At 69.1% G+C, this 111906-nt stretch carries 112 protein-coding genes (1 of these 112 only partly in view); 75 read left to right on the top strand and 37 right to left on the bottom strand.

Annotation, left to right across the window (positions count from 1 at the left end):
• The 3 genes in view from ELQ90_RS13955 to ELQ90_RS13945 are tightly spaced (at most 12 nt apart) and all read left to right on the top strand, a layout consistent with a single transcriptional unit that may run on beyond the window.
• On the top strand, positions 1-47 hold the end of the coding sequence (locus ELQ90_RS13955; protein ID WP_128495900.1) for a hypothetical protein. It extends 322 nt beyond the left edge of the window; 47 of the gene's 369 nt are visible here — the last part of the coding sequence; its start codon lies beyond the left edge, outside the window; it ends in the stop codon at positions 45-47.
• A gap of 12 nt (positions 48-59) precedes the next feature.
• A complete protein-coding gene (locus ELQ90_RS13950; protein WP_128495899.1) occupies positions 60-521 on the top strand; it encodes a hypothetical protein in 462 nt (153 codons plus the stop codon).
• Positions 518-1453 (top strand): bifunctional riboflavin kinase/FAD synthetase, encoded by a 936-nt coding sequence (locus ELQ90_RS13945; RefSeq protein WP_128495898.1) that lies wholly within the window; start codon positions 518-520, stop codon positions 1451-1453. Before ELQ90_RS13950 ends, ELQ90_RS13945 begins: the two co-directional genes overlap by 4 nt.
• Positions 1454-1465: 12 nt before the next feature.
• Here the strand turns inward: ELQ90_RS13945 and ELQ90_RS13940 are convergent, their stop codons facing one another.
• Entirely contained in the window at positions 1466-2140 is a 675-nt protein-coding gene (locus tag ELQ90_RS13940) for a maleylpyruvate isomerase family mycothiol-dependent enzyme (RefSeq protein ID WP_128495897.1), read from the bottom strand.
• A gap of 162 nt (positions 2141-2302) precedes the next feature.
• Here ELQ90_RS13940 and ELQ90_RS13935 point away from each other — a divergent pair, with 162 nt between their 5' ends.
• The 4 genes from ELQ90_RS13935 to ELQ90_RS13920 are packed head-to-tail and all read left to right on the top strand — an operon-like array spanning position 2303 to position 6663.
• Positions 2303-3292 (top strand): sugar-binding transcriptional regulator, encoded by a 990-nt coding sequence (locus ELQ90_RS13935; protein WP_128495896.1) that lies wholly within the window; start codon positions 2303-2305, stop codon positions 3290-3292.
• Positions 3289-4290 carry a deoxyribose-phosphate aldolase gene (gene deoC / locus ELQ90_RS13930; protein WP_128495895.1) on the top strand — a complete coding sequence of 334 codons (1002 nt, stop codon included), beginning with the start codon at positions 3289-3291 and terminating at the stop codon, positions 4288-4290. The genes ELQ90_RS13935 and deoC overlap by 4 nt, the downstream gene beginning before the upstream one ends.
• A 19-nt stretch (positions 4291-4309) precedes the next feature.
• Complete coding sequence (locus tag ELQ90_RS13925) at positions 4310-5806, top strand: aldehyde dehydrogenase family protein (protein WP_128495894.1); 1497 nt, start codon at positions 4310-4312, stop codon at positions 5804-5806.
• Positions 5803-6663 (top strand): aldehyde dehydrogenase family protein, encoded by an 861-nt coding sequence (locus ELQ90_RS13920; RefSeq protein WP_128495893.1) that lies wholly within the window; start codon positions 5803-5805, stop codon positions 6661-6663. Before ELQ90_RS13925 ends, ELQ90_RS13920 begins: the two co-directional genes overlap by 4 nt.
• Positions 6664-6676: 13 nt before the next feature.
• Here ELQ90_RS13920 and mmuM read toward each other — a convergent pair whose 3' ends face one another.
• Entirely contained in the window at positions 6677-7576 is a 900-nt protein-coding gene (gene mmuM, locus ELQ90_RS13915) for a homocysteine S-methyltransferase (protein WP_243696190.1), read from the bottom strand.
• 89 nt (positions 7577-7665) lie between these two features.
• Between mmuM and ELQ90_RS13910 the strand changes: the two genes are divergently transcribed.
• A complete protein-coding gene (locus ELQ90_RS13910; RefSeq protein ID WP_128495891.1) occupies positions 7666-9999 on the top strand; it encodes a heavy metal translocating P-type ATPase in 2334 nt (777 codons plus the stop codon).
• A gap of 145 nt (positions 10000-10144) precedes the next feature.
• Here ELQ90_RS13910 and ELQ90_RS13905 read toward each other — a convergent pair whose 3' ends face one another.
• Entirely contained in the window at positions 10145-10489 is a 345-nt protein-coding gene (locus ELQ90_RS13905; RefSeq protein ID WP_128495890.1) for a DUF3140 domain-containing protein, read from the bottom strand.
• A gap of 79 nt (positions 10490-10568) precedes the next feature.
• Here ELQ90_RS13905 and ELQ90_RS13900 point away from each other — a divergent pair, with 79 nt between their 5' ends.
• The 4 genes from ELQ90_RS13900 to ELQ90_RS16695 all read left to right on the top strand — a co-directional run bounded on the left by ELQ90_RS13900 (position 10569) and on the right by ELQ90_RS16695 (position 14996).
• The gene (locus ELQ90_RS13900; protein WP_128495889.1) at positions 10569-11330 is read left to right on the top strand and encodes an SGNH/GDSL hydrolase family protein; all 762 of its coding nucleotides are present in this window, start codon (positions 10569-10571) and stop codon (positions 11328-11330) included.
• A gap of 179 nt (positions 11331-11509) precedes the next feature.
• Positions 11510-13660 carry a DEAD/DEAH box helicase gene (locus ELQ90_RS13895; protein WP_128495888.1) on the top strand — a complete coding sequence of 717 codons (2151 nt, stop codon included), beginning with the start codon at positions 11510-11512 and terminating at the stop codon, positions 13658-13660.
• A 198-nt stretch (positions 13661-13858) separates the two neighbouring features.
• Positions 13859-14689, top strand: a complete 831-nt coding sequence (locus ELQ90_RS13890; protein ID WP_128495887.1) for an alpha/beta fold hydrolase — start codon at positions 13859-13861, stop codon at positions 14687-14689.
• 160 nt (positions 14690-14849) lie between these two features.
• Complete coding sequence (locus ELQ90_RS16695; RefSeq protein WP_166409063.1) at positions 14850-14996, top strand: hypothetical protein; 147 nt, start codon at positions 14850-14852, stop codon at positions 14994-14996.
• A gap of 9 nt (positions 14997-15005) precedes the next feature.
• On the opposite strand, the gene ELQ90_RS13885 is transcribed toward ELQ90_RS16695, so the two are convergent.
• Positions 15006-15263: a mycoredoxin gene (locus ELQ90_RS13885; protein WP_128495886.1), complete on the bottom strand. Its 258-nt coding sequence runs from the start codon at positions 15261-15263 to the stop codon at positions 15006-15008.
• A 94-nt stretch (positions 15264-15357) separates the two neighbouring features.
• On the opposite strand from ELQ90_RS13885, the gene ELQ90_RS13880 reads away from it, so the two are divergent.
• Entirely contained in the window at positions 15358-16386 is a 1029-nt protein-coding gene (locus ELQ90_RS13880; RefSeq protein WP_128495885.1) for a 6-phosphofructokinase, read from the top strand.
• Positions 16387-16470: 84 nt separating this feature from the next.
• On the opposite strand, the gene ELQ90_RS13875 is transcribed toward ELQ90_RS13880, so the two are convergent.
• Positions 16471-18594, bottom strand: coding sequence for a S9 family peptidase (locus ELQ90_RS13875; protein ID WP_128495884.1), 2124 nt, complete (start codon positions 18592-18594; stop codon positions 16471-16473).
• A gap of 38 nt (positions 18595-18632) precedes the next feature.
• On the opposite strand from ELQ90_RS13875, the gene ELQ90_RS13870 reads away from it, so the two are divergent.
• The 4 genes from ELQ90_RS13870 to ELQ90_RS13855 all read left to right on the top strand — a co-directional run bounded on the left by ELQ90_RS13870 (position 18633) and on the right by ELQ90_RS13855 (position 21626).
• Complete coding sequence (locus ELQ90_RS13870; protein WP_128495883.1) at positions 18633-19472, top strand: aldo/keto reductase; 840 nt, start codon at positions 18633-18635, stop codon at positions 19470-19472.
• 10 nt (positions 19473-19482) lie between these two features.
• Complete coding sequence (locus ELQ90_RS13865) at positions 19483-19989, top strand: 8-oxo-dGTP diphosphatase (protein WP_128495882.1); 507 nt, start codon at positions 19483-19485, stop codon at positions 19987-19989.
• Positions 19990-20112: 123 nt separating this feature from the next.
• Entirely contained in the window at positions 20113-21294 is a 1182-nt protein-coding gene (locus tag ELQ90_RS13860) for an inorganic phosphate transporter (protein ID WP_128495881.1), read from the top strand.
• Positions 21291-21626, top strand: coding sequence for a peptidase (locus ELQ90_RS13855; protein WP_128495880.1), 336 nt, complete (start codon positions 21291-21293; stop codon positions 21624-21626). The genes ELQ90_RS13860 and ELQ90_RS13855 overlap by 4 nt, the downstream gene beginning before the upstream one ends.
• Positions 21627-21692: 66 nt before the next feature.
• Here ELQ90_RS13855 and ELQ90_RS13850 read toward each other — a convergent pair whose 3' ends face one another.
• Positions 21693-23051: a uracil-xanthine permease family protein gene (locus ELQ90_RS13850; RefSeq protein ID WP_128495879.1), complete on the bottom strand. Its 1359-nt coding sequence runs from the start codon at positions 23049-23051 to the stop codon at positions 21693-21695.
• Positions 23052-23181: 130 nt separating this feature from the next.
• Between ELQ90_RS13850 and ELQ90_RS13845 the strand changes: the two genes are divergently transcribed.
• Entirely contained in the window at positions 23182-24648 is a 1467-nt protein-coding gene (locus ELQ90_RS13845) for an NCS2 family permease (protein WP_243696189.1), read from the top strand.
• Between the two features lie 30 nt (positions 24649-24678).
• Here the strand turns inward: ELQ90_RS13845 and ELQ90_RS13840 are convergent, their stop codons facing one another.
• Positions 24679-25044: a gamma-glutamylcyclotransferase family protein gene (locus ELQ90_RS13840; RefSeq protein ID WP_208020665.1), complete on the bottom strand. Its 366-nt coding sequence runs from the start codon at positions 25042-25044 to the stop codon at positions 24679-24681.
• Positions 25045-25109: 65 nt separating this feature from the next.
• Here ELQ90_RS13840 and ELQ90_RS13835 point away from each other — a divergent pair, with 65 nt between their 5' ends.
• Entirely contained in the window at positions 25110-26009 is a 900-nt protein-coding gene (locus tag ELQ90_RS13835; protein WP_128495877.1) for a phosphodiesterase, read from the top strand.
• 33 nt (positions 26010-26042) lie between these two features.
• On the opposite strand, the gene ELQ90_RS13830 is transcribed toward ELQ90_RS13835, so the two are convergent.
• The 7 genes from ELQ90_RS13830 to ELQ90_RS13800 form a co-directional block, all read right to left on the bottom strand.
• Entirely contained in the window at positions 26043-27110 is a 1068-nt protein-coding gene (locus ELQ90_RS13830) for a hypothetical protein (protein ID WP_128495876.1), read from the bottom strand.
• Entirely contained in the window at positions 27107-27760 is a 654-nt protein-coding gene (locus tag ELQ90_RS13825; RefSeq protein WP_128495875.1) for an ATP-binding cassette domain-containing protein, read from the bottom strand. Before ELQ90_RS13825 ends, ELQ90_RS13830 begins: the two co-directional genes overlap by 4 nt.
• A complete protein-coding gene (locus ELQ90_RS13820) occupies positions 27751-28809 on the bottom strand; it encodes a peptidoglycan-binding domain-containing protein (RefSeq protein ID WP_128495874.1) in 1059 nt (352 codons plus the stop codon). Before ELQ90_RS13820 ends, ELQ90_RS13825 begins: the two co-directional genes overlap by 10 nt.
• Before the next feature lie 41 nt (positions 28810-28850).
• A complete protein-coding gene (locus tag ELQ90_RS13815) occupies positions 28851-29318 on the bottom strand; it encodes a hypothetical protein (RefSeq protein ID WP_128495873.1) in 468 nt (155 codons plus the stop codon).
• 170 nt (positions 29319-29488) lie between these two features.
• Positions 29489-29797, bottom strand: a complete 309-nt coding sequence (locus ELQ90_RS13810) for a lactococcin 972 family bacteriocin (RefSeq protein WP_166409069.1) — start codon at positions 29795-29797, stop codon at positions 29489-29491.
• A gap of 130 nt (positions 29798-29927) precedes the next feature.
• Positions 29928-31628 carry a fucose isomerase gene (locus ELQ90_RS13805; RefSeq protein WP_243696188.1) on the bottom strand — a complete coding sequence of 567 codons (1701 nt, stop codon included), beginning with the start codon at positions 31626-31628 and terminating at the stop codon, positions 29928-29930.
• 113 nt (positions 31629-31741) lie between these two features.
• Positions 31742-32710, bottom strand: coding sequence for a LacI family DNA-binding transcriptional regulator (locus tag ELQ90_RS13800; protein ID WP_128495871.1), 969 nt, complete (start codon positions 32708-32710; stop codon positions 31742-31744).
• 237 nt (positions 32711-32947) lie between these two features.
• Between ELQ90_RS13800 and ELQ90_RS13795 the strand changes: the two genes are divergently transcribed.
• Positions 32948-34432 (top strand): aspartate ammonia-lyase, encoded by a 1485-nt coding sequence (locus ELQ90_RS13795; RefSeq protein WP_128495996.1) that lies wholly within the window; start codon positions 32948-32950, stop codon positions 34430-34432.
• 135 nt (positions 34433-34567) lie between these two features.
• On the opposite strand, the gene ELQ90_RS13790 is transcribed toward ELQ90_RS13795, so the two are convergent.
• Entirely contained in the window at positions 34568-35449 is an 882-nt protein-coding gene (locus ELQ90_RS13790; RefSeq protein WP_128495870.1) for a fumarylacetoacetate hydrolase family protein, read from the bottom strand.
• Positions 35450-35679: 230 nt separating this feature from the next.
• Here ELQ90_RS13790 and ELQ90_RS13785 point away from each other — a divergent pair, with 230 nt between their 5' ends.
• On the top strand, positions 35680-36051 hold the full coding sequence (locus ELQ90_RS13785; RefSeq protein ID WP_128495869.1) for an FKBP-type peptidyl-prolyl cis-trans isomerase: 372 nt from the start codon (positions 35680-35682) through the stop codon (positions 36049-36051).
• Between the two features lie 89 nt (positions 36052-36140).
• Here the strand turns inward: ELQ90_RS13785 and ELQ90_RS13780 are convergent, their stop codons facing one another.
• Positions 36141-36539, bottom strand: coding sequence for a DUF1304 domain-containing protein (locus ELQ90_RS13780; RefSeq protein ID WP_128495868.1), 399 nt, complete (start codon positions 36537-36539; stop codon positions 36141-36143).
• Positions 36540-36678: 139 nt separating this feature from the next.
• Here ELQ90_RS13780 and ELQ90_RS13775 point away from each other — a divergent pair, with 139 nt between their 5' ends.
• Both ELQ90_RS13775 and ELQ90_RS13770 read left to right on the top strand, forming a co-directional pair.
• Positions 36679-37161 (top strand): Lrp/AsnC family transcriptional regulator, encoded by a 483-nt coding sequence (locus ELQ90_RS13775; protein ID WP_128495867.1) that lies wholly within the window; start codon positions 36679-36681, stop codon positions 37159-37161.
• A gap of 82 nt (positions 37162-37243) precedes the next feature.
• Complete coding sequence (locus ELQ90_RS13770; protein ID WP_128495866.1) at positions 37244-38326, top strand: MsnO8 family LLM class oxidoreductase; 1083 nt, start codon at positions 37244-37246, stop codon at positions 38324-38326.
• Between the two features lie 33 nt (positions 38327-38359).
• Here the strand turns inward: ELQ90_RS13770 and ELQ90_RS13765 are convergent, their stop codons facing one another.
• Entirely contained in the window at positions 38360-38980 is a 621-nt protein-coding gene (locus tag ELQ90_RS13765) for a hypothetical protein (RefSeq protein WP_128495865.1), read from the bottom strand.
• 124 nt (positions 38981-39104) lie between these two features.
• Between ELQ90_RS13765 and ELQ90_RS13760 the strand changes: the two genes are divergently transcribed.
• Positions 39105-40490, top strand: coding sequence for an MFS transporter (locus tag ELQ90_RS13760; RefSeq protein ID WP_128495864.1), 1386 nt, complete (start codon positions 39105-39107; stop codon positions 40488-40490).
• Between the two features lie 63 nt (positions 40491-40553).
• Here the strand turns inward: ELQ90_RS13760 and ELQ90_RS13755 are convergent, their stop codons facing one another.
• On the bottom strand, positions 40554-40856 hold the full coding sequence (locus tag ELQ90_RS13755; RefSeq protein ID WP_128495863.1) for a protealysin inhibitor emfourin: 303 nt from the start codon (positions 40854-40856) through the stop codon (positions 40554-40556).
• A gap of 41 nt (positions 40857-40897) precedes the next feature.
• The gene (locus ELQ90_RS13750; RefSeq protein ID WP_128495862.1) at positions 40898-42034 is read right to left on the bottom strand and encodes a M4 family metallopeptidase; all 1137 of its coding nucleotides are present in this window, start codon (positions 42032-42034) and stop codon (positions 40898-40900) included.
• A gap of 212 nt (positions 42035-42246) precedes the next feature.
• Between ELQ90_RS13750 and rpsO the strand changes: the two genes are divergently transcribed.
• The 3 genes from rpsO (at position 42247) to ELQ90_RS13735 (ending at position 43619) form a co-directional block, all read left to right on the top strand.
• Positions 42247-42516, top strand: a complete 270-nt coding sequence (gene rpsO / locus ELQ90_RS13745) for a 30S ribosomal protein S15 (RefSeq protein WP_128495861.1) — start codon at positions 42247-42249, stop codon at positions 42514-42516.
• Between the two features lie 134 nt (positions 42517-42650).
• Complete coding sequence (locus ELQ90_RS13740; protein ID WP_208020664.1) at positions 42651-42845, top strand: hypothetical protein; 195 nt, start codon at positions 42651-42653, stop codon at positions 42843-42845.
• A 9-nt stretch (positions 42846-42854) separates the two neighbouring features.
• Positions 42855-43619, top strand: a complete 765-nt coding sequence (locus ELQ90_RS13735) for a fructosamine kinase family protein (RefSeq protein ID WP_128495859.1) — start codon at positions 42855-42857, stop codon at positions 43617-43619.
• 2 nt (positions 43620-43621) lie between these two features.
• Here ELQ90_RS13735 and ELQ90_RS13730 read toward each other — a convergent pair whose 3' ends face one another.
• Entirely contained in the window at positions 43622-44815 is a 1194-nt protein-coding gene (locus ELQ90_RS13730) for an acyltransferase family protein (RefSeq protein WP_208020663.1), read from the bottom strand.
• 115 nt (positions 44816-44930) lie between these two features.
• Between ELQ90_RS13730 and ELQ90_RS13725 the strand changes: the two genes are divergently transcribed.
• A complete protein-coding gene (locus tag ELQ90_RS13725; protein ID WP_128495994.1) occupies positions 44931-46070 on the top strand; it encodes an LLM class flavin-dependent oxidoreductase in 1140 nt (379 codons plus the stop codon).
• Positions 46063-46710 carry an FMN reductase gene (locus ELQ90_RS13720; protein WP_128495858.1) on the top strand — a complete coding sequence of 216 codons (648 nt, stop codon included), beginning with the start codon at positions 46063-46065 and terminating at the stop codon, positions 46708-46710. Before ELQ90_RS13725 ends, ELQ90_RS13720 begins: the two co-directional genes overlap by 8 nt.
• 63 nt (positions 46711-46773) lie before the next feature.
• Here the strand turns inward: ELQ90_RS13720 and ELQ90_RS13715 are convergent, their stop codons facing one another.
• Complete coding sequence (locus tag ELQ90_RS13715) at positions 46774-48303, bottom strand: DUF5979 domain-containing protein (protein WP_128495857.1); 1530 nt, start codon at positions 48301-48303, stop codon at positions 46774-46776.
• A gap of 426 nt (positions 48304-48729) precedes the next feature.
• Between ELQ90_RS13715 and ELQ90_RS13710 the strand changes: the two genes are divergently transcribed.
• The 3 genes from ELQ90_RS13710 to ELQ90_RS13700 all read left to right on the top strand — a co-directional run bounded on the left by ELQ90_RS13710 (position 48730) and on the right by ELQ90_RS13700 (position 53061).
• Positions 48730-50988, top strand: a complete 2259-nt coding sequence (locus tag ELQ90_RS13710) for a polyribonucleotide nucleotidyltransferase (protein WP_128495856.1) — start codon at positions 48730-48732, stop codon at positions 50986-50988.
• 205 nt (positions 50989-51193) lie between these two features.
• Positions 51194-52243: an aldo/keto reductase gene (locus ELQ90_RS13705; RefSeq protein WP_128495855.1), complete on the top strand. Its 1050-nt coding sequence runs from the start codon at positions 51194-51196 to the stop codon at positions 52241-52243.
• 215 nt (positions 52244-52458) lie between these two features.
• Positions 52459-53061 (top strand): histidine phosphatase family protein, encoded by a 603-nt coding sequence (locus tag ELQ90_RS13700; RefSeq protein ID WP_128495854.1) that lies wholly within the window; start codon positions 52459-52461, stop codon positions 53059-53061.
• 14 nt (positions 53062-53075) lie between these two features.
• Here ELQ90_RS13700 and ELQ90_RS13695 read toward each other — a convergent pair whose 3' ends face one another.
• Positions 53076-53543, bottom strand: coding sequence for a GNAT family N-acetyltransferase (locus ELQ90_RS13695; protein ID WP_128495853.1), 468 nt, complete (start codon positions 53541-53543; stop codon positions 53076-53078).
• Positions 53544-53579: 36 nt separating this feature from the next.
• Here ELQ90_RS13695 and dapB point away from each other — a divergent pair, with 36 nt between their 5' ends.
• Positions 53580-54332: a 4-hydroxy-tetrahydrodipicolinate reductase gene (gene dapB, locus ELQ90_RS13690; RefSeq protein ID WP_128495852.1), complete on the top strand. Its 753-nt coding sequence runs from the start codon at positions 53580-53582 to the stop codon at positions 54330-54332.
• On the top strand, positions 54329-54763 hold the full coding sequence (locus ELQ90_RS13685; protein WP_128495851.1) for a hypothetical protein: 435 nt from the start codon (positions 54329-54331) through the stop codon (positions 54761-54763). Before dapB ends, ELQ90_RS13685 begins: the two co-directional genes overlap by 4 nt.
• Here ELQ90_RS13685 and ELQ90_RS13680 read toward each other — a convergent pair.
• Both ELQ90_RS13680 and ELQ90_RS13675 read right to left on the bottom strand, forming a co-directional pair.
• Complete coding sequence (locus ELQ90_RS13680; protein WP_128495850.1) at positions 54747-55640, bottom strand: TIGR01777 family oxidoreductase; 894 nt, start codon at positions 55638-55640, stop codon at positions 54747-54749. The genes ELQ90_RS13685 and ELQ90_RS13680 overlap by 17 nt on opposite strands.
• A 10-nt stretch (positions 55641-55650) precedes the next feature.
• Positions 55651-56076 carry an OsmC family peroxiredoxin gene (locus tag ELQ90_RS13675; RefSeq protein ID WP_128495849.1) on the bottom strand — a complete coding sequence of 142 codons (426 nt, stop codon included), beginning with the start codon at positions 56074-56076 and terminating at the stop codon, positions 55651-55653.
• A 143-nt stretch (positions 56077-56219) separates the two neighbouring features.
• On the opposite strand from ELQ90_RS13675, the gene dapA reads away from it, so the two are divergent.
• The 16 genes from dapA (at position 56220) to dapF (ending at position 72882) form a co-directional block, all read left to right on the top strand.
• A complete protein-coding gene (dapA, locus tag ELQ90_RS13670) occupies positions 56220-57197 on the top strand; it encodes a 4-hydroxy-tetrahydrodipicolinate synthase (RefSeq protein ID WP_128495848.1) in 978 nt (325 codons plus the stop codon).
• 23 nt (positions 57198-57220) lie between these two features.
• A complete protein-coding gene (locus tag ELQ90_RS13665; protein WP_128495847.1) occupies positions 57221-58897 on the top strand; it encodes a ribonuclease J in 1677 nt (558 codons plus the stop codon).
• Positions 58898-58994: 97 nt separating this feature from the next.
• Positions 58995-60050 (top strand): efflux RND transporter periplasmic adaptor subunit, encoded by a 1056-nt coding sequence (locus ELQ90_RS13660; RefSeq protein WP_128495846.1) that lies wholly within the window; start codon positions 58995-58997, stop codon positions 60048-60050.
• Positions 60047-60772: an ABC transporter ATP-binding protein gene (locus tag ELQ90_RS13655; protein ID WP_128495845.1), complete on the top strand. Its 726-nt coding sequence runs from the start codon at positions 60047-60049 to the stop codon at positions 60770-60772. Before ELQ90_RS13660 ends, ELQ90_RS13655 begins: the two co-directional genes overlap by 4 nt.
• Entirely contained in the window at positions 60772-61986 is a 1215-nt protein-coding gene (locus ELQ90_RS13650; RefSeq protein WP_128495844.1) for an ABC transporter permease, read from the top strand. Before ELQ90_RS13655 ends, ELQ90_RS13650 begins: the two co-directional genes overlap by 1 nt.
• 48 nt (positions 61987-62034) lie before the next feature.
• Positions 62035-62526, top strand: a complete 492-nt coding sequence (locus ELQ90_RS13645) for a GNAT family N-acetyltransferase (RefSeq protein ID WP_128495843.1) — start codon at positions 62035-62037, stop codon at positions 62524-62526.
• 88 nt (positions 62527-62614) lie between these two features.
• Positions 62615-65365 carry an FtsK/SpoIIIE family DNA translocase gene (locus ELQ90_RS13640; protein WP_128495842.1) on the top strand — a complete coding sequence of 917 codons (2751 nt, stop codon included), beginning with the start codon at positions 62615-62617 and terminating at the stop codon, positions 65363-65365.
• A 4-nt stretch (positions 65366-65369) separates the two neighbouring features.
• Positions 65370-65975 carry a CDP-diacylglycerol--glycerol-3-phosphate 3-phosphatidyltransferase gene (gene pgsA / locus ELQ90_RS13635; protein WP_243696187.1) on the top strand — a complete coding sequence of 202 codons (606 nt, stop codon included), beginning with the start codon at positions 65370-65372 and terminating at the stop codon, positions 65973-65975.
• Entirely contained in the window at positions 65972-66454 is a 483-nt protein-coding gene (locus ELQ90_RS13630) for a CinA family protein (RefSeq protein ID WP_128495841.1), read from the top strand. The genes pgsA and ELQ90_RS13630 overlap by 4 nt, the downstream gene beginning before the upstream one ends.
• 137 nt (positions 66455-66591) lie before the next feature.
• Positions 66592-66900 carry a helix-turn-helix domain-containing protein gene (locus ELQ90_RS13625; RefSeq protein ID WP_128495840.1) on the top strand — a complete coding sequence of 103 codons (309 nt, stop codon included), beginning with the start codon at positions 66592-66594 and terminating at the stop codon, positions 66898-66900.
• A gap of 170 nt (positions 66901-67070) precedes the next feature.
• Positions 67071-67295, top strand: a complete 225-nt coding sequence (locus tag ELQ90_RS13620; protein ID WP_128495839.1) for a DUF3046 domain-containing protein — start codon at positions 67071-67073, stop codon at positions 67293-67295.
• 266 nt (positions 67296-67561) lie between these two features.
• Positions 67562-68611 (top strand): recombinase RecA, encoded by a 1050-nt coding sequence (recA, locus tag ELQ90_RS13615; RefSeq protein WP_128495838.1) that lies wholly within the window; start codon positions 67562-67564, stop codon positions 68609-68611.
• Between the two features lie 145 nt (positions 68612-68756).
• Positions 68757-69311 carry a regulatory protein RecX gene (locus ELQ90_RS13610; RefSeq protein ID WP_166409067.1) on the top strand — a complete coding sequence of 185 codons (555 nt, stop codon included), beginning with the start codon at positions 68757-68759 and terminating at the stop codon, positions 69309-69311.
• Between the two features lie 73 nt (positions 69312-69384).
• A complete protein-coding gene (gene miaB / locus ELQ90_RS13605; protein ID WP_128495836.1) occupies positions 69385-71040 on the top strand; it encodes a tRNA (N6-isopentenyl adenosine(37)-C2)-methylthiotransferase MiaB in 1656 nt (551 codons plus the stop codon).
• Positions 71037-71990 carry a tRNA (adenosine(37)-N6)-dimethylallyltransferase MiaA gene (gene miaA / locus ELQ90_RS13600; protein WP_128495835.1) on the top strand — a complete coding sequence of 318 codons (954 nt, stop codon included), beginning with the start codon at positions 71037-71039 and terminating at the stop codon, positions 71988-71990. Before miaB ends, miaA begins: the two co-directional genes overlap by 4 nt.
• Before the next feature lie 10 nt (positions 71991-72000).
• The gene (gene dapF, locus ELQ90_RS13595; RefSeq protein WP_128495834.1) at positions 72001-72882 is read left to right on the top strand and encodes a diaminopimelate epimerase; all 882 of its coding nucleotides are present in this window, start codon (positions 72001-72003) and stop codon (positions 72880-72882) included.
• Positions 72883-72917: 35 nt separating this feature from the next.
• Here the strand turns inward: dapF and ELQ90_RS13590 are convergent, their stop codons facing one another.
• A complete protein-coding gene (locus ELQ90_RS13590; RefSeq protein ID WP_166409065.1) occupies positions 72918-73550 on the bottom strand; it encodes a class I SAM-dependent methyltransferase in 633 nt (210 codons plus the stop codon).
• A gap of 41 nt (positions 73551-73591) precedes the next feature.
• Between ELQ90_RS13590 and hflX the strand changes: the two genes are divergently transcribed.
• Positions 73592-75148 carry a GTPase HflX gene (gene hflX / locus ELQ90_RS13585; RefSeq protein ID WP_128495833.1) on the top strand — a complete coding sequence of 519 codons (1557 nt, stop codon included), beginning with the start codon at positions 73592-73594 and terminating at the stop codon, positions 75146-75148.
• 19 nt (positions 75149-75167) lie between these two features.
• Here the strand turns inward: hflX and lexA are convergent, their stop codons facing one another.
• Positions 75168-75899: a transcriptional repressor LexA gene (gene lexA / locus ELQ90_RS13580; RefSeq protein ID WP_128495832.1), complete on the bottom strand. Its 732-nt coding sequence runs from the start codon at positions 75897-75899 to the stop codon at positions 75168-75170.
• 302 nt (positions 75900-76201) lie between these two features.
• On the opposite strand from lexA, the gene ELQ90_RS13575 reads away from it, so the two are divergent.
• The 6 genes from ELQ90_RS13575 to ELQ90_RS13550 all read left to right on the top strand — a co-directional run bounded on the left by ELQ90_RS13575 (position 76202) and on the right by ELQ90_RS13550 (position 80649).
• On the top strand, positions 76202-76630 hold the full coding sequence (locus tag ELQ90_RS13575; RefSeq protein WP_243696186.1) for a LysM peptidoglycan-binding domain-containing protein: 429 nt from the start codon (positions 76202-76204) through the stop codon (positions 76628-76630).
• Positions 76631-76745: 115 nt separating this feature from the next.
• Positions 76746-77846, top strand: a complete 1101-nt coding sequence (locus ELQ90_RS13570; protein ID WP_128495831.1) for a histidinol-phosphate transaminase — start codon at positions 76746-76748, stop codon at positions 77844-77846.
• Positions 77843-78451, top strand: coding sequence for an imidazoleglycerol-phosphate dehydratase HisB (hisB, locus tag ELQ90_RS13565; RefSeq protein WP_128495830.1), 609 nt, complete (start codon positions 77843-77845; stop codon positions 78449-78451). Before ELQ90_RS13570 ends, hisB begins: the two co-directional genes overlap by 4 nt.
• A 2-nt stretch (positions 78452-78453) precedes the next feature.
• Positions 78454-79095 carry an imidazole glycerol phosphate synthase subunit HisH gene (hisH, locus tag ELQ90_RS13560; RefSeq protein WP_128495990.1) on the top strand — a complete coding sequence of 214 codons (642 nt, stop codon included), beginning with the start codon at positions 78454-78456 and terminating at the stop codon, positions 79093-79095.
• Between the two features lie 50 nt (positions 79096-79145).
• A complete protein-coding gene (gene priA, locus ELQ90_RS13555; RefSeq protein ID WP_128495829.1) occupies positions 79146-79892 on the top strand; it encodes a bifunctional 1-(5-phosphoribosyl)-5-((5-phosphoribosylamino)methylideneamino)imidazole-4-carboxamide isomerase/phosphoribosylanthranilate isomerase PriA in 747 nt (248 codons plus the stop codon).
• Positions 79876-80649: an SseB family protein gene (locus ELQ90_RS13550; RefSeq protein ID WP_128495828.1), complete on the top strand. Its 774-nt coding sequence runs from the start codon at positions 79876-79878 to the stop codon at positions 80647-80649. Before priA ends, ELQ90_RS13550 begins: the two co-directional genes overlap by 17 nt.
• Before the next feature lie 18 nt (positions 80650-80667).
• Here the strand turns inward: ELQ90_RS13550 and ELQ90_RS13545 are convergent, their stop codons facing one another.
• Positions 80668-81024: a DUF1844 domain-containing protein gene (locus ELQ90_RS13545; RefSeq protein ID WP_128495989.1), complete on the bottom strand. Its 357-nt coding sequence runs from the start codon at positions 81022-81024 to the stop codon at positions 80668-80670.
• Between the two features lie 342 nt (positions 81025-81366).
• On the opposite strand from ELQ90_RS13545, the gene infC reads away from it, so the two are divergent.
• From infC to pheT, 10 genes are all read left to right on the top strand, one after another.
• Positions 81367-81951 (top strand): translation initiation factor IF-3, encoded by a 585-nt coding sequence (infC, locus tag ELQ90_RS13540; RefSeq protein ID WP_128495988.1) that lies wholly within the window; start codon positions 81367-81369, stop codon positions 81949-81951.
• Positions 81944-82138, top strand: a complete 195-nt coding sequence (rpmI, locus tag ELQ90_RS13535) for a 50S ribosomal protein L35 (RefSeq protein WP_128495827.1) — start codon at positions 81944-81946, stop codon at positions 82136-82138. The genes infC and rpmI overlap by 8 nt, the downstream gene beginning before the upstream one ends.
• 34 nt (positions 82139-82172) lie before the next feature.
• The gene (rplT, locus tag ELQ90_RS13530; RefSeq protein ID WP_128495826.1) at positions 82173-82565 is read left to right on the top strand and encodes a 50S ribosomal protein L20; all 393 of its coding nucleotides are present in this window, start codon (positions 82173-82175) and stop codon (positions 82563-82565) included.
• 98 nt (positions 82566-82663) lie between these two features.
• Positions 82664-83464, top strand: a complete 801-nt coding sequence (locus ELQ90_RS13525; RefSeq protein WP_128495825.1) for a TrmH family RNA methyltransferase — start codon at positions 82664-82666, stop codon at positions 83462-83464.
• Positions 83465-83570: 106 nt separating this feature from the next.
• Positions 83571-84344 (top strand): amino acid ABC transporter ATP-binding protein, encoded by a 774-nt coding sequence (locus tag ELQ90_RS13520; RefSeq protein ID WP_128495987.1) that lies wholly within the window; start codon positions 83571-83573, stop codon positions 84342-84344.
• Between the two features lie 98 nt (positions 84345-84442).
• Complete coding sequence (locus tag ELQ90_RS13515) at positions 84443-85315, top strand: glutamate ABC transporter substrate-binding protein (RefSeq protein WP_128495824.1); 873 nt, start codon at positions 84443-84445, stop codon at positions 85313-85315.
• A gap of 81 nt (positions 85316-85396) precedes the next feature.
• Entirely contained in the window at positions 85397-86044 is a 648-nt protein-coding gene (locus ELQ90_RS13510) for an amino acid ABC transporter permease (protein ID WP_128495823.1), read from the top strand.
• Entirely contained in the window at positions 86041-86961 is a 921-nt protein-coding gene (locus tag ELQ90_RS13505; protein ID WP_128495822.1) for an amino acid ABC transporter permease, read from the top strand. Before ELQ90_RS13510 ends, ELQ90_RS13505 begins: the two co-directional genes overlap by 4 nt.
• A gap of 39 nt (positions 86962-87000) precedes the next feature.
• Entirely contained in the window at positions 87001-88041 is a 1041-nt protein-coding gene (pheS, locus tag ELQ90_RS13500) for a phenylalanine--tRNA ligase subunit alpha (RefSeq protein WP_128495821.1), read from the top strand.
• 2 nt (positions 88042-88043) lie between these two features.
• Complete coding sequence (pheT, locus tag ELQ90_RS13495; RefSeq protein ID WP_128495820.1) at positions 88044-90572, top strand: phenylalanine--tRNA ligase subunit beta; 2529 nt, start codon at positions 88044-88046, stop codon at positions 90570-90572.
• A gap of 163 nt (positions 90573-90735) precedes the next feature.
• On the opposite strand, the gene ELQ90_RS13490 is transcribed toward pheT, so the two are convergent.
• The 8 genes from ELQ90_RS13490 to ELQ90_RS13455 form a co-directional block, all read right to left on the bottom strand.
• A complete protein-coding gene (locus ELQ90_RS13490; RefSeq protein ID WP_128495819.1) occupies positions 90736-92289 on the bottom strand; it encodes a helix-turn-helix domain-containing protein in 1554 nt (517 codons plus the stop codon).
• 159 nt (positions 92290-92448) lie between these two features.
• Positions 92449-93483 carry a zinc-dependent alcohol dehydrogenase family protein gene (locus tag ELQ90_RS13485; RefSeq protein ID WP_128495818.1) on the bottom strand — a complete coding sequence of 345 codons (1035 nt, stop codon included), beginning with the start codon at positions 93481-93483 and terminating at the stop codon, positions 92449-92451.
• Positions 93484-93544: 61 nt separating this feature from the next.
• On the bottom strand, positions 93545-95098 hold the full coding sequence (locus ELQ90_RS13480; RefSeq protein ID WP_128495817.1) for a PucR family transcriptional regulator: 1554 nt from the start codon (positions 95096-95098) through the stop codon (positions 93545-93547).
• Positions 95095-96171: a DUF917 domain-containing protein gene (locus tag ELQ90_RS13475; RefSeq protein ID WP_243695074.1), complete on the bottom strand. Its 1077-nt coding sequence runs from the start codon at positions 96169-96171 to the stop codon at positions 95095-95097. Before ELQ90_RS13475 ends, ELQ90_RS13480 begins: the two co-directional genes overlap by 4 nt.
• A gap of 3 nt (positions 96172-96174) precedes the next feature.
• A complete protein-coding gene (locus ELQ90_RS13470; RefSeq protein ID WP_128495816.1) occupies positions 96175-97278 on the bottom strand; it encodes a DUF917 domain-containing protein in 1104 nt (367 codons plus the stop codon).
• Complete coding sequence (locus tag ELQ90_RS13465; protein ID WP_128495815.1) at positions 97275-98354, bottom strand: DUF917 domain-containing protein; 1080 nt, start codon at positions 98352-98354, stop codon at positions 97275-97277. Before ELQ90_RS13465 ends, ELQ90_RS13470 begins: the two co-directional genes overlap by 4 nt.
• Positions 98351-99904: a hydantoinase/oxoprolinase N-terminal domain-containing protein gene (locus ELQ90_RS13460; protein WP_128495814.1), complete on the bottom strand. Its 1554-nt coding sequence runs from the start codon at positions 99902-99904 to the stop codon at positions 98351-98353. Before ELQ90_RS13460 ends, ELQ90_RS13465 begins: the two co-directional genes overlap by 4 nt.
• A gap of 44 nt (positions 99905-99948) precedes the next feature.
• Positions 99949-101292, bottom strand: coding sequence for a purine-cytosine permease family protein (locus ELQ90_RS13455; RefSeq protein ID WP_128495813.1), 1344 nt, complete (start codon positions 101290-101292; stop codon positions 99949-99951).
• A 403-nt stretch (positions 101293-101695) separates the two neighbouring features.
• Between ELQ90_RS13455 and argC the strand changes: the two genes are divergently transcribed.
• Genes argC through ELQ90_RS13420 form a run of 7 tightly spaced genes read left to right on the top strand, consistent with a single transcriptional unit; the run spans position 101696 to position 109099 of the window.
• Entirely contained in the window at positions 101696-102742 is a 1047-nt protein-coding gene (gene argC / locus ELQ90_RS13450; protein WP_128495812.1) for an N-acetyl-gamma-glutamyl-phosphate reductase, read from the top strand.
• On the top strand, positions 102739-103890 hold the full coding sequence (argJ, locus tag ELQ90_RS13445; protein WP_128495811.1) for a bifunctional glutamate N-acetyltransferase/amino-acid acetyltransferase ArgJ: 1152 nt from the start codon (positions 102739-102741) through the stop codon (positions 103888-103890). The genes argC and argJ overlap by 4 nt, the downstream gene beginning before the upstream one ends.
• A complete protein-coding gene (gene argB, locus ELQ90_RS13440; RefSeq protein WP_128495810.1) occupies positions 103890-104801 on the top strand; it encodes an acetylglutamate kinase in 912 nt (303 codons plus the stop codon). The genes argJ and argB overlap by 1 nt, the downstream gene beginning before the upstream one ends.
• Positions 104798-105982, top strand: a complete 1185-nt coding sequence (locus tag ELQ90_RS13435) for an acetylornithine transaminase (RefSeq protein WP_128495809.1) — start codon at positions 104798-104800, stop codon at positions 105980-105982. The genes argB and ELQ90_RS13435 overlap by 4 nt, the downstream gene beginning before the upstream one ends.
• 20 nt (positions 105983-106002) lie before the next feature.
• Positions 106003-106926, top strand: coding sequence for an ornithine carbamoyltransferase (gene argF / locus ELQ90_RS13430; RefSeq protein WP_128495808.1), 924 nt, complete (start codon positions 106003-106005; stop codon positions 106924-106926).
• A 59-nt stretch (positions 106927-106985) separates the two neighbouring features.
• Complete coding sequence (gene argH, locus ELQ90_RS13425; protein ID WP_128495807.1) at positions 106986-108422, top strand: argininosuccinate lyase; 1437 nt, start codon at positions 106986-106988, stop codon at positions 108420-108422.
• Complete coding sequence (locus ELQ90_RS13420; protein ID WP_128495806.1) at positions 108419-109099, top strand: DNA-3-methyladenine glycosylase; 681 nt, start codon at positions 108419-108421, stop codon at positions 109097-109099. The genes argH and ELQ90_RS13420 overlap by 4 nt, the downstream gene beginning before the upstream one ends.
• A gap of 14 nt (positions 109100-109113) precedes the next feature.
• Here the strand turns inward: ELQ90_RS13420 and ELQ90_RS13415 are convergent, their stop codons facing one another.
• Complete coding sequence (locus ELQ90_RS13415; RefSeq protein WP_128495805.1) at positions 109114-109698, bottom strand: hypothetical protein; 585 nt, start codon at positions 109696-109698, stop codon at positions 109114-109116.
• A 3-nt stretch (positions 109699-109701) separates the two neighbouring features.
• Positions 109702-110343 (bottom strand): DNA-binding protein, encoded by a 642-nt coding sequence (locus ELQ90_RS13410; RefSeq protein WP_128495804.1) that lies wholly within the window; start codon positions 110341-110343, stop codon positions 109702-109704.
• 97 nt (positions 110344-110440) lie between these two features.
• On the opposite strand from ELQ90_RS13410, the gene tyrS reads away from it, so the two are divergent.
• Complete coding sequence (gene tyrS, locus ELQ90_RS13405; RefSeq protein WP_208020662.1) at positions 110441-111808, top strand: tyrosine--tRNA ligase; 1368 nt, start codon at positions 110441-110443, stop codon at positions 111806-111808.
• Positions 111809-111906: the final 98 nt, after the last annotated feature.

Below are 111906 nucleotides of genomic sequence, written 5' to 3'. Positions count from 1 at the left end.
TCATGGTCTATCGCATGCACGAGATCTGGTTCGTCCAGGGCGGATAGAATGGGACTTCTATGACCGCGTCAACCTCTCCGTCCGCGCGCCCAGCTTCCGGCGTCGGTCGGGTCCTCGTCGTCGTGTACGCGATCCTCGCCCTCGCGGCGACAGGGCGGTCGTTCTACCAGATCGTCTCGAAGTTCGACGAAGCCCCCGTCGCCTACTCGCTCTCGGCGCTCGCCGCCGTCGTGTACATCGTCGCGACCGTCGCCCTCGTCGTCCCGGGTGAGACGTGGCGACGGGTCGCGATAGCGACGATCGGTTTCGAGCTCGTCGGTGTGGTCGTCGTCGGCGTCCTGAGCCTCGCGGCTCCCGAGCTCTTCGGGCACGCATCGGTCTGGAGCTACTTCGGCATGGGTTATCTCTTCATCCCGCTCGTGCTCCCGATCCTGGGGTTGCTCTGGCTGACGCGCCGAGGGCGTCGTGCCCGGACCGCCGACGCCCGCGCGGTCGCGTCCGAGGACGTGCGCAGCGCATGATCGTCTTCAACGGTCCGGAGGACGTCCCGGAGGGCTTCGGCCCATCGGCCGTCACGATCGGCAAGTTCGACGGCGTGCACGCCGGCCACCGCGCGGTCATCGGCGAACTGCTCGCGGATGCACGGTCGATCGGCGCGAAGAGCGTCGTCGTGACCTTCGACCGCCATCCCCTCGCCCTGCTCCGTCCCGAGTTGTGCCCCGAACCGCTCACGGGCGTCGAGCAGAAGCTGCGCCTCCTCGGTGAGACGGGCGTCGATGCGATCCTTCTGCTGCGATTCGACGAGGCCCTCGCCCACCTCTCTCCCGAGGAGTTCGTCTCGCACGTGCTCGTCGACACGGTGCACGCGCGCTCCGTCCTCGTCGGTGAGGACTTCCGCTTCGGCCGTGGCGGCGCCGGAGACGTCGCGACCCTCGAGCGTCTCGGAACCGAGCACGGCTTCATCGTTCGCACGGTCGGGGACGTGCTCGTCGGACCGGCCGGCCGCGTGTCGTCGACGCGCATCCGTTCGCTGCTCGCCGCGGGAGACGTCGCGGGCGCCGGTGAACTGCTCGGCCATGTCCCGACCGTTCGGGGCGTCGTCGTGCACGGAGCGAAGCGGGGCCGCGAACTCGGTTTCCCGACGGCGAATTTGTCGCCGGACTCCGACGGCCTCATCCCCGCAGACGGCATCTACGCCGGGTGGTTCGAGGTCGACGGCGCCGTGTACCCGACGGCCATCTCCGTGGGGAACAACCCGACCTTCGACGGGGTGCCGCAGCGACAGGTCGAGGCGTACCTCCTCGACGAGGACATCGACCTCTACGGCAAGACCGTCGATGTGCGTTTCGTCGAGCGCATCCGAGGCATGGTCGCCTACGAGGGCATCGCTCCGCTCATCGCGCAGATGACGAACGACGTCGAGCGCGTGCGCGAGGTCCTCGGCCGGTCCTGATCGGGCGAGGCGTCAGACGACGCCCGGCCGCGGTGCGCGGGCCGGGAGTGGTGCCAGGACGCGGGGACGCGTGGAGCGGGGTGCGCGCCGACCCGTGAGATAGAGGACGACGCTCTCCGCCGTGCCCTCGATGACGGGACCGGAGCCGACGCTCCAGCCGTCGTCCGCGGCGAGCAGCGTGCGCGTGCGCGTCGCGAAGCGTACGCGCGGACCGGCCAGGAGGAGGGCCTGACGGCCGACAGCATGAGTGGTCGTAGCGGCGAAGGGGACGTGCACGCCCGCGGCGTGCGCGGCGTCGTAGCCGTGCACGACGACCTCGAAGAGCTCGCCCGGATTGGTCCTTCCCCGACCCGCACGCTTGTCCTCGGCGATGAGTCTCAGCTCGCCCACGAGGTCCCAGCCCGTCACCCCGGCGGCGCGGCCGTGAGCGATGTCGTCCATCGAGCGGAGGGGGTTGAGGTGTCGTCCCTCGACGCTCGCGCGGACGATGTCGCCAGCCATCTCCGTGGTCGGAGATCCGACGCGCCACGCGAGGTGGGCCGTGACGTCCTTGACGCTCCAGCCCGAGCACAGGCTCTCCGTCTCCCACGCGTCGTCCGTGAGGGTCGCGAGCGAGTCGGCGAGTGAATCGAGGGCGTCGGCGATCTGCGGGCCGCGGGCGGCGCCGCCGGGGGATGTGCGTGCCATCGGGCCAGACTACGCCGGGCTCGGCGCGGGCGGGAGTCCACGAGTGAGCATGATCCGGCCCCGCTGTGCTCATCCGAGCAGATCGGCCAACGATCGTTGTCCTGCGCATCCCACCGGCCTATCGTGAGAGGCGCCACCGTCAGAGTCGAAGGGAGCGGCGTCATGAACCTCGATGACGAACTGCTCTCCGTCCGCGCCGCCGAGCTCTACTACGACGAGGACAAGACGCAGGACGAGATCGGCGTGATCCTCGGCCTCACGCGCTGGAAGGTCGGCCGGCTCCTCGCGTCGGCGAAGCAGCGGGGGTTCATCCGCATCGAGATCGTCCATCCCCGAGCTCGTCGGCTCGGGCTCGAGCGGGCTCTCGTCGAGCGATTCGGCCTCGCCGACGCCGTGGTGGTCCCCGTCGGCGATGCCGTCGCCGAGTCTGAGGTCGTCGAGCGGGTCGCCTCGGCGGCCGCGGATCACCTGACCGCTCTGCGGCCCGTTCCCCGCACCCTCGCCATCAGTTGGGGGCGGACGCTCCTCGCCGTCGCGAATGCGCTCGGCGACGGCTGGGCCGCCGGGGTCAATATCGTCCAGATGAACGGTGGTGTGAGCGTCAACCGCCGCTCCGGGACGGCCGCCGCGACGGCGATCGAGATCGCCCGCAAGAGTGGAGGGGGAGCGACTCTGCTTCCGAGCCCGGCCATTCTCGAGCGACTCGAGACGAAACTCAGCATCGAGTCCGACCGCACCGTCGCGGGGATCCTCGACCTCGCGGCTGGGGCGGACACCTATCTCTACAGTGCGGGGGCGGCCACGGCGTCCTCCGCGCACATCGAGAGCGGCTACCTCGACGTCGACGACATGGACGAACTCATCCGCCGCGGTGCCGTCGGCGACGTCGTGGGTCGTTACATCGACGCCGACGGCATGATCGTCGATCCGGCCCTCGATGCCCGCACCGTGGGTCTGCCACTCGACCGCCTCCGCTCCGCCCGCCGCGCGATCGCCGTCATCTCCGGCGTCGACAAGGTACCCGTCGCCCACGCCATCGTGACGAGCGGGCTCTGCACAGCCCTCGTGACCGATGAAGCGATGGCGAACGCCCTCCTCGGCCTTCCCGAGGTCCCCCTCCCGCACACCGCTCGCACAAGGACGGCGATATGACCGACACCAGCCATTCTCCCGACGGAGCACTCGCGCGACCGTTCGACGGCCCCGCGACGGACGCGGCGCTGCGCCGCTTCCTCGACGGCCTCCCCGGCGTCGACGCCGTCGGGCTCGAGCAGCGGGCCGCCACGATCGGGACCCGCTCGATCAAGTCGTCATCGAAGGCCGCGGCTCTCGACGCCGTCCTCTCGCTCATCGACCTCACGACGCTCGAGGGAGCCGACACGCGGGGGCGTGTCCGCTCGCTCGTGTCGAAGGCGATAACGCCAGACCCCTCGGACCCCTCAGTGCCACGCGTCGCGGCGGTGTGCGTCTACAACGACATGGTGCACCACGCCGTCGAGGCACTCGGGGCTCACCACGCGGGATCCGGCGGGGACATCGCCGTCGCGGCCGTCGCGACGGCCTTCCCGAGCGGTCGGGCCTCGCTCGCCGTGAAGCTCCAGGACACGGCCGACGCCGTGGCTGCGGGAGCCGACGAGATCGACATGGTCATCGACCGCGGCGCCTTCCTCTCGGGGCGCTTCGGGCAGGTCTACGACGAGATCGTCGCGATCAAGAACGCGTGCCGCCGCAGCGACGGCGGTCACGCTCACCTCAAGGTCATCCTGGAGACCGGTGAGCTCTCCACGTACGACAACGTCCGGAAGGCCTCGTGGCTCGCGATCCTCGCGGGAGGCGACTTCATCAAGACCTCGACCGGCAAGGTCGCGCCCGCGGCGACACTCCCCGTCACACTCCTCATGCTCGAGGTCGTCCGGGACTGGCACCTCGGGACGGGACAGCGCATCGGCGTCAAACCCGCCGGGGGCATCCGCACGTCGAAGGACGCCATCAAGTACCTCGTCGCGGTCGCGGAGACGGCCGGTGAGGAATGGATCGCCCCGACCCTCTTCCGCTTCGGAGCGTCGAGCCTCCTCGACGACGTGCTCATGCAGAAGCAGAAACTCACGAGCGGCCACTACTCGGGCCCCGACTACGTCACCGTCGTCTGACACCGACCGAAGGATGCACATGACTTTCCTGGACTACGCCCCCGCGCCCGAATCCACGGCGATCCTCGACCTCAAGTCCGAGTACGGACTCTTCATCGACGGCGAGTTCGTCGACGGCGACGGCGGGTCGTTCGCGACCATCTCGCCCGCGACGGAGAAGCACATCACGACCGTGCAGAGCGCGTCCGCCGCCGACGTCGATCGAGCGGTCGCCGCAGCCCGCCGTGCTTTCGAGGGGCCGTGGTCGCGACTGTCCGGGTCGGATCGCGGCAAGTACCTCTTCAGGATCGCGCGACTCGTGCAGGAGCGCGCCCGCGAACTCGCGGTCGCCGAGAGCCTCGACAACGGCAAGCCGATCCGCGAGTCGCGTGACGTCGACGTGCCGCTCGTCGCCGCCTGGTTCTTCTACTACGCGGGGTGGGCCGACAAGCTCGAGCACGCCGGGGTCGGGAGCGCGCCCCGTCCTCTCGGTGTCGCCGGACAGGTCATCCCGTGGAACTTCCCGCTGCTCATGCTCGCGTGGAAGATCGCACCGGCGCTCGCCGCCGGCAACGCCGTCGTCCTGAAGCCCGCCGAGACGACCCCGCTCACGGCGCTCCTGTTCGCCGAGATCCTGCAGCAGGCGGATTTCCCGCCCGGGGTCGTCAACATCGTCACGGGTGCCGGTGACACCGGCAGCGCCCTCGTGACCCACCCGGGTGTCGACAAAGTCGCGTTCACCGGGTCGACGGCCGTGGGGCGAGCGATCGCGAAGCAGGTCGCGGGCTCGTCGAAGCGGCTGACCCTCGAGCTCGGCGGCAAGGCGGCGAACATCGTGTTCGACGACGCCCCGGTCGACCAGGCCGTCGAGGGCATCGTCAATGGGATCTTCTTCAATCAGGGGCACGTGTGCTGCGCCGGCTCCCGGCTCCTCGTGCAGGAGAGCGTCCACGACGAGGTCATCGAGAAGCTCAAGAGGCGCATGGCCACGCTGCGCGTCGGCGATCCCCTCGACAAGAACACGGACATCGGCGCGATCAACTCGGCGGCGCAGCTCGAACGCATCCGCGCTCTCAGCGCGATCGGCGAGCAGGAGGGTGCCGAGCGGTGGAGTCCGGCGTGCGACCTGCCCGAGAACGGTTTCTGGTTCGCGCCGACCATCTTCACGGGCGTCGACACGTCGCACCGGATCGCGCGCGACGAGATCTTCGGCCCCGTGCTCTCGGTGCTCACCTTCCGGACGCCGGCCGAGGCCATCTCGAAGGCCAACAACACGCCGTACGGGCTGTCCGCCGGCATCTGGTCGGACAAGGGGAGCAAGATCCTCGCGGTCGCGAACGAACTGCGCGCCGGGGTCGTCTGGGCGAACACGTTCAACCGCTTCGACCCGGCGAGTCCGTTCGGCGGCTACAAGGAGTCGGGTTACGGCCGCGAGGGTGGTCGGCACGGGCTCGCCGCGTACCTCGCTTCGACGGCCGGAGCGGCGGTCGTGCAGACGGAACAGGCGACGAAGCCGAAGAAGGGACGGACGACGTGACGAGGCTCGCAGTGGCGAAGACGTACAAGCTGTTCATCGGGGGAGCCTTCCCCCGGAGCGAGTCCGGACGGACCTACCCCGTCGCGTCACCCGGCGGCGACTTCCTCGCGAACGCGGCGAAGGCGTCGCGGAAGGATGCGCGCGACGCCGTCGTCGCGGCGCGCGGCGCCGTTCCCGGTTGGTCGGGTGCGACGGCGTACAACCGCGGACAGATCCTCTACCGCGTCGCCGAGATGCTCGAGGGGCGGCGGGCGCAGTTCGTGGAGGAAGTGCGCGCGGCCCGCGGCGTGAGCGCGCAGCAGGCAGGGGACACCGTCGACGCCTCGATCGACCGGTGGGTCTGGTACGCGGGATGGGCCGACAAGTACGCCCAGGTCGTCGGTGGGTCGAACCCCGTCGCGGGGCCCTACTTCAACCTCTCGGTGCCGGAGCCCACGGGCGTCGTCGCGATCGTCGCCCCCCAGGAGTCGCCACTCCTCGGTCTCGTCAACGTCGTGGCCCCGGCGATCGTGTCCGGCAACGCCGTCGTCGTGATCGCGAGCGAGCGCCACCCGTTGCCCGCGATGTCGCTCGCCGAGGTCATCGCGACGAGCGACATGCCGAAGGGGGTCGTCAATGTCCTGACGGGGTCGGCGGCGGAGATCGCCCCGTGGCTCGCGTCCCACGCCGACGTCGACGGAATCGACCTCACGGGTGCCGGTGCCCTCGACTGGGTGGATCTGGAGATCGCCGCAGTCGACACGTTGACGCGCGTCATGCGTCCGTCGCCCCTCGAGGACGCCGTCGCCCCGAGCCTCGAGCGAATCGTGTCCTGGACCGAGGTGAAGACGGTCTGGCACACGCGGTCGCTGCGGTAGGGAAGCGGTGCGGTCAGCGCGGCCGGGCCACGGCGGCGGCTATCGCCCCGACCTGCTCGGGTCCCACGCGGCAGCAGCCGCCGATCGCACCGACGCCCGTCCGGATCCACGCGGAGACGAGGCCGTCGGGCGGTGCGGGGTCGCCCGTCCACCGCCGGTTCAGTGCGTCCCACTCCTCGCCGGAGTTGGGGTAGGCGATCGACGCCTTCCGCGTCGAGCAGCGGACGGCCTCGAGAGCGGAGGCGACCTCGCTCGGCGCGCAGCAGTTGACGCCCGTCGCGACAACCTCCGGAGAGGAATCCGCGAGGGCGAACACGTCGGCGAGGGACTCACCGGAGCGGAGTGCCCCATCCGCGACGGTAACGCTCAACCAGGCGAGCGCTCCCGTTCCGTCGAGCGCTCGGACGATCGCTTCCGCCTCGGTGAGCGATGGGATGGTCTCGATCGCGAGCACGTCGGGTCCGGCTGCCCACAGCCGGTCGATCCGCGGGCGGTGCCAGTCGGTCAGGGCGGCGACCGAGAGACCGTAGTCGCCGTGGTACTCCGAGCCGTCGGCGAGCATGGCCCCGTACGGGCCGACCGAGGCCGCGACGACGCGGCCTCGACCCGCCCGGTCGGCGGCGTCCCGCGCGACGCGGACGCTCGCGTCGAGGGCGGCGTCCGCGTCGGCCTCCGGCAACCCGGCCCGCGCGAAGCCCTCGCGCGACACCTGATACGAAGCGGTCGTCGCGACGTGCGCGCCGGCGGCGAAGAACTCGGCGTGCGCGCCGAGGATCGCCTCGGGCTCGTCGCGTAGGACGCGAGCGCTCCACAATCGTCCCGACACGTCGTGACCGCGGCTCTCGAGCAGGGTCCCGAGCCCGCCGTCGAGCACCACGGGTGGACCCGTGAGCAGGTCGGAGAAGCTCGTCACCTCGGCAGTGTACGACGCTCCTCGGCCGTCTCGACGATTCGTGACCGAGGGTGACGAGATACCCCGTGGGGGTATAGTCTGGCTCCGACATGGACACGATGGGCACGAACCCCGGTACCGCGACGACGACCCTCCTGATCGAGGGGATGACGTGTGCGAGTTGTGTCGCGCGCGTCGAGAAGCGGCTCGAGCGGATCGACGGCGTGAGCGCGCAGGTCAATCTCGCCACCGAGAAGGCACGAGTGAGCTTCCCGGATTCCGTCGCGGTCGAGCAGCTCGTCGCGGCCGTCGGAGCAGCGGGGTACACGGCGACCGTCGAGGCGCCGACGAAGCGCTCGCGGTCCGAGCATGCCGGCTCCGGAGCCGGTTCGTCCGAGGATCACCCCGACGGCGCCACCGGGGCGGCCACTCTGCAATCGCGGCTCCTCGTGAGCACCGTCCTCGCACTCCCCGTCGTCGTCCTCGCGATGGTGCCGGCGTGGCAATTCACGAACTGGCAGTGGCTCTCCCTCGTCCTCGCGACCCCCGTCGTCTTCTGGGGCGGCCACCCCTTCCACCGCTCGACCGTCGTCACCCTGCGGCACGGGTCCGTGACCATGGACACGCTCATCACCCTGGGCACGTTCGCCGCCTACCTCTGGTCGGTGTGGGCCCTGTTCTTCGGAATGGCGGGCATGCCCGGGATGCGGCACGAGTTCTCCCTGCTGCCGACGGGCGAGGACCCCTCGTCGGCTCTCTACCTCGAAGTGGCCGCCGGCGTCACGGTGCTGCTCCTGCTCGGGCGGGTCATCGAGAACCGCTCGAAGCGGGCGGCGGGAGACGCGCTGCGTTCGCTGCTCGATCTCGGGGCCCGGGACGTCACGGTGATCCGGGAGCGGGCGCGCGTCGCGAACGATCTCCTCGCGCCGACGCGCGACGAGGTCGTCGTGCCGATCGACGAACTCGTCGTCGGCGACGTCTTCGTCGTGCGACCGGGCGAGACGATCGCGACCGACGGCACCGTGCTCGACGGCGAGGCTGCGGTCGACGCGAGCATGATCACGGGGGAATCGGTGCCCGTCGACGTCGTCGCGGGCGACGTCGTCACGGGCGGGACCATCGTCTCCGGCGGCCGACTCGTCGTGCGGGCGTCGGCGATCGGCACGGACACCCGGCTCGCACACATCGCGCGCCTCGTCGAGGACGCCCAGACCGAGAAGGGCCGGATCCAGCGGCTCGCCGATCGGATCTCCGCGGTCTTCGTCCCGATTGTCATCGGGCTCTCCGTCCTCACATGGATCGCGTGGATCGTGCTCGACGGCTCCGTCGCCTCGGCGTTCACGGCTGCCGTCGCGGTTCTCATCATCGCGTGCCCGTGCGCGCTCGGGCTCGCGACGCCCGTCGCTCTCCTTGTGGGGACGGGTCGAGGCGCCCGACTCGGGATCCTCATCACCGGGCCCGACGCGCTCGAGGCCGCGAAGGGCATCGACACGATCGTGCTCGACAAGACCGGCACGCTCACGACCGGCCGTCTCGCCGTGTCGACCGTGGTGGCGGTCGGAGCGGAGGGCGCGTCGGACGCGAACGCTCGCGACGAGGTGCTGCGGCTCGCGGCCTCGCTCGAGGCGGCGTCGCAGCACCCCATCGCCCGAGCGATCGCCGCAGCCGTCCCGATCGACCGACGCACCGAGGTCCGGGACTTCCGATCGCGTGATGGGCTCGGCGTCGAGGGGACCGTGGCAGGAACCGCCGTCGCCGTCGGACGCGCCTCGTTCATCGAATCCCTCGATGTGGACCTCGACGAGGAGACGACGCGTGCGCTCGCCGCATCCGCTGCCGAGGGCCGAACCGCCGTCGTCGTCGCCATCGGCGGTCGAGCCCGTGGCGTCGTCGAGCTCTCCGACACCGTCCGCCCCGACACTCCCGACGCGATCGCGGCACTCCGAGGGCTCGGGCTCGAACCCGTCATGCTGACGGGCGACGCCGAAGCGGTCGCGCGTCGCGTCGCCGCGGAGCTCGGGATCACGCGCGTCGTCTCGGACGTCGTGCCCGAGGGCAAAGTCGAGGAGATCCGTCGGCTGCAGGGGGAGGGCCGCTCCGTCGCGATGGTGGGCGACGGAGTGAACGACGCTGCGGCGCTCGCCGCCGCCGATCTCGGCATGGCGATGGGTGGGGGGACGGACGCGGCAATGCACGCCGCGGACATCACTCTCGTGCGCGACGGCCTCACGGGCGCGGCAGACGCCGTCGCCCTCTCGCGTCGCACCCTCGGGATCATCCGGGGCAACCTGTTCTGGGCGTTCACGTACAACGTCGCCGCGATCCCGCTCGCCGCGCTCGGGCTCTTGAACCCGATGATCGCGGGGGCCGCGATGGCGTTCTCGAGCGTCTTCGTCGTGCTCAACAGTCTGCGTCTTCGCGGCTTCACCCCGCGTCCCCGCTGACGGCCGCGGGAACGAACCCGCCTCGAGAGGCACACGACCGCCCGACGCCTCACGCCTATGCCTGAACGCTCCTCATGTGCGCGAAGTCGCGTGCACGAAGGAAGTGCTGGGGCACCCGGGGGCGGGGCGGGCGCAGAGGCCGCGATCACTTCTCGGGGTCGTGGCCCCAGTTCATGAGGGAGTAGCGCCACGGGGTGTCGGTGACGTCGCCCGACGGCCGCTGCGCGAGGTGCCGCGACACGTAGCCCGCCACCTTCTTCATGTGCGTGAGATCGTCGTCGCTCAGGTCGTCCTTCTTCGTGCGCAGGAGCTCGACGATGCGGCGCCCGCTCTCGTGACCCGTCGACTCGCCACCGCCGTCCTTCTTCTGGCCCACGGCTTTCGAGTCGTCCGTGTCGACCCAGGCGGACAACTCGGACGCCGTCATGTTCACGGCGTCGTGGAAGTCGCGTCGGATGTCGTCGGCGTCGTTTCCCGTGTTCTCACTCATGCCTCCATGCTGACCTCCCCGCGGATCACCCGCGAGCCCCTTGCGGAGCGCGGAGCGGCGACGGTGCGAGACTGAGGTGATGGACGAGATCAGGTATGTCGCGCTCGGAGACAGCTTCACGGAAGGGGTCGGCGACGACCTGCCCGGCGGGGGAGTGCGGGGTTGGGCCGATCTCGTCGCCGAGGGCCTCGCGGCCTCCGGAGCCCGCGTCCGCTACGCCAATCTCGCGATCCGCGGTCGGCTCCTCGAGCCCATCATCGGCGAGCAGCTCCCCGCCGCGCTCGCCCTCGGCCCCACCCTCGTGACCTTCAACGGAGGCGGCAACGACATCCTGCGCCCGCGCAGCGACCCGCAGAGGCTGCTCGCCCGGATGACCGAGGTCATGGATCGCGTCGCGGCATCGGGGGCCCAGCTCGTGCTGCTGAGCGGCGCCAACCCCACGGCGGGGCTCCCGATGCAGGCCCGCATCGAGGCGAAGGGCGACGCGCTCAACGCGAGCGTCGCGGCGCTCGCCGCCGAACACGGTGTCCTGTTCGCCGACAACTGGTCGGACCGCGAGCTCGCCCGCTCGCCCTACTGGTCCCGCGACCGGTTGCATCTCGGCCCGGTCGGCCATCATCGGGTGGCCGCGCGCGTGCTCGCGACGCTCGGCTACGAGCACCCGTCGGACTGGACGATCGACGCTCCCGGCGGGGAATCCGCCGTGCGGTTCCGCGATGAGCTCGCCTACTACCGGGAGCACGTCGTCCCGTGGATCCGGCGCCGGCTCACGGGCCGGTCGTCGGGCGACGGTCGCAGCGCCAAGTTCGGCAGCTGGACGGACATCCCCTCGTCACGGTGAGCCGACCGCCGTTCACACGGCGTGCGCCGGGCGGTCGGCCCGTGGCGTAGACTGGTGGAGTCGGCCGCGTGGGGGCTCGACGATCCGCGGGCGTCATTCGCGTTGATCGGACGGAACACACGGGCGACTCGATCAGGCCGGCGCCGTCAGCGTCGGGTCCTCGACTGCTCAGGAGGAGCATGCCGTACTCCGGTCACCGACGTTCGTCGGGAAGATCGTCCAGCCGAGCCGTGGCTCGCCATGACGACGACGCGCCGCTCATCCCGATCCTCGCGCGCAAGGTGCGTGAGGTCGAGGCGAAGGCTCAAAAGGGCAAAGTCGGCCCCACGAACCGCGTCAAGTTCCAGGTCATCGCGTTCCTCGTCCGTGAGGAGCGCGCGCGAGTCAAAGCCGACCAGGCCATCGGCGACGCCGCGCGGGCCGAGCTGCTCAAGCGCCTCGACGGAGTCGCGACGATCCTCGCGAAGACGGCCGCTCGGGACACCTCGCTCATCCAGTTGCTCGAGGTGGACCAGACCACGAGCCCCGTCGCGCAGCGCTTGCGTCGCGACTGGCTCATCGAATCCGGTGCGGAACTCAGCCCCGACGAGCTCATCATCTCGACGCAGAAGGCCGAGGCCCCCTCGATGATCCCCGCGGAGCTCGCGGAGCGTCAGGTCCTCCCGCAGTCCGTGGTCTCCCGTCAGCTCGCGAACCCGTTCCTCGCTCCGGACTTCAGCAAGGCGGTCGAGACGACCACACCTCGCCGCCGGCTCGACGGTTGGGAACTCATGAGCCCGCTGTACAAGGCGTTCGAGCAGGGCGCCGGAGGCGGAGCGGCCTCGATGGAGCTTCCCGCGGCGCCGGAGATCGATCGGCTCGCCCCGCGCGGCATGGAGATCATGGCGCACCAGGCCCGCTTCGTCGAAGCGGTCAGGGAAGGACACCGGAGCTTCCTCCTCGCCGACGAGCCCGGCCTCGGCAAGACGGCGCAATCCGTGCTCGCGGCCTCGGTCGCCGATGCCTACCCGCTGCTCGTCATCGTGCCGAACGTCGTCAAGATGAACTGGGCCCGTGAGGTCGAGCGCTGGACGCCGTTGCGTCGGGCGACCGTCATCCACGGCGACGGCCGCGACATCGACGCCTTCGCCGATGTCGTCATCGTCAACTACGAAGTGCTCGATCGCCACCTCGGCTGGCTCGGTCAGCTCGGGTTCAAGGGCATGGTCGTCGACGAGGCGCACTTCATCAAGAACCTGCACTCGCAGCGGTCGCAGCACGTGCTGTCGCTCGCGCAGCGCATCCGGGAGAACGCGCCGGGCGGGGATCCGCTCATGCTCGCCCTCACGGGAACACCCCTCATCAACGACGTCGAGGACTTCAACGCGATCTGGCAGTTCCTCGGCTGGGTCTCGGGTGACAAGCCGACGGCCGAGCTCATGGAGCGGCTCGACGCCACCGAGTTGACGCCCGCCGACCACGGCTTCTACCGCGCGGCGCGCGAAGCCGTCATCGACATGGGCATCGTGCGTCGTCGGAAGGTCGATGTCGCCGCAGACCTCCCGGCGAAGCGCGTGGCCGATCTCCCCGTCGAACTCGACGACGAACTCGGACGCTCCATCCGCGACGCGGAGCGCGAGCTCGGCGCCCGACTGCTCACACGTTTCCAGCGCGCCGCCGAGGCGCGGGGCGACGACTGGCGCGACCCGTCCACGGAGCTGCTCCGGATGGTCGCGCAGTCCGAGCTCGAGGAGTCGAAGGGCGCCGGCGGGCAGGAGAACGTCTTCACGATGGTCCGCAAGATCGGCCAGGCGAAGGCCGGGCTCGCGGCCGACTACACCGCTCAGTTGGCCCGCTCCGTCGGCAAGGTCGTGTTCTTCGCCAAGCACATCGACGTCATGGACCAGGCCGAGCGCGTGTTCCAGTCGCGCGGCATCGGGACCGTCTCGATCCGAGGCGACCAGCAGGCGATCGCGAGGCAGCAGGCCATCGACGCGTTCAACACCGACGACTCGGTGTCGATCGCGGTCTGCTCGCTCACGGCGGCCGGCGTCGGCGTCAACCTGCAGGCGGCCTCGAACGTCGTGCTCGCCGAACTGTCGTGGACGGCGGCCGAGCAGACGCAGGCGATCGACCGTGTCCACCGCATCGGCCAGGACGAGCCGGTGACGGCGTGGCGCATCATCGCCGCCCACACGATCGACACGAAGATCGCCGAACTCATCGATTCGAAGCAGGGGCTCGCGGCGCGCGCCCTCGACGGCTCCGACCAGGACCGCGGCTCGAGCGACTCCGTCCAGCTCAACGCGCTCATCCACCTGCTCGGGCAGGCGATCGAGGCGGCCGCCTAGGTCGGCGGATCCACCGTCGGTCGGCGGTATTCCGATCGCGTGCCCGCCGTCATCCGATGACGAGCACGCGAGCCAGGTGCCGCCTCGACCGTCCGAGCCTCACACCGATCACACGGATCACCCGATACTGAAACACGCCATGCCGGAGAGAACCGTCCTCCTACGGCAGGATCGACTGATCCTTGGAACAATCGGAGGATGACTATGCATCGTTTGACTCGAGAGATCATGTGGCAGGGTCGGAGCGTCAAATGGGACCGTCACGGTGCTGGCCCGGCCGTGGTGCTTCTCCACGGAACGCCGTGGTCGTCCGCGCTGTGGCGGCCATTCGCCGACGCTCTCTCGCGGCGGTTCACCGTCTATCTGTGGGACATGCCCGGCTACGGTGCGTCTTCCAAGGACCCGTCTCATGCGGTGGATCTCGGTACTCAGGGCCAGCTGTTCGCGTTCTTACTCGAGCAATGGGGTCTTCATCGGCCCCACGTCATCGCTCACGATTTCGGGGGCGCCGTCGCCCTGCGCGCGCGAGTGCTCCACGGCGCGGCCTATGCCTCGCTCTGTCTCGTCGACGTTGTGGCACTGTCGCCGTGGGGGTCGCCGTTCTTCAACCTCGTGAAGCGGAACGCGGAGGTCTTCACCCAGTTGCCGTCCGCAGTGCACCGCGGTGCGATCGAGGCGTACATCCGTGGGGCGAGTCACCGCGGTGTCCGCGACGACGACCTCGACATGCTGGTGAGTCCCTGGCTGGGTGAAGAGGGACAGGGTGCGTTCTACCGGCAGATCGCGGAGGCCGACGAGCGATTCACTGACGAGGTGGAGGCACGATACGGGACCATCTCCGAGCCGGTGCACATCGTCTGGGGAGCCGAGGACGCCTGGATACCGAAGGATCGAGCCGACCGACTGCGGGCCGCGATTCCCCATGCCTCCGTCACCCTCATCCAGGACGCGGGCCACCTCATCCAGCTCGACGCGCCTGCCGGTCTCTCCGCCGAAATCACGAGATGGCTGGCCACGGTCGTGTCGTGACTGGCGGTGAGAACCGAGGAGTATCTCCGTCGGACATCGTCCTGCGGACGCAGGTGCCGTATCGAGCGATCGGAGAACGATGTCGGCGGCGAGAGCCTCAAGCGCGGCCATTTCGGTGCCGAGCGGGGCGCGACGCGTACGACTGATCGCCTCCTCGTCGGTGTCGGCCCCGACCGCCGGCAGGTTTCGATACCGGGAGAACGAGCGTGATCCTCACAAGAAGGTGCTGTGGCGGTGGCGGGCGGTCGTGGTGTCCCTCGTGATGCTGCTCGTCGCCGTCCTCACCGGGTCCGTCGCGATCGGCTGATCCCGTCCCTCAGGCGGAGATGCGCTCGCGGACCTCGAAGAGGGAAGGGTTGGTCGCGGTCGAGCCGTCGGGGAAGACGACCGTCGGCACCGTCTGGTTGCCGCCGTTGACGCTCGCGACGTAGTCCGCGGTGCCCTCGACGTTCTCGATGTCGATCTCGGTGTACGCGATGCCCGCGCCGTCGAGCTGCTTCTTCAGACGGGCGCAGTAGCCGCACCATTCCGTCGTGAACATGGTGATGCTCGAGGGCTCCGGGGTGTAATCCATACCTGTCAGAATACTCCGCTCCCACGCGCTAGGGTCGTGATGGCGGCGATCGCGACCGCGAGGATGCCGTGAACGAAGTCGAAAGGCCAACTCGATGCGTATTGGTGTGCTCACGAGCGGTGGGGACTGTCCCGGACTGAACGCGGTGATCCGCGGAGCCGTCCTCAAGGGCACGAAGATCCACAACCAGTCGTTCGTCGGCATCCGTGACGGCTGGCGCGGCGTCGTCGAGGGCCTCACGATGCCCCTCGATCGCCACACGGTCCGCGGACTGTCGAAGCAGGGCGGCACGATCCTCGGTACGAGCCGCACGAACCCGTTCGAGGGCCCGCACGGTGGTCCCGAGAACGTGCAGGCGACGCTCGACCGCATCGGGGTCGACGCGCTCATCGCGATCGGCGGAGAGGGCACCCTCGCTGCGGCGAAGCGGCTGACGGACGCCGGCCTCAAGATCGTCGGCGTCCCGAAGACCATCGACAACGACCTCGACGCGACCGACTACTCGTTCGGATTCGACACGGCCGTCGAGATCGCCACCGAGGCCATCGACCGCGTCCGAACGACCGCCGAGTCCCACAAGCGCTGCATGGTCGTCGAGGTCATGGGTCGCCACGTCGGCTGGATCGCCCTGCACGCCGGCATGGCCGCCGGCGCCCACGCGATCCTCATTCCCGAGCAGCCCCAGTCGATGGAGCAGATCTGCGAGTGGGTGCAGAACGTCGCCGACCGCGGTCGCGCCCCGATCGTCGTCGTGGCGGAGGGCTTCACCCTCAACACGATGGAGACCGCCCACTCGGAGAAGGGCCTCGACGCGTTCAACCGCCCGCGGCTCGGCGGGATCGCCGACATGCTCGCTCCCGAGATCGAGGCGCGCACGGGTGTCGAGTCCCGGGCGACCGTCCTCGGTCACCTGCAGCGCGGCGGCGTGCCGAGCGCCTACGACCGGGTCCTCTCGACGCGCCTCGGCATGGCCGCGATCGACTCGATCATGCGCGAGGAGTGGGGCACGATGGTCGCTCTGCGCGGCACCGAGGTCGTCAACGTCCCGTTCGCGGACGCGGTCGGCCGACTCAAGACCGTGCCGCAGGACCGCTACGACGAGGCCGCGATCCTCTTCGGCTGATCCCGGCGACAGCCCGCAACGGCGAAGGGCGCACCTCGAGAGGTGCGCCCTTCGCCGTTCCTGCGGCCGAGTGTCGCGATCCGGTCAGGCGGCCTCGAGCACGAGGACGTCGAGGATCCACGCGAGCTCGAACGCGCGTTCGCGCCACTGGGCGTACCGTCCACTGACGCCGCCGTGGCCCGCGACCATCTCGGTCTTGAGGAGCACGGGAGCGCCGACCTCGCGCAACCGTGCGACCCACTTCGCAGGCTCGACGTAGTACACCCGGGTGTCGTTGAGGCTCGTCGTCGCGAGGATGTGCGGGTACTCCACGCCCTCGCGCACGTTCTCGTACGGCGTGTAGCTCTTCATGTAGGCGTAGACATCGGCGTCGTGGAGCGGATCGCCCCACTCGTCCCACTCGATGACGGTGAGGGGCAGACTCGGGTCGAGGATCGTCGTGAGCGCGTCGACGAAGGGCACGGCGGCGTGGATGCCGGCGAACGCGTCCGGTGCGAGGTTCGCGACCGCGCCCATGAGGAGCCCTCCCGCGCTCCCGCCCTCCGCGACGAGGGTGTCGGGGCGCGTGATGCCCGCGGCGACGAGGTGCCGGGCGCAGGCGACGAAATCGGTGAACGAGTTCTTCTTCGTGAGGAGCTTGCCGTCCTCGTACCAGGCGCGACCGAGCTCGCCGCCGCCGCGCACGTGGGCGATCGCGAAGCCCGCTCCGCGGTCGAGCAGCGACAAGCGTGCGATCGACAGCGCCGGATCGATGCTCGACTCGTATGATCCGTAGCCGTAGAGGAGGAACGGACGCGTGCCGGAGCGGCCGTCCTTCTTCCAGACGAGGGAGATCGGCACCCGCGTGCCGTCCTCGGCCACGGCCCACTCGCGCGACTGCTCGTAGTCGGCGGGATCGTAGCCGCCGAGCACCTGCTGCTGCTTGAGGAGCGTGCGCTCGCCCGTCCGCACATCGCAATCGAACACGCTCGACGGCGTGACGAAGGAGCCGTAGCCGATGCGTAGCGTCGGCTGCTCCCACTCCGGGTTGCCCCCGAATCCGACGGAGTAGAGCGGCTCGTCGAACGCGAACTCGTCGATCGTGATGTCCGCGATGGTCGAGTCGGCGTCGAGGACGGCAGTGCCCACCTGGGTGAGGCCGTCGCGCCGGTAGGAGAAGGCGAGGTGGTGGGCGAAGGCGTCGACGGCCTCGAGGCGCCGCTCGGTGCTGTGGGCCACGACGACGGTCGCGTCGGCGGGGCCGGAGCCCGGTGCATCGGGCGACACGGAGACGAGTTCGAAGTTGGGCGCGTCGCTGTTGTGCAGGACGAGGAGGACGGACTCGCCCCCGATGATCGCGTGCTCGATCGAGTACTCGACGCCCTCGCTGCGGGGCCAGACGACATGGAATTCGGCCGTCGGGTCGCTCGCCGGAGCGATCCGGTACTCGCTCGTGACCGACGAGCCGAGACCGATCACGAGGTACTCGCCGCTGCGGGTCAGACCGATGCCGCCCCAGAACCGCTCGTCGTCCTCGTGGTGCACGACGACGTCCTCCGAGACCGGCGTTCCGACCTCGTGCCGCCAGATCGTGTCGGGACGCCAGGCGTCGTCGACGGTGGAGTAGAACACGAAGCGTCCGTCGGGGGAGAAGATCGCCCCCGAGAACGTGCCGGGGATCTCGTCTTCGAGCTCGCGGCCCGTCGCGAGCTCGCGGATCCGGAGGAGGTAGCGCTCGTCGCCCTCCGTGTCGACGCCGTAGAGCAGCCGGGCGCCGTCGCGCGAGACGTCGAAGCTGCCGATTCGGAAGAACTCGTGGCCGGCGGACTCGACGTTGCCGTCGAGCAGGATCTCCTCGCCCGGAACCTCGGTGTCGGCATCGAGCTCAGGAGGCGTCCAATCGTCGGGCGAGGAGATGGGAGCGCGGCAGTGCACTCCGTACTCCTTGCCCTCGAAGCTGCGTGAGTAGTACCAGTGATCGCCCTCACGGACGGGGACGGACAGGTCCGTCTCGAGCGTGCGCGCCTTGATCTCCTCGAAGATGCGCCCCCTGAGGCCCTCGAGGTGCGCCGTGCTCGCCTCGGTGAAGTCGTTCTCCTCCTCGAGGTGGGCGATGACCTCGGGCGACTCCTTGTCGCGCAGCCACTCGTACGGGTCCTCGAAGACGTCGCCGTGGTGCTCGCGGGGAGTGGGTCGCTTCGCCGCCACGGGCGGCTCCGGGTAAGTCATGATTCCAACGCTAACCCTCCGCGGCGTAGGGTCGGAACATGACTGCGATTCCCGGCGTCCGATTGAACGACGGCCACGAGATCCCCACCATCGGCTTCGGCACCTACCCCTTGAGGGGGGAGGACGGCGTCGCCGCCATCCGCTCAGCCCTCGACACCGGCTACCGTCTCATCGACACGGCGGTGAACTACGAGAACGAGGAGGAGGTCGGCGAGGCGCTGCGAGCCTCCGGCATCCCGCGCGACGAGATCCAGATCACGACGAAGGTTCCCGGGCGCGACCACGGCTACGACGAGACGATCGCGTCGCTCACGGGTTCGCTCGAGCGTCTCGGCGTCGACCACGTCGACCTCTATCTCATCCACTGGCCGAACCCCTCGCGCGACCGTTACGTCGACACCTGGCGCGCGATGATCGAGCTGCGTTCCCGCGGGCTCGCCCGGTCGATCGGCGTCTCGAACTTCACGCGCGAGTACCTCACCCGGCTCGCGGACGAGACCGGTGTGCTCCCCGCGGTCAACCAGATCGAACTGCACCCGTACTTCCCCCAGACGGATCTCGTGGGATTCCACGAGGCCAACGGCATCGTCACGGAGGCGTGGAGCCCTCTCGGCAAGGCCGCGAAACCGCACGAGAACGAGGTCGTCACGACGATCGCGGAGAAGTACGGCGTCACGCCCGGGCAGATCGTGTTGCGCTGGCACCTCGAGCGCGGTGTCGTCGCGATCCCGAAGTCGGCGACGCCGTCGCGCCAGCAGGAGAACCTCGACGTGTTCGGCTTCGAGCTGAGCGCCGACGACGTCGACGCCATCACAGCACTCGGGCGCTCGGACGGGCGCCTCTTCGGCGGCGACCCGACGACCCACGAGGAGATGTGAGCGCGACCGCGTGAATCAGCACCCGGACGTCGTCGTCTGTTATCTCCTCCGGCGGGGAGATAAGGGCGACGAGGTCCTCGTCGGCCGGAAGCTCACGGGACTCGGTGCGGGCCGCTCCGTCGCACCCGGCGGCAAGATCCTCCCAGGCGAGTCGCGCGAGGCCGCAGTGGTCCGAGAGGTCGCGGAGGAGACGGGTATCGTGATCGATCCCGCCGGTCTCGAACCGCGGGGGACGCTCGACTACAGGTTCCCGTCGAAGCCGGAGTGGTCGCAGCGATCGTTCGTCTTCGTGTGCCGCTCCTTCTCGGGCAATGGTGAGCCGTCGACCGAGCTCGAGCCCGAGTGGTGGGCGCTCGGCGACGTGCCTCTCGATCGGATGTGGGACGACGCGGCATCGTGGCTGCCCGCCGTCCTCGCGGGCGGCACCGTCGACGCGGTCTTCGAGTTCGGCGCGGACCTGTCGAGCGTGGTCGCGAGCGATCACCCGGGGTGGCCGAACGGGCGCACGCAGAATTGACCTCGGGCCGGTCGGGTGCGAGGATTTCCGGAGCCGCTCGAACCGGCAAGGCAAGTCCTCCCCGCTGACATCCCCGTGAACTTCGCGTGAACGGGACGACGTGTCCCGACCGAGAGAATCCCGGTGCAAGAAGTCACCCTGCTCATCGTCCTCGTCATCGCACTGGCGCTGTTCTTCGACTTCACGAACGGGTTCCACGACACGGCGAACGCCATGGCGACCCCCATCGCGACGGGAGCGATGAAGCCGAAGGTCGCGGTGACCCTCGCGGCGATCCTCAACCTCGTCGGCGCGTTCCTGTCGACGGAGGTCGCGAAGACCATCTCGAACGGGATCATCCGCGAGGGCGACTCGGGCATCCTCATCTCACCTGAACTCATCTTCGCGGGACTCATCGGCGCGATCGTGTGGAACATGGTGACGTGGCTCTACGGTCTGCCGTCGAGTTCCTCGCACGCCCTCTTCGGCGGCCTCATCGGTGCGGCAATCGTCGGCTTCGGTGTGAACGCGATCGACTACGGCGTGCTGCTGTCGAAGGTCGTCTTCCCGGCCCTCCTCGCCCCCGTCACCGCCGGCATCGTCGCGTTCGCCGCGACGAAGCTCGCCTACTCGATCACGCGGCGCTACGACGGCAAGCCCGATGGGCGGTCGGGCTTCCGCTACGCGCAGATCTTCTCCTCCTCCCTCGTCGCCCTCGCTCACGGCACGAACGACGCGCAGAAGACCATGGGCGTCATCACCCTCGCCCTCGTCACGGTCGGACTGCAGGACGCCGGCCACGACGGTCCGCAGTTCTGGGTCATCGTCGTGTGCGCGCTCGCGATCGCCCTCGGCACCTACATGGGCGGCTGGCGCATCATCAAGACGCTCGGCACCGGTCTCACCGCCGTGAAGCCCGCTCAGGGCTTCGCGGCGGAGACGGGCACGGCCGCGACGATCCTCGCGTCGAGCCACCTCGGCTTCGCTCTCTCGACGACCCAGGTCGCGTCGGGATCGGTCATCGGCTCGGGACTCGGACGCCGCGGCTCCAAGGTGCGATGGGGAACGGCCGGCCGGATCGGGATCGGGTGGCTCCTCACCCTCCCGGCCGCCGCGATCGTGGGCGCGATCGCCGCGTTCATCGCGCACCTCGGGTTCTGGGGCGTCATGGTCGACGCCGTCCTCGGCCTCGGCTTCATCATCTTCATCTTCCTGCGGTCGATGAAGGACCAGGTCGGTCATGACAACGTCGTGAGCGAAGTCGCCGCGTCCGCCGACGCGGTGAAGATCAAGAAGAACCCGAAGCCGAAGAGGAGCGTCCGATGATCGACTGGGGAGCCTTCGTCATCGTCTTCGCCGCGGCGCTCTCCGGCACGGTCGTCGTGGTCGGGCTCTACGCCCTCGGACTGCGGCTGCTCGTCCTGGGCGGCCGCGTCCCCGTCGTCGTGCCCGCCGAGTTCACCGACGCGATCACCGTCCTGACGCCGGCCGAGATCGCGTCGGCGGAGAGGAAGGCGGCCAAGGCCGCGCGGAAGAACCCGCTCACGACGCGACAGAGACAACTCGCGACCTACGCGGCCTACCTCTGCTTCGGTCTGTGCGCCGCAGCCGTGCTCTTCGGCATCTACCTCATCGTCCCCGCGCTCCACGGCGGCTGATCCGCGCGGAACCGGAACGGCGGTGGTGAGCGTCGAGACGCCCACCACCGCCGTTCGGCTGTGGTGTCAGACGGAGCGGGTCCGTTCCGTCGCGGACCCCGGCGCGGGGGACGCGGGCTCCGGGGCGGGGGAGTCGGTCCCGCGCCAGCGGGAGATCACCGTCATGAGGTGGTAGATGGCGATCGCCGCGATCGTCCCGATCGCGATGCCGTTGAAGCTCACGCCGTTGCCGGCGTCCCAGACGAAGTTCGCGACGCCGATGACGAGTGCGGTCGCGGCCGTGAACTGGTTGGCCGGCTTGTTGAAGTCGACGTGGTTCTCGAGCCAGATCTTCACGCCGATGATGCCGATGAGGCCGTAGAGCGCGGTCGTGACGCCGCCGAGCACGCCGGCCGGGATCGTGTTGATCACGGCCCCGACCTTCGGCGAGAGGGCGAGCAGCACGGCGACGATGCCCGCGACCCAGTACGCCGCGGTCGAGTAGACACGCGTCGCGGCCATGACACCGATGTTCTCGCCGTACGTCGTCGTCCCGGAGCCGCCGCCCGCACCCGCGAGCATCGTCGCGAGCCCATCGGCGAGCAGCGCGTTACCCGTCTGCTTGTTGAGCGCCGGGTCGGTCATCTGGGCGACGCCGCGGATGTGTCCGACGTTCTCGGCGATCAGCACGAGCACGACGGGGAGGAACGCCGGCAGGACGCTGAGGTAGGCCGGGAAGGCGCCCGGATCGCCGAAGACGCCGAACCACGTCGAGAAGTCGGGGAGTCCGATCCACGCGGCGTCGGCGACGGCCTGGAAGTCCACTTCGCCGAGCAGCGCGGCGGCGATGTAGCCGACGACGACACCGAGGAAGATCGACAGGCGACCGAGGATCCCGCGGAAGAGCACCGTGCAGAGGATGACGGCGAGGAGCGTGATGGTCGCGCTGAGGGGTCCCCGCTGCACGTTGTTCCATGCGGCCGGCGCGAGATTGAAACCGATGAGGGCGACGATCGTCCCGGCGACCACGGGGGGCATGAGGGCGTCGATCCACCCCGTGCCGGTGACGCGCACGAGCAGACCGACGAGCGCGAGCAGGAGCCCGACGACGAAGATCCCGAAGAGGGCACCCGCCATGCCGGGACCGCCCGGTGCCGTGGCCGCAGCGATCGGCGCGAGGAAGGCGAACGACGACCCCAGGTAGCTCGGGAGGCGGTTCTTGGTCACGATCAGGAAGAGGATGGTGCCGACGCCCGAGAAGAAGAGCGTCGCCGTCGGCGGGAAGCCCGTGATGGCGGGCACGAGGAACGTCGCGCCGAACATGGCGACGACGTGCTGGGCGCCGAGTCCGATCGTGCGGGGCCACGACAGTCGTTCGCCCGGCATGACGATCTCGTGGGCGGCGACGTCCTTTCCGTCTCCGTGTACGGTCCAGGGCAGGGGCATGCGGCTCGTCCTCTCGGGGGGATCGTCGGTGCGGTCGTCGAATGCTATCGGAGGGCGGACGCCGTCCGTGTGCGCATCGGCGTCGCTCCGGCCGTAGGCTGGTGCGGTTCGCGCGAGCATGAGGAGGACCATGTCCACGTCCACACGGCCCCGGGGCGGAGTCGGCGCGACTCTCGACCGCTACTTCGAGATCGCCGCGCGGGGCTCGACGATCGCGACGGAGCTCCGTGGCGGACTCGTCTCCTTCGTCGCCATGGCGTACATCGTGGTCCTCAATCCGCTCATCATCGGAGGGTTCGCCGCCGACCAGGCCGCCCTCGACGTCGAGAACGGCTGGCTCCCCGCCGCCCAGGTCGCGGCGGCGACGGCCCTCACCGCCGGGGTCATGACGATCCTCTTCGGCGTCGTCGCCCGCTTGCCCTTCGCGCTCGCCGCCGGTCTCGGCATCAACTCGTTCCTCGCCGTGAACGTCGTCGGCCAGGTCACGTGGGCCGAGGCGATGGGGCTCGTCGTCATCAACGGCGTCATCATCGTGATCCTCGCGTCGACCGGACTGCGCTCCCTCATCTTCGCCGCGGTCCCGGCGCAACTGAAGGCCGCGATCACGGTCGGCATCGGCCTGTTCATCGCCTTCATCGGTCTCGTCGACGCCGGGTTCGTCCGCACCTCCGGCGTCGCGTCGCCGCCCCTGCAGCTGGGGGAGGGCGGCTCGATCATGACATTGCCGACGGCGATCTTCGTCATCGGTCTCATCGTCATGGGCGTGCTCGTCGCCCGGCGGGTGAAGGGCGCGCTCCTCATCGGCATCGTCGCGACGACGGTGCTCGCGATCATCGCCGAGGCGATCTTCCGGGTCGGTCCGTCGCTCGGGACGAACCCGGCCGGCTGGAATCTCAACACCCCTGTGCTCCCGTCGACGCTCGTGTCCCTTCCGGACCTCTCCCTCGTCGGGGCGTTCGACCCGTTCGGCGCCTTCTCTCGTATCGGCGCGCTCGCCGCCATCATGATCGTCTTCACCCTCGTCTTCACGAACTTCTTCGACGCGATGGGGACCATGACGGGGCTCGCGCGCGGGGCACGACTGTCCGACGCGGACGGGAACTTCCCGCGCCTCAAGTCGGCGCTCATCGTCGAGGGCGTCGGTGCGATCGCGGGCGGCGCGACCTCGACGTCGTCGAACACCGTCTTCGTCGATTCCGCCGCCGGCATCGGCGAGGGGGCGCGGACGGGGCTGGCCTCCGTCGTGACGGGACTGCTGTTCCTCCTGTCGATGTTCCTCACGCCGCTCACGCAGGTCGTGCCGCTCGAGGTCGCCGCCGCCGCGCTCGTGGTCGTCGGCACGCTGATGATGGCGCAGGTCTCCGAGATCGACTGGAGCGACTTCGGTATCGCGCTGCCGGCGTTCCTCACGATCACCGTGATGCCGTTCACCTACTCGATCGCGAACGGCATCGGGGTCGGCTTCATCAGCTGGGTGCTCGTGCGCTCGTTGTCCGGCAAGGCGCGGAGTGTGAGCCCGCTGCTCTGGATCGTCGCGGCCGGCTTCCTCGTCTACTTCGTGCGTGGACCGATCGAGGCGGCGTTCGGGATCGTGTGACGCCGTCGCTCTGCCGCTGGCCCGGCGCGGTCAGGCCGTGGACGGGGGACGGCCGTCACGGTGCACGTACGCCCAGCCGGCGGAGCCGGACGAGAGCGTGACCGTGACGCGCACGTAGTCGTCGACCTCGTACTCGTCGGCGTTCGCGAGTTCCGCCGGGCTCAACTCGAGGACGGCGCCCTCGACGACATCGTCCTCCGACCCCGTCCAGACGAGCGCTGGGTGCTCGGCCGTTCCGCTCACCGCGAGGACGTGCGGATCCGTGATCGTGACGCTCGCGACCCGGTAGCCGGGGAGGCTGTCGTCCGTCGTGGGGACGTCACGGCCGAAGGTCGCCGCCTGGACGGCGGGGAAGCGGAGCGTTCCGTAGGAGAAGAGGCGTTCGATGGGTTCCACGCCTCGATGCTAGTGACGTCACGAGCCGCCGCGGCGGCGTCGGGGGGTCCGGCTAGTCTCGAGGCATGTCGAGGATCCAGATGGGCCAGTACCCGCCCGCGCGGCAGACGATCGTGCACATGAGCGACCCGCATCTCGTGGCGGGAGGCGAGCAGCTCTACGGGATCATCCCCGTCGTCGAGAACCTGCGGGCCGCCCTCGATCAGCTCGCCGCCATGAAGATGCAGCCGTCGGCCGTCGTCTTCACGGGCGACCTGACGGACCTCGGCGAACCGGACGCCTACCGGCGGCTCCGGGAGCTCGTCGAGCCCGCCGTCGAGGCGCTCGGCGCGACGCTCTGCTGGGTACCCGGCAATCACGACGAGCGCGACGCGATGCGCGTGGGACTTCTCGACGAGGCGCCGAGCCTCGCGCCCATCGACCGGGTCTGGAACCTCGACGGCCTGCGCCTCATCGGTCTCGACACGAGCGTCCCGGGGTTCCACCACGGCGAGCTCTCGCACGAGCAGCTGGCGTGGCTCGACGCCGAGCTGCGGCAGCCGGCCGAGCGCGGCACGGTCATCGCCCTCCACCACCCGCCGATCCCCACACCGCAGCCGATGTTCGACCTCCTCGAACTGCGCGACCAGCACCTCCTCGCCGACGTGCTCCGCGGACGCGACGTGCGCGCGATCCTCGGCGGGCATCTGCACTACTCCGCCCACGGCACGTTTCACGGCATCCCCGTCTCGGTGTCGGCGGCCACGTGCTACACGATGAACCTCGCGATGCCGCAGCGTGCCGTCAACGGCATGACGGGCGGTCAGTCCTTCCAGGTGCTGCACGTCTACGACGACACGATCGTCCACAGCGTCGTGCCGCTCGGCGACCACACGACGTTCGACACCTTCGACGACGCCTTCATCACGCGCATGGAGGAGCTCACGCCGGAAGAGCGCGTCGAGGCGTTCTCCCGCAAGCGCTGACGCGCCGAAGGGGCTCGGGCGCTCGACCGGTCGTCAGCGGTCCTTCACGTACCGGAAGAGATGCCGCTCCCGCGTCGTGACGAGGGCGAGAGCGGCGCCGGCGAACGCCGAGACGACCCCGGGTGCGAGCACCCGACCCGTGAGCAGCAGAGTGGTCTCACGGTCCGCTCCGATCCCGGTCGCCGCGAAGACGGACGTGGCCCCGACCGCCACGATCGCGATCGGGACGACCCAGGCGGCGGTCTCGAGTGCGAGGATCGCTGCGACCGACCCCCGCGGCACCCGCGTGTGCAGTGCGGAGGCGATCGCGACGCGCCGGATCCGCACGGAGACGAAGCCAACGACCAGTGCACCCACCGCTCCCGCCGCCCAGACCATCGAGGTGAGGCGCTCCTCGAAAGCTCGCGCGCCGTCGAACGAGGTACCGAGGGTCGTGTTCAACCGGGAGAACTGCACGTCGGCATCGGCGTCGGCGCGGGGCTGGACGGCGGTGAGGAGGAGCGGCTGGAGGCGATCGTCGAGGGGCCAGGCGTCGACCCAACACTCGTCGAAGAGGCGCTCGGAGGACGTGACGTCGAGGGCGGCATAACCGAAGCCGACCCGTCGACCGTCCGGGGGATAGGGGTAGCTCCCCGCGACGCGCGTCGTGCCCTCGGTCGTCGGGAGGGACTGTCCGGCGGCACGACCGGCTGAGGTGGCGGCGTCGGCGGAGAGCACGATCCCGTTCCCGTCGGTCTCTGCGCCCAGGACGTCGGGGAACCCCGGCGTCACCGAGTAGAGGGTCATCGGCGATTGGGGAAGCGTCGACACGCGGAGCCCCTCTTCTTCCTGGGCGAGGGCACCGGCGGCGCGCACCCCGGGCACGGTCGCGAGATCCTCGCACGCGGTGCCCTGAATGCGTCCCTCGGCCGTGAGGGTGAGGATCGACGCACCGGCCTCCCGATACTCCGACGCCTCGTCGACGAGGCGTCGGACCTGCGCCTGGTCGGCGGCCACGAGCGCGAGGACGAGGAATCCGAACACGAGGGCGAACGTCGCGGTCCGCGCCGTACCCGTGACGATGTCGCGCCAGGTCTCACGGAGGATCGCATCGCGCCTCACCGTCCGTCCTCGCGTCGCCGTTCGATGGAGGGCGTCGATTCCGCTCGGGATGACGGGGTGACGAGGTCGATGTGCCGGGTGCACGCGTCGCGGGTCCGGACGTCGTGCGTCGCGACGACGACGATCGTCGTCGGGCTCGAGGCTGCTCGGATGGCGTCGTTGACGTCGACGGCGGTGCGGGCGTCGAGCTGGGCCGTCGGCTCGTCGACGAGGAGGAGGTCCGGTTCTGCGGCGATGCCTCGAGCGAGCATGAGGCGCTGCGCCTCGCCGCCCGAGAGCGCCCGGAACGGCGTGCCCGCTCGCGACGCGAGGCCGAAGCGTTCGAGGGTCGCCCGCGCAGCGGCGTCCGCCGCATCGGGGTCGACGCCGCGCGCCAGGAACGCGAGGGCGACGTGGTCGGCGGCGGTGCGGCCGGGGACCCCGAACGGATTCTGGAAGACCCAGCCCACCGTCTCGACGCCGACCCGACGGACCGCGCCGGAGGTCGGTCTGATCGAGCCCGCGAGGATCGCGAGGAGCGTGCTCTTGCCGGATCCGGACGGTCCCGTGAGGGAGTAGACCTCGCCGGGTTCGAGCGTGTCCGACACCTGCTCGAAGAGGGCCGGCGAGTCGGGGAAGGCGTGGCCGAGGTCGTCGAGCTCTACCCGCATGACATCGTCTCCGGCGGCGCGACGGCGACCGCAGCGGGAATGGCGGCGCCTTCCGCGAAACGCACGAGCGTCTGCCCCAACTGACTGCCGACGATGTCAACGCGCTCCGGGGCGCCGTCCGCGACGACGCAGCCCGTCGCCCCGTCGACGCCCACGACCGCCGACGGTGGGACGACGGCGATCTCGACGGGTTCGACGAGGTCGAGGGTGGCCGTGAACGTGGTCGCCTCCCCGAGCGTCGCCTCGCGCACGCTCGACGATGACGCGATCGTCGCCAGTGCCCCGGCGTCGGTCACGGTGCCGTCGGCGTCGACGGGGAGCGCCTCGCCGTCGACCACGAGGGCACGTTCACCCGGAACGAGGTCGCCGGGCATCTGCTCGACGGCGACCGCGGACAGCCCGGCGCCGAGCGTCGCGAGCGGTTCGCCGGCGGTGGTCGTCGCGCCCGTACTGACGGCGCAGTCATCGACGACGACCGTTGGAGACGGGCTCCAGAGGATGCGCGACGCGAGGACGACGTCGCGGGCATCGGGCGTCGCGTCGTCGGGAGCGGTCGCCGCGGGTTCGGGGGGCGGGGCGTCGCCGATCGAGCGGAAGCGTCGTTCCATCGCGTCGAGCGTCTCGCGGCCGAGGACGCCGTCGACGGTGACGGGTTCTCCGAGTCGAGCGAGCTCGCGTTGCAGGGCCGTCACGTCGTCGCCGCGATCCTTCGTCGTCAGGTCTCGCCAGAGAGGGACCGCGGTGGCAAGCGTCAGCACGGGGCGACCGTCGAGGGAGAGTGCACTCTCTCCCGACACGAGCGCCGCTCCGCGTGTGCAAGCGAACGACGTGATCATGCCGTCACCGGGCGAGGTGAGCGACGCGCCGCTGCCGAGCGCGAATCCGACGGTGACGGAACGCCGGTCGTCGAAGCTCTGCGTGGCCACCAAAACGCTCTCGATCGCCTCGGGGCTCGCGAGGGCGGCGGGCCGCGCCGGCGTGAGCACGACGGCCGCGACGCCGGCACCGACGGCGACCGCCGCCACCACGGCGACGGCCGCTCCGCCCACGGCGCGCCAGTTCGCTCTGTGTCTCGTCCGCGATGCATCCCTCATCTCTGCCGCAACCCGACGAGCGCCAACGGGTCGCTTTCGCAGAGTCGAACCGCAGTCATGCCCGCCTCGTGGTTCGTGGAGAATGGGTAGGTCTCATCGACGATGTCGCTCGCGTAGGCGGCCGCCGAGTAGCCGGGCTCGACGACCGCCTCCTCGACGAGACACTCAGACATGATTGCGTTCTCATCACGGTGCTCCGGGTTGCGCGTCACGAATGAGTAGATCATCCCGATGGAGACTTCTCCCGAACTCCTGCTGCACGCGTCGGCGACATCGTGCGCCCTCGTCGCTCCGAGACTTTCCGGGAACGTGAAGTCGAACTCCCCGCCGTCACGAAAACCCTCGAATGTGACACCGGCGTCGGCGAGACATCCGTCGAAGCGGTCCGTCATCTCCGCATACTCCTGCTCCGAAACGAAGCCATCGTTCAACGCAGACCGCTCGAAGTCGCTCGTCGCGCTCACGTACGCTTCCTCGAACTCGGCTGCCCACGGTCCGGAGAACTCGGGCAGACCGCCGGGGGAACCCTCGTCCTGCGCGGACCCTGCCCCCGAATCGGAACCGGGATCCGCACAGGACGTGAGGAGAACCGTTGCCGCGATGATGAGGACGGCCGTGCGGGACGACGCTTGCGTCACTTGGTATCCCAGAAAGCGGTGTTACCGCTCATGCTCGCGACGCGCTCCGCATGCGCAATCGTGCGAGGTGCCTTCCACGAGGTCGCCGCGCACGCGGACCGCGAGCAAGCGGTCGCTTTGTGCGTCTTCGACGAGTGTCGGTAGTCCGAGTACACAAAGGCGGTACTTGCCGGCTCGTAGACGCCGTAGGTCCAGGTTCCTCCACCGACCTTCTTGATGGTCTGGGCCTCTGCGGCGAGCGGAGCGCCGAGCACGAGGGCTCCGACGATGGCGGCGGTCGCGATGGCGCGGATCTTGAGCTTCATGGTGTCCCCCCCCAGGGATGTGACGCACCGGAGACGACCGATGCCACGGACGGGTGTCGTCCGTGGCATCGACCGTAACAGAGTGAGTATCCCTATAAGGACCGCAGGACTCGATTGTGGAGAATCCGTGCTAGATCGAGACGTCTCCCGCGAGGTGCACGTGCACGCCCAACTCCGCGAAGAACGCGGCCTTCGCGAGGACGGCCTTATCGGCCGTCTCCGCGTCGGGCGCGTAGACGACCTGGGCGTGATTCGCCTTGTGGCGGGCCATCATCTGGTCGCGGCTGACGCCGTCGAGCACGGCGTGCATGATCGGCCATTGGGGGTCCGTCGCGTCCAGACGTCGCTGGGTCTCCTCGGCGGGCAGATCGACGACGTGGCCGCGGCCGAGGTCGACGTGCAGCTCGCCGCCCTCGACGAAGACGCGCGACCACACGATCTCCCCGGGCTTCGAGACGCCGCTGAGCGTGCCGCCTCCGAGCGGGAAGAACATCGCGGGCTGCCGCATGCTGTAGCTCTTGTCGTACCCGCCGTTGTGGCTCGCGGGCACGGATCCGGAGATCTCGAAGACCCAGACGAACTCGCCGTCGTACTCCTCGCCCCATCGGACATCGTGGAGGGTGTTCGCGGGGTCGAGCCCCATCGCGGTCCAGCTCCGGTTGGTGATGAGCGCGTCGACGGCGACCCCCTCGTCCACCTCGTTGAAGTGCGGCAGCGGCGCTCCGGCGTAGAGCTCGCGACCCCCGTCGCGCGAGCGCACCGGCGGTCGCGACACGTTGTTCAGGAGGCCCTCGGCGAGGTCGGAGGCCGGCACCATGTCCTTGAGCCCCTGCTGGTACTGGATGCCGATGGCGTCGACACCGAAGTCGTCGCCCATCCGCAGCGCGGCGATGTACATCTTCAGCTGACTGTGGACCTGTGCGGGGGTGAGCTCGGTCTCCTCGTCCTCGCCGAAGTGGAACGTGAGTCCGGCCTCGTCGAGCCACGTCTTCGCTGCTGCCGCCTCGTCGTCGCTCACCCGGTTCATCTCGGCGAGCAGCGCACTTTGCGACAGGCGCTCCTTGTAGATCCCGATGGCGTTGAGCAGTTCGTCGTCGACGATGGCGTTGTACATCCCCATGCAGCCCTCGTCGAAGATGCCGATGATGGCCTTGTCCTCGAGCAGCTCGCGGGCGAGCGCGCGCCCGAGTTCGACTTCCTCAGAGGACTCGTCGAGAGCCGGGAGATCGCGGACGTGACTCGTGTCGTGCGTGATCGATCCCGTCGAGAGCCATTCTTCGAACTTGCCGATCGCCCAGTCGTCCGTGAAGTCCTTGCTCCAGAGGGACGAGTAGGAGATGCCGGCCTTCGTGAGGCTCCCCGTCAGATTCAGGAGGCCGACGAGTCCCGGGAAGTCGCCAGCCCAGTTCGCGACGATGAGGATGGGGCCCTCGTGGCTGCGCAGCCCCGCGAGCACGTGGTGGCTGTACTGCCACACCGCGTCGACGACGACGACGGGCGCATCCTTCGGGATGCCGCGGAAGACCTCGATTCCGAGGCGCTGGCTGTCGATGAACCCGTGCCCCTTCTCGGGGTCGACGCCGTGCGCGCGCTTGACGCTCCATCCGAGACCGGAGGCCGCGCGCGCGACATCGCCCTCGAAGGCCTCCTGCGTCGGCCAGCACTTCGTGTTGGCGGAGAGGCGCAGATCGCCCGACGCGACGGAGTAGATGGTGCGGGGCTCGGCGGACGGGGTCTCGCGAACGGCGGGAAGGGTGTAGCTCATGAGGGGTTCTCCTCGGGGGTCGATGTCCATGTCGGTGTCGATGCCGGACGCGACCTGCTTCGTCATCCGTCCTCCTCGATGTGATGACAGGCTGCGATGCAGCCTCGATCAGCGTTGCAGAAATCGATTTCAGACGCAAGAGCAAGCCTCGGCTCGCCGAACCGGGACGGTGGCGATGCTCAGCCGATGGGCGTGGCTTCCAGGACGATCGTGCGGGGCTCCTGCCGATCGCCCCCGATCCGCGCGAGCAGGAGCCGCGCAGCCTCCGCACCGAGTTCGCGCGCGGGCAGCGAGACCATCGACACACCCGTGGGGGCCGAGGTGGAGAACGGCAGCGCTCCGAACGAGGCGATCCCGATCTCGGGCGGATGGATGCCGGCGTCACGGAGGGCCCGGAGGGCTCCGACGCTCATGAGGTTGTTCGTGACGAACACGGCGTCGGGCCGTTCCGCCCGCGTGAGCAGCCGCTCCATCGCCGCCGAGCCTCCCTCCACGCGGTAATCGGCGTGCTCGACGAGGGCATGGTCGACGGGAAGACCGGACGCGGTGAGGACATCGCGCCATCCCGCCACCCGGGCGACGGAGGTCTCGACGTCCTCGGGCCCCGCGATGCACGCGATGCGCCGGTAGCCCCGGTCGACGAGCAACCGGGTGGCGAGCCCGGCTCCGGCGGCGTTGTCGACGGTGACCGCGTCGATCGATGCTCCGTGGGGCACCCGGTCGACGGCGACGGCTGCTTTTTCCCGGTCGAGGAGCGGGGACAGGTCGCTCTGATCGCTCGCCGCCGCGATGACGACACCAGCCATGTGCTCGGAGACGGCGACTTCGAGGTAGTCGGACTCGCGTGCGATGTCGTCGTCCGTGTTGCAGAGGACGACCGAGTACCCGGCTGCGCGCGCCGCGTCCTCGACGCCCCGCGCGAGCGCTGTGAAGTACGGATTCTCGATGTCCGGGATGACGAGCGCGATGATGTCGCTGCTGCGGCGACGCAGCGTACGGGCGGTGCGGTTCGGCACGAAGTCGAGCTGCCCGGCGGCCTCACGCACGACGCGCTCGTTCTCGGGCGTGACGGTCGTCCCGTTGAAGACGCGCGAGACCGTCGCGGGGGAGACGCCGGCGAGTCGCGCCACGTCGTAGATCGTCGCCACTGCGCGTCCTTCCGTTTCGTCGCCTCACTCTAACGAGCGTGGTGCCGACGGTGCTCTCCACACGCTTTCCTCGACCCTCGGCCCGGGACCCCTCCGGGCTAGACTCGACATGGTCCCGCCACAAGCACCGACACCGGCAATGGAGCCAACACCGTGACATACACACCGAGCGTGACGCCGTCGCGCTCAGCCACCGCGGCGCCGACCGCCACGACGAACCCCTTCGGCAGCGAGACGATGACAGACACAGAAGCGCAGCACGAGAACCGATCCGCCGACGAGGGAACCCGCCTCGAGACCGATTCCCTCGGTTCGCTCGAGATCCCCTCGGACGCCTATTGGGGCATCCACACGGCGAGGGCGCTGTCGAACTTCCCGATCTCGAAGCGCCCCATCTCCGTCTACCCGGATCTGGTCGTCGCCCTCGCCTCGATCAAGCAGGCCGCTGCGCGCACCAACGCCGACCTCGGGGTCCTCGACCGCGAGAAGGCGGACCTCATCGACCGCGCGTGCCAGCGCGTGATCGAGGGGGAGTTCCACGACGAGTTCGTGACGGGCGTCATCCAGGGCGGGGCCGGAACCTCCACCAACATGAACGCCAACGAGGTCATCACGAACGTCGCGCTCGAACTCGCAGGCCGGCCGAAGGGCGACTACGCCTTCCTGTCGCCGTACGATCACACGAACCGCAGCCAGAGCACCAACGACGTCTATCCGACGGCGATCAAAATCGCCCTGGCGTTCGCCTTGCGGCACCTCCTCGACGAGCTCGAGCAGCTGCGCGCGTCGTTCGCTGCGAAGGCCGTCGAGTTCCGTCACGTGCTCAAGGTCGGTCGTACGCAGTTGCAGGACGCCGTGCCCATGACGCTCGGCCAGGAGTTCCACGGCTTCGCGACGACCCTGGGTGAGGACTACGCGCGGCTGTCGGAGACGCTCTGGCTGCTCGCCGAGGTCAACCTCGGTGCCACGGCGATCGGCACGGGCATCACGGCGGATCCGCGGTACGCGGCCGCTGTCGTGACGCACCTCAACGAGATCACGGGTCTCCGGCTCGAGACGGCGCCGGACCTCATCGAATCGACGAGCGACGCCGGCGGATTCATGTCGTTCAGCGGCACGCTCAAGCGATCCGCCATCAAGCTCTCGAAGATCTGCAACGACCTCCGGTTGCTCTCGAGCGGACCGCAGGCCGGTTTCGGCGAGATCAACCTGCCGCCGCGTCAAGCCGGTTCCAGCATCATGCCCGGCAAGGTGAACCCCGTCATCCCCGAGGTCGTCAACCAGGTGGCCTTCTCCGTCGTCGGGGCCGACATGACCGTCACGATGGCCGCGGAGGCCGGCCAGTTGCAGCTCAACGCCTTCGAGCCCGTCATCGCGCACTCGTTGCTGCAGTCCGTCACGTGGCTCACGCAGGCGTGCTGGACGCTCCGCGTCAACTGCATCGACGGCATCACGGCCAACGAAGAGCGCCTCGGGACCATGGTGGGGAGCTCGGTCGGCGTCATTACGGCCCTCACTCCCTTCATCGGCTACACCGCGGCGGCAGCGCTCGCGAAGACGGCGCTCCTCACGGGTCGGAACGTCGCCGATCTCGTCGTCGAGGCCGGGCTCATGTCGCGCGATGAGGTCGACAAGCAACTCTCACCTGCTCGCCTGTCCGGGCTCGAGGCCACCACGATGGCCATCCCGATCATCGACGTCGACGCGGAGGCGGCCGACTGAATCGTCCCGGAGACCGACCGGTCCTGGGGACTGGACGGTCCCGGGACCGGTCGGTGCTCGAAATCGAGCGGGTGGAACGACGGCGCCCCGAACGGATTCCTCCGCCGGGGCGTGGTCGTCTTCGCGCTCGGCGTGTCAGAGCATGCGGCAGTGGGTTGTCAGTTCGCCGATCCCGTCGATCGCGACGGTGACCGTCGACCCGTCCTGCAGGAAGACCTGCGGGTTGCGCGAGTAGCCGGCGCCGCCGGGGCTGCCCGTCGAGATGAGGGTGCCCGGCAGGAGCGTGGTGCTCCCGGAGATGTGGGCGATCAGTCGGGCGACGCTCCGGACCATGAGCGCCGTCGACGAGTCCTGAAGGGTCCGGCCGTCGAGCACGGTCGTGACGTGGAGGTCCTGAGGATCCGGTACCTCGTCCTTCGTGACCGCGACGGGCCCGGTCGGCGTGAAGCCGTCGAAGGACTTGCAGCGCGTCCACTGCGTCTCCGAGTACTGGATGTTGCGCGCGGTGATGTCGTTGACGACCGTGTACCCCCACACGTAGTCGAGCGCGTCGTCCTCGCTCACGTTGCGCGCCGGCTTGCCGATGATCACGCCGAGCTCGGCCTCGTAGTCGACCTGCTCGCTGAGTTCCCGCGGCCACGACGTGGTGTGGTCGTGTCCCGCGAGCGAATTCGGCCACAGCGTGAAGAGGGTCGGCGCCTGGTCCGTCTTGAGGTTCAGCTCCGAGGAGTGCGCCGAGTAGTTGAGCCCGACCGCGATGACGACGGGCGGATCGAGCACGGCCGACGCGTGCTCGAGCTCGGCGAGCGGCGTCGGGTGGACTCCCGCCGACACGGCGTTCGCCGCATACGCCGTGACCCGGGAGAGCTCGTCGTCTCCTCGCGAGATGAGCTCCTGAAGCGTCGCTGGCGCGTCCTCGAGGATGTCGTCGAGGAAGACAGCGCCACCGTCGACGACGGCTGCGAGCCGGACTCCGGCGTCGGGCTGGGCAGGGGAGCTGAGGTGGGCGAACTTCACCCCTCTAGGCTAACCGTTCGCTCGGTGCGGGGCGCGGCCGACCGGGCCCCGACATGATTCATCGCCCGGTGCTGCGGCAGTGCCTGCGAGTCGACCGGGCGATGAATACGTGTGAAGATCATGCTCCCGAAGCCGTCCCTTCCGCAAGACCCCCGTTTCGCGACGCTGCGAACGCGCGGGTGCCTGGCTCCTCCTTTGACGGCGACGGCGTCGGAGGGTTGGATGGAGTCATGACTGATTTGAACAAGAAGCCGGAGATCGACGCCCCCACGGGGCCGGCCCCCGAGTCCCTCGAGATCGTCGACCTCGTCGTCGGCGACGGCGACGAGGCGCAGGCGTCCTCGACGGTCGAGGTGCACTACCTCGGCGTCTCCCACTCCACAGGTGAAGAGTTCGACTCCTCCTGGAGCCGCGGGCAGAGCATCACCTTCCCGCTCCGCAACCTCATCCAGGGTTGGCAGGAGGGCATCCCCGGCATGAAGGTCGGCGGACGTCGCCAGCTGACCGTTCCGCCGCACCAGGCCTACGGTCCCGCCGGCTCCGGGCACCAGCTCTCGGGCGAGACGCTCATCTTCGTCATCGACCTCCTCGGAGTCCGCTGACCCTCGATCAGGAACGCCGGCGTCCGATGGCCGACGTGACGGACCCCCGGTGGACCAGCGTCCACCGGGGGTCCGTCGTCTCCGCGCGGCTAGGACGCCGAGGTCGCGAGCCGGACGAGGACGAGCACGACGGTGAGGAGCGGGAACGTCGCCTGGACGAGCGCGCTGCGCACGCGTCCGCGCCCGCTCGAGACGAGGACGAGAGCGGCGGCCACCATGCTGCCGACGGAGAACAGCCCGATCGCGAGCCCGGCACCGACGAGTCCCGCCGCGTAGAGGATCACTCCGAGCAACGCGCCGATCGCGAGGAACAGGTTGTAGAAGCCCTGGTTGTACGCGAGGGCCTTCGTGGTCTCGGCATCCTGCTGGGACGGCAATCCGAATCGCTTCCACACCGCCGGGCGTGTCCAAGCCACCGACTCCCAGTAGAAGATGAGGACGTGGACGGCGGCGGACAGGACCGCCGTCGCGGTGATCAGGATCTCCATGGCTCGACACTATTGCTCGCTCGGTGCGGAGTCACGCGTTGTGGGGGGAACCGTGCCGCGGAGTGTTCCGTAGACTTCCGGAGGGTGGGGTATCGATCCCGGATGCTCCGCCTCGATTCGATAGGCAGGTGAGTACGGCGTGAGCAGCACGAAGAGCGATCAGTTGGACGACACCGATCGGGCGCTCCTCCGCCTGCTGTCCAAGAACGCGCGCTCGTCCGGTTCGGCCCTCGCGTCCGAACTCGGTATCGCCGAATCGACCGTGTCGCTTCGGGTTCGACGATTGCAACGCTCCGGACACATCACCGGCTACCACGCCGACATCGACCTCACCGCCCTCGGCGCACCGATCCAGGCCATCATCGCGGTCAGACTCACGAAGCACGCCCGAGCCGAGATCGAGCGCTTCCGGGCGGAGGCTCCCACGTGGCCGGGGGTCATGGCCCTCTTCCACATGGGTGGGCGCGACGACTACCTGCTCCACCTCGCGGCGCACGACTCGGCCGAACTGCGTGACTTCGTCATCGACTACCTCACGGGGCACCCCGCCGTGGCGCACACGGAGACCAACCTCGTCTTCGAGCACGCGCGCGGCACGGGCTGGTACCAACTGCTCAACTGAGGGCGTGTCGGGGAATGTCGGGGGTCCTCCCCGACTTGGACTGGAAGCGGCACCCGGAGCCGCGCGAAAGGTCGGTGTCGCCGTGCGGTTGTCCGTTCTGGATCTCGTGTCCGTCCGCAGCAGGCAGACGACGGCGGAGGCGCTCGCCGCGTCACTCGCCCTCGTCGACGCGGCGGAACGCCTGGGCTACGAGCGGTACTGGTTCGCCGAGCACCACAACATGGCGTCTGTCGCGTCGACGAACCCCGCGATCCTGATCGCCCTCGCAGCGGCACGGACGGAGCGCATCCGCCTCGGATCCGGCGGGGTCATGCTGCCGAACCACGCGGCCCTCGTGATCGCCGAGCAGTTCGCGCTTCTCGAGGCGTCGGCCCCCGGTCGTATCGATCTCGGTCTCGGGCGGGCTCCCGGAAGCGACCCCGTGGTGAGTGCGGTCCTGTCGCGCTCCGGGCCGACGACTCGCGTGGACGGATTTCCGGACGCCGTCGCCGATCTCATCGCACTGCTCTCAGGCGAGGGTGCCCAGGTTCGTCTCACCTCGGGAGAGGAGTATTCCCTGCGCGCCACGCCGGCGGCGGTCTCGCTCCCGACGACATGGTTGCTCGGCTCGAGCGACTACTCCGCGATGCTCGCGGCCCAATTGGGTCTGCCGTACGTCTTCGCCCACCACTTCGCGGGTGCCGGCGGGGGAGCTGAGCGGGCCGTCGATCTCTATCGCTCCCGGTTCCAGCCCTCGGAACTCCTCGACGCGCCGCGCACCTTCGTGACCGCCTCCGTTGTGGTCGCGGACACCGCGGAGGAGGCCGCCGCGCTCGCGCTCCCGCAGCTCCAGCTCATGGCGCGGTTGAGGACGGGCGGGAAGCTCGGCCCTCTCCCGACCGTGGAGGAGGCCGCCACGGCCGAGCTCACCGCGGTGCAGCAGGAGTTCGTGGACCAGATGCGTCGTTCGTCGATCGTCGGCGACCCCGCGTCGGCGGCCACGGCGCTCCGTGACCTGGCCGCTCGGTTCGGGGTCGACGAGATCATGATCGCGCCGTCGGCATCGGAGCACGAGGGGACGGCAGCGGCTTCGTCGCCGGCTCGCGAACGCACCCTCGAGCTCCTGGCCGCCGAATTCTCGGTCGCTTCCGCGGCGGGCGCCTCGATCCGATCGGGCTCGATCTGAGCCGAGTCGACGGGCCGGTGGCCGCCTGACGGGTCAGAAGCCGAAGTCCCCGCCTCCGAAGTCCCCGCCTCCGAAGTCGCCGCCGCCGGCGTCGCCGCCCGACGCGTCCCAGCCGCCCGCGTCCGAGCCGGCGTCGCCGCCCGAGCCCGCGTCACCCTCGGTCCCCGCGTCGCCTTCCGAACCCGCCTCGCCCGCGCCGCCGTCCATCGGGGGCAGGAACGAACTCACGATCGCGGAGCCGATGACGTAACCGGCGACGGTGCCGAGGAGGGACCCTCCGACCATCGACCCGAAGCCCGGTCCGCGGCCCCCACCAGCGGCCCCGCCCCCGAAGGAGCGTTCGAGCGTGCCGGGTTGGCGGAGCTCCGAGCGGGTCGCCGCCGATGCGAGACCAGCGGGGGAGGAGTCTCGTGGGGCTTCACCCTGCGGAGCATTCGAGGAGAGGTCGTCGAACACCATCTGGCGCTGTTCCGGAGTGAGCTTCTCGAAGGCCTCGGCGTGCACCTGCTCGATCGTCTCGGGCGGGGCTGTCCTCAAAAGGTATCGATATCGTTCGACGGCGATCTCGTCGTCGGAACGCGCGGGAGCACCGGCGTTCTGCGTGGCCCGGTCCGGTGTCTCGTCCCGGCCGAGGAGTCTGTCGAGGAAGCCCATGATGTCCTTTCGTACGCGGCGGGGTGTGTGTCCCGAGCAGGGCGCGCTCGCGTCGCGCGCCCCTGGTTCGAGCCTAGGAGCGTCATTCGTCCCCGCGCTGGGTCGTGCCTGTGAGAATGAGGGAATGGACACGGACACCGCCACGGGTCGAGCACGACCCGGAGCCTCCCGACTCGATCGTCTCGACCGACTTCCCTTCACCCGACAGCACCGCCGGCTCCTCGTCGGGTCGGGCGTCGGGTGGGCGCTCGACGCGATGGACGTGGGCCTCATCTCGTTCGTCATCGCGGCCATCGGGACGACGTGGACCGTCGACACCGGCACGCTCGGCTGGGTGGCCTCCGCCGGTTTCGTGGGGATGGCGATCGGAGCGAGTATCGGCGGGTTGCTCGCCGACCGGATCGGCCGGCGTCAGGTCTTCGCCGTGACGCTTCTCGTCTTCGGCATCGCGACCGGGCTCTCGGCCCTCGCTTGGTCGGTCGGCGCTCTCATCGTGCTGCGCTTCTTCGTCGGACTCGGTCTCGGAGCGGAGCTCCCCGTCGCGTCGACCCTCGTGAGCGAGTTCGCGCCCCCGCGCATCCGAGGTCGCGTGATCGTGATCCTCGAGTCCTTCTGGGCGGTCGGTTGGACCCTGGCCGCGGTCATCGGTTACTTCGTCATCCCGGCGAGCGACGTCGGCTGGCGGTGGGCGCTCGCCCTCGGCGCCGTGCCGGCCGTGTACGCCGTCGTCATCCGGATGGGGCTTCCGGAGTCCGTGCGCTTCCTCGAGGCGAAGGGACGTTTCCGGGAAGCGGAGGAGACCGTCCGGCGCTTCGAGCGATCGGCCGGAGTCGACAGCCCCGCCGTCGAGCGGAAGGACGAATCCGTCGTCGCTCCCACCGCGCGCCGAGCGGGCATCGGAGCCCTCTTCGCCGGACCCGTGCGCCGCCAGACCTTCGCGCTCTGGCTCGTCTGGTTCTGCGTGAACTTCTCCTACTACGGCGCCTTCGTCTGGCTGCCGTCGATCCTGCTCGCCTCGGGCTTCGACCTCGTGCGGTCGTTCGGCTACACGCTCGTCATCACGCTCGCCCAGCTGCCGGGATACGCCGTGTCGGCGATCCTCGTCGAGCGATGGGGGCGCAATAGGACCCTCGCCACGTTCCTCGTCGGGTCGGCCGTCGCCGCCGGACTCTTCGGGCTCGCGTCCGTCGACTGGCAGGTGATCGGCGCTGGCATGCTGCTGTCGTTCTTCAACCTCGGCGCGTGGGGCGCTCTCTACGCCGTGACTCCCGAGCTCTACCCGACCCCGCTCCGCGGAACGGGCGCCGGATGGGCCGCTGGCATCGGACGCATCGCCTCGATCATCGCGCCCGTCGCGGTTCCCGCGATCATCGCCGTCGGTTCGACGGGGCTCGTCTTCGCCATCTTCGCGGCGATCTTCGTCGTCGCGGCCGTCGGCGCGTTGTTCCTGGCCGACAAACGCGGTCAGAAGCTCGAGGAGGAGATCGCCGCCGACGGCACGACGGACTGACGTCCTCACCATTGCCGTCGCCGTGCGCCGCGCCGGCCGCGGCGCGTACCGACGGTGGCGTGGTCAGGCGTCGCGCTTGACCGGTTCTCCGCACTCCCGGACCCGGTCGACGAGTTCCCGCCAGCCTCCCGTGAGATCCCGCTCGGGAAGCGCCGCCTCGTGGCGTGTCGTCTCCTGGTCGGGTGCCGCGATGCGGATGATCCACGTGTACCGATCGGGCTCGCTCGGCTCGGCGGGGATCTCGTCCCACGGCAGGTCGTCGATGAGGATGATCCAGTCGTCCTTGTCGGGCTGTGCGTCCACGTCGGCCTGCCAGCGTCGTGTGATGCCGGCGAATCCGCCACTCCGCGAGACCTCGACCTTCATGCCCGCAGTCTACGCTCGGGCCTTCCGCCGCGGGTCGGCGGTCAGGAACTGGGGATGACGCCGACGGCGTCCCAGGCCTCGGAGACCGCGGTCGCCTCTCGGGAATCGGCACCGAAGAGGATCGTGGCCGACGCGATCGTCTGGGCCGCGAAGTCGGTGAAGGTGGTCGTCGCGGTGAGGTCGCCCGCCGTGAGGGCGTGATACCAGATCGATCCGGCGGCCTCCCAGGCGAAGCCGCCGATCGTGGTCGCCGCCACGTGGAACGCCTTGTTCGGGATGCCGGAGTTGAGGTGCACGCCGCCGTTGTCCTCGACGGTGTCGATGTAGTCGCGCATGTGGCCGGGCTGCGGATCGGCGCCGAGCACGTCGTCGTCGTACGCCGTGCCGGGAGCGGAGAGCGAGCGGATGGCGTCGCCCTCGACCTGGTCGGTGAAGAGGCCGACGCCGATGAGCCAGCTTGCTTCGTCGGCGGTCTGGCCGGCCGCGTACTGCTCGACGAGCGCACCGAACACGTCGGCGACGGATTCGTTCAATGCGCCCGACTGGCCCTCGTAGACGAAGTTGGTCGAGTACTGCACGACACCGTGGCTGAGCTCGTGGCCGATGACGCTGAGGGACCGTGTGAAGCGATCGAACACCTGGCCGTCGCCGTCACCGAACACCATGCGTGTTCCGTCCCAGAACGCATTGTCGTAGGCGTCGCCGAAGTGGACGGTGGCTTCGAGCGGCAGTCCCGCGTCGTCGATCGAGTCACGGTCGAAGGCGTCCCGGAAGAGCGCATGGGTGGCGCCGAGGCCGTCGTACGCCTCGTCGGCCGCGGGGTCGCCGATCGGCGGTTCTCCCTCCGCTCGAACGGGCGTTCCCGGCAGATCTTCGGTGCCGCGCGCGTCGAAGACGGACCGGACGAGTCGTGAGACGTCCGCGGGGCGTTCCGTCGTGAGAGCGGTGGCCGGGTCGGTCGCTACGCCGGTGGGTCGGGAGTGCACGGTGCGGCGCACGAGGGAGTGGCGGGCGGCGGCGGCGGCGCGACCGAATCCGGGGTCGTCGAGGGACGCGAGCCGCTCGAGGAGGTACGGCGGGATGATCGCGCACCGGCTGCCGTCCGGGTGGTGCGGACCGGAGATCGCGCCCCCGATGCCCGCCGTGTGATCGCCCGAGTGAACCTGCTGCTTCGTCATGCTCTTCGCCCCCGTCGTTCGTCCTGTGCCAGCATCTTCACACACGCCCCCGACGTCGCGTCCGACGGGGTCGCAGGGTGGGGAGGGCGACGTGCGCCGTCGGCGCCCGGAGCCTGCTAAAGTGGGGAAGTTGCCGTCGAACGGCCGCGGACAAAGAGAGCCCCGACATCCGGTCATGGGCACCGCGCAACGGACAGGAAGGGGATCCCTCTATGGCACTCGATTCAGACTCCAAGAAGGCGATCATCGAAGAGTACGCGACGCACCCCGGAGACACCGGATCCCCCGAGGTTCAGGTGGCGATCCTCACCAAGCGGATCAAGGACCTCACCGAGCACCTGAAGGAGCACAAGCACGACCACCACTCGCGTCGTGGCCTGCTCCTCCTCGTCGGTCAGCGTCGTCGCCTCCTGGGCTACCTCCAGGACGTCGACATCAACCGCTACCGTGCGCTCATCGAGCGTCTCGGGCTGCGTCGCTAGTAGCGACGCGCCGGTCGCTGTTCGGCTCTCGCTGACACCGCGAACTTCTTGCAGAACGGGCCGTCACCCTCTCGGGTGGCGGCCCGTTCCGCGTGACATACGCTGGAACGCACCACCTCGACGAAAGGCGCATGATGCGTAGAAGCCCAGCCGCCACGGCGGTCACGATCGTCGTCTTCATCCTCGCCCTCTTCGTGGCGTGGTGGCTCGTCGGCTTCCTCTTCAGCGTCGCCTGGTTGATCGTCAAGGCCGTCTTCGCGATCTTCGTCGCCCTCGTCGTGGCGGTCGTCGCGTACATCCTGATCTCGCGCTCCCGCTCCGCCGACTGAGGGCGCTCGATGCCTCCGGCCGTCACCAAGTCCGCTCCGGTCGCACCGGACCAGTACCCCGCCGAGGCGGCGGGGCTGCGATGGCTCGGGGCAGCCGGCGGGGCGTCGGTCGTCGAGGTCCTCGACGTCTCGAGCGAGGCGATCGTCCTGGAGCGCATCGAGGAGGTCCGTCCCTCGGCGGAAGCGGCGCGCCGGTTCGGGGAGGCTCTCGCGGTGACGCATCGGGCGGGTGCCCGTGCGTTTGGCAGCGCACCGGACGGCTGGTCCGGGCGGCTCTACATCGGCCGACGGGAGATGGCGGCGGCGGACGAGTCGTCGTGGGGCGCCTTCTACGCGCACGCCCGGGTGCTGCCCTTCGTCGCGATCGCGGAACACGTCGGCACACTGTCTCCGGAGGAGGCGCGTCTCGTGCGTGACGTCTGCGCCGCGATCGCCGACGGAGCGGCGGACGACGACGAGCCCCCCGCCCGGATCCACGGCGACCTCTGGTCTGGCAACCTCCTGTGGGGACCGTCCGGGGTCGTGATGATCGATCCCGCCGCTCACGGCGGCCATCGGGAGACGGACCTCGCGATGCTCGCGCTCTTCGGGTGCCCCTCTCTCGAGGACGTCGTGGACGGGTACGACGCGACGGCGCCGCTGCGCGCGGGGTGGCGTGACCGGATCGCGCTCCACCAACTGCACCCTCTCGCGGTGCACGCGGCCGGTCACGGCCGCCATTACGGCGAGGAACTCGTGAGAGCTGCGCGGCGCGTCGGGGCGACGCTCGCCTGACGTCAGCCTCGCGGTTCGGCGCCCGACCGAGTGTCGCCACCGCGGTCCGTGCCCTGGCGCGGAGCCCGCTCGGAGAGAGCGCCCGGTCGCCGTGCGCCGGTCGGATCGGTGCGCGACTCTCCGCGTCGGCGGTCGGGATCGTCGGAGAACAACCACCGCGGCTTCGGTTCGACGAGCGGGCGGAACACCGTCCGGACGGGCTTCGACGAGAGCACCATCGTGAGCAGTACGGCGCCGATGAGCATCGCCACGAGCCAGAGCCGCGTCGTGCTCTCATCGCGGAGCACTCCCGTCTCGCGGAGCGGGTACAGGACGAAGCTGTGGAGGAGGTACGCGTACATCGTGTACTGCCCGAACGTCGTGAAGAACGTCTGCCGCCGGGGTACGAGGGAGAAGAAGGCCGCGACGAGGAGGAGGGCGACGAGGATGAGTCCGAGGCGCACGCCACCGGCCCACCACTGGTCCTCGCCGAGCCCATCGTAGGAGTCGTCGTAGAAGAACCAGAACCGCAAGTCGATCCGACGCCAGAGATCCACTCCGAGCCAGAACGTCGCGATCGTGACGACGAAGAGCGCGACGGCGGCGAAGCGGATCCCGACGAGGGCACGCCGACTCGCGGCGTGCCAGCGATCGGCGAGGGGCGTCGAGCGGAGCCGCCACCCGATCACGAAGAAGGGGAGGATGCCGAGAGTGCGCGACAGAGAGAACGTGCTGTCCACGTTGTCGAGGTACCCGACGCCGACGGACACCACGACCGCCCAGAGCACCGGCCATCTGATGAGTGCGAGGTAGGGGAGGATCAGCCGGAAGATGCCGAGTGCGAGCAGGAACCAGAGGGTCCATGACGGTTGGGTCGGATTGAGCTCGCGCTTCCCCTCGACGAGGAACTGCACGAGCGTCCACACCGACTCGAAGATGATGTACGGGAGGATGATGTCGGTGATCACGCGAGACATTTGGCGTCTCCCGGGCGGTTCCGACTTCGAGAAGTATCCGCTCACGACGGCGAACGCCGGCATGTGGAACGCATAGATCGCCAGGTACACCGTGAGAGCCCAGTCCGAGTCGTACGTGAGCCGCTGGATGCCGTGCCCGGCCACGACGAGCACGATGCACGCGAAGCGGACGTTGTCCCAGTACGGCACGCGTCGGCGCGCGGGTTTCTGCAAAGCCTCGGCGTTGGCGGTGTCGACCATCGGGACCTTCCTCGTCGTCCACTCAGGGTATTGGGCGGCGGGAATAACGGCCGACCCCTTGCCGTTGTCATATTCGTATTCAAATGAATAGATCAGAAGGAATGGTGCAGTCATGATGCAGTTCGGCATCTTCACCGTCGGCGATGTCACCGCCGATCCGACGACCGGTCGCACGCCGACCGAGAACGAGCGGATCAAGGCGATGGTCGCCATCGCCCTCAAGGCGGAAGAGGTCGGACTCGACGTCTTCGCCACAGGAGAGCACCACAACCCGCCCTTCGTGCCGTCGAGCCCCACGACGATGCTCGGATACATCGCCGCGCGCACGGAGAAGCTCCTGCTCTCGACGAGCACGACGCTCATCACGACGAACGACCCCGTCAAGATCGCGGAGGACTTCGCGATGCTCCAGCACCTCGCCGACGGCCGCGTCGACGTCATGATGGGCCGCGGCAACACCGGGCCGGTCTATCCCTGGTTCGGCAAGGACATCCGACAGGGCGTCGAACTCGCCCTCGAGAACTACAACCTCCTGCACCGGCTGTGGCGTGAGGAGTACGTGGACTGGCAGGGTCGCTTCCGCACGCCCCTGCAGGGATTCCAGTCGACCCCGCGTCCGCTCGACGACGTCCCGCCCTTCGTCTGGCACGGCAGCATCCGGACGCCGGAGATCGCCGAGCAGGCCGCCTTCTACGGCGACGGGTTCTTCGCCAACAACATCTTCTGGCCGAAGGAGCACTTCATGCGCCTCATCGGTCTCTACCGTCAGCGCTTCGAGCACTATGGGCACGGCCGTGCCGACCAGGCGATCGTGGGCCTCGGTGGTCAGGCCTTCATTCGAAAGAACTCGCAGGACGCCGTCGCGGAGTTCCGTCCGTACTTCGACAACGCTCCCGTCTACGGCCACGGCCCGAGTCTCGAGGACTTCACGGAGCAGACCCCTCTCACCGTGGGGAGCCCGCAGCAGGTCATCGACCGCTATGCGTCGATGCGGGACTACTTCGGCGACTACCAGCGCCAGTTGTTCCTCATGGATCACGCCGGTCTCCCGCTCAAGACCGTGCTCGAACAACTCGACATCCTCGGCGAGGAGGTCGTGCCGGTGCTCCGTAAAGAGCTCGCCGTGAACCGGCCGGCGTCCGTCCCGGACGCTCCCACGCACGCAGCCCGCGTGGCCGAGGCGCGAGCGGCCGAAGCGGCCGTCGACGGCTCCGACGGGTCCACCGCGATCGAGAAGGAGGACACTCATGTCTGATCGCCGCATCGTCGTCGTGACGGCGGGACTCAGTACGCCGTCGTCGTCACGACTCCTCGCCGACCGGATCGCGGCGGCCGTCGTCTCCGACTTGGACGCCCGAGGCATGACCGCCGACGTCTCGACGGTCGAACTGCGCGAATACGGGCGTGACCTGATGGACAACCTCATCACGGGGTTCCCGTCGGTCCGGCTCGACGCGATGCTCGCGGAGGTCGGGTCTGCCGACGGACTCATCGTCGTGACGCCCATCTTCAGCACGAGCTACAGCGGTCTGTTCAAGACCTTCATCGACGTGCTCGATCCGAAGGCCCTCGCCGGCACTCCCGTGCTCATCGGAGCGAATGCCGGCACCGCCCGGCACTCGCTCGCGATCGACTATGCGATCCGGCCGCTCTTCGCCTACCTCCACGCCGAAGCGGTGCCGACCGGCGTGTTCGCGGCGTCGTCCGACTGGGGTGACGCCGACGGGGATTCCGTCCGACCGCTGCAGGAGCGCGTCGAACGCGCCGCCGGGGAACTCGCGACGGCGATCGCGCTGAAGGAACCGAAGCCCGCACCGGTCGACCCGTTCGATCCCGCGTCCTTCGGCGACGGCTCGAATGTCGGGAACATCCTGGGCGGTCTCGCGGGCTTCTGAGGGCGCCACGACGGCGGTGGGGGATCGGGTGCCCCCACCGCCGTCGTGCGTTCGAAGCCCGCGTCAGCGGGCGGCGCGGCGTCGGTGCGACAGCAGGGCGACGGCGCCGAGCGCGAGAAGAAGCGCTGCGGCTCCCACGGTCGGGACGACGGCGTCCGCTCCGGTCCGCGCGAGGTCGTCTGAGGACGCGGACGGAGTCGCCGACGGCGCGGGCACCGACGACGAGCCCGTGGGTGTGTCCGTCGGAACGGTCGGAGCGGGAGTCGGTGTCGGCGTGGGGCTCGGCGCGGGCGTGCGCGAGAAGGTGTTCGTCACGACGAGCTCGATCTCGCGAGGTGAGTCGGCGGTCACGGTCGCGATAGGAGAGGGCGTGAACGCGACGCTGTCGGCACCGCCGTCCTCCGGCTCGGAGAGGGTGCACACTGCGCCGACGGGTACTCCCGGGAAGGTCACGGACTCGCCGGCGCGGACCGGGGATTCACGCGGGAACCCCTCGACGGGGGAACCGGTGCTGTTCTCGCACGCGACGCGGACGAGGAAGTCGACGTCCGGCGCGGGGCGGTCGCCGTCGACGGCCTTCGTGACCGAGATCGATCGGCGGCTCTGACCGGAGCCGTTGCCGTTCGCGTCGACGTAGGTGACGGTGGAGCCGGCGAGCGTCGTTCCGGCCGCCGTCACGGCGTTCTCGAAGACGTCCCCGACCGCTGCGTTCGCGGGGAGGGGGGTCGAGTAGGAGACGAGGTACCAGCCGCCTGCGGTGCGCGGGTTCGGGAACGTGAGGTCGAAGCTGTGGTCCGCCGGGTGGTTCTCGACCGTCCACTCGCCCGTCGACCGGGGAACGGACTCGGCCCGCCGATCGGCGATCCACTCGTCCCAGCCGTCGGGAGCGACGTAGGCGACCGAGAGGGAGGCGAGATCGGTTTCGAGCCGCTCGTCGTAGACGTCTGTCAGGACGACGCCGTCTCCGAGACGTAGGAGGTGCTCGATCGGGACCTCGATGGCCCAGCGAGCCGATGATCCGTCCGGCGCGATGCCCCCGAACTTCCGGATCTGGTCCGGTCCGCCGCTCGGGTCGTCGGCGACGATCCCTCCTCCGGGCACAGCGGCCGTGATGGTCGCACCCGTCGAGGTCTCGAACGTCAGCTCTCCCGAATCCGTCGACGCGGAGGCGATCGCGTGCACGCTGAGAGCCCCGTGGACGTCGTCGTGGTCGAGGACGTAGTCGCCGAGGGTGCACCGGATCGACTGGGCCGCCGCCTCGCACGTCCCGACGACGGCGCCATCGGGGTCGCGGAGATCGAACTCCTGCGCCCACGCCAGCGAGATGGGCGAGGGGAACTCGAGCGCGAAGGTGTCGCCCGGTCGTGCGTCGTCGGCGACGCTCCATTCGGCGGAGACCGTGAACTCCTGGCCGACGGACAGCGGGGCCGAGGGATCATCAGGGTTCGGGGCGACGATGCTGACGGCATCGATCGCATCGATCGCATCGAGCTCAGCGGCCGAAGCCGCGGCGGGAACGGCGGCTGCGGCCGTGAGGCCGAGCAGGGCAGCGCCGAGTCCGCTACCGAGTCGGGTGAGGGAGGTGAATCGCATGTGTTGTCGCTCCTCGACGTCGTGGTGGAGACGGGGAGAGGCCCGGCGGCGCGACTCGCGACACCCGCCGGGGTTCCCCTACGAGGGGAAGAGTCGACTTGCGGTGGATCATGACGCCGGTACGCGAAGAAGGTGAGAGCAGCTCACGACGAGTCGACCCGCGTCTCCCTGGGGCGAAGGAGGCCCCGTCTGGTAGCCTGAAGAGTGGTGCGACCGTCCGGTCTCACCGATGCAACGCGGAGCAGGCCCGGCAGGAAGCTGGTCCTCGGTGGTGGATTTCCGTACCGGTGTACGGCGATTTTCTACTGGAGATCAGCCAGGCTGACCAGCCTGAGGATGTACTGCCTGTTCCTGCTTCGCGTCAGAGGTGCCCGCCCGCGTCCAACGCCGGCGTCGGCACCGGTGAACGAAGGAGAGAAGACCTCAATGGAAGGTCCTGAAATCAAATTCGCCGAAGCCGTTCTCGATAACGGCAAGTTCGGCACGCGTACCGTCCGGTTCGAGACCGGCCGTCTCGCCCAGCAGGCGCAGGGCGCCGTCGCGGCGTACCTCGACGAGGACACGATGCTCCTCTCGGCCACGAGCGCCGGGAAGCACCCGCGCGACGGCTTCGACTTCTTCCCCCTCACGGTCGACGTCGAGGAGCGCAGCTACGCCGCCGGCAAGATCCCCGGCTCGTTCTTCCGCCGAGAGGGCCGCCCCTCGACCGAGGCGATCCTCGTCTGCCGCCTGATCGACCGGCCCCTGCGCCCGTCGTTCGTCGATGGCCTCCGCAACGAGGTCCAGATCGTCATCACGGTCCTCTCGATCGCCCCGGGCGAGTTCTACGACGCCCTCGCGATCAACGCGGCCTCCGCGTCGACGCAGATCTCCGGTCTGCCGTTCTCCGGCCCCATCGCCGGCGTGCGCCTCGCCCTGATCGGCGACCAGTGGGTCGCGTTCCCGACGGCCGCTCAGCTCGAGGACGCCGTCTTCGACATCATCGTGGCCGGCCGGGTCGTCACCGACGAGAACGGTACCGAGGACGTCGCCATCATGATGGTGGAGGCCGAGGCGACCGAGCACAGCTGGGGTCTCATCCAGGGTGGAGCGACCAAGCCGAACGAGGCCGTCGTCGCCGAGGGTCTCGAGGCCTCGAAGCCCTTCATCACGGCCCTCGTCAAGGCCCAGGCGGAACTCGCTGCGCAGAGCGCCAAGGAGATCCAGGACTACCCGGTCTTCCTGCCGTACTCGGACGCCGCCTTCGCCGCCGTCGACGCGATCGCGCACGACGAACTCGTCGGGATCTACCAGATCGCCGACAAGACCGAGCGCCAGAACGCCGACGACGCACTCAAGGAGCGCGTCAAGGCTCAGATCCAGGAGAAGGTCGAGGCCGGCGAGCTCGGCGGCGAGGTTCCGCCCATGGTGAGCGCGGCGTACAAGGCCGTCACCAAGAAGATCGTGCGTGGCCGTATCCTCACCGAGGGCGTCCGCATCGACGGTCGTGGGCTCGCCGACATCCGTCCGCTCGACGCCGAGGTGCAGGTCATCCCTCGCGTGCACGGTTCAGCCATCTTCCAGCGCGGCGAGACGCAGATCCTCGGTGTCACGACGCTCAACATGCTCAAGATGGAGCAGCAGATCGACTCGCTGTCGCCGGTGAAGTCGAAGCGCTACCTGCACCACTACAACTTCCCGCCCTACTCGACCGGTGAGACCGGCCGCGTCGGCAGCCCGAAGCGCCGCGAGATCGGGCACGGCTTCCTGGCCGAGCGCGCCCTCGTCCCCGTGCTTCCCGCTCGCGAGGAGTTCCCCTACGCGATCCGCCAGGTGTCCGAGGCGCTGAGCTCGAACGGCTCGACGTCCATGGGTTCGGTGTGCGCGTCGACGCTCTCGCTGCTCAACGCCGGTGTGCCGCTGCGCGCCCCGGTCGCGGGCATCGCGATGGGTCTCGTGTCCGACACCGTCGACGGTCAGACGCGCTACGCGGCCCTGACCGACATCCTGGGCGCTGAGGACGCGCTCGGCGACATGGACTTCAAGGTCGCCGGAACGTCGGAGTTCGTCACGGCGATCCAGCTCGACACGAAGCTCGACGGCATTCCCGCTTCCGTTCTCGCCGCCGCGCTCACGCAGGCGAAGGAAGCCCGCATGACGATCCTCGCGGTGCTCAACGCCGCGATCGACCAGCCGGACGAGATGGCTCCGACGGCCCCGCGCGTCATCAGCGTGCAGATCCCCGTCGACAAGATCGGCGAGCTGATCGGGCCGAAGGGCAAGACGATCAACGCGATCCAAGACGAGACCGGCGCCGACATCTCCATCGAGGAGGACGGCACCGTCTACATCGGCGCCGTCGACGGTCCGTCGGCCGAAGCCGCCCGTGCCCAGGTGAACGCGATCGCCAACCCGACCAACCCCGAGGTGGGCGAGCAGTTCCTCGGAACCGTCGTGAAGATCGCGACGTTCGGTGCGTTCGTCTCCCTGCTTCCGGGTAAGGACGGTCTGCTCCACATCTCCGAGGTCCGCAAGTTGGCGGGCGGCAAGCGCGTCGAGAACGTCGAGGACGTGCTCGGAGTCGGCCAGAAGATCCTCGTCGAGATCACGAAGATCGATGACCGGGGCAAGCTCTCCCTCGCGCCGGTCGTCGCCGAGGAGGACGGCGCGGACTCCGCTCCGGCCGAGGCGCCTTCCGAGGCCTGATCCACCCGTCACGTCGGCCCGCCCCCTGTCCAGGGGCGGGCCGACGTGCATTTTCGTCCCCATCGGTGTGCACCGAGCGACGTTGTCGAATCGTTATGAAGTTGTCACCGGGTGGCCTCATGTTGAGCCCGAGTCCGTCGGTGGTGTGACATAACCTTCCCTCACGGGCACTCCGCACGGCCCGGATGGGAGAGGGGGCGGTCGCATGTCGCACGGTCACCGCCCTGCGCCGACGTTCGACTCGCTCGTCGCTGACCGCCCCGGTATCGAGACCTCGGTCCCGCATCCGTCCGAGCCCATCGGAGTTCTTCCGGGCCTTCCCGGCATCGGGTCCCGCTTGCGTCGATCCTTCGGCGAGACGAATCTGCGGGTGTTCCCCGTCGGTCTCGGCGGAAGCGTCTTCGGGTGGACCGCATCCGCCGACGAGACCCGGCGCATCCTCGATCGCTACGCCGACTACGGCGGCAACTTCATCGACACGGCGGACAGCTACGCCGGCGGGCTCAGCGAGGTCCGCATCGGCGCATGGATGGCACACCGCGGCAATCGGGACGACATGGTCGTGTCGACGAAGGTGGGCCGGCACCCCGACGCGCCGGGTCTCGGCCCCGTCAACCTCGTCCGGGCTGTGGAGGCGTCCTTGGAACGCCTCCAGACGGACTACATCGACGTCTTGTTCTTCCACGGAGACGACCCCACTGTGCCGCTCGAGGACTCCCTCGGCACCGCGGCCTGGCTCGTCGAGAGCGGCAAGGTCCGCCACCTCGCCGCGTCGAACTTCTCCCCTGAGCGCCTCGTCGAGGCCCGCATCCTCGCCTCCACAGGGCTGCCGCGGTTCGTCGGAGTGCAGCAGGAGTACAGCCTCGTCAACAGACGCGGATTCGAGGGCGACGCCGAGCTCGTGGTACGTGGCCAGCGCCTCGGCGTGCTCGCCTATTACGCGCTCGCGAACGGCTTCCTCACCGGCAAATACCGGACGCGCGCCGATTTCATCGGCGGCGGATCACGCTCCGTGCGGGCCGCCGAGCACTTCGGGCGACGGGGGCTCCGGATCCTCGCGGCGCTTGATCGCGTCGCCGCCGAGCACCAGACGGCGCCGACCACGATCGCTCTCGCGTGGCTGCTCGCCAAGAGCGCGGTGACGGCCCCGGTGGTGAGCGCGTCGCGAGCCGATCAGGTGGATGCGATCGTCGCGGCCTCCGGCGTGCAGCTGAGCCGTACGCAGATGGTCGAACTCGACCGCGTCAGCTCCTGACGCAGGCCGCGGCTCTCGACTTCTCGCGACTCAGTTCTTACACGCCCGTGCGCGGCCCCCGCCGATCTCCGACCCCTGGCATAGGCTGGGGGAGACGAATCGCACCGTCGCTTTCCGTCCGGTCACCGCGGTGCCCGTTACGCGTGGCCCGTCCCCGGTGGTGGTTGATCGCTCCACACCCCCGGTCAGCGGAATGCTCGAGGAGGAACGCAGGGATGTCGCAGTACCTCTACTTGGTCCGCCATGGTGAGCAGCAAGACGCTCAGCACGGCATGCCCGACGGACCCCTCTCCGCACGCGGTCGACGCCAGGCGCAATTGCTCGCCGAGCGGCTCGGCGGACTCCCTCTCACCGCCGCGTACCATTCGCCGTTGCAGCGTGCCGCCGAGACGGCCACGATCGTCGCACAGCGACTGCCCTCCATCACTCCCGAGGAGTCGTCGCTGCTCTTCGATTGCGTCCCCACGGGCAAGACTCCCGAGACCCCCTCGGCGTACGAGCCGTTCTTCGGCTCGGTCACCGACGAGGAGATCGAGGCCGGAACCGCCCAGATGGCCGACGCGGTCGCCGAATACCTGGCCCCACGGCCGGGTGAGCGTCACGACGTCCTCATCACCCACAATTTCGTGATCGCGTGGTTCGTCCGCGAGGTGCTCGACGCGCCGGCCTGGAAGTGGATGACGATCGATCAGGCGAACTGCGGACTGACGATCATGCAGCGCAAGCCCGGCCGCCCGTGGAGCATGCTGACGCACAACGACCTGTCGCACTTGCCCGTCGAACTCCGTACGGGGCTGCCCGACCCGCTCCCCGTCTGACCGGGTCCCGGGTGTCAGGGCACCGGTACGAGCCTCTTCCGGTACCAGTTCGTCGCGTTCGGGTTGTCGTTGTAGGGCTCGACGTCCTGGTAGCCGGCGGAACGGTAGAGCGCACCGGCGGACGTGAGACTCGCGTTGGTGTCCAGCACGATCTCCGTCGCGCCGAATCCGACCGCTCGGCGTTCGAGCTCGTGGAGGAGTAGAGAGCCCCAGCCCCGCCCCCGCGTCTCAGCGCGGAGGAAGAGGTGCTTGACCTCGAAGACCGTCGGCGCGAGCGAGCGGATGCCGCCGCACCCGACGGCCGTTCCCTCGTCGTCGACCACGAGCAGGAAGACGCCGACGGGCGGCACGAACCGCTCAGGATCGGGGAACACCGTGCGGTAGACACCGCCCGTGAAACCGAGCTCTCGGCTCTCGAAGTACTCCGTCAGAAGTCCGTGCGCGACCGGGTCGTCCGTCGCGGTCTCGATGACACTCACCACGCGTCGATCGTATCGGCCCGCCTGTAAGTTGGAGACATGACAACCACCGTCGCCGTCGCTGGAGCGAGCGGGAAGCTGGGCAGCCTCATCACCGGGATCATCGACGGATTCGACGACTTCGAACTCGTCGCCGCGCTCGGGTCCTCGAGCGCGCTGAGCGACCTCGACGGCGTGGACCTCGTCGTCGACGTCACGACGCCCGCCGTGAGTCCCGCGATCGTCGAGCGTGCCGTCGCGAGCGGCTCGAACGTCCTCGTCGGCACCTCCGGGTGGTCCTCAGCACGGCTCGCGGAGCTCGGACGGCGCCTCGAGGGGACCGATCGCGGAGTCGTCGTCATCCCCAACTTCTCGCTCGGCTCCGTGCTCGCGACGAGTCTCGCGACCGTCGCGTCCCGCTTCTTCGAATCGATCGAGATCCTCGAGGCTCACCGTGCGACCAAGGTCGACTCGCCGAGCGGAACAGCCGTCAGGACCGCCGAACTCATGGCGGCGGCGCGAGCCGACGCCGGGCCGGTCGAGGCGCCGCACATCGACCAGAGGGCGCGTGGCCAGCAGGTGACGAGCATCCCCGTGCACAGCATGCGCTTGCGCGGGGTCGTCGCGAAGCAGGACGTGGTATTCGGCGGCGACGGTGAGACGCTCACCATCACGCACGAGACGATCGAACCGAGCGCCGCCTACGACGTGGGCATCCGGCTCGCCCTTCCGGCCGCTCGGGACGCGCGCGGGCTCATCGTGGGGCTCGAGAGCCTCGTCGATCTCGGGATCGCGCTGCCGGGCCGCTCGTGAGAGGCCGAATCGCCGTCATCGTCATGGCGGTCCTCCTCGCGCTCTACCTCGTCCTCGTCGGGCAGAGGGCCGTGCTCTTCGTGGCGACGGGCGAGCCTGTCGCGATAGCGATCGGCGTGGCCCTCATCGTTCTCCCGATCGTCGGTGCATGGGCGCTCTATCGGGAGATCCGGTTCGGTGCCGCGGCCGAACGTCTCGGCCGCATCCTCGAATCCGAGGGGGGCCTGCCGACCGAGGAGTTCCCCGCTCGCCCGAGCGGTCGGCTCGACCGCGACGCTGTCGATGCGGCCTTTCCCGCGTTCCGTGCGGAGGTCGAGGGGTCCCCGCGTGACTGGCGAGCCTGGTACCGACTCGGCCTCGCGTACGACGGAGCGGGCGACAGGCGGCGCGCACGTGCCGCCATCCGCGAGGCGATCAGCCTCGAGCGTTGAGGGCCGCGTCGAGGGCGTCCGCCACGGTGCGGTGGCGGAAGGTGAAGCCGCTCGACTCGAGGGCTCCGGGCGCGATCCGCTGATCGATCAGCAGGAGATCGTCCGCCGCGTCGCCGAGCGCCGTGCGCACGGCGAAGGCCGGAACGGGGAGCCAGTAGGGGCGCGAGAGCCGATCGGCGAGCCCGCGCATGAGCGAGTCCGCCGTCGCGGGCGTCGGCCCGACGAGGTTGACGGCGCCGGAGACGTCGTTGCGGAGAGCATGCACGAGCCCGCGCACCTCGTCTTCGAGGGAGATCCACGGCCAGTACTGGCCGCCGCCGCCGAGAGGGCCGCTCGCACCGAGCCGGGTGAGGGGGATGAGCGGCTTCAGGACGCCCGCCGTCGCCACGACGATTCCCGTTCGCGCATGCACGACGCGCGTCGCGTCGTCCGCCCCGCGCGCCGCTCGTTCCCACGCGACGGTCACGCCGCTCAGGAACCCGGACCCGTGCGCGCTCGACTCGTCGAGCGCCTCTCCGGGTCGCGAGCCGTAGAAGCCCGAGGCCGAAGCGGACAGGAAGACCTCCGGCGGAGTCGGGGAATCGGCGATCGCCTGAGCGAGCGTCGACGTCGTGGCGAGCCGCGAGTCGAGGATGGCCCTTTTGTAGCGAGGCGTCCACGGCAGTCGAGCGATGGAGGCGCCCGACAGGTTGACGACAGCGTCGGCCGATGCGATCAGACGACGGTCCACGCGCCCGGTCGACGGATCCCAGGCTGACTCGTCGGTGCCGGCCGCCGGGCGGCGGACGAGGCGGACGACGTCATCGCCGTCTGCGCGCAGCCGCTCGACGAGAGCCGATCCGATGAGACCACCGGCGCCCGAGACGACGATCCTCACGACCCGTCCGTCACGCGAGGCTCGCTTCGATCGTGATGGGGATGCCGGCGAGGGCCTGCGAGACGGGGCAACCGGACTTCGCCTCACCCGCGATGCGCTCGAAGTCCTCGGCGGAGACGCCGGGCACGTTCGCGCTCACGAGCAGGTGACTGCCGGTGATGCCCGTGCCGGGCTGGAAGGTCACGGCCGCCGTCGTCTGGATGTTGGTGGGCGTGAAGCCCGCCTCGGTCAAGGCGTTCGCGAAGGCCATCGAGAAGCAGGCGGCGTGAGCGGCGCCGAGGAGCTCCTCGGGAGTCGTGGTCGAGCTCGAGCCCTCCGATCGCGCCTTCCAGTCGACGGCGAGGGTCGCCGCCTTCGAGGAGTCGAGGGACACGGAGCCCGATCCGTCGAAGAGGGATCCGTTCCAGACCGTCGTTGCTTCACTCGTCACTGCCATGGTGTCCTCCAGGGTCATCGGGGGGCGGTTCCCGTGTCGGGGAACGGGCGTCATCGCCCGTTCGACCAGAGCCTAACCCCGCGGCCGAGCAGAGGGGGACCCCTGGCGCGAGCACGGTGGCGATGAACCGATAACCTGGACTCGTGGCTCTCGTGCAGAATCCCTTCGGTCAGGTTCTCGTGGCACTCGTGACTCCGTTCACGAGTGACGGCGAGGTGGCGTGGGACGACGTCGAGAAACACATCGACGACGTCATCACGGCCGGCGCCGACGGCATCGTCGTCACGGGCACGACGGGCGAGACCTCCACGCTCACGGACGCCGAGAAGCTCCGGCTCGTCGAGGTCGGCAAGTCGGTCGCGGCCGGCCGGGCGAAGATCATCACGGGCGGCGGATCGAACGAGACCGCGCACGCGATCGAGCTGTACCGCGCGAGCGAACGAGCGGGCGCCGACGGCGTCATGATCGTCACCCCGTATTACAACAAGCCGACGCAAGCGGGCATCCTCACGCACTTCCGCATGATCGCGGACGCGACGGACCTGCCGGTCATCCTCTACGACATCCCGGGCCGCACGGGCGTCCCCATCCGGTACGAGACGATCCTGCGGGTTGCGAAGCACCCGAACGTCGTCGCGGTCAAGGACGCGAAGGGCGACTTCTCGGAGGTCAGCAGGGTCCTCAACCAGACCGACCTCCTCTACTTCTCGGGTGATGACGCCAACGTTCTCCCGCACTTGTCCATCGGAGCGTCCGGACTCATCGGCGTCACCGCGAACATCGCCGCGACTCCCTACCGTCAGATGGTCGACGCGGTCAACGCGGGCGATCTCGCCACGGCGACCGCCGCTCACCGGCGGCTCGAGCCGCTCGTGCGCGCCGTCATGACGCACGTGCCCGGCACCGTCGCGGCGAAGTACATCCTGCACGGGCTCGGCCGCATCTCGAGCCCCCGAGTGCGGCTGCCGCTCGTCGGCCCCGAGGAGTGGGAGGCCGCTCAAATCGAGGACGAGATCGACCTCGTCACCGACATTCCGGGTGTCGACTTCTCGAACTTCAGGCCGGACCGCAACGCGGCAGCCGGCGGTGCCCTGCCCAAGGTGCACGGAACGACCCGCTAGGAATCACGACAGGAAGAGGGCGGATGACCGGCCAGATCATCGAACCGCCGGCGCTCGAGGCCGGTACGCTGCGCGTCATCCCGGTCGGCGGCCTCGGCGAGGTCGGCCGCAACATGACGATCTTCGAGATCGACGGCAAGATCCTCGTCATCGACTGCGGTGTGTTGTTCCCCGAGGAGAACCAGCCGGGCGTCGACCTGATCCTCCCGGACTTCTCGCCGATCCAGGATCGGCTCGACGACGTCGTCGGCGTCGTCCTCACGCACGGCCACGAGGATCACATCGGTGCGGTCCCGTACCTCCTCCGGCTCAAGGCGGACATTCCACTCATCGGCTCCGGTCTCACGCTCGCTCTCGTCGAGGCGAAGCTCAAGGAGCACCGCATCAAGCCGTACACGCTCACGGTGCGTGAGGGCGACGTGGAGCGACTGGGACCGTTCGAGCTCGAGTTCGTCGCCGTCAACCACTCCATCCCCGATGCGCTCGCCGTGGCCGTCCGCACGTCGGCCGGCCTCGTGCTCGCCACCGGCGACTTCAAGATGGACCAGCTCCCGCTCGATGGTCGTCTGACCGACCTGCGTGCGTTCGCACGGCTCGGCGAAGAAGGGGTCGATCTCTTCCTGTGCGACTCGACGAACGCCGACGTCCCGGGATTCACGCCGCTCGAGCGTTCCATCGGCCCGGTCCTCGACTCGGTCATCGCGAAGGCCCCGCGACGCGTCATCGTCGCGAGCTTCTCGAGCCACGTGCACCGCGTGCAGCAGGTCCTCGACGCCGCGGCGGCGAACGGTCGCCGCGTCGCCCTGCTCGGACGATCGATGGTGCGCAACATGACGATCGCCGCCGAGCTCGGCTACCTCGACGTGCCGGGCGACGTCCTCATCGACTACCGCAAGGCGCACGACGTCCCCGACGACAGGATCGTGTTCATGTCCACGGGATCCCAGGGGGAGCCGATGGCGGTGCTCAGCCGGATGGTGAACCTCGACCACGCCATCGAGCCGGGACCCGGCGACACCGTCATCCTCGCATCGAGCCTCATCCCCGGCAACGAGAACGCCGTCTACCGGGTCATCGACGGACTCACGAAGCTCGGCGCCAACGTCGTCCACAAGGCGAACGCGAAAGTGCACGTCTCCGGGCATGCGGCGGCGGGGGAGCTCCTCTACTGCTACAACATCCTCAAACCGAAGAACGTCCTTCCCGTGCACGGCGAGTTCCGCCACCTCTCCGCGAACGCGAAGCTCGCGATCGACACGGGGGTTCCGCGCGAGAACACCATCCTCGGTGAGGACGGGACGGTCGTCGACCTCCGCGACGGCGTCGCTCGGGTGGTCGGCCAGCTCGAACTCGGGTACGTCTACGTCGACGGATCGACGGTCGGCGAGATCACGGACGCGGATCTGAAGGATCGCCGCATCCTCGGCGAAGAGGGCTTCATCTCCATCATCTGCGTCGTCGAAGCGCAGACCGGCCGACTCATCGTGGAGCCCGAGGTGCACGCGCGCGGGTTCGCCGAGGACGACGCCGTCTTCGACGCGGTCAAGCCGAAGATCGCTGCGGCGCTCGCGGAGGCGGCGACGAACGGGGTGAGGGACACGCACGCGCTCTCACAGATCGTCCGCCGGACCGTCGGACGGTGGGTCAATACGTCGTATCGTCGGCGCCCGATGATCGTCCCCCTCGTCATCGAGGCCTGAGCGGAGTTCCGTCCACAGGATGATGACGAGCCGCAGAGCATCCCCATAGGCTGACCCCCGATCGCACGCCCAGGGAGGGCGCGGTGAAGGGTGTGTCATGGGTGTCTGGCGGAAATGGATCTTCCCGATCCTTCGGATCCTGGTCTTCGCGACCATCGCGATCGCTCTCGTGAAACTCGCGTTCTTCCCCGACACGTCGGACGAGGCGTCTCCCGCCGAACCCACGGGCACCGTCTCCGAATCGGTCGTCACGGTGGAGAAGGGCTCCGTCGTGAACGAGGTCCTCGTCGACGGATCGATCGTCGCCGATCCCGCTGTGGACGCGAAGGCCCCTCTCACCGGCGACATCCTCGAGCTCCGAGTGGGAGCGGGCGCCAAGGTCGCGAAGGGCGACGTCATCGCGGTCGTCCGCAAGGAGATCGTGCAGGAGCCCGTCGTCGACGTGGACGAGGAGACGGGGGAGGAGACCGTCACGGAACGTCCTCCGACCTACCGCACGGAAGAGGTGACGGCGCCGCTCGCCGGAACCGTGAGCTCACTGCCCGTGGTGAAGGGGCAGCTCGTCGAGATCGGCGACCCCGTCGCGAGCGTCGCCCCGCCGTCGTTCAGCGTCACCGGCACGATCGCGCCGGAGGAGCAGTACCGGCTTCAGGAGCGGCCGTCGGAGGCCGCTGTCGAGGTCGTGGGTGGTCCCGGATCGTTCACGTGCACCGGGCTCACGATCACGGTCCCCCTAGCGGGGAGCGCGCCGGAGGGCGGCGAGGAGCTCGGCGACGGGGGCGGCACATCGACGGGCGCGACCGTCCGCTGCGCGGTGCCGGGTGATGTCACCGTCTTCGCGGGTCTCACGGGGACGATCTCGATGCCGGGAGGATCGGTCGAGGACGTCCTCGTGCTGCCCGTCACCGCCGTCAAGGGCAACTCGCAGGCCGGTTCCATCTGGCTGATGGGCGAGGACGGCGCACCGGTCGAGACGGCCGTGGAACTCGGCCTCAACGACGGGTCGTTGGTCGAGGTCAGGGGCGTGGAGGAAGGCGCCTCCGTGCTCGAGTTCATCCCGGTGGACGACGCGACGGACGTCGGTGTCGAAGACGGCTGCATCGAGGAACCCGACGGCTCGGTCTACTGCGACGACGGGACCACGGAGGGATGAGCCTCCTCGAGCTCGACGACGTCACACGTACCGTCCCGATCGCGGACTCCGAAGCGCTGACGATCCTCTCCGGAGTGGACCTGAAGGTGGACGCCGGAGATCGTGTGTCGATCGTCGGCCGGTCGGGATCCGGCAAGTCGACCCTGCTCAACCTCCTCGGGCTGCTCGATCTGCCCACCACGGGTGAACTGCGCTGGGACGGCGTCGACGTGAGGTCCATCCGTTCCGGTCACCGCGATCGGATCCGCGGCCGCGAGATCGGCTTCATCTTCCAGCAGTTCAACCTGCTCGAGGGTCGGACGGCCACGGAGAACGCCGTGCTCCCGCTCCTCTACGCCGACGGGCCGTCGTTCTGGCGTCGCGAGCGGATCGCACGCGACATGCTCGAGAGGGTGGGGCTCGGACACCGCCTCGACTCGCTGCCGAGCAGCCTCTCCGGGGGCGAGCAGCAACGTGTCGCGATCGCTCGCGCTCTCGTCCGCACCCCGCGCGTCATCCTCGCGGACGAGCCGACCGGCGCCCTCGACCTCGAGACGGGCCAATCGGTCATGGACCTCCTCGACGAGATCGTGTCGGAGCAGGGAGCCGCCCTCGTCACGATCACCCATGACCCCGCCATCGCGGCGCGCGGGGACCGGCACCTCCGTCTCGACTCCGGCGTGCTCACCGCGGACGAGGCGACGGCCGCGGCGGCCGCGGTTCATCGAGGGGTGGTGACGTGATGACGCGTTTCCTCACGTCCCTCGTGGGCGCCGTCGCGGAGGCGTGGCAGGAGGTCCGCGTGCACCGCGGCAGGGTGCTCCTGTCGCTCGTCGGCGTCACGGTAGCGGTGAGCGCACTCTCGGCGAGTGTCGCCGTGACGGAGCTCGCGCAGCGCGCGGTCCTCGAGCAGGCGGAGAGCTCGTCCGGCCGGCCCTTCACGATGAGTGCGAACCTCACCCCCGGTGGCACTCCGCCGCCGGGAGCGGCGGACGAGGCGTGGTTCGAGACGCTCGATCGTTTCGACATCTCCTACGCGACGCGGATCGTCAACGATTACGCGCCGGTGCAGTTCCCGGACGGTGTGGCCGACACGTCGATGATCTTCGTCGACGACCCCTACGCGACGCTCCACCGGACCCGCATGGAGCAGGGGTCATGGTTCGCGGTCGGCGACGCCGAGCGTCTCGCTCCGGCCGTCGTCGTGAACGAAGCCTTCTGGGAGCGCATCGGATCGCCGGACCTCGCGACGCACCCCACCGTCACGTCGAGTCGATTCGACGATGCGACCCTCGTCGTGATCGGTGTCTACGCGAGCCCGTCCTGGGACACCGAGCCCGGCCTCATGATGCTCGCGGGATCGGCGGCGACGGCGCTTCCGCCCGGAGCGTTCGACGAACTCATGCCGATGTACGAGATGTGGGTCCCGCCGGCAGCGGGGGAGGAGCTCATGCGACTCGTGCAGAGCGACCTCACTGCGAGACTCGGGAAGGGCGCGACGGTCGACGTCTTCCGGACCGACTACGGAGCGTTCATGGACGATCCGACGGCGGTGTTGCGGATGCTGACGCTCGGCATCGGAGCGGTCATCCTGCTGCTGGGCGCGCTCGGACTCCTGAACATCGCCCTCGTGACGGTGCGGCAGAGGATCAGGGAGATCGGGATCCGGAGATCGATGGGGGCGACATCGAGCAGGGTCTTCTTCTCGGTCCTCATGGAATCGGTCGTGGCGACGGCCGTCGCGGGTGTCGTGGGGGTGATGCTCGCGGTGCTCATCGTCAAGCTGCCCGTCGTCGAGGAGTTCCTCACGCAGGGCATGGTGGCGGACCCTCCGGCGTTCCCGATGAGCGCTGCGGTCTTCGGCCTCGTCGCAGCGACGGCGGTGGGAGCGCTCGCCGGGCTGATCCCCGCGATCGTCGCGGTCAGGGTCAAGCCGATCGACGCGATCCGGATCTGACGACACCTCGGAAACGCAGCGGAAACGTTGGCGGTCTATCGTTCCGACATGACGGCGTTCCTGCTGAGACCCGCGGTGGGGGAGGACGCACGTTTCCTCGCCGACATGCTCGTCGAGGCGGCCAATTGGTCGCCCGGCAGCCATCGCCCCCGCCTCCAGGTCCTCGCCGATCCGGCCCTCTCGCCGTACGTCTCGGGGTGGATGAGACCGGCCGACGCCGGGATCGTCGCGGAGTCGCCGGCCGGGCACCCGATCGGCGCCTGCTGGTTCCGGTTGTTCGACAGTGCGAAGCCCGGTGCGGGCTTCGTGGCCGGCGGTGTCCCGGAGCTCACCCTCGGCGTCGGTCGGCAGTGGCGAGCGCAGGGTGTGGGCCGGGAGCTGCTCCGCGGCGTCTCGGCCATGGCCGGAGCAGCGGGACACGCGCGGCTCTCGTTGAGTGTCGACCACGGCAACTTCGCGCACCGGCTCTACGTGAGCGAGGGCTTCGTCGTCGTGTCGTCGACGGACCACTCCGACACGATGGTCAAGATCCTCCGGTGACGTCCGATCGTCCTGGTGCGGGGCCCGTTCCCCATGAAACCCGAGTCACTCCCGTGTGATGACGGGGGTTCGTCGTACCGTTGGGAACATGGCTACGAGCACCAAGTCGTCTGGAAAAGGCCGCGCATCGACCCGGTCGACGCCGTCGCGCGCCCGAACGAAGACGGTGCCGCTCCCGACCCCGGAGCCCGAGACCGGCCCGAACCTGCTGGTCCGCGGCTGGATGGGGCTCGCGCACCTCGCCGGGGGGGCCGCACGCGCCTTCAGCGCCGACACGCTCGCGAAGGACGAGCGCCGGGATGGCGTGCCCTTCCTCATCGTGCTCCTCGCCGTCGCAGGCATGGCCGTCGAGTGGTTCGGAACCGGCAACGATGTGGCACGGGCGCTCGACGCCTGGACGTTCGGTGCGCTCTTCGGACGGGTGGCCTTCGCTCTGCCCGTGATCATGCTCATGTTGGCGTTCTGGCTGTTCCGACACCCCTCTTCCGTCCACGACAACGGTCGCGTCGGCATCGGCCTGGGTCTGTTCTTGTTCGGCGTCACCGGCATCTGCCACGTCGCGAGTGACCAGCCGAGCCCCGGCGACGGTGGGCTGCCCGCCCTCGCGACGGCCGGAGGCCTGCTCGGCTGGATCGTGGGGTGGCCGCTCGCCGCAGTCATCACGCCGATCGGCGGCATCATCGTGCTGTCGCTCGTCACCCTCCTGAGCCTCTTCATCATCACGAAGACACCGCCCGCCAAGGTGCCGGCGCGGCTGCGTCAGCTGTGGGCGTGGATGTTCGGAACGGAGCACGACGAGCGGCCGAAGGACTCCCGCACGGCGGTCCTCGACGAGGCCGAGCCGGGCGAGGAGTCCCTGCCGTGGTGGCGCAGGAACAAGAGCGGCCGCGAGGACGCCCCGGCCTTCGAGTCCACCGGGGCCGACGACATGACCGAGCTCCTGAGCGGCGGAACCGCTGGCGGCTTCGATTCCCCCGTCGAGCCGGAGACGGCTCCGACCGCCACGACCTCGCACACGGAAGTCCTGGGGGACCTCTCGGCCGCCGAACGCGCCGTCGCCGACTACTCCGGCTCCGTCCCCTCCGCCGTGGGGCTCCACGACGATTCCGTCTCGGGCGACACGGAAGCGCTCCCGGGACTCGGCAGTGTCGCGCTGCGTGGCGACGCTGAGGCGACCCTCGCGAAACCGACGTCACCGGCGCAGCCGTACAGCCTGCCGTCGACCGCGACCCTCGGTGCCGGTTCACCCGCCAAGCAGCGGTCCGCCGCCAACGACGAGGTCGTGCGCGCCATCACGAACGTCCTCGACCAGTTCGGCGTCGACGCCAAGGTCACGGGCTTCTCGCGCGGTCCCACCGTCACCCAGTACGAGATCGAGCTCGGCCCCGGTGTCAAGGTCGAGCGCGTCACGGCGCTCTCGAAGAATCTGGCATACGCCGTCGCCTCCAACGAGGTGCGCATCCTCTCGCCCATCCCCGGTAAGAGCGCGATCGGCATCGAGATCCCTAACTCCGACCGCGAGATCGTCACCCTCGGGGACGTCCTCCGTTCGAACGCCGCGACCTCCAGCACGCACCCGATGACCATCGGCGTCGGCAAGGACGTCGGCGGCGGCTTCGTGGTCGCGAACCTCGCGAAGATGCCCCACCTCCTGGTCGCCGGTTCCACGGGTTCCGGTAAGTCGAGCTTCGTCAACTCGATGATCACGAGCCTGCTCATGCGGGCGAAGCCGACCGACGTGCGCATGGTCCTGATCGACCCCAAGCGCGTCGAGCTCGCGCCCTACTCCGGCGTCCCGCACCTCATCACGCCCATCATCACGAATCCGAAGAAGGCCGCCGAGGCGCTGCAGTGGGTCGTCAAGGAGATGGACATGCGGTACGACGACCTCGCGTCGTTCGGCTTCCGCCACATCGACGACTTCAACAAGGCCGTCGTCAACGACGAGATCGTCCTTCCTGCGGGAAGCGAGCGCGTCCTCAAGCCGTACCCGTACCTGCTCGTCGTCGTCGATGAACTCGCCGACCTCATGATGGTGGCTCCGCGCGACGTCGAGGACTCGATCGTGCGCATCACCCAGCTCGCGCGCGCATCCGGAATCCACCTCGTGCTCGCCACCCAGCGTCCGTCGGTCGACGTCGTCACCGGACTCATCAAGGCGAACGTGCCATCACGACTGGCCTTCGCCGTCACGAGCGTCACGGACTCTCGAGTCATCCTCGACCAGCCCGGCGCCGACAAGCTCATCGGTCAGGGCGACGCGCTCTTCCTCCCCATGGGCGCGTCCAAGGCCGTCCGCGTCCAGGGCGCATGGGTCGCGGAGTCGGAGATCGAGAAGGTCGTCAAGCACGTCACGGCGCAGGCCCGGCCCGAGTACCGGCCGGACGTCGCGCAGGTCGCGGAGAAGAAAGAGGTCGACGCCGATATCGGCGACGATCTCGAGCTCCTGCTCGCGGCGACCGAGCTCGTCGTCTCGACGCAGTTCGGCTCCACGTCGATGTTGCAGCGCAAGCTCCGCGTGGGCTTCGCGAAGGCCGGTCGGCTCATGGACCTCCTCGAATCGCGTGAAGTGGTCGGCCCGTCCGAGGGGTCGAAAGCTCGCGACGTACTCGTGACGGCCGAGCAATTGCCGTCCGTCATGGCACGCATGCGCGGCGAGGATCCGGCCGTGCCGTCGGCGGCACCGTCGGCTGCATCGAGTGCAGCCGCTTCCTCCGCAGTGCCCGCCACGACGGTCCTCGCTGCGACAGGCGATCCGGTCGACGATCAGTTCGCGGGCTATCCTGTGGTCGACGGCGATTCCGACGAGGACGCCTGGGGACTGACCGGGAGGGAGTGACGTCGTGGTCGATGATGCGCTGAGGCCTGGTTCGACGACGCCGAATCTCAATCTGCCGAACGCGATCACCGTCGTCCGGATCCTGCTGGCGCCGGTCTTCCTCTGGCTCCTGTTCGCCGACGCCGGTGCAGAAGGGGGTCTCCGGTGGGCGGCGACGGCGCTCTTCGTCCTCGCGATCGCGACCGACGGCATCGACGGGCACATCGCCCGCAGTCGTAACATCGTCACGGATCTGGGCAAGCTGCTCGACCCCATCGCCGACAAGGTCCTCACAGGGGCCGCCCTCGTCGCGCTGTCGATCCTCTCGGAGCTGCCCTGGTGGATCACCATCGTGATCCTCGTCCGCGAGATCGGGATCACCGTGCACCGCATGGTCGTCCTCTCGGATCACGTCGTCGCCGCTGCCTGGATGGGCAAACTCAAGACAGTGATCCAGGCCATCGCCATCTCGTTCGCCCTCGCACCGCTCGCGCCGCTCGTGGGCGAGTGGATCGTCGTGGTCAACGTCATCCTCATGTCCGCTGCATTCGTCCTCACGGTCGCGAGTGGTGTCGACTACGTCGCCGCCGAGGCGCGCGGGGCGCGTGCAGCCCGCCGCTCGCGGTCGTGAGCACCGACACGGGCGGGCTCATCCGGGCCCTCGCGGCCGCCGGCCACACCGTCGCCGTCGCGGAATCGCTCACGGGCGGCGCCCTGGCCTCGGCCCTGATCGCCACTGCGGGTGCCTCGGCCGTCGTTCGCGGCGGCGTCGTGGCCTACGACACGGAACTGAAGGCGACCGTGCTCGGGGTCGACCGCGACCTGCTCGACCGCGAGGGGCCCGTCCACGCCGAGGTGGCATGCCAGATGGCCGTCGGCGTCCGACGTACCCTCGCGACGGCGGCCGGTCCCGCGTCAATCGGCGTCGCGACGACGGGAGTCGCCGGACCGGCGAGCCAAGGCGGGCGCGCGCCTGGTACGGTCTTCGTCGCTGTCAGCAGCGACGCAGGCCTCCTCGTGCGCGAAGCCGCATTCGGGGGAGACCGGTCATCGATCCGTTGGGCGACGGTCGACCTGGCCCTCGAAATGCTGGGGAATAGCGTGCGTTAATTCGCCGTTACATCCGATGTACACACACGAAAACTCCAGTCGCCAGGGTTAGGGTTTTCGCAATCGACGGGTGTAGTAAGGTTACACATCCGCACCGGCGGGGGTCGTAAGGCCTATACGCAGAAGGGGAGGGTCCAATGGTTCTGGTTCGTCAGGAAATCGGGGACGTCTTGCGGGACTTCCGTCTGCAGAAGGGCCGGACGCTGCGCCAGGTCGCCAGTAAGGCGAGTGTCGCTCTCGGATACTTGAGCGAGGTCGAGCGCGGGCAGAAGGAGGCATCGAGCGAGATCCTCGCGTCTGTCGCCGATGCTCTCGAGACGCCCATCTCGGTCATCATGCGTGAGGTCGGAGACCGGCTCGCGGTGCTCGAGGGGATCGACCCGATCCCCGACACCGTTCCGGAGGACTTCGTCGTCGAGCTCGATGCCGACCTCGTGGCCGGCTGAGCGCCGAATCGTTCGCGTTCCCTCAAAACTCCGGTAGGCGAGTCGCCTGTCCGGAGAGTCGCAGAGCAACATCAGACGTCATGACCCCGTCGAGCGAGAGCTCGGCGGGGTCTCGTCGTCCCTGGCGCGCGTCGGCTGGCCGCGTCACCACTCCGATCCGAGAGGAAGACATGAAACGCAGTGAGTTCGAGATCGCGGTGGTCGATGAATTCGGCGACGGCTACGGTCGTGTTCTCGTGAACGACCTGGCTCTGTCGCGCCTCGGCGGCAGATCCGCACGGGAAGCTCTCGACGCCGGCGTCGAGGTCCGCACGGTCTGGCTCGCTCTGTGCGACGAGACGGACGTCCCCGCCGGTCGCCGTGCGGGCGTGGGTCGGCCCGAGCCCCGGTCTTAGGCCGAATCCATCTTCGACACGCGCGTGTCGAGCCTCGAACATGTGTTCGGGTCCTGCTACCGTCGTACACACGGGTGAGAAGCGTCGGATCTCCACCGTCGTGGATTCACTACCGACCGATGTCGGTGGTGCGATCTAACGTCGAAGACATCAACGCCTCACGCTCCAGCCTTGCCGTAGCGGCAGCCTATAGGCGCACAACGTGAGTGCCGATCGACGAGAACCTACTCGACGAGGAGCGCTTCATTCGCAGAGAGAAGGATCCCATGCCATCACCCGCAGACCGCGAGAAGTCCCTCGAAACGGCTCTCGCCCAGATCGATCGCCAGTTCGGCAAGGGCTCCGTCATGCGCCTCGGAAGCGACGAGCGTGCTCCCGTCGAGGTCGTGCCGACGGGCTCCATCGCCCTCGACGTCGCGCTCGGTATCGGAGGGCTCCCGCGCGGCCGCATCGTCGAGATCTACGGTCCCGAATCGTCGGGTAAGACCACTCTCACTCTGCACGCGATCGCCAACGCCCAGCGTGCGGGTGGAATCGCCGCCTTCATCGACGCGGAGCACGCTCTCGACCCCGAGTACGCCAAGAAGCTCGGCGTCGACATCGACGCCCTTCTGGTCTCGCAGCCCGACACGGGTGAGCAGGCCCTCGAGATCGCGGACATGCTCGTGCGTTCGGGGTCGATCGACCTCATCGTGATCGACTCGGTCGCCGCCCTCGTGCCGCGAGCCGAGATCGAAGGAGAGATGGGCGACTCCCACGTCGGCCTGCAGGCTCGGCTCATGTCGCAGGCTCTCCGCAAGCTCACCGGTGGTCTCAACCAGACCAACACCACGATGATCTTCATCAACCAGCTGCGCGAAAAGATCGGTGTCTTCTTCGGAAGTCCGGAGACGACGGCCGGCGGAAAGGCGCTCAAGTTCTACGCGTCGGTCCGCCTCGACATCCGTCGTATCGAGACGCTCAAGGACGGCACTGAGGCGGTCGGTAACCGTACTCGCGTCAAGGTCGTAAAGAACAAGATGGCGCCGCCCTTCAAGCAGGCCGAGTTCGACATCCTGTACGGCGTCGGAATCTCGCGTGAGGGAAGCCTCATCGACTTCGGTGTCGAGCACACCATCGTGAAGAAGTCCGGTGCCTGGTACACCTACGACGGCGAGCAGCTGGGCCAGGGCAAGGAGAACGCGCGTAACTTCCTGCTCAAGAACCCGGACATCGCCGCCGACATCGAGAGCAAGATCAAGGTGAAGCTCGGCATCGGGGTTCCGAAGGCCGACGAGGCCGCTCCCGACGAGCTGGCGGCACGCCGCGGTGCGTGATTCATCATCCGAGGGCGGCCTCGCTCCCGTCAGATTTCTGCCGGGAGCGGGGCCGTCCTCGGCTGAGGACGGTCGTGCACCGGAGGACCGTCGAGCGGGTGCAGCCGATCGGGTTACCGGGTCGCGTGGCGCCGGAGAGGCGGTCGTGACGGCACTCTCCCGGTCGATCTCCCACGAGGAGGACGACAACGGCAACGCGCCGGAGGTCATCGAGCAGGCCGTCGTCGAACAGAGGGTCCTGCGCGCGTTGTCGCGCAAGGCGCTGAGCGAATCCGAGGTTCGCACGCTCATCGCGGAGAACGGCCTCGACGGGGTCGAGGCGGAGGCACTCGTGGAGCGCTTGATCCATCTGCGTTACGTCGACGACCGTGTCCTCGCCGAGGAATTGCGACGTCGTCTCTCCGAGGTCAAGGGTCAGAGCAAGGCGGCCGTGGCGCGCGCTCTCTCGGCGCGCGGTCTCGAGTCGGACATCGTTGCGGAGACCGTCGCGGAGATCGACGCGGACGACGAGAAAGACGCCGCCCGCGAGCTCGCTGAGAAGCGCGCCCGTCAGCTCCGATCGCTCGACGCTCAGACCATCGAGCGTCGATTGTCCGGATTTCTCGCGCGTCGCGGTTATCCGGGAGGTCTCGTCCGTGAGGTCGTGTCGGAAGTCGTCCGAAAGCGCTCGTCGCCGTCCGGGGGGCCGCGCTTCCGCTGACGGCGAGGCCGCCGTCGGGCGGCTTCCCGTGGCGCCGGATCGCTGCCCGACCGCGTCGTAGACTGACCCCATCATGAGCACGATCAACCCGGACCTTCACACGGCGGTCGACGCGCGAATCGGCGTCGCGACCCACCCGAACCTCATTCCTGGCGGGATCGCCGCGCGGACCGCAAACTCCGGTGGAACGCGCACCTACGAGGTGCGTACATACGGCTGCCAGATGAACGTGCACGATTCCGAACGGCTGAGCGGGTCCCTCGAGGCGGCGGGCTACGTCCGCGCGGAGGGCGTCGAACCCGACGTCGTCGTGATCAACACGTGTGCTGTGCGCGAGAACGCCGACAACAAGCTCTACGGCAATCTGGGTCAGCTCGCGAGCATCAAGCGTCGTCATGAGGGCATGCAGATCGCGGTGGGCGGGTGTCTCGCGCAGAAGGACAAGAACGTCATCCTGCAGAAGGCTCCGTGGGTCGACGTGGTCTTCGGCACCCACAACATGGGGTCGCTCCCGAGTCTGCTCGAGCGGGCACGGCACAACGGTGAGGCGCAGCTCGAGATCCTCGAGTCGCTCGAGACATTCCCCTCCACCCTCCCCACTCGTCGCGAGTCGACGTACAGCGGCTGGGTGTCGATCTCCGTGGGATGCAACAACACGTGCACCTTCTGCATCGTGCCGGCGTTGCGCGGCAAGGAGAAAGACCGACGCCCCGGCGACATCCTCGCGGAAGTTCAAGCGCTCGTGGATGACGGCGCGATCGAGGTGACCCTGCTGGGCCAGAACGTCAATTCCTACGGTGTCGAGTTCGGTGACCGTCAGGCGTTCGGCAAGCTGCTCCGAGCCGTCGGCACGATCGACGGCCTCGAGCGTATCCGGTTCACGAGCCCTCACCCGGCATCGTTCACGGACGACGTCATCGACGCGATGGCGGAGACTCCCGCCGTCATGCCGCAACTGCACATGCCGCTGCAGTCCGGATCGGATCGCATCCTCCGCGCGATGCGCCGCTCTTACCGCAGCGAGCGCTTCCTCGGCATCCTCGAGCGCGTCCGGCGCCGCATTCCGGACGCCGCGATCTCCACCGACATCATCGTCGGCTTCCCCGGCGAGACCGAAGCGGACTTCGCCGAGACCCTCAGGGTGGTCGAAGAGGCGCGGTTCGCCTCGGCGTTCACGTTCCAGTACTCGGTCCGGCCAGGAACGCCGGCCGCCACGATGGGGGAGCAGGTCCCGAAGGCCGTCGTCCAGGAGCGCTACGAGCGACTGACCGCCCTCCAAGACCGGATCAGTCTCGAGGAGAACCAGGGTCAGGTGGGTCGTGACGTCAACGTCCTCGTATCGGCGGGAGACGGCAAGAAGGACGCGGAGAACTCGCGCCTCTCCGGTCGCGCGGAGGACTCTCGACTCGTGCACGTGGCGATTCCCGAGGGCGTCGAGCGCCCCCGGCCGGGCGACATCGTGACCGCGAGAGTCACGTACGCCGCGCCCTGGCACCTCCTCGCCGATGCCGGTGCCGCTCCGCGCGTCCGACGCACTCGCTCGGGCGATGCCTGGGACCGCGCGCAAGCGGACTCCTGCGGCGTCCCGACGCCCGTGAACGCCGCGTCGAGCGGTCCGAGACCGGTGTCCCTCGGGCTGCCGACGCTGCGGGTCGGGCGCGCGGAACCGGCCACGTCGTCCTCCGTCGGGACGGCACCCATCTATCACCCCGACGACGACGAGCGGTGACGGGCGACCGACCGGCGCGTGTCCTCGCGATCGGGGGATCGACCGGGACCGGGAAGAGCGACCTGTCGCTCGCGCTCGCCGAACGGCTCGCCGCGCTGGGCGTGCCCGCGGAGATCATCAACGCCGACGCGATGCAGCTCTACCGGGGGATGGACATCGGCACGGCCAAGGTGACGCAGGAGGAGCGGCGCCGCTTCCCGCACCACCTCTTCGACGTCCTCGACGTGACCGAGGAGGCGTCGGTCGCGCGGTACCAGGAGGAGGTCCGCCGCCTCATTCGTGAAATCGGCGATCGCGGGGCGATCCCCCTCCTCGTGGGCGGATCCGGCCTCTACCTGTCGAGCGTCCTCTTCGATTTCTCCTTCCCCGGCACCGATCCGGGAATCCGGTCGCGACTCGAGGGGGAACTCGAGGAGATCGGCCCGGGAGCGCTCTACGCGCGCCTCGCCGCCGTCGATGCTGATGCGGCTCGACGCATCGGTTCGAGCAACGGTCGCCGCCTCGTGCGCGCGCTCGAGATCGCCGAGCTGACGGGAGATTCCGCAACCGGGCTGTTGCCCGACCAGTCGGCGCGGCCCGAATCGAGCACCATCATCCTGACGGTGCCGCGCGAACGGCTCGTGAGGCGCCTCGACGCTCGTGTCGAGTCGATGTGGCGGAACGGGCTCCTGGAAGAAGTGGAACGGCTGGACGCCGAGGGACTCCGTCGCGGGATCACGGCATCCCGGGCGATCGGATATGCGCAGGCCCTCGCCCAACTGGACGGTGCGATGACCGAGGAGGAGGCCGTCGCGGAAACGCAGCGACTGACGCGTCGTTACGCCCGCCGACAGGTCTCCTGGTTTCGGAGGTACGAGGGAGCGACGGTGCTCGAGGCCGAGGACCCCGCCCTTGTCGACATGGCGCTCGCCGCCGTCCGACCGCTCATCGACGGTGTCACGCAGCCCTAGGATTGAGGCCATGCCCACGACGATCGAGTTCACCAAGGGTCACGGGACGGGAAACGACTTCGTCCTCTATGCGGACCCGGATGGTGAAGCGACACTGACGCCCGCGCAGATCGCGGCGATCTGCGATCGGCACTTCGGTGTCGGTGCCGACGGCGTCATCCGGGCCATCCGGTCGCGGAGCCTTCCCGAGGGTGTCGCACTCCTCGCGGACGCGCCAGAGGCCGAGTGGTTCATGGACTACAGCAACGCCGACGGGTCCGTTGCGGAGATGTGCGGAAACGGCATCCGGGTCTTCGCGCGTTTCCTCGTCGACAACGGCCTCGCCTCGCTCGAGACCGGCGACACACTCACGATCGCGACGCGAGCGGGGGTCAAGGACGTGCAGCGCGGAGTCGACGGCTTCCAGGTCGATCTGGGTCGTTGGCGCCTCGACCGCAGCGACCCGCTCGTGCGCGTGAAGGACGTCGACGTCCCGCGTCCCGGCCTCGGCATCGACGTGGGCAATCCCCACGTCGTCGTCGCCCTCGCCGACGAGGACGAACTCACCTCCGCCGACCTGGCGTACGCTCCACAGCTCGACCCGACCCCCGCGGCCGGAGCGAACGTCGAACTCGTGGTCGCGCACGAGCCGCTCGTGCGCGAGGGCGTCGGCCGCATCAGGATGCGCGTGCACGAACGCGGTTCGGGAGAGACGCTCTCCTGCGGTACGGGCGTCGCGGCCGCGGCGCTCGCGATCCGGCATTGGGCGGGGCGGGGAGCGCCCGACCACTGGCGCGTCGACGTTCCGGGCGGCCGACTCGGCGTCCGCATGTTCGCAGCGGAGGACGGCGAACACGTCGCGCTGTCCGGTCCGGCAGAACTCGTCTACACGGGGACCCTCGACCTCGCGTAGTCGTCCGATCGGGCGTTCCGACGGGGGAGGAGCAGCTACTCCGACTCGGTCGACGCTCCGGGTCGGCGACGGACCTTCAGTACCCGGTAACCCTTTCCCGTGGCTGCCCGGAGGACGCTGAAGCCGTCCGGCAGGCTCGTGTCGAGCCACCGGTGGAGGCTGTCCGATCCGAGGTTGCGCTGAACGACCAGATAGCCGTCGGATCCGGGCTGCAGCCGGGGGACCCACCTTTCCAGGATCGCGTGGAGCTCGCTCTTCCCGACCCGGATGGGCGGGTTCGACCAAATCGTGCGGAAGCGGACCTCGTCGGGGACGTCGTCCGGCAGGACGGCACGCACGTTGCTCAGTCCGAGGGACTCGGCATTCCGGCGGACCAGTTCGAGCGCGCGCTCGTTGACATCGACGGCCCACACGGTCGCACGGGGCGACTCGATCGCCAGCGTCAGCGCGATCGGGCCCCAGCCGCAGCCGATGTCGAGGAAGTCCCCGCCGGGTGGCGGAGCGGGCACCTCGGACAGGAGAACCGCGGTGCCCACGTCGATGCGGTCGGGGCTGAAGATCCCGTTGCCGGTCTGCAGCTTCCGGGGTGCTCCCGCGAGCGTCACGGAGAGCGGGCGCAAGCCCATCTCACTATCCGGCGAGGGAGTGAAATAGTGGTCGCCAGGCATAGACGTACGGTACAGGAGAGCCAGAGAGTAGGGTTAACCGGATGAACGAGACCCCCGTGGACGCCACCGATGACGACGACGCCGTCGAGCGGGTGCTGGCGAACGCCGGGCGCCCCTCGGCCGGTTACTCCGTGTTCGGTTCAGGCCGCGCGCAGGCTCTGCAAGCGGACGAGACGACCGGCTTCGACAGTGGCGACGGCGAGCAGTTCGACCGCGAGGATCGGCAGGCGCTCCGCCGCGTCGGTGGTCTCTCGACGGAGCTCGAGGACGTCACCGAGGTCGAGTACCGACAGTTGCGCCTGGAGAACGTCGTCCTGATCGGCGTGTATTCGCAGGGCTCTCTTCAGGACGCGGAGAACTCGCTCCGTGAACTCGCGGCACTCGCGGAGACCGCCGGTGCCGTCGTCCTCGACGGCGTGCTCCAGCGGCGGCCCCATCCGGATCCCAGCACCTACTTCGGGCGCGGTAAGGCCGACGAGCTCCGTGCGATCGTCGCATCGCTCGGAGCCGACACCGTGATCGCCGATACCGAGCTCGCGCCGAGCCAGCGGCGAGCTCTCGAGGACGTCGTCAAGGTCAAGGTCATCGACCGCACGGCCGTGATCCTCGACATCTTCAGCCAGCACGCCAAGAGCCGCGAGGGCAAGGCGCAAGTCGAGCTCGCGCAACTCGAGTACCTGCTCCCACGGCTCCGCGGCTGGGGCGAGTCGATGTCGCGCCAGGCCGGTGGTCAGGTCGGCGGCGCAGGTGCCGGAATGGGATCCCGTGGACCGGGTGAGACGAAGATCGAACTCGACCGTCGTCGCATCAACACCCGCATGGCGAAGCTTCGGGCTCAGCTCAAGGGCTTCGCTCCAGCCCGCGAGGCGAAGCGAGCGAACCGCAAGCGCAACGAGGTGCCGAGCGTCGCGATCGCGGGCTACACCAACGCGGGCAAGTCGAGTCTCCTCAATCGCATCACTCGTGCCGGCGTCCTCGTCGAGAACGCTCTCTTCGCGACGCTCGACGCGACCGTGCGCCGTACGCGCACCGAGGACGGTCGCACCTACACGCTCGCCGACACCGTCGGGTTCGTGCGGAACCTCCCGCACCAGTTGGTCGAGGCGTTCCGGTCGACGCTCGAGGAGGTCGCGGACTCCGACGTCATCGTGCACGTCGTGGACGCCTCCCACCCGGACCCTGCGTCGCAGATCGCAACCGTCCGCGACGTCATCGGCGACGTCGGAGGTCGTGACATCACCGAGATCGTCGTCTTCAACAAGAGCGACCTCGTCTCGGAGGACGACCGACTGATCCTGCGCGGACTCGAACCGAGCGGCATCTTCGCGTCCGCCCGCACGGGCGAGGGCATCCAGGAGATCCTCGACCGGATCGCCGACGCCCTGCCGCGACCGAGCGTCATAATCGAGGCACTTGTCCCCTACGACCGCGGTGAGCTCATCTCGATGCTCCACCGTCGCGCTCAAGTGACCTCCATCGACTACACCGAGGAAGGCACGCGGGTCGAGGCGCTCGTGAGCGAGGAGATCGCCGCTCAGCTGGGCGACTTCGTGACGGCTCGACGGGCGAACACCGCCGACGAGGTCGCCGAGGTCTAACGGCCGGCGACCGCCGTCGTCAGACGGAGCGAAGGACGGCGACGACCTTGCCGAGGACCTCGGCCTGATCCCCGAGGATCGGCTCGAAGTTCGAGTTGCGGGGGAGGAGCCACGTGTGCCCGTCGCGCTGACGGAACACCTTCACCGTGGCCTCGCCGTCGAGCATGGCGGCGACGATGTCGCCGTTCTCCGCCGTGCGCTGCGCGCGGATGACGACCCAGTCGCCGTCGCAGATCGCGGCGTCGATCATCGAGTCGCCCGACACGTTGAGCATGAAGAGGTCGCCCTTGCCCACGAGCTGACGGGGCAGGGGGAACACCTCCTCGACGTGCTGCTCGGCGGTGATGGGGACGCCGGCCGCGATGCGCCCCACGAGCGGGACCATCGCGGCATCACCGACGGGAGTGGAGTTCTCGTAGTCGAGGGACTCCGACGCCGCCGACGGGAGTTCGATGAGGATCTCGAGTGCACGCGGGCGGTTGGGGTCGCGCCGGAGATATCCGGACAGTTCGAGCTGGTTGAGCTGATGGGTGACGCTCGAGAGCGAGGCGAGGCCGACGGCGTCACCGATCTCGCGCATGCTCGGCGGATAACCGCGCTGGCTGACGGAGCGCTGGATGACGTCCAGGATGGCGAGCTGCTTCTCGCTGAGGCTCTTGCGACGCCTCGTGCCCTTGCCACCGACGGCATTGTCCCCGACGACGGAGTCCGCCCTGCGGGTGCCCCTCGTGCCGCCCGTGTCGTCGCTCATCCTGCCCGCCGTTTCCGCCACGCGACCCAATGTCGGTGGCTCGTGATCTGCTGTCTCTCGACATCGAAACTGTATCCACGGTTCACCTCCCAGGCAAACGTCTGTTCGAGTGTGTCGCGGAATCGGTGGTGATATCGTCCGAACATCGCCTTGCGTGTTCGAACATTCGAAGATATATTCGGAACAGAGATTCGCTTCGAGGCCTCCCGGCCGAGGACTCGGAGCGGACTCGCTTCCTTCCGAAGCAGTACCTCCCACGCTCACCAGACCGGCGAGGTGCTTCACATCACGAGGAGAGCAACATGAGTGCAGTGATCCACATGCCGCGGATCGAATCGCCGCGGGCCTTCGCACGTGCGGCGGGTGCCGCGTCGGGTCGACGGACGGCGACGCCGTCGAGTAGACCGCGCCTCCGGATCACGCGTCGTGGTCGGCTCGTCCTCACGTCGCTCGTGGTGTCGCCCTTGATCGCTCTCGGGATCGTCGCCGGCGTGAACGCCACGTCCGCCATCGCCACGTCGGAGGGTGCCGGTTCGAGCGCGTCCGTCGTCGAGTTCGAGTACCTCACGATCAACGCCGGGGAATCCCTGTGGCAGGTCGCCGAGCGGATCGCACCCGCGTCCGATCCGCGTGACGTCATCGCGGAGATCGTCTCCCTCAACCAGCTGACGTCGTCCGCGGTCGAGCCGGGGCAGCGCCTCGCCATCCCGAGCGCCTATTCCGGCTCATAGCGGCGGCTCGTAGCTTCGACTCGTAAGAGCGGTACGGTCGACTGTGGTCGCTGAGGGGCCGTCGTGCGATGCGGACGGTTCTCGCGGGAACCCGGACGATCGGTAGGCTCGATAGGTGACCTCCCTCGACGACCTTCCCGTCCGCGCCGACCTGCGCGGCAAGTCTCCGTACGGCGCTCCGCAGAAGTCGGTGCCCGTCGCGTTGAACGTCAACGAGAACACGCATCAGATCCCCGAGGCGGTCGCGCACGACATCGTGCAGTCCCTGGCAGTTGCCGTCCTCGGAGCCAATCGCTACCCGGACCGGGAGTTCGCCGTTCTGCGCGACTCGCTCGCCGGTTACCTCAACCGCGGATTACCGGAGGAGCAAGCACTCACCGCATCGAACCTCTGGGCGGCCAACGGCTCGAACGAGGTCCTCCAGCAGGTGCTCCAGGCCTTCGGCGGGCCGGGGCGCTCCCTCCTCAGTTTCGATCCCACTTACTCCATGTACCCCTTGCTCGCCGATGGCACGGGTACTCGGTGGATCGGTGAATCGCGCGACGCGGACTTCGAGTTGTCTCCGGAGACGGCGGCGGTGGCGGTGAAGCGGCACGACCCCGATCTCGTCTTCCTGTGCTCGCCCAACAACCCGACGGGTACTCCGCTGTCGCTCGACACCGTCGAGGCGGTCTACGACGCGACTCGCGGAATCGTCGTCGTCGACGAGGCCTACGCGGAGTTCGCTCCGGACGGCACGCCGAGCGCGCTCACGCTGCTTCCCGGTCGAGAGCGGCTGCTCATCTCGCGGACGATGAGCAAGGCCTTCGCGTTCGCCGGTGTCCGCCTCGGTTACCTCGCGGCTGCCCCGGCCGTCACCGACGCGCTGCGGCTCGTGAGGCTGCCCTACCACCTGTCGGCTCTCACGCAAGCAGCGGCTGTTGCGGCACTCCGCCACAGCGAGGAGATGCTCGCGATGGTCGACGACATCCGGGGCCAGCGTGACCGCATCGTCACGCGGCTCGCCGAACTCGGCTACCGCCCCTACCGGACGGAGAGCAACTTCGTCCTCTTCGGGGGAGTGCGCGATCCGCACGCCGTCTTCGAGGCGTTGCTCGAGCAGGGCATCCTCGTGCGCGACCTCGCCATCGAGGGGTGCTTGCGCGTGTCGGCGGGCACGGAGGCCGAGACCACCGCGTTCCTCGATGCCCTCGCGGAACTAGACTCGACGGTATGAGTAGCGGCAACCGTGTCGCCCGCATCCAGCGGGAGACCTCCGAGTCCTCGATCGATCTCCGTCTCGACCTCGACGGTACCGGGGTGAGCGACATCCAGACGAGCGTCCCGTTCCTCGACCACATGCTCACGGCGTTCGCGAAGCACTCGCTGACGGACCTCACGATCCGGGCCTCCGGCGACGTCGAGATCGACGTGCACCACACCGTGGAAGACACCGGCATCGTGCTCGGTCAGGCCATCCGGGAGGCGCTCGGCTCGAAGGCCGGTATCTCGCGGTACGGCGACGCTCACGTTCCCCTCGACGAGGCGCTCGCCCGCGCGGTCGTCGACATCTCCGGACGACCGTACCTCGTGCACGACGGCGAGCCGGCCGGTTTCGAGATGCACCTGATCGGTGGGCACTTCACGGGATCGATGGTGCGTCACATCTTCGAGGCCATCACGATCCACGCGGCGCTCACCGTGCACCTCACGGTTTTGAGCGGCCGCGATCCGCACCACATCGCCGAAGCCGAGTTCAAGGCGTTCGCGCGCGCGTTCCGGCACGCCAAGGCACTCGACCCGCTCGTCGTCGGCGTGCCGTCGACGAAGGGAGCGCTGTGAGCATCCGTCGTCCTCAGGTCGTCGTCTTCGATTACGGGTCGGGCAACGTGCACTCCGCCGTGAAGGCGCTCGAGCGCGCGGGGGCCGACGTGGAACTCACCTCGGACCGGAAAGCCGCTCTCGAGGCCGACGGGCTCGTGGTCCCGGGCGTCGGAGCGTTTGCGGCAGTCATGGAGTCGCTCGAGGCCGCCAGGGGAGGCGAACTCGTCGACAAGCGACTCGCGGGAGGACGACCCGTGCTCGGCATCTGCGTCGGGATGCAGGTGCTCTTCGAGCGCGGCGTCGAGCGTGGCGTCGAGGCTGAAGGGCTCGGGGAGTGGCCGGGCACCGTGGAGGAGCTCCAGGCTCCCGTTCTGCCGCACATGGGGTGGAACACCGTGGAGCCCGACGCCGGGAGCATCCTGTTCGACGGCATCGAGGACGAGCGGTTCTACTTCGTGCACTCGTACGCGGCGTCCGACTGGTCGCTGCAGGTCGAGCCGCCGTTCCCGCAGCCCCGTCTCACGTGGGCGACCCACGGTGGGCGCTTCCTCGCCGCCGTCGAGAACGGGCCGCTCTCCGCGACACAGTTCCACCCCGAGAAGTCGGGTGAGGCCGGGATCCGTCTCCTGTCCAATTGGCTCACGTCGCTCGGTTCTGACTAGGATCGTGTGCGGCCGCGAGCGGTCGTCTCCAACCCGATCGAGGACACACAATGAGCGAGTTCAACCAGTCCCCTGACCTCGTGCTGCTTCCGGCCGTCGACATCGCCGGCGGCAAGGCCGTCCGTCTGACGCAGGGCGAGGCCGGCACAGAGACCAACTACGGCGACCCCGTCGACGCGGCGACCGACTGGGCCAAGCAGGGCGCGGAGTGGATCCACCTCGTCGACCTCGATGCGGCCTTCGGGCGCGGCAACAACGCCGCGGTGATCCGGCGCGTCATCAAGCAGGTCCGGGGCGTCAACGTCGAACTCTCCGGCGGCATCCGCGATGACGCGTCTCTCGAAGCCGCGCTCGCGAGCGGTGCGAAGCGCATCAACCTCGGCACCGCGGCCCTCGAGAACCCCGAATGGGCCGCCAACGTCATCGGTCAGTACGGCGAGGCCGTCGCCGTCGGGCTCGACGTCCGCGGCACGACGCTCGCGGCGCGCGGCTGGACGCAGGAGGGCGGCGACCTCTGGACCGTCCTCGACCGCCTCGAGCAGGCCGGTTGCGCTCGCTACGTCGTCACCGACGTCACGAAGGACGGCACCTTGCGCGGCCCCAACATCGAGCTGCTGGAGCAGGTGCTGAGCCGCACCGACCGACCCGTCATCGCGTCGGGCGGCATCTCGAGCCTCGACGACATCGCCGCACTGCGGGGTCTCGTCCCACAGGGACTCGAAGGGGCGATCGTCGGCAAGGCTCTGTACGCCGGTGCCTTCACGCTCGCCGAGGCACTGGATGTCGCCGGAGACTGATCCTGCGGACTCCGCAGGTCGCCCCTGGGCGAACCGGTCTTTCGGCCACCACGACACGGCGCACGCGAATGACGACGGCTCGGCGCCGCCCGAACTCCTCGACGTCCTGACCCGCTTCCACGCCGGCTCGGCGACCCAGCGAGACGTCGTCGAGGTGTTCCGCTCCGCTCGCTTCCTCATCCCGCTCGTCGCGGAGGCCGGAGGAGTGGAGGAGAACGCCGACGGTCTACGCGTGGAGAAGACGCAGGAACTGTCGATCGTCTCGGTCGCCGGCCCCGACGGCCGGGCCGTCCTCCCGGTGTTCTCGTCCGTCGCGGCCATGGCGTCGTGGAACGCGACAGCACGGCCCGTCCCCGCCGACGGCACGCGTGTGGCGCTGGCCGCCGCGTCCGAGAACACCGAACTCGTCGTCGTCGATCCGGGCAGTGAGACCGAATTCGTGCTCCGTCGGCCGGCCCTCTGGTCTGTCGCCCGCGCCGAGAGCTGGACCGCGGCTCCCGACGATCCCGAGGTGTACGCGGCGTTCGACGCCTCGATCTCCACCGAACTCGGGGTCATCGCCGTGAGCGTCCGCCACGGCGACCCGGACGCGCGCTTGCGTGGGCCCGAGGTGCAGGTCGTGCTCGAACTCGTTTCCGGTCTGACGCGCACGGAGCTCGATCAGATCCTCGAGCGCCTCGCGCGCCGCTGGGCGGCGGACGAGGTCATCGCGACGCGCGTCGACTCGCTCGCGGTGAAGCTCACAGCCTCGGAGTGAGGCCGACCCGTCGAGCGGTCAGCTGACCGGACCCGTCCACTTCTCGCCCGGCCCCTGGCCGATCGCGTCGGGGACCGTCGACGCCTCGCGGAACGCGAGTTGCAGCGAGCGGAGGCCGTCGCGCAGGCTGCGCGCGTGCATGTCGCTGACCTCGGGGGCCGCCGCCGTGATGAGTCCGGCAAGGGCGTTGATGAGCTTGCGTGCCTCGTCGAGATCCTGTTGGGTCTCCGGGTCGTCGGCGAGACCGCATTTGACCGCCGCGGCGCTCATGAGGTGGACGGCCGTGGTGGTGATGACCTCGACGGCCGCGACGTCCGCGATGTCGCGCGTGACGTCGGCGACCGTGGCGTCCGACGCGTCGTCCTCGAAACGGATGGATCCGGACTCGCTGTTGCTCACTGCATTCCTCTGTTAGACTGCTTCGGGCTCCGGGACATCTGTCCCGGTACGAAAGTGGATGAACTCCCACCCGCGCTTGACCGATAACAGGTTACCGGGTCGTTGCACTCCGCCGGACGCCGGCTCCTTCGGGAATCGGATGTCCGGTCGACAACCAGCCTGTGGACCGTGGTGCTCTGCATCACGGGAAGCGGTGTCGTTGGTTCCGGGTGCGGTGCCGAGTACGACGTGTCGTGCTCGGGTGTGTGCTTTTCTCCTTTCGCCTCGCCGGACGACCGTTCCGCGAGTGGCCGGAAGTCTCTAGAAGAGGAGCCACGCATCAGCGATCCCCGTACCAATGACCGTATCCGCGTCCCCGAAGTCCGCCTCGTCGGTCCGAGTGGAGAGCAGGTGGGCGTCGTGAAGATCGAGGTGGCCCTGCGTCTCGCGCAGGAAGCCGACCTGGATCTCGTCGAGGTCGCACCCAACTCGAAGCCGCCTGTGGCCAAGATCATGGATTACGGCAAGTTCAAGTACGAGGCTGCGCAGAAGGCCAAGGAGGCCCGGCGCAACCAGGCGAACACGATCCTCAAGGAGGTTCGTTTCCGCCTCAAGATCGACGGACACGACTACGAGACCAAGCGCAAGCGCGCCGAGGGATTCCTCCAGGCCGGCGACAAGGTCAAAGCGATGATCCTGTTCCGTGGACGCGAGCAGTCGCGCCCGGAGCTCGGTGTGCGTCTGCTTCAGAAGTTTGCGGAGGACGTTGCCGAATACGGCACCGTCGAGTCCACCCCGACGATCGACGGACGAAACATGGTCATGATCATCGGTCCGCTCAAGAACAAGTCCGAGGCCAAAGCAGAGGCCAACGCACAACGCGCCGCGAACAAGGCGGCTAAGCAGGAGGAAAAGAATGCCTAAGCAGAAGACGCACTCCGGTGCCAAGAAGCGATTCAAGGTCACCGGCAGCGGCAAGATCATGAAGCAGCAGGCGGGCATGCGCCACAACCTCGAGGTCAAGTCGGGCAAGCGCAAGCGCAGCCTGAACCGTGACGAGGTCGTCGCCCCTCAGGACCGCAAGGTCATCAAGAAGCTCCTCGGCATCTGATCCGCCGACCACGAACGCAAGGAAGACTTAAGAAATGGCAAGAGTAAAGAGGGCCGTCAACGCCCACAAGAAGCGTCGCGTCATCCTCGAGCGCGCTGAGGGCTACCGCGGCCAGCGTTCGCGCCTGTACCGCAAGGCCAAGGAGCAGGTCACCCACTCCCTGACCTACTCGTACCGCGACCGCCGTGCCCGTAAGGGTGACTTCCGCCGCCTGTGGATCCAGCGCATCAATGCTGCGTCCCGCGCCAACGGCCTCACGTACAACCGCCTCATCCAGGGTCTCGGCCTCGCCGGCATCGAGGTCGACCGTCGCATCCTCGCCGAACTCGCCGTGAACGAGCCCGCCACGTTCGCCGCTCTCGTGAAGAGCGCGAAGGCTGCCCTGCCCGCCGACACGTCGGCCCCGAAGGGCGAGAACGCCGCGTAATCGCGTCGACTGCATCATGACCGGACCGGTCGGGGGATTCCCCGGCCGGTCCGTCGTTTCGTCGGGGACGCGACGAGTCGCCGCCCTAGACTGGCGAGGTGATCGACAACCCGCGTTCGCCCCGTGTTCGAGCCGTCGCGAAACTGGCGAAGCGCTCCGCTCGCCAGGAGAGCGGTCTCTTCCTCCTCGAGGGACCGCAGGCCCTCGGTGAAGCGCTGACGTGGAAGCCGGACCTCGTCCTCGAGTTCTTCGCCACGCCGACTGCTCTCGAACGCTACCCGACGGTCGCGACGGCCGCGGCCGAGGAGGGCCTCGAGGTGGAGTTCGTCACCGAGGACGTGCTCGCGGCTCTCGCCGATACGGTGACTCCGCAAGGCGTCGTCGCGGTCTGCAAGCAGTTCCCCACCGCACTGAAGGACGTGTTCGCGGAACCTCCACGCCTGATCGCCGTGCTCGAAGAGGTGCGCGACCCGGGCAATCTCGGCACCATCATTCGAGCAGCCGACTCCGCCGGTGCCGACGCCGTCATCCTGACCGGTCGCTCCGTCGACCTCTACAACCCGAAGGTCGTCCGGTCGACCACGGGTTCGCTCTTCCACCTCCCCGTCGCGGTGGACGCCGACCTCGCCGACGTCGTCGGCCGTTCGCGTGCAGCCGGGATGCGAGTTCTCGCCGCCGATGTGAAGGGGGAGAGCCTCCTCGATGTGCGGCGCGACGGCGTGCTCGGGGAGCCGACCGCGTGGGTGTTCGGCAACGAGGCGCGTGGCCTCGAGGACGAGATGCTCGGTCTCGCCGATCGTGCCGTGACGGTGCCGATCTTCGGTCACGCCGAGTCGATGAACCTCGCGACCGCAGCGTCCGTCTGCCTCTACGAGAGCGCGTTCGCCCAGCGCTCCTGACCGTCGCCCACAGGCCCATCATGACGTCACGAATGGGTAACGGTGACTCCCCGCAATGCGGAGGTAACACACGCTCACATACCGTGGAGGCATGGAGCAGCGATACATGCCGGAGACGACGTCCATTCCGACGGCGAAACTCGGTGAACCCCTCGTCGTCATCGAGGGCGTCAACAAGCACTACGGCGAGCTCCACGTCCTGAAGGACATCACGACGACCGTCACCCGCGGCGAGGTCGTCGTCGTGATCGGGCCGAGCGGGTCGGGCAAGTCAACGTTGTGCCGCGCGATCAACCGTCTCGAGACGATCGACTCCGGGTCGATCACGATCGACGGCAAGAAGCTCCCGGAGGAGGGGGCCGCTCTCGCGACCCTGCGGGCCGACGTCGGAATGGTGTTCCAGTCGTTCAACCTCTTCGCCCACAAGACGGTTCTCGAGAACGTCACCCTCGCGCCCATCAAGGTCAAGAAGATGTCGAAGAAGGATGCGACGGACCGCGCGATGGCTCTCCTCGAGCGCGTCGGTGTCGCGAACCAGGCGAACAAGATGCCGGCCCAGCTCTCGGGCGGTCAGCAGCAGCGTGTCGCGATCGCCCGGTCGCTCGCGATGAGCCCCAAGCTCATCCTCATGGACGAGCCCACGAGTGCGCTCGACCCGGAGATGATCAACGAGGTCCTCGATGTCATGGTCGGTCTTGCGAAAGAGGGGATGACGATGATCGTCGTGACCCACGAGATGGGATTCGCGCGGAAGGCGGCCGACCGGGTGCTCTTCATGGCCGATGGCCAACTCGTCGAGCAGGCGAAGCCCGAGGAGTTCTTCTCGAATCCCACGTCCGAGCGCGCCCAGGACTTCCTTTCGAAGATCCTCAATCACTGACGGGCGAGGCATCCGCCTCGCTCGGGTGATCCCCACAGCCTCATCGCTTCGGCGACAGGGAAACACAGCAGCAGTACAACCAAGAAGAGGGATATCTCATGATGCGCAAGAAGCTCTCCCTGGTGGCCCTCGCGGCCGCCAGCGCGTTCGCGCTCGCCGCGTGCGGCGGTTCGAGTGATTCGGCCAACCCGGGAACCGAGGTGGAGGAATCGCCCGAGTTCGCTGAAGGAAGCACCATGGCCGAGCTCGCCGAGGCCGGCTCCATCACGATCGGCACGAAGTTCGACCAGCCCCTGTTCGGTCTCGTCGGCCCCGACGGCACGCCCGTCGGCTTCGACGTCGAGATCGGCAAGATCATCGCCGCGAAGCTCGGTATCGCGGCAGAGGACATCGAGTGGACCGAGACGGTCTCGGCCAACCGTGAGCCGTTCATCGAGAACGGTCAGGTCGACATCGTCATCGCGACGTACACGATCAACGACGAGCGCAAGGAAGTCATCTCCTTCGCAGGCCCCTACTACGAGGCCGGTCAGTCCATCCTCACTCTCGAGGACAACGAGGACATCGAGAGCGAGGACGACCTCGTCGGTCAGCCCGTCTGCTCCGTCTCCGGGTCGACCCCTGCCGACAATCTCGCCGAACTCGGAGCAGAGGTCGTCCTGACCGACACGTACGCAAACTGCCTCGAGCCGCTGCGCACGGGCCAGGTCGTCGCGGTCAGCACCGACAACGTCATCCTCGCGGGCCTCGCTGCCCAGAACGAGGGCGAGTTCAAGGTCGTCGGCGAACCGTTCACGCAGGAGCCCTACGGCATCGGCCTCGCGAAGGACGACACCGAGTTCCGCAACTGGATCAACGACGTCCTCGAGGAGTCCTACGAGGACGGCTCGTACGAGCAGGCATGGGAAGACACGGCCGGCGCCGTGCTCCCGTACGTCGAGCCGCCGACAGTCAACCGCTACGAGGACTGACCCCGTGACGAGCGGTCCCTCGCGCACGACATGTGCGAGGGACCGCTCGCCCGCTCCCGCTCCACCAGAGAGGCCTCGCCCGTGCAGGTGATCTTCGACAACCTCCCCACCTTCTGGGGCGGGTTCCTCATGACCCTTCAACTCACCGTCGTCGGTGGGTTCTTCGCGACCGTGATCGGCTCGATCATCGCCGTGTTCCGGATCTCCCCGGTCGCGTCGCTCCGCGGTTTCGCCACCGTGTACACCGAGATCGTGCGATGCACGCCGCTCACTCTCGTGTTCTTCTTCTGCGCCGTGGTGCTTCCGATCCTCGGGGTCGACTTCCCCTACCTGACGTTCGCGTTCATCGCCCTGTCCGTCTACACGTCGCCCTTCGTCGCCGAGGCGCTCCGCTCCGGCATCAACGGGGTCGCGATCGGACAGGCCGAGGCCGCACGGAGCCTCGGGCTCGGATTCGGTCAGACCGTCGGACTCGTCGTCTTCCCGCAAGCCATCCGCATGACGATCCCGCCGCTCATCAACGTGTTCATCGCATTGACGAAGAACACCTCGATCGCGGGCGCGTTCTTCGTTCCCGAGCTCTTCGCTGCGGGCCGCGCCCTCGTCAACCAGAACGGGAACGCGGTCATCGCGCTCCTCCTCGGCGTCGCTTTCTTCTACCTCGTCATCACGGTGCCGCTCGGCCAGATCGCCGCGCACCTCGAGCGAAAGGTCGCGGTGACGCGATGAGCGGCTCAGCAATCCTCTTCGACGCCCCGGGTCCCAAGGCCCGGCGCCTCTCCCGAATCCTCTCGGTCGTCGGGATCGTGCTCATCGCCGCCGGGCTCGCCTGGGTCGTCATGACACTCGCAGCCCCTCGCCAGACGTCAGGCGGCCTCGAACTCCCCGGGATGTTCGACGAGTCCCGCTGGGACATCTTCGCCGAACCCATCGTCTGGCGATCGATCGGTGAAGCGACCGTCCGCACGCTGCAGGCGTTCGCGTTCGGAGCCGTCGGAGCGCTCATCCTCGGAGTGGTCCTCTCGATCCTGCGCACGGCGGCCAACACGTGGGTCCGAATTCCGGCGACCGTCCTCATCGAGTTCTTCCGCGGCATGCCCGTGCTGCTCATGATGCTCTTCATCCTCCTCGTCTTCTCGACGGGGGCCCTCTGGGCGGTGGTCGCCGCGCTCGTCGTGTACAACGGGACGCTCATCGCCGAGGCGCTCCGCGCCGGCATCGAGTCGCTCCCCAAGGGGCAGCGGGAGGCCGGCCTGAGTCTGGGGCTCACGCCGCTGCGCACACGGCTGCTCATCGAGTTCCCGCAGGCGTTCCGGCAGATGCTCCCCATCATCGTCGCCCAGCTCGTCGTTCTCCTGAAGGACAGCTCCCTCGGCTACATCGTCGGTTATCCCGAGCTGCTCCGCACGACGACGAACTACCTCGCGAACTTCTACGGCAATCGCTACATGTTCTCGCTGTTCTTCGTGGCCCTCGCGATCTACCTCACCATCAACCTCCTCCTGTCGTGGTTCGCCCGGTGGCTTTCGCGTCGGACAGGTTCGGGTTCGCGGCGGCTCGGTGCGGCTGGTCCTGCCGGCGCGGGAGGAGCTCCCCTCGGCGCAGGCGAGGACACGGCCTCCGCTGCTGCGTCGTCGAACCTCTGACGCCGACGGCCCGACGATGACTCACTAGACTGGGTGATCGTGTCCGAACCCACTCCCATCACGGAAGAAGCGGTCTCCGCCGCGGTCGACGCGGCCCTCGCCGCCGTCGCGAGCGCGACCGATTCCGCAACGCTCAAGCAGGTCCGCGCCGAGCACACGGGGGAGCGCTCGACGCTCGCCCGCTTGAACGGTGAACTGCGCAATGTCGCCCCCGAGCTGAAGGCGCCGCTCGGCAAGCTCGTCGGCCAGGCGCGGGGTCGCGTGAACCAGGCGTTCTCGGCGCGGGAGCAGGAGCTCGTCCTCGAGGAGGAGAACGCCCGCCTCGCCGCAGAGACCGTCGACGTGACCGCCGTCGCCACCGCCTACCGCCCCGGCGCGCGCCACCCGCTCACGCTCCTGCAGGAGCGTGTCTCCGACGTCTTCGTCGGCATGGGGTGGGAGATCGCGGAGGGTCCCGAGGTCGAGAGCGAGTGGTTCAACTTCGACGCCCTCAACTTCGACGCGGACCACCCCGCACGGGCGATGCAGGACACGTTCTTCATCGACCCCGTCGACTCGCACCTCGTCCTGCGCACGCACACGTCGCCCGTGCAGATCCGGGCGCTCCTCGAGCGCGAGCTGCCCGTCTACGTGCTCGCGCCCGGACGGACCTACCGCACCGACGAGCTCGACGCGACGCACACCCCCGTTTTCAGTCAATTCGAGGGTCTCGCGGTCGACAAGGGCCTGACGATGGCGCACTTGCGCGGAACGCTCGAGCACGCCGCGCGCACGCTCTTCGGTGACGAGGCGAAGATCCGTCTGCGGCCGAGCTACTTCCCCTTCACCGAGCCGAGTGCTGAACTCGACCTCTGGCACCCGACGTTCTCGGGCGGTGCGCGCTGGATCGAGTGGGGCGGGTGCGGCATGGTGCACCCGAACCTGCTGCGCGCGGCGGGCATCGACCCGGAGGTCTACTCCGGCTTCGCGTTCGGAATGGGCCTCGAGCGCACGCTCATGTTCCGTTCGGACGTGCAGGACATGCGCGACATGGTCGAGGGCGACATCCGCTTCTCGCAGCAGTTCGGGATGGTGGTGTGACGATGAGGATTCCGCTCAGTTGGCTCGCGGAGTTCGTCGAGCTCGCGCCCGGCACGACGCCGGAGGACGTGCACGCCGCGCTCGTCCGCGTCGGTCTCGAGGAGGAGGACATCCACCGCGTCGAGCTCTCCGGACCGATCGTGGTCGGCGAGGTCCTCGACTTCGTCGAGGAGCCGCAGAAGAACGGCAAGACCATTCGCTGGTGCCAGGTCCGCGTCGCGCCCGAGGGCGAGACGGCGGCCGACGGCGGCGAGAGCGTGCACGGCATCGTGTGCGGCGCCGGCAACTTCCTCGTCGGCGACAAAGTCGTCGTGACGCTCCCGGGCGCCGTGCTCCCCGGTCCGTTCCCCATCGCGGCTCGTAAGACCTACGGTCACGTCTCCGACGGCATGATCGCGTCGTCCCGCGAGCTGGGTCTCGGCGACGAGCACGATGGCATCCTCCGACTCGTCGAGCTCGGACTCGGCGATGCCGAGGTCGGGAGCGACGCGATCGCGCTCCTCGGGCTCGACGACTCGGCCGTCGAGATCAACGTGACGCCCGATCGCGGCTACGCCTTCTCCATCCGTGGCGTCGCGCGCGAGTACGCCCACGCGACGGGTGCAGCCTTCACCGATCCCGCTGAGGCGTTCTCGCGCCCGCCGGCACGGGAGGGCGGCTACCCGGTCTCGATCCAGGACTCCGCGCCCATCCGTGGTCGCGCCGGTGCGAGCGTCTTCGTCGCGCGCACCGTGCGCGGGGTCGACGTGTCGAAGCCGACCCCGATGTGGATGTCGTCGCGGTTGCGCCTCGCGGGCATCCGGTCGATCTCCCTGCCCGTCGACATCACGAACTATGTGATGCTCGAGCTCGGTCAGCCGATCCACGGCTACGATCTCGGCGCGCTCCGCGGCGGCATCGTCGTCCGTCGGGCTGCACCGGGGGAACACCTCACGACGCTCGACGGGCAGAACCGTGCCCTCGATCCCGAGGATCTGCTCATCACCGACGACAGCGGCCCCATCGGGCTCGCGGGTGTCATGGGCGGGGCGAGCACGGAGATCGGCTCGACGACGACGGACGTGCTCATCGAGGCTGCGCGCTTCGATCCGGTCTCGATCGCTCGCACGGCTCGTCGGCACAAGCTGCCGAGCGAGGCGTCCAAGCGTTTCGAGCGGGGCGTGGATCCCAACGTCGCCTCGAACGCGGCCGATCGCGTCGCCGAGCTCCTCGTCGAGCTCGCCGGCGGCCGTGTCGACGAGGAGACCACGGCCATCGACGACGCCGAGCAGCCCTCGAGCATCTCGCTGCCCGATGGCTACGTCTCCCGCATCGTCGGCTTCGAGGCCGAACGCGATGAGACGATCGCCGCTCTGCGCGAGATCGGGTGCACGGTCGATCACTCCGAGCCGGACCTCTCCGTCGTGGCGCCCTCGTGGCGCCCCGATATCACCGAGCGTGCCGACCTCGCCGAGGAGGTCGCCCGGATCCTCGGCTACGACCGTATCCCCGCGGTCCTTCCCGTCGCTCCGCCCGGACGCGGCCTCACGCCGGCCCAAGTGATCCGGCGACGGGTCGCCGACGCGCTGGCCGCCTGGGGGGCCACGGAAGTCCTCGCCTACCCGTTCGTCGCTGCGGAGCAGAATGCGCTCTTCGGCGCGCCGGACGGTGACACGCCCGAGTCCGTGCGCGTCGCCAATCCCCTCGACGCAACCGTGCCGTTCCTGCGGACCTCTCTGCTGCCCGGCCTTCTCGCCGTCGCGAGCCGCAACACTTCGCGTGGGCTCACCGACCTCACCGTCTTCGAAGCGGGGACCGTCTTCCGTCCCGCACGCGGTCGGTCGTACGGTCAGCGTGTCCTGCCGTCGGCCGTGGGGCGTCCGAGCGCCGAGGAGCTCGCGAAACTGCAGGACGGAATTCCGCCGCAGCCGCGACACGTCGGTGTCGTCTCGCTCGGGAACCGCCTCCCGAAGCGCGCGGGGGAGCCAGCGGTTCCGGCCGGTCTGGCTGACGTCCTGGCCGCCGTCCAGGTGATCGCACTCGCGACCGGGGTGCGGATCGATGTCGCGCAGGGCCGCCACCACGCGTTCCACCCCGGACGCACAGCGGTCCTCAGCGTCGGTGGTGCGTTGACCGGCTACGCAGGAGAGCTTTTGCCGGCTGTTGCGCTCGACGCCGACCTGCCGCGCACGGTCGCCGCGCTCGAGCTCGACCTCGACGCCGTCATCGCAGCGGCGCCGACGACGATCGATGCGTCTCCGATCGCCGTCATGCCGGCGGCGACCCAGGATCTGTCGCTCGTGGTCGAGCAGCGCGTCGCGGCGGCTGCCGTGCTCGCCGCCGTGAGGGAAGGCGCCGGGGACCTGCTCGAGGACATCCGCCTCGTCGACGACTACCGGGGTGCGGGACTCGAGGAGGGGACGAAGAGCCTCACGTTCGCTCTGCGGTTCCGGTCGAACGATCACACCCTGACAGCGGCCGAGGCGAGCGAGGCGAAGCTCGCCGGAGCGGCGCTCGCGGGGAGTCGGTTCGGCGCGACGATCCGCGAGTAAGCCGTCGGAACGACGAGTGAGGGCGTGAGCGCAGCTGCGGTCACGCCCTCACTCGTCCTCTCAGCGGATGAGCGGGTCCGGCACCGCGAACACCGAGGGCGCCAGATACGCGTCGAGGGCGCCAGGTGTACCTGGCGCCCTCGTGCGGGTGTAGCTCTGTGGGTTAGTCGCGGAAGGACTCGATCGAGGCGCCCAGGGAGATGAGGCGCTCCTGGAGCTGCTCGTAACCGCGCGCGATGATGTCGACGTTGCGGAGCACGCTCGTGCCCTTCGCCGCGAGCATCGCGAGCAGGATGACGACCGCGGGGCGCAGCGCCGGGGGGCAGCTGACCTCGGCACCCGACCAGTGCGTCGGGCCCGTGATGTCGAGACGGTGCGGGTCGCGCAGCTTGACGTTGGCCCCGAGTCGCGTGAGGTCGGTGAGGTGGATCGCCCGGCCCTCGTACACCCAGTCGTGGATGAGCGTCTCACCCGTCGCGCACGCCGCGATCACGGCGAAGAAGGGCAGGTTGTCGATGTTGAGACCCGGGAACGGCATCGGGTGGATCTTGTCGATCGGCGCGCGCAGCTCCGACGGGTGGACCGTCACGTCGACGAGGCGGGTGCGCTCGTTCTTCGCGAGATACTCCGGCGTGATGGTGTACTTCAGGCCCATCTCGCTGAGGGTCGCGAGCTCGATCTCCATGAACTCGATCGGGACACGCGTGACCGTGATCTCGGAGTTCGTGACGATGCCGGCGGTGAGCAGGCTCATCGCCTCCACCGGGTCCTCGCCCGGCCAGTAATCGACGTCGGCCTCGACGCGCGACTTGCCCGTGATGCGGAGGGTCGTCGAGCCGATGCCCTCGACCTCGATGCCGAGGAGCTGCAGGTAGAAGCAGAGATCCTGGACCATGTAGTTGGGGCTCGCGTTGCGGATGACCGTGACGCCGTCGCGCACGGCGGCCGCCATGATCGCGTTCTCCGTGACGGTGTCGCCGCGCTCCGTGAGGATCACGGTGATCTGCTCGCCGGACTTCGGGGAGACGGTCGCGTGATACCAGCCGGCACCGGCCTCGACCTCGAGACCGAACGGTCGCAGGGCGATGAGGTGAGGCTCGACCGTGCGGGTGCCGAGGTCACATCCGCCCGCGTAGGGGAGCTCGAACTGGGTGAAGCGACCGAGGAGCGGGCCGAGGAACATCAGCACGCTGCGCGTGCGGCGGCCGGCCTCCTCGTCGATCGCGTCGAGCTTGAGCGTCTCGGGGACCTTGATCTCGACGTCGTTGCCGTCGGCCGACCACGTGACCTGGACGCCGAGGCTCCGCAGCACGTCGATGATGCGGTCGACCTCGACGATGCGCGCGACACGGTGGAGTCGCGTCGTTCCGCGGTTCATGAGCGCGGCGCACAAGAGGGCGACGGCGCCGTTCTTGCTCGACTTGACCTCGATGCTGCCGTGGAGCTTCGCTCCGCCCTGCACCCGCAGGTGCGAGTTCTTGCGCGAGTCACCGAAGGTGACGATCTCACTGTCGAGGGCTGCGCTGATACGGCTGAGCAGGTCGAGGCTCATGTTCTGGCCGCCCTGCTCGATGCGGTTGATCGCGCTCTGGCTCGTGCCGACGCGCTCCGCGAGCTGGGACTGTGTGAGTCCCTTGCCCTGGCGGGCGCCGCGGATGAGGGCTCCGACTTCACGGAGAGGGGCTGCGGCGGTGGGGAGGGTGTCTACGTCTGTCACGTGCTTCAGCGTATCTCACATGTGAGATTATTGCCGCACGATTCGACGCCAAAGGTCCGTCGGCGTGTCGCTGAGGGGTCGAAAGCGACGCGCTGTGACGTCTGGGGGGCCCCACGCGGCCGGCGTCCTCTCTCTCGTCGGCCGCGGGTGAGAACGGGTTCACTCCGCAGGGTGGATGACCGTGATGCCCGTCGACGGCATCGTGTCCGTACGCGGGAGGAGCGTCGCCCCCTCCTCGAGGCCGACGCTGCCCGTCACGAGGTCCTGGGGGCGAAGCGTGCCGTCGGCGACGAGCGCGAGCATGTCGGCGTAGTCGCGTGCGGCCATGCCGTGGCTCCCCAGGACCGAGAGCTCGAACGTGATCACCCGGTCGAGGGGGAGGCGTGGCAGCTCCTCCGCCGCGAGGAGGCCGATCTGGACGTGCCGGCCGTGGCGCCGGAGCGACAGGATGCCGCTCGTGCTCGTCTCCGCCGAACCGACGGCGTCGATGGACACGTGTGCTCCTCCTGAGGTGAGGTCGACGATCGTCTCTGCGACATCGGGAGCGGCCTCGAGCACGGCGTCGGCGCCGAGCCCCGTCGCGAGCCGGAGTGCCGCGGGGCTGCGGTCCACGACGACGACCCGAGCCCCGAGCGAGCGGGCGATCATGACGGCGCTGAGACCGACGCCGCCGGCTCCGAACACCGCGACCCACTCGCCGGGCCGCACGTCCGCCCGGGAGCGGACGGCGCGGAAGGCCGTCGCGAAGCGGCAGCCGAGGCTCGCCGCCGCGTCGTCCGACAGGGCGTCAGGTACCGCGACGAGGTTCGCGTCGGCGGCGTGCACCGCGACGAACTCCGCGTGCGAGCCCCACCCTGTGAAGCCGGGCTGCGTCTGGTCCGGGCAGATCTGAGCGTCGCCCTGTTCGCACCACTCGCACACCCCGCAGCCGCACACGAAGGGAGCGGTCACGCGATCGCCGATCGCCCAGCGCGACACCCCGGCGCCCACGGCCGTGATCGTCCCCACGAACTCGTGACCCGGCACGTTCGGGAGGGTCACCATGTCGTCGCCGTGGGCCCAGGAGTGCCAGTCACTGCGGCACACGCCCGACGCGCCCACCCGGAGGACGACACCGCCGTCCGGCACGGTCGGCTCGGGGACGTCGCGCACCTCGACAGGGCCGCCGAATGCGTCGTAGACGATGGCCCTCATGACAGGGCTCCCGCGGTCGTGGTGCTGCCTGTGGCGGCGATGAGGGGGACGGATCCGTGCGTCATGAGGTGCTCCGATGTCGGCGGGTGGTGGTGCGGTCGGGGGCGCGCCGAACGGCTCGGCACGCGAGGTGGACGGCGAGCCTGACCTCGGCGTCCGACAGGTCGAGTCCCAAGATCTCCTGAGATCGCGCGATGCGCGTGGAGACGGTGTTGCGGTGGAGACCCATCGCCTCGGCCGTCGCCGCGATGCCCGACTCGTGGTCGAGGTAGGCCGTCAGGGTGTCGAGCAGGTCTGGCGGACCGTCGAGGAGGGGGCCGAGGAGGGAGGCCGCGGCGGGGATGAAGGTGTCGTTCTCGGTCCAGGACAGCAGGAGCTGTTCGAGGCCGAGCGTGTCGATGCGCACGAACCACCCGGCAGACGACCGCGTCGCCGCGATGCGCGCGGCGTCCGTCGCGCCGTCGATCGAGGCGACGAGTCCCGGCGAACCGCTGTGGAGTGCCCCGACACCGGTCGCGACGTTGAAGGCCCGTCGCGTGGACGCGTGCACCACTCGGAGCGACGCTACGAGGTCCTCGACGACGCCGGGCGGAGGCGGCGACGTGAAGCTCGCCCAGCCGGTGATGCCTCGACCGCTCGTGGCAACGTGGAAACGCCCGGGGAGGGCGGCGAGCTCGCGGGTGACGAACCGCAGCAGCTGGAAGGTGTCGACGCGGGTCCGACCGATGATGCGGAAGGCGACATGGAAGCCCGTCGTACGCCAGCCCCGATCGAACATGCGCTGCTCGAGCTCGGCGTCGCGACCGTCGCGTTGCTCGACGAAGTCGCGCAAGAGCCCGGAGGCGCCTGCGGCGTCGTTCACATCAGCGACTTCGTCGATGAGGATGCGGGCGGCGACGGCCGGCATGGCCACCTCGGCGGCGACGGCGAGGGCGCCGAGCTGCGCCGCGTTGAGCCCGTCGCCGAAGAACGCGAGCCGGAGTCCGGCCCTGCTCGGGCTGTCGACGAGCACGGACGAGGCGGCGCCCTCCTCGACCGATACGGTGTCGAGCCACGGCCCGAAGTCGATCGCGTCGTGCACTGCCCTGGGGAGCGTCCCGCCGGCCTGGAGGATCACGCGCTCCGCATCGACCAGCGCGATGCCGTGCCCGACGCTCGCCGAGAGATGGCGGAGGAGATCGGCGAGGCCCGTCGCGTGATACTCGATCGACTGCGCGACGTGCCTGACGTAGCCGAGGGTCAGGGCGTCACGGCCCTCGAGCAGTTCCCAGCAGGCCTTCGCGAGCCGAATGGGGTCGTCGGTCTCGAGGAGGACGACGCCCAGCCGCTCGGCGAGGTACCGGCCTCCTGCCCTGAGTGCGTCGGCGCCGGGGAGCGCGATCGCGCGGTAGCCGAGGTCCCGCGCTCGCCGGATGAGCGCGTCCTGCTGCCAGCTCGCCGGCGGCCACGACGTCGTGAGGATCGCGAGCGCGCTGGCCACCGAGCGGGAGAGATCCGCCACCGACTCCTCGACGTCGACGCGCGTCCAGGGCGCGGCCGACGACCCGGCGACGACGCGGACGCCGCCACTGCCGGGGTGCGCGAGCAGAGCGTCGAGATCGAGTTCCGACGTCACGGCGTCCCGCCCATCCCGGGCAGCCCGTCCGATCCGCACGGCCCGTCCAACCCGGACAGGCCGTACGCCGCCGGCGACACCGTCGCGAGCCGTTCCGGTGTCTGCGTCCACCACTCGGGTGCGGGGAGCGCGAGGATCGCGACGTGTCTCCCGATCGTGAAGCCGTCGACCTGGAGGACGCTACGGGAGAGCGAATCGACGGTCACGATGATCTCGGGGGTGACCGACTCGACCTGGCCGTCCCTCATGAACGCGAGCGTCTCGGATCGGGCGATGACGCGCAGGAGGGCGCCGTCATCCGCGCGGATCTCGATCGTCGACGCGAACGGGTCGTCCGGTGTCGTCTCGACGGTCATCACACGGCCGACTCCGAGGAGCCGAGCGGCGAGTGCGTCCGCGAGCTCGGGGAGGGAGGGGGCGGCACCGTCGTGCTCGAATGCGCGACCGAGCCTCATCGCGCGGTCGAGTCCGCCGGTGACCGCGTGCTCACGCAGATCGCCGACGGTGAAACCCGCGACGAGCACTGCAGACATCCCGCCGGCCTGCACGATCGCGCTTCGTGCGAGCTTCTCGACGTCCGCGGCGCGTGCCGTGTCGATCACGACGACGCCGTCCGCACCGGTGCTACAGATCGTCACGGTCCCCGGCACGCGGTCGACGAAGAGGGTGAGCTGGTCGAGACGGGGGAGGGCCCTTCCCATGAGGTCGGCATCGACGACGGCGAGTTCGTCGGCGAGCGAGAACGGGCTGAGGCCGTTCAGGCCGGCGCCCTCGAGGGCGCACACGGCGCGCGCCCGCACGCCTGTCCAGCGCTCGGCGGCATCCACGAGGGGCGCGAACGGGGCGTCACCGGGGATGCGCTCGCCGAGGAGCAGGGTTGAGCCACCGAACGCGACGGCGACGCACGGCGTCTCGTCCGGCAGGTCCTCGACTCCGAAGACCGTGAGCGGCCAGAGCGGCGATTCGGCGAGGATGAGTTGCCACATCGTGGTCGTCCCGCCGCCACCGGACCCCAGCACGCCATACCCTCGACCGAGCGTCGTGAGCTCGTGGCGTTCGAGCGTCCTCACCATGAGTCAAGCGTACTGGCGGGCCTCGACGGGGATGAACGGCTCGTCGAGGCCGAAGGCCCGCGGGCCGAAGGCCGCAAGCGCCGCCGGCGTCCGCATCATCTCCGGGGTGGAGATGCCGAGGACCCGGACGCGCTGGCCGTAGCGCAGGCCCTCCGTCGTGACGGGCTCGCACGTCTCCATGTCGACGACGCAGATGAGGTCGGGGACGATCGCTACCACCTCGCCCCCGCGCCGGGCGACGAGGTTCTCGTTCTGGAAGGCGATGTCGAGATGGTCGTCGTCGCCCGGATCGAGGGACGCAATCACGGCCGACCCCTTCGCGAATCCCTCGGTCGTACGCCGTTCGACGTCGCTCACCTTGCCCACGAAGAGCTCGCGCACCTCGGAGTAGAGCGTCGGTGCGAGGGTGTCGACGATGGCTTGTACGGGCGACGTATGGGCGTCTCTCGCCCGGCGGATCGCGCGGCCGAGCGCGAGGGCCATCGACAGGGTCCTCGGCACCGCCGTGCGCTTCACGTCGGCTCCCGTCATGGCGTATTCCGCGATGTGCGAGACCCCGCCGAGCCGAATGGTGACGCCGCGCGCGAGCCATTCCATCTGCCGGTCGTCGTCGCCGGTGTCGATGACGACCGTCTCGCCGCGCTCGCCGCTCAACGCGAGCGGCGAGCCGTGCACGCCGTAGACGGCGAAGGTCTCCATCGACAGCTCGGGGAAAGCCCGCCCCATCCCGTCGGCGTCGACGACGGGCAGGCCCGTCTCCGCGGCGACGATGAGCGGGATCATCGAGTTGATGCCGCCGCACTCGATGGGCATGGTGGCGTCGGCACGGCGTCCGATGTGCTTCTCAAGGGTGCGAAGCGCCAGCGTTGGCTCCGTCCCCGCCGGGATCTTCTCGATCATGACGGTCGGAGCGCCCATCTGCGCGGTGGGGATCACGAACAGATCGTCGGGAAGTTCGTCGGGATCGAGAATCGTGATGGCGCCGTCGCCGAGCACACGCTCGACGAGCTTCGTCCCGATGTAGGGGTCGCCGCCCCCGCCCGTGCCGAGCAGCGTGGCGCCGCGAGCGAGGTCGGGGAGGTCCGCGGCGGTCAGTGTCCAGCTCACAGCACCGGCTCCCGAGTCCCGTCGAACCGGCGGGACGCCGTCTCGTAACCGAAGTAGCCGGGACCGACCATCGCGAGTGCCTCCGGGGCGTGCCAGCGTGGGTCGCTCGGAGCGGCCACGACGCGGACGCGCTGGCCGTAGCGCAGTCCCTCCGTCGTAATCGGCTCTCCCGACTCGTGATCCAGCACAATGATGAGGTCCGGCGTCGTCACGAGCACCTCCCCGTCGCTTTCGGCCATCAGATGCTCGTTCTGGAAGGACAGGGTAAGGGATCCGTCCGTCCCGTCGATCGTCGCCCGGCCGCGAGCGAACCCCGTCGTCGTCGCACGCTCGACGTCGACGACCTTGCCGGCGAAGAACTCGCGCCCCCGGATGATCTCGACGACGCGCGCGACCGGGTCGGTCTTCTCGGCGCGCGCCTCGACGAGGCCGGCGCCGATCGCGACGCAGTGGCTCAGGGAACCATCCACGAGGGCGACGCGCGCGATGTTGCCGTCCATCGGGAACCCCGAGATCATGATGGAGCAGCCCATCTCGACGCACGCGACCCGCGCGATGCGCTCCGTCCAGTGATTGTCGACCGTGTTGAGCACTCCGACGTTGCCCTTCTCGTCGCCGAAGGCAAGAGGCGAGGCCGTCACGTCGTAGAGCGTGGGGAGCACCATCTGGAGCTCAGGGAAGGCCCGCCCCATTCCATCGGCGTCGAGGAGCGGGAGCCCGAGGGCAGCAGCGGCCGCGACGGGGATCGTCGAGTTGACGCCGCCGATCTCCGCGCACGCGACGTGGGTCACGGCGCGCCCGAGCGACGCACCGAGAGCGCGGACGGGCGCGACGACCTCGTCGAGGCTCGGGAGCTTCTCGACCATGACGGTCGGAGCCCCCATCATCGCGACGGTCAGGACGAGTGCGTCGTCGGGCAGCTCGTCGAGCCCGATGACCGTGACGGGTCCGTGGGTGTCCACAGCGCGGCGTGCGAGCAGCGCCCCGATGTACGGATCGCCGCCGCCGCCCGTCCCGAGGACGGCGGCCCCCCGGGCGAGGCCGTCGATGGCATCTGCCGTGAGGATCCAGCTCATGACGACACCGCCATGTCGAGATCGCCGACGGCCTTGACCCGGATGCGCGTCGCGTTGCCCGGCAGGTAGGGGATGGGGACCTCGTCGAAATCGACGATGGAGACGGAGCCGGGCGTCGCTCCGGCGGCGATGGCCTTGTCCACAGCTTCAGCGCGGACCCCGGCGACGGTTTCGTCGCGGCCTCCGGGCCTCACGGCGTACACCTTGTCGATCTCACCGCCGACCTGGGCGATCGACGCACCGATGGCGTTCGCCACCGCGTAGTTCTCGGGCCGGTGCACCGCTCCGAACAGGGGCAACTCGTCGGGTAGCAGGATCGAGCCGCCGCCGACCGCGACGACGGGGATCGGCTCGGGCGACGTGCGCATGCGGTCGACGGCCTCGGCGACGCGTTCGGCGATCCGGTCGAGCACCCGGGTGACGAAGACCGGATCGAGGTGGGCGACGCGCGTGGGGTCTCCGACATCGGCACGGCCGGCGGCCACGGCGATGTCCGTCGCGGTGAGGGTCGAGCCGCCGAACACGAGCGCCTCGGTCGTGAGCCGGTAGCCCACGGATTCGGGTCCGACCTCGCCGGTGTCGAGGTCGACGACGCTGCCACCCCCGATGCCGATGGAGAGGACGTCGGGCATTCGGAAGTTCGTGCGGACGCCCGCCACCTTCACCTCGTTCGCCGTCTCCCGCGGGAATCCGTTCACAAGCAGACCGATGTCGGCGGTCGTGCCTCCGATGTCGACGACAGCGCACGTCTCGAGGCCGCTTGTGAGCGCCGCTCCGCGCATCGAGTTCGTCGGGCCGGAGGCGAAGGTCGCGACCGGGTAGAGGCGCACATAGTCCTCATCCATGAGCGTCCCGTCGTTCTGGCTCAGGAAGATGGGTGCCGTGATGCCCTGAGCACGCACGGCGGAGGTGAGACCGTCGACGATCTCGGACGCGAGTTCGCGGAGGGCCGCGTTGATGATCGTGGCGTTCTCCCGTTCGAGCAGCCCGATACGGCCGATCTCGTGGGAGAGCGAGATCGCGACGTCCGGCCCGAGGATCTCCGCGACGATGCCGGCCGCGGTCGTCTCGAGGTCATGGTTGACCGGACTGAACACGGAGGAGATGGCGACGGAACGGACGCCGTTCGCGGCCATGTCGGCCGCGATCCCGCGCAGCTCGTCCGCGTCGAGCGGCGAGATCGGCCGGCCGTCGAACTCGTAGCCGCCGTGCGCGAGGTAGCTGCGGGCACTGATCGCGGTCGTCAGGGTCTCGGGCCAGTCCACGAGGGGAGGGAGCGCCTTGGTCGCGGGCAGTCCGAGCCGCAGCGCCGCCGTCGGTGCGAGCCTCTTCGCCTGGACGAGCGCGTTGATGAAGTGCGTCGTGCCGATCATGACAGCGCTGATGTCGGAGCCGTCGAACGAGTGGCCGGTACGCAGACCCTCGATCGCCTGGACAATGCCGGAGGTGACGTCGGGGGTCGTCGCGTTCTTCACCCCCGCGAGCGTCTGCCGGCCGTCCATGAGCACTGCGTCGGTGTTGGTTCCGCCGACGTCGATGCCGATGTGCATGTTTTTTCTCTTTCCGAGTGGTGCGAGGGTGGGACGAGTGAGGGTCAGACCGTCGTGGTCGCCGGGGCATCGACGTCGGCGGATTGGGCCGTCACCGCACGACCGACGCCGCGAACCAGCCCGAGCTTGCCGGCGGCGACGTAGAGGACCATGGAGAGCACGAGCGACAGCACCGGCGGGATTCCCCACGTGATGACATAGCCGGCCACGGCCGACACGAGCCAGATGATGATCGTCGCGGGCACGATCCGCGGAGCGGTCTCCGGCAGGCGCCCGACGGCGCGAGAGGCGTCCAGCTCACCCCGCCAGCGCTTCACGATGAAGTATTCGGCGACCATGATGCCGGCGATCGGTGGGAAGGCGACGCCGAGGATGGTGAGGAAGCCGGTGAACTGCGAAAGGATGCCGGCGGCCGCGAGGATCGATCCGACGACGCCGAGGACGACGGTCGTCGTCACGCGGTTCAGCTTCTTCGCGAACGCGGTCGAGATGAAGTTCACGAGGCCGAGGGTCGACGAGTAGAGGTTCCAGTCGTTGATCTTCAGCGTGCCGGTGATCACGATGATGAGCCCGATGAACCCGATGGACGACGTCACGATGGCGACGATGTCGCCGGTCGCCGCAGCGTGCGCGAGCAGGACACCGGCGAGGCCGATGACGAACTCCCCGAGGGTCACGCCCACGACCGTCTGCTTCACGACGTCGGCCTTCGAGCGGTTGAACCGCGTCATGTCGGCGGTGATGATCGCTCCGACGATGAGGCCGCCGGCCACGATCCCCGTTCCCGCCCAGACGCTCATCGTCGGGCCGGGAGCCGGGCCGGTGAGCAGCTCGCCGATGTCGTGACGGGTCAGCTCGCTGATGACGGACCAACCGACGAGGACGAGGAAGAGTGGCACCGTGACGTTCGCGAGCCACTGCATGCCGATGAAGCCGAAGCTCACGATGGCCGTGACCGCGAGGCCGAAGAGCAGGCTCCAGGCCCACATCGGCATGACACCCGGCATGAGGACGTCGAGGGACTGGGCGGAGATCGCCGACTGGATTCCGAACCAGCCGATGAGGCTGATGCCGATTGCGAGGCCGACGAGGCTCGCGCCGACCTCGCCGAATCCGGTCCATCGGGCGAGGAGGGCGGTGTTGAGCCCTTCCTTCTGCCCGATGATTCCGACGATGCACATGATGACCTCGAGGATGACGGAGCCGAGCAGCAGGGCGAGGAAGGCCTCGCCGAACGTCATGCTGTAGCCGAGGGTGGCACCGAGGAGGAACTGGGACAGAGCGGAGACCTGCCCGAAGCGCTGCACGGCGATGCCGAACCAGGGCTTGCGGGCTGAGGGCGCGACGCGGGAGAGCGCGAAATCGTCGGCGGGGGCGATGCTGGCCATGAGAGGTCCTTCGAGGTCGGGGGGAGGGGACGTAGTGGCGCGGACCCAGGCTAGAGTGCCACCTCGCCACCAGCCATGTGCGAACAGCACTGATCCGCCGTGATGCTGTGCGGTTCGCACAGTGGCCGGATGGGGCCGCGTCAAAGCCACCGACTGCATGGGCCTCACCGTCGGCCCCGGACGATTCGCGACGGCCGCCGCGCGGGTAGGACGGCCGCCGCGCGGGTAGTACGCTGTCCCTCATGGCTCTCCTCGTTCGCAGCACTCCCGCACTGGGCTCCGCCCGTGCGCTGCGTCGACGCCTTGTTGCCGAGCGACGATAGGCGACGCCGGGAGACCCGCAACGGGTCCGAGACGCGTCGCCGGAACTCCGACCGTTCGTCTCACTCAATAAGGTAGAACCATGTCCTACTCCGTGGCCGTCGCCGGTGCTTCCGGCTATGCGGGGGGCGAGCTGCTCCGACTGCTCGACGCCCATCCCGAATTCGCGATCCGCACCGTGACCGCGCACAGCAACGCGGGTCAGCGCCTCGGGTCCGTCCAGCCCCACTTGCGTTCTCTCGCGGACCGCGTGCTCGTCGAGACCACGCCCGACACCCTCGCAGGGCACGACGTCGTGTTCCTCGCGCTCCCGCACGGAGCGTCGGGAGCGGTCACGGCCGATCTCGACGAGTCGACCCTCGTCGTCGACTGCGGAGCAGACCACCGACTCGTGAACGACAACGACTGGGCTGCGTTCTACGGCGGCGAGTACTTCGGAGCGTGGGACTACGGCGTGCCGGAACTCCCCATCGAAGCGGGGCGGAAGCAGCGGGATCGACTCGTCGGTGCCACGCGGATCGCCGCCCCCGGCTGCAACGCCTCCACGGTCGCCCTGTCGCTCGCACCCGGCATCGCCGCGGGAGTCATCGAGTCGACCGACATCGTGTCCGTCCTCGCGGTCGGTCCCTCCGGGGCGGGAAAGAATCTCAAGCTCAACCTGCTCGCGAGCGAGATCCTCGGAAGTGCGAACCCCTACGCGGTCGGCGGCACGCACCGCCACATCCCGGAGATCGCACAGAGTCTGCGCGCGGCGGGCGCCGCCGACGTGAGCATCTCGTTCACGCCGGTCCTCGTGCCGATGTCGCGCGGCATCCTCGCGACGTCGACCGCGCGGATCGTGCCCGGGACGAGCGCCGCAGAGGTGCGAGCGGCGTGGGAGAACACCTACGCCGGAGAGCGCTTCGTCGAACTGCTCCCCGAAGGAGAATTCCCGCGCACGGCGGACGTCCTCGGGGGGAACGTCGCCCTCCTCGGCCTCGCGGTCGACGAGGCGGCGGGGCGCGTCGTCGTCGTGGCCGCCGTGGACAACCTGACCAAGGGCACGGCGGGAGCGGCGATCCAGTCCGCGAACATCGCCCTCGGCATCGACGAGTCGACCGGACTCAGTGTGAACGGAGTGGCACCGTGAGCGTGACCGCAGCAGCAGGATTCGAGGCGGCGGGAGTCGCGGCCGGACTCAAGAGCTCCGGGGCCGAGGACCTCGCGCTCGTCGTGAACCGCGGACCGTTGCAGAACGCGGCGGCCGTGTTCACGAGCAACCGCGCCAAGGCGAACCCCATCATCTGGTCGCAGCAGGTCATCGCGGACGGTGTCGCGAACGCGATCGTGCTCAACTCGGGTGGCGCGAACTGCTTCACGGGCGCGCAGGGCTTCCAGACGACGCACGCGACGGCGGAGGCCGTCGCCGAGTCGCTCTCCCTCTCGGCGGGCGATGTCCTCGTCTGCTCGACCGGCCTCATCGGCGACCAGCTCGACCGTGACAAGCTCCTCGCCGGAGTCTCGGCGGCGGCCGAGGCGCTCGGCACCGATGGTGGCGACGCCGCGGCCCGCGCGATCATGACGACCGACTCGAAGCCGAAGACCGCCGTGCGCTCGCTCGAGGGCTGGACGATCGGGGGCATGGCGAAGGGTGCCGGCATGCTGGCCCCGGGCCTCGCGACGATGCTCGTCGTCATCACGACCGACGCGGTGGTCTCCTCCAACGAACTCGACGCGCACCTGAGGAGCGCGACGCGGGTCTCGTTCGACCGCCTCGACTCCGACGGCTGCATGTCGACCAATGATCAGGTCACGCTGTTCGCCTCGGGCGCGTCCGGCGTCTCGCCGACGCCGTCGGCGTTCGTCGCCGCGCTCACCGAGCTGTGCCTCGACCTCGCCGAGCAGCTTCAGGGCGACGCCGAGGGAGCGAGCCACGACATCGCGATCCGCGTCGTCGGGGCGGCGACGGAGGACGACGCCGTCGAGGTGGGCCGCTCGGTCGCACGCAACAACCTCTTCAAGGCCGCGGTCTTCGGCAACGACCCCAACTGGGGTCGCGTGCTCGCCGCGATCGGGACGACGGCGGCCGCGTTCGACCCCTACGTCGTGGACGTGTCGATGAACGGCGTCATGGTGTGCTCGAACGGCGGCCCCGACCAGCCGCGCGACCTCGTGGATCTCACGGACCGGGCGGTCGACGTGCTCATCGATCTGAAGGAGGGCGACGCGTCCGCGACCATTCTCACCAATGACCTCACGCACGACTACGTGCACGAGAACAGCGCGTACTCCAGCTGATGTCGACGATCGATCACACCCCCATCTCCCAGGCCGAGGCGATCGCGAAGGCCGAGGTCCTCATCGACGCGCTCCCGTGGCTCGCCCACTACTCGGGCGCGACCGTCGTCGTGAAGTTCGGCGGGAACGCCATGGTCTCCGACCAGCTCAAGGCCACCTTCGCCGAGGACATGGTGTTTCTGCGGCTCGCGGGGCTGCGTCCCGTCGTCGTGCATGGCGGCGGGCCCCAGATCTCGGCGCGCCTCAAGGAACTCGGCATCGAGAGCGAGTTCAAGGGCGGGTACCGGGTCACGACCACGGAGGCCATCACGGTCGTCCGCGACGTGCTCCGCGACGAGGTCAACCGCGACCTCGTCGACCTCATCAACGCGCACGGCGACCTCGCCGTCGGTCTCGACGGGCAGGACGGCGAGCTCTTCGGCGGACGGCGACGCGGCGCGATGGTCGACGGCGCGATGGTCGACCTCGGCCACGTCGGCGACGTCGTCGCCGTCAACACGCGCGGCGTCGTCGACGTGCTCGATTCGGGGAGGATGCCCGTCATCTCCTCCATCGCCCCCGACGAAGATCGCCCGGGTGCCTTCCTCAACGTGAACGCCGACGCGGCGGCCTCGGCGCTCGCGGTCGCCCTCGGCGCACGCAAGCTCATCGTGCTCACCGATGTCGCCGGTCTCTACAGCGATTGGCCGAACCGCGAGTCCCTCGTGTCGACGATCGACGCAGAGGAACTCCGTGCCCTGCTGCCGCGCCTCGAATCGGGCATGATCCCGAAGATGACGGCGTGCCTCGAAGCCGTCGACGGGGGAGTGGAGAACGCCGCGATCATCGACGGGCGCCTCCCGCACTCGACTCTGCTCGAGGTGTTCACCAACAAGGGAATCGGAACCGAAGTCGTGAAAGGCCTGTCATGAACGAGTGGAAGCAACGCGTCGAGACGGACATGATGCGGACCTTCGCCATGACGCAAGCGCTCTTCGTCCGCGGTGAGGGCTGTTGGGTCGAGGACGGCGCGGGGAAGCGTTACCTCGACTTCCTCGGCGGTATCGCGGTCAACGCGCTCGGTCACGCTCACCCGGTGATGGTGGAGGCGATCTCGCGGCAAGCGGCCACCCTCATCCATGTCTCGAACTACTTCTCCACGCCCCCGCAGCTCGAGCTGGCCGAACGCCTCAAGCGCCTCACGGGTGCCGGAGAGTCCGGTCGTGCCTACTTCTGCAATTCCGGGACCGAGGCGAACGAGGCGGCTTTCAAGCTCGCGCGCCTGAACAAGGGCCCGCACGGCACGAAGTACAAGATCCTCTCGCTCGAGAACTCCTTCCACGGCCGGACGATGGGCTCGCTTGCGCTCACGGGCAAGCCCGCGCTCCACGCGGGTTTCGAACCGCTGCCGGGCAACGTCGAATACATCGAGTCGACGATCGAGGCGCTCGAGAACGCGATCGACGACTCCGTCGCCGCACTCTTCGTCGAGCCCATCAAGGGGGAGGCCGGCGTCGTCGACCTGCCGGACGGATTCCTCGAGGCGGCACGCCGTCTGACCGCCGAGCACGGCGCCCTGCTCATCGTCGACGAGATCCAGACGGGGGCCGGGCGCACCGGCTCCTGGTTCGGGTTCCAGCGGGCGGGGATCGTGCCGGACGCGATCACGCTCGCGAAGGGCATCGGAGGGGGCGTGCCCATCGGCGCCCTCGTGACGTTCGGTCACGCCTCCGAGCTGTTCTCTCCGGGCCAGCACGGCAGCACGTTCGGGGGCAACCCGCTCGCGACCGCTACAGCCAACGCCGTGCTCGGTGAGATCGAGGACGCGGGACTCGTCGAGAACGCGCGCGTGCGCGGCGAGCAGCTACGCGCGCTCATCGCCGCGATCGATTCGCCCCTGATCCTCGAAACGCGGGGGGCCGGTCTCCTCGTCGGCATCGGACTCGCGAAGCCCGTCGCCCCCGCCGTCGTGCGAGCCGCTCTCGAGCTCGGGCTCGTCATCAACGCGCCGAACGACCGAAGCATCCGGCTCGCACCTCCGCTCATCATCGGCGAGGCCGAACTCGCCGAGTTCGACTCCCGCTTCCGCGCCGCGCTCGCCGCCGCCGCCTGACTCCCACCGAAAGCAGCCCCGTGACCCGTCACTTCCTCCGCGACGACGACCTCTCCCAGGCCGAACAGAGCGCCATCCTCGATCTCGCGATCGAGCTGAAAAAGGACCGCTTCTCGGTCAAGCCGCTCGAGGGTCCGCAGACCGTCGCCGTCATCTTCGACAAGTCGTCGACGCGCACGCGCGTGTCGTTCGCGGTCGGCATCGCCGACCTCGGCGGCGTGCCTCTCATCATCTCGACCGCGAGCAGCCAGCTCGGCGGCAAGGAGACGGCCGCCGACACCGCTCGCGTGCTCGAGCGGCAGGTCGCCGCCATCGTCTGGCGTACCTACGCGCAGGCCGGTCTCGAGGAGATGGCCGCGAGGACGACCGTGCCGGTCGTCAACGCGCTCTCCGACGATTTCCACCCGTGCCAGCTGCTCGCCGACCTGCTGACGATCCGCGAGCACCGAGGTTCGCTCCCCGGGCAGACGCTCACCTTCATCGGCGACGGTGCAAGCAACATGGCGCAGTCCTACCTGCTCGCCGGTGCCACTGCCGGGATGCACGTCCGGGTGGCTTCACCGGAGGGCTACGCACCCAACCAGCAGGTCGTGGAGGACGCCGTGCGTCGCGCGCGGGAGACCGGCGGAACGGTCACCCTCTACACCGACCCGAACGAGGCCGTCACCGGGTCCGACGTCGTCGTCACCGACACGTGGGTCTCGATGGGCAAAGAGGAGGAGAAGGCGAGGCGCCTCACCTCACTCGCCGCCTATCGCGTCGACGCCGACCTCATGGCCCTCGCCAAACCCGACGCGGTGTTCATGCACTGCTTGCCGGCCGATCGCGGTTTCGAGGTCACCGAGGACGTCATCGACGGGCCGCAGAGCATCATCTGGGACGAGGCGGAGAACCGGCTGCACGCGCAGAAGGCGCTGCTCGTCTGGCTTCTCGAGCAGGCCTGACGCGCGCGAGCGCTCACCGAACACGCATCGAACACGCGACGACGAAGCAGGGAGAACACATGGCGGACAACCGGGCGAGCGAGGCGGGGGCCCTCTGGGGCGGGCGATTCGCGAGCGGGCCGTCGCCGGAACTCGCGCGTCTGAGCAAGTCGACCCAGTTCGATTTCGCTCTCGCGCCATACGACATCGCCGGTTCGCGGGCGCACGCGAAGGGGCTCGCGGCGGCCGGCTACCTCACGGCCGACGAGCTCGAGCGGATGACCGAGGCGCTGGACAGGCTCGAGGCCGCGGTCGAGTCCGGGGAGTTCACGGCGGATGAGGACGACGAGGACGTGCACTCGGCCCTCGAGCGCGGACTCATGACGATCGCGGGGACGGCGCTCGGCGGGAAGCTCCGCGCCGGACGCAGCCGCAACGACCAGATCGCGACGCTCGTGCGGCTGTACCTCCTCGACCACGCCCGCGTGATCGGTCACGATCTCGTCCGCCTCCTCGACGCGATCGCCGTGCAGGCCGAAGACCATGCGACGGCCGTCATGCCCGGCCGTACCCACCTCCAGCACGCCCAGCCCGTGCTGCTCGCCCACCACCTGCTCGCACACGCGTGGCCCCTCGTCCGCGACCTCGAGCGGCTCCGCGACTGGCGCGTCCGCGCGTCCGCGTCGCCCTACGGGGCGGGGGCGCTCGCCGGAAGCTCCCTCGGCCTCGATCCCCAGCTCATCGCGACCGAGCTCGGTTTCGAGCGTCCGACGGAGAACTCGATCGACGCCACGGCGTCGCGCGACATCGTCGCAGAGTTCGCCTTCATCACGGCGATGATCGGTGTCGACCTCTCGCGGTTCGCCGAGGAGATCATCGTGTGGAACACGCGCGAGTTCGGATTCGTCACCCTCGACGACGGCTACTCGACGGGGTCCAGCATCATGCCGCAGAAGAAGAACCCGGACATCGCGGAACTCGCTCGCGGCAAGTCGGGCCGACTCATCGGCAACCTCACGGGACTGCTCGCGACCCTCAAGGGCCTGCCGCTCGCGTACAACCGGGATCTGCAGGAGGACAAGGAGCCCGTCTTCGACTCCGTCGAGACGCTCGAGGTGCTGCTCCCGGCGTTCACGGGAATGGTCGCGACTCTGCGCTTCGACACCGAGCGCATGGCCGAGCTCGCGCCGCAGGGCTTCTCGCTCGCGACGGACGTGGCCGAGTGGCTCGTGCGGAAGGGAGTGGCCTTCCGGGACGCGCATGAGATCTCCGGTGCGCTCGTCCGCTTCTGCGAGGAGCACGGGCTCGACCTCGACGAACCGAGCGACGAGCAGTACGCCGCGATCTCGCCGCAACTGACGGCCGACGTGCGCGATGTGCTCACGGTCGCCGGGTCGATCGCGTCGCGCAACGGCACCGGCGGAACCGCGCCCACCCGGGTCGCCGAGCAGCGGTCGGAGCTCACCGAGCGCGTCGCCGCTCTCGCTGCAGCGTTGGACGCCACGCCCACGCGATGACGGAGCTGGAGCGGGTGTTCGCTGCATCCGCAGTGGAGGTCGCCCCGCTCCTGCTCGGTGCCGTGCTGCGACGCACCGACGAGCACGGCACCGTCGGGGTGCGAATCACCGAGGTCGAGGCGTACCTCGGTGTCGGGGAGGACCCGGGGTCGCATGCGTTCCGGCGGCGATCGCAGCGGAACGCGACGATGTTCGGTCCACCCGGGCGGCTCTACGCGTACTTCACCTACGGAATGCACGTGTGCACGAACGTCGTGTGCTCACCGGAGGGGACCGCGTCGGCGGTGCTGCTCCGGGCCGGTGAGGTCGTCGAGGGTGTCGACATCGCGCGCACTCGACGCCCCGCTGCGCGGGCCGACCGGGATCTCGCGCGCGGACCCGCTCGACTCGCGTCGGCGCTCGGAATCCCGCTCGCCGACGACGGTGCCGCTCTCGACGCCGACCCCTACGAACTCGAGATGCGGATCGGGACTCCGCTCGACCGTGCCCTGATCGGCAGCGGACCGAGGACCGGCGTGAGCGGACCGGGTGGGGGAGACGCGTTCCCCTGGCGCTTCTGGGTCCTGGGTGACCCGAGCGTGTCCCCGTACCGGCGCCACCCGACGGTGGGTGCCGACGACGGCGGTAGTTCGGTGCCGAGGGCGGTAGATGGAACTGGCGCCCTCGGACGGGTGTAGCGCTTTCGGGGCTTTCAGGTGATGGCGAAGACGAAGAGGGCTGCCGAGGCCGCGGCCCACACCATGCTCGCCAGGGTGCCGATCATGAAACGCTCCCGGGTCTCGGCTTCGGCGAGCTCGGTGAACCGGCCCACGCCCTTGACGGCCACCACGATCGCGATGGCCTCGGGGTAGCCCGCGATGAGGGCGCCGGCGATGGCCGCGCGCTCGAGGTAACCGATCGCGAGACCGCCGCGGAGCACCTCACGCGGGGCCGTCGCATTGGGGCCGCCCCGGTCGACGATGATGCCCCCGTGCGCCCCGGGACTGACGCTGCCGTGGGTCGCGAGATCGAGCGCGAAGGATGCCGCCGGGGAACCGCCGAGCACGGCGAGGGCGAACGCCGTGACGCCGATCAGGAGCGCGACGATGAGGGGCGGCTCCGGCGTGGGGAGTGCGACGGTGAGGATCCCGACGCCGAGCATCACGGCCGCGACCGTGATGAGGGGCGGGCGGCGGAGCACGGTCGTGAGAACGGTGGCTCCGAGGGCGGCGGCCGCGAACCCGACGGTCGCGATCCAGTAGAGGACGGTGCCGAGAGAACTGTCGAAGAGGTCCATCGCTCATCCGTCCGTCGTGGTCGTGTGCAGGTTCTCGAGCAGCCTAACGATCGCCTCCGACGCGGCGAACTCCTCGCGGCTCGAGCCGGTGCGCGCGCGCATGCTGACGGCACCCTGCGTGATGCCGAGGGTGCGGGCGGCCTCCGATTGCGTCGAGCCGGCGTCGAGGAGGTCGTGGACCTCCCAGCCCTTGTCGGTCCGCTTCTCGCGGAGCGCGAGCACGAGCGCGATGAGGGCCTCGATGCCGTCGGCGCCGAGAGCCGTGTTCGTCGAGCGGTCGCGGGACTCGTCCGTGGGCGGCTCCGCGCGCAATGCGAACCGGGCGGGTGTTCTCTTCGCGGCGTCGATGGCGGTACGAGCGGCGAAGAAGGCGTTCCCGGTCGACGCGCGGGTGGAGTCGCCGAGGGGCTCGCGGATGGTGCCGACGCCGAGTCCGACGCTCCAACGGCCGTCGCGCGTCAGTCGGAGCACCAGCCGGTACGCGGTGTCGGCGCTGCCCGTGAGCGCTTGGATCTCGTCGCCGGCCGTGCGGTCCGGGGGGAGGCGGAGCCGGTCGCCGAACTCCGCGCCGATGTCGCGCAGCGCGCCGGCGGCGGCGTCGTCGGTCGAGCGGCTGTCGACCTGGTCGGCGGTGATGACGAACATAGCTTCACACTCCCGGCTAATATCTGCCCGATATTAGCCTGCAGGCTGATGCGTGTCCACTATCAGGTCAGCGCAACGTCGCTGATATCGTGAACCGGTGATCAATCCCGTTCTCCCGACCCAACAGAACGACGCCTCCTTCGAGGACGTCTGGGACGAGCTCGTCTGGCGTGGGCTCGTGCACGTGTCCACCGATGCCTCGGCCCTCAAAGCGCTTCTCGGCGGGGATCCGATCACGTATTACTGCGGGTTCGACCCCACCGCTCCGAGCCTGCACCTCGGCAACCTCGTGCAGTTGCTCGTCATGCGCCGACTCCAGCTCGCCGGGCACCGGCCGCTCGGACTCGTCGGGGGATCGACGGGCCTCATCGGCGACCCGCGCCCCACCGCGGAGCGCACGCTCAACTCGCCCGAGACCGTGAACGAGTGGGTCGCGAACCTGCGCGCGCAGGTCGAGAACTTCTTGAGCTTCGAGGGCGACAACGCCGCGACGATGGTCAACAACCTCGACTGGACGGCGCCGCTCACCGCGATCGACTTCCTCCGCGAGATCGGCAAGCACTTCCGCGTCGGCACGATGCTCAAGAAGGACGCCGTGAGCGCCCGGCTCAACTCGGATGCCGGTATCAGCTACACCGAATTCAGCTACCAGATCCTCCAGGGGATGGACTTCCTCGAGCTCTACCGCTCGTACGGGTGTGTGCTCCAGACGGGCGGAAGCGACCAGTGGGGCAACCTCACGAGCGGCGTCGACCTCATCCACCGGGTGGAGCGCGCCGACACCCACGCGATCGGGACGCCGCTCATCACGAACTCGGACGGCACGAAGTTCGGCAAGAGCGAGGGCAACGCCGTCTGGCTGAACCCGGAGATGACGTCGCCGTACGCGTTCTACCAGTTCTGGATCAACACGGAGGACGCCGACGTGATCGCGCGCCTCAAGGTCTTCACCTTCCTCACCCGTGAGGAGATCGAGGGCTACGAGCGGCTCGTGGCGGACGAACCGTTCCGGCGTGAGGCGCAGAAGCGACTCGCGCTCGAGGTGACGACCCTCGTGCACGGCGAGGAGGCGGCGCGCGCCGCGATCGACGCGTCCGCCGCGCTCTTCGGCAACGGCGACCTCTCGGCGCTCGACGAGGGGACGCTCCGCGCCGCCCTCACCGAGCTGCCGCACGTCTCGGCGGCGCCGGGCGCTCCGCTGCTGCCGCTCCTCGTCGAGACGAGACTCGTCTCGAGTCTCAGCGAAGCTCGGCGTGCCCTCGCGCAGGGCGGCGTGTACGTCGACAACGAGAAGATCGCCGACGAGAACGCGACGTTCGAGCCGACACTCCCGGGCGGCGTCGCGGTCTTGCGTCGCGGAACGGAAAGCGCACCCTCGCGGGCGTCTTCACCGCCTGACCGCTCTCACCCCGCGCCACCCCCTTCGCCCATTTGCGTACGCAACGGACATCGGCGGGTGCGATGACACCCGCCGATGTCCGTTGCGTACGCAATCGGGGCTGACGAGGACTATGTGAGGCGCTTGTCGCCCGGGCGGACGACGCGGAACCACCGGTGACCGTA

The organism is Labedella phragmitis, from assembly GCF_004078635.1.
Taxonomy (GTDB): Bacteria; Actinomycetota; Actinomycetes; order Actinomycetales; family Microbacteriaceae; genus Labedella; species Labedella phragmitis.
This window is presented reverse-complemented; position numbering and strand designations above follow the sequence as displayed.

What these genes read in the sequence shown, in the direction of transcription:
- ELQ90_RS13460 (WP_128495814.1), bottom strand. Translation starts at nt 99,904, where the DNA reads ATGCACATCGGCATCGACGTCGGCGGAACCAACACCGACGCAGTGCTC.
- ELQ90_RS13940 (WP_128495897.1), bottom strand. Translation starts at nt 2,140, where the DNA reads ATGGCACGCACATCCCCCGGCGGCGCCGCCCGCGGCCCGCAGATCGCC.
- ELQ90_RS13640 (WP_128495842.1), top strand. Translation starts at nt 62,615, where the DNA reads ATGGCTACGAGCACCAAGTCGTCTGGAAAAGGCCGCGCATCGACCCGG.
- rplT (WP_128495826.1), top strand. Translation starts at nt 82,173, where the DNA reads ATGGCAAGAGTAAAGAGGGCCGTCAACGCCCACAAGAAGCGTCGCGTC.
- ELQ90_RS13875 (WP_128495884.1), bottom strand. Translation starts at nt 18,594, where the DNA reads ATGACTTACCCGGAGCCGCCCGTGGCGGCGAAGCGACCCACTCCCCGC.
- dapB (WP_128495852.1), top strand. Translation starts at nt 53,580, where the DNA reads ATGACAACCACCGTCGCCGTCGCTGGAGCGAGCGGGAAGCTGGGCAGC.
- ELQ90_RS13740 (WP_208020664.1), top strand. Translation starts at nt 42,651, where the DNA reads ATGCGTAGAAGCCCAGCCGCCACGGCGGTCACGATCGTCGTCTTCATC.
- ELQ90_RS13890 (WP_128495887.1), top strand. Translation starts at nt 13,859, where the DNA reads ATGACTATGCATCGTTTGACTCGAGAGATCATGTGGCAGGGTCGGAGC.
- ELQ90_RS13950 (WP_128495899.1), top strand. Translation starts at nt 60, where the DNA reads ATGACCGCGTCAACCTCTCCGTCCGCGCGCCCAGCTTCCGGCGTCGGT.
- ELQ90_RS13655 (WP_128495845.1), top strand. Translation starts at nt 60,047, where the DNA reads ATGAGCCTCCTCGAGCTCGACGACGTCACACGTACCGTCCCGATCGCG.
- ELQ90_RS13905 (WP_128495890.1), bottom strand. Translation starts at nt 10,489, where the DNA reads ATGAGTGAGAACACGGGAAACGACGCCGACGACATCCGACGCGACTTC.
- ELQ90_RS13810 (WP_166409069.1), bottom strand. Translation starts at nt 29,797, where the DNA reads ATGAAGCTCAAGATCCGCGCCATCGCGACCGCCGCCATCGTCGGAGCC.
- ELQ90_RS13675 (WP_128495849.1), bottom strand. Translation starts at nt 56,076, where the DNA reads ATGGCAGTGACGAGTGAAGCAACGACGGTCTGGAACGGATCCCTCTTC.
- deoC (WP_128495895.1), top strand. Translation starts at nt 3,289, where the DNA reads ATGACCGACACCAGCCATTCTCCCGACGGAGCACTCGCGCGACCGTTC.
- ELQ90_RS13760 (WP_128495864.1), top strand. Translation starts at nt 39,105, where the DNA reads ATGGACACGGACACCGCCACGGGTCGAGCACGACCCGGAGCCTCCCGA.
- ELQ90_RS13625 (WP_128495840.1), top strand. Translation starts at nt 66,592, where the DNA reads ATGGTTCTGGTTCGTCAGGAAATCGGGGACGTCTTGCGGGACTTCCGT.
- ELQ90_RS13780 (WP_128495868.1), bottom strand. Translation starts at nt 36,539, where the DNA reads ATGGAGATCCTGATCACCGCGACGGCGGTCCTGTCCGCCGCCGTCCAC.
- ELQ90_RS13410 (WP_128495804.1), bottom strand. Translation starts at nt 110,343, where the DNA reads ATGTTCGTCATCACCGCCGACCAGGTCGACAGCCGCTCGACCGACGAC.
- ELQ90_RS13725 (WP_128495994.1), top strand. Translation starts at nt 44,931, where the DNA reads ATGCAGTTCGGCATCTTCACCGTCGGCGATGTCACCGCCGATCCGACG.
- ELQ90_RS13700 (WP_128495854.1), top strand. Translation starts at nt 52,459, where the DNA reads ATGTCGCAGTACCTCTACTTGGTCCGCCATGGTGAGCAGCAAGACGCT.
- ELQ90_RS13750 (WP_128495862.1), bottom strand. Translation starts at nt 42,034, where the DNA reads ATGACGAAGCAGCAGGTTCACTCGGGCGATCACACGGCGGGCATCGGG.
- ELQ90_RS13855 (WP_128495880.1), top strand. Translation starts at nt 21,291, where the DNA reads ATGATCGACTGGGGAGCCTTCGTCATCGTCTTCGCCGCGGCGCTCTCC.
- ELQ90_RS13475 (WP_243695074.1), bottom strand. Translation starts at nt 96,171, where the DNA reads ATGGTGAGGACGCTCGAACGCCACGAGCTCACGACGCTCGGTCGAGGG.
- ELQ90_RS13880 (WP_128495885.1), top strand. Translation starts at nt 15,358, where the DNA reads ATGCGTATTGGTGTGCTCACGAGCGGTGGGGACTGTCCCGGACTGAAC.
- ELQ90_RS13850 (WP_128495879.1), bottom strand. Translation starts at nt 23,051, where the DNA reads ATGCCCCTGCCCTGGACCGTACACGGAGACGGAAAGGACGTCGCCGCC.
- ELQ90_RS13720 (WP_128495858.1), top strand. Translation starts at nt 46,063, where the DNA reads ATGTCTGATCGCCGCATCGTCGTCGTGACGGCGGGACTCAGTACGCCG.
- recA (WP_128495838.1), top strand. Translation starts at nt 67,562, where the DNA reads ATGCCATCACCCGCAGACCGCGAGAAGTCCCTCGAAACGGCTCTCGCC.
- ELQ90_RS13550 (WP_128495828.1), top strand. Translation starts at nt 79,876, where the DNA reads ATGTCGCCGGAGACTGATCCTGCGGACTCCGCAGGTCGCCCCTGGGCG.
- ELQ90_RS13785 (WP_128495869.1), top strand. Translation starts at nt 35,680, where the DNA reads ATGACTGATTTGAACAAGAAGCCGGAGATCGACGCCCCCACGGGGCCG.
- ELQ90_RS13895 (WP_128495888.1), top strand. Translation starts at nt 11,510, where the DNA reads ATGCCGTACTCCGGTCACCGACGTTCGTCGGGAAGATCGTCCAGCCGA.
- ELQ90_RS13705 (WP_128495855.1), top strand. Translation starts at nt 51,194, where the DNA reads ATGTCGCACGGTCACCGCCCTGCGCCGACGTTCGACTCGCTCGTCGCT.
- ELQ90_RS13435 (WP_128495809.1), top strand. Translation starts at nt 104,798, where the DNA reads ATGAACGAGTGGAAGCAACGCGTCGAGACGGACATGATGCGGACCTTC.
- ELQ90_RS13835 (WP_128495877.1), top strand. Translation starts at nt 25,110, where the DNA reads ATGTCGAGGATCCAGATGGGCCAGTACCCGCCCGCGCGGCAGACGATC.
- ELQ90_RS13755 (WP_128495863.1), bottom strand. Translation starts at nt 40,856, where the DNA reads ATGAAGGTCGAGGTCTCGCGGAGTGGCGGATTCGCCGGCATCACACGA.
- ELQ90_RS13455 (WP_128495813.1), bottom strand. Translation starts at nt 101,292, where the DNA reads ATGGCCAGCATCGCCCCCGCCGACGATTTCGCGCTCTCCCGCGTCGCG.
- ELQ90_RS13885 (WP_128495886.1), bottom strand. Translation starts at nt 15,263, where the DNA reads ATGGATTACACCCCGGAGCCCTCGAGCATCACCATGTTCACGACGGAA.
- ELQ90_RS13520 (WP_128495987.1), top strand. Translation starts at nt 83,571, where the DNA reads ATGCCGGAGACGACGTCCATTCCGACGGCGAAACTCGGTGAACCCCTC.
- ELQ90_RS13710 (WP_128495856.1), top strand. Translation starts at nt 48,730, where the DNA reads ATGGAAGGTCCTGAAATCAAATTCGCCGAAGCCGTTCTCGATAACGGC.
- ELQ90_RS13660 (WP_128495846.1), top strand. Translation starts at nt 58,995, where the DNA reads ATGGGTGTCTGGCGGAAATGGATCTTCCCGATCCTTCGGATCCTGGTC.
- ELQ90_RS13505 (WP_128495822.1), top strand. Translation starts at nt 86,041, where the DNA reads ATGAGCGGCTCAGCAATCCTCTTCGACGCCCCGGGTCCCAAGGCCCGG.
- ELQ90_RS13415 (WP_128495805.1), bottom strand. Translation starts at nt 109,698, where the DNA reads ATGGACCTCTTCGACAGTTCTCTCGGCACCGTCCTCTACTGGATCGCG.
- ELQ90_RS13620 (WP_128495839.1), top strand. Translation starts at nt 67,071, where the DNA reads ATGAAACGCAGTGAGTTCGAGATCGCGGTGGTCGATGAATTCGGCGAC.
- argH (WP_128495807.1), top strand. Translation starts at nt 106,986, where the DNA reads ATGGCGGACAACCGGGCGAGCGAGGCGGGGGCCCTCTGGGGCGGGCGA.
- ELQ90_RS13485 (WP_128495818.1), bottom strand. Translation starts at nt 93,483, where the DNA reads ATGAGGGCCATCGTCTACGACGCATTCGGCGGCCCTGTCGAGGTGCGC.
- ELQ90_RS13730 (WP_208020663.1), bottom strand. Translation starts at nt 44,815, where the DNA reads ATGGTCGACACCGCCAACGCCGAGGCTTTGCAGAAACCCGCGCGCCGA.
- ELQ90_RS13575 (WP_243696186.1), top strand. Translation starts at nt 76,202, where the DNA reads ATGAGTGCAGTGATCCACATGCCGCGGATCGAATCGCCGCGGGCCTTC.
- ELQ90_RS13735 (WP_128495859.1), top strand. Translation starts at nt 42,855, where the DNA reads ATGCCTCCGGCCGTCACCAAGTCCGCTCCGGTCGCACCGGACCAGTAC.
- lexA (WP_128495832.1), bottom strand. Translation starts at nt 75,899, where the DNA reads ATGAGCGACGACACGGGCGGCACGAGGGGCACCCGCAGGGCGGACTCC.
- ELQ90_RS13665 (WP_128495847.1), top strand. Translation starts at nt 57,221, where the DNA reads ATGACCGGCCAGATCATCGAACCGCCGGCGCTCGAGGCCGGTACGCTG.
- priA (WP_128495829.1), top strand. Translation starts at nt 79,146, where the DNA reads ATGAGCGAGTTCAACCAGTCCCCTGACCTCGTGCTGCTTCCGGCCGTC.
- ELQ90_RS13795 (WP_128495996.1), top strand. Translation starts at nt 32,948, where the DNA reads ATGACAGACACAGAAGCGCAGCACGAGAACCGATCCGCCGACGAGGGA.
- pheT (WP_128495820.1), top strand. Translation starts at nt 88,044, where the DNA reads ATGAGGATTCCGCTCAGTTGGCTCGCGGAGTTCGTCGAGCTCGCGCCC.
- rpmI (WP_128495827.1), top strand. Translation starts at nt 81,944, where the DNA reads ATGCCTAAGCAGAAGACGCACTCCGGTGCCAAGAAGCGATTCAAGGTC.
- ELQ90_RS13825 (WP_128495875.1), bottom strand. Translation starts at nt 27,760, where the DNA reads ATGCGGGTAGAGCTCGACGACCTCGGCCACGCCTTCCCCGACTCGCCG.
- ELQ90_RS13805 (WP_243696188.1), bottom strand. Translation starts at nt 31,628, where the DNA reads ATGACGAAGCAGGTCGCGTCCGGCATCGACACCGACATGGACATCGAC.
- hflX (WP_128495833.1), top strand. Translation starts at nt 73,592, where the DNA reads ATGAACGAGACCCCCGTGGACGCCACCGATGACGACGACGCCGTCGAG.
- ELQ90_RS13935 (WP_128495896.1), top strand. Translation starts at nt 2,303, where the DNA reads ATGAACCTCGATGACGAACTGCTCTCCGTCCGCGCCGCCGAGCTCTAC.
- argB (WP_128495810.1), top strand. Translation starts at nt 103,890, where the DNA reads ATGTCGACGATCGATCACACCCCCATCTCCCAGGCCGAGGCGATCGCG.
- ELQ90_RS13945 (WP_128495898.1), top strand. Translation starts at nt 518, where the DNA reads ATGATCGTCTTCAACGGTCCGGAGGACGTCCCGGAGGGCTTCGGCCCA.
- ELQ90_RS13465 (WP_128495815.1), bottom strand. Translation starts at nt 98,354, where the DNA reads ATGAGCTGGATCCTCACGGCAGATGCCATCGACGGCCTCGCCCGGGGG.
- hisB (WP_128495830.1), top strand. Translation starts at nt 77,843, where the DNA reads ATGAGTAGCGGCAACCGTGTCGCCCGCATCCAGCGGGAGACCTCCGAG.
- ELQ90_RS13910 (WP_128495891.1), top strand. Translation starts at nt 7,666, where the DNA reads ATGGACACGATGGGCACGAACCCCGGTACCGCGACGACGACCCTCCTG.
- ELQ90_RS13900 (WP_128495889.1), top strand. Translation starts at nt 10,569, where the DNA reads ATGGACGAGATCAGGTATGTCGCGCTCGGAGACAGCTTCACGGAAGGG.
- ELQ90_RS13845 (WP_243696189.1), top strand. Translation starts at nt 23,182, where the DNA reads ATGTCCACGTCCACACGGCCCCGGGGCGGAGTCGGCGCGACTCTCGAC.
- ELQ90_RS13645 (WP_128495843.1), top strand. Translation starts at nt 62,035, where the DNA reads ATGACGGCGTTCCTGCTGAGACCCGCGGTGGGGGAGGACGCACGTTTC.
- ELQ90_RS13925 (WP_128495894.1), top strand. Translation starts at nt 4,310, where the DNA reads ATGACTTTCCTGGACTACGCCCCCGCGCCCGAATCCACGGCGATCCTC.
- miaB (WP_128495836.1), top strand. Translation starts at nt 69,385, where the DNA reads ATGAGCACGATCAACCCGGACCTTCACACGGCGGTCGACGCGCGAATC.
- dapF (WP_128495834.1), top strand. Translation starts at nt 72,001, where the DNA reads ATGCCCACGACGATCGAGTTCACCAAGGGTCACGGGACGGGAAACGAC.
- ELQ90_RS13420 (WP_128495806.1), top strand. Translation starts at nt 108,419, where the DNA reads ATGACGGAGCTGGAGCGGGTGTTCGCTGCATCCGCAGTGGAGGTCGCC.
- ELQ90_RS13765 (WP_128495865.1), bottom strand. Translation starts at nt 38,980, where the DNA reads ATGGGCTTCCTCGACAGACTCCTCGGCCGGGACGAGACACCGGACCGG.
- ELQ90_RS13590 (WP_166409065.1), bottom strand. Translation starts at nt 73,550, where the DNA reads ATGCCTGGCGACCACTATTTCACTCCCTCGCCGGATAGTGAGATGGGC.
- ELQ90_RS13515 (WP_128495824.1), top strand. Translation starts at nt 84,443, where the DNA reads ATGATGCGCAAGAAGCTCTCCCTGGTGGCCCTCGCGGCCGCCAGCGCG.
- rpsO (WP_128495861.1), top strand. Translation starts at nt 42,247, where the DNA reads ATGGCACTCGATTCAGACTCCAAGAAGGCGATCATCGAAGAGTACGCG.
- ELQ90_RS13715 (WP_128495857.1), bottom strand. Translation starts at nt 48,303, where the DNA reads ATGCGATTCACCTCCCTCACCCGACTCGGTAGCGGACTCGGCGCTGCC.
- ELQ90_RS13870 (WP_128495883.1), top strand. Translation starts at nt 18,633, where the DNA reads ATGACTGCGATTCCCGGCGTCCGATTGAACGACGGCCACGAGATCCCC.
- ELQ90_RS13650 (WP_128495844.1), top strand. Translation starts at nt 60,772, where the DNA reads ATGACGCGTTTCCTCACGTCCCTCGTGGGCGCCGTCGCGGAGGCGTGG.
- argC (WP_128495812.1), top strand. Translation starts at nt 101,696, where the DNA reads ATGTCCTACTCCGTGGCCGTCGCCGGTGCTTCCGGCTATGCGGGGGGC.